The sequence below is a fragment of the Mycobacterium sp. WUMAC-067 genome (assembly GCF_020217485.1).
GTDB lineage: Bacteria > Actinomycetota > Actinomycetes > Mycobacteriales > Mycobacteriaceae > Mycobacterium.
The window spans coordinates 1-105,018 of record NZ_JAEKMI010000019.1 but is presented as its reverse complement, the minus strand read 5'-3'; the positions used below and the strand labels follow the sequence as shown (position 1 = coordinate 105,018).

The following is a 105,018-nucleotide window of genomic DNA, read 5'->3' as shown; positions in this document are numbered from 1 at the left end:
CGGCCGCGCTCAGCCGGACCGCCCCCAGGTGGAGCCGGTCGACCGCCTCGGCGAACTCGTCGCGGGTCGGCATGCGGTGATCGCGGAACTTCAATCCGATCACGCGCTGCGCGCGCGCCACGCCATACGACTCGGCGGCGCGCACCAAGAGATCGGAAACGACGGCCCGGTCGCGGATGAGCTCGCCGCGCATCGCGGTCGTCTCACCGTCGTACACCACGTGGGCGGGGCCGCCGTCGCGGAAGTTCTGCTTCCACGGCGCGCTGGTCAGCGCGTAAAGCTGGCCGTCAATCAGGTGCGCGCTCAACGGAATTGAATACGGACGTCCCGTCTTGCGCCCGGTGAAACTCAGCACCATGAATTGCTTGCGCGCCGCGCCGGCGAAGGGGCTGCGCAGCAAAAACCCCATCACCGGGTTAATCAGACGCAATAGCGCCGACGGTGGATGCCCGGCATCGACCGCATATGACTGCTCTGCCATGCGTTTACCGTAGAGCCCCGCGGGGCCGCCGCCTACTTCTCAGCCGGTGATGGTGGTCTTTTCGTCGATGACCATGGCGGCGTCGATCAACGAGGCTTGATCGCTCTGAAGGCCATCGGCTTTGAGCAGGAGCACATAGACCGCCCCCTGGGCGGGGATCACCACCGTTTTCTGCGCCCTGACGCGGGTGTTGGCGTCCTCTTGGTAGGTACCGCCGAGCTGCCAGGCCTGGAAACCGCCGAGCGTGGACGCGGAACCAGCACCACCCTGGCCTTGGTATCCGGGCAGATTCTGCACCTCGCCCGGGGCGTATTGGAGGACCTTCGCCGGGTCGACGTTGCCGGTGAGCTTGGAGAACAGTGTCGCGATGGTGGGCGGATCGGAGGGATTGGCGGGCTGGCTTTGCACGATGCCGCCATACGAGGTGCCGGAGTCTTGGGTGAGTTGCCAGCCCGGGGGCACCGGCAGGTCGACGTTCGGACCGGGATCGCCGTGGTGGACGGGCGTCTGCGAGATGTTGTTGTCCTTGACGTAGTCGGCGATCGTGTAGTTGGCTTTCGCCGCCGGCGCCGCGCTGGTCTGCGACGGGGTCCCCGAGGAAGTGGATGTCGACGCCGCCGTGGACGTAGTCGTTTTGTCAGCAGATTTGTGGTCGTGGCCGCAACCGACAAGCGCAAAACTCAGCGCCAAGGAGATGGTTGCTAGAAGCAAGTGTTTCATTTATCCAGGCTTTCCCGAGAATTGGGCCGATAGCAGCGCCAGCCACGCTGGATGACAGTAGCCGAAATGTGCCGCAAGTTTGCCGGTATCTTTTAGACATTTTGCTGCCCGTGCCGCGCCGGCCGCTCGTCAGTCAATTCATGGCGGAAACGCCACTGCAATGCACCGCTGAACGGTCGTCATCGGAGTAAGAGACTTCTATGTGGTCACGAAGGGCGCTGATTGCGGTCATCGCGGCGTCGGCCGTCTTCATGACCTTCATCGCGGCGGCCCCGCCGAAGGGGTATGACGGTCCGCCCGTCTTCGTGGCGAATCCGGTCGATCACGTCGCGACGCTCATCGGCACCGGCACGGGCGGCGAGACGGTCGGCGAGATCAACAACTTCCCCGGCGCCACCGTGCCGTTCGGGATGGTGCAGTACTCGCCGGACACCGTCGGCAACTACGCCGGCTACAACTACGACAACCCGCGCTCGACCGGATTCAGCATGACCCACGCGTCGGTGGGATGCGCTGCGTTCGGGGACATCTCGATGCTTCCGGTCACCGGTGGCGTCGGCCCGCAGCCCTGGAACGCCTGGGAGACGATCGCCCACGACGACACCGAGCAGGGCGTGCCCGGCTACTACACGGTGCGGTTCCCCGAGAGCGGGGTGAAAGCCGAGCTGACCGCCACCGCGCACACGGGCGTCGGGCGATTCAGCTACCCGCGCAACGGCCGCCCCGCCCTGCTGCAGGTGCGCTCGGGCTCGTCGCTGGCGGGCAACTCCCGCGCGACCATCCAGATCGGCGAGGACAACACCACCATCACCGGGTGGGCCACCAGCGGTGGGTTCTGCGACAAGCCGAACGCCTACACGGTGTATTTCGCCATGAAGTTCAGCCGGCCCTTCACCGCGTACGGGTCCTGGGACGGCGCCACGGTCTATGCCGGGTCCCGCAGCGCGAACGCGCCCTACAGCGGCGGCTACGTGGAGTTCCCGGCCGGCTCGGTGCTCGAGGTGCGGACCGCGATCTCCTATGTCGGCATCGAGGGGGCGCGGGCGAACCTGGCGGCCGAGGTTGCGGCCGGCTTCGACGAGGTGCGCGCCGCGGCCTCGCGGGAATGGAACGCCGCCCTGTCCCGCATTACGGTGGCTGGCCGCAACGGCGACGATCTGACGACCTTCTACACCGCCCTGTATCGATCCCTGTTGCACCCCAACATGTTCAACGACGCCGACGGGCGCTACGTCGGGTTCGACGGCGCCATCCGCACCGTGGCCGCGGGCCACACGCAGTACGCCAACTTCTCCGACTGGGACACCTACCGGTGCCTGGCGGCGTTGCAGGCGTTGCTGTTTCCGGACCGGGCCAGCGACATGGCGCAATCGCTGGTGAACGACGCACAGCAGAGCGGCTCGCTGCCGCGCTGGGCGTTCGCCAATGCCGCGACCGGCGAGATGACCGGGGACAGCGTGGTGCCGTTCATCGTCAACCTGAACACGTTCGGCGCCAAGGACTTCGACGTGCGCGCGGCCTTGCGCTACATGGTGGACGGGGCGACCAATGGCGGGGTGGGGCTGGCCGGTTACGTGGAGCGGCCCGGCATCGAGACCTACCTGCGGTTCGGTTACGCGCCGTTCACCCTGGAATTCGGCCGCAACGGCTGGATCGCCGACGCCTCGATCACGCTGGAGTGGTCGATCGACGACTTCACCATCTCCCGATTCGCGGACTCACTCGGGGACGCCGCGACCGCCGCCGATTTCCAGAATCGCTCGCAGTATTGGCAGAACCTGTTCAATCCCACCACCCGGTCGATGGTGCCCCGCAGCTGGAGCGGGTTCTTCCGCCCCGGCCCCGCGGTCGTGGTGTCCCCGGACAACTTCGGCCAGGTCGGCTACGACGAGGGCAACGCCGAGCAGTACGTCTGGTCGGTGCCGCACAACGTCGCGGGCCTGGTGACCGCGCTGGGCGGCCGCGCGGCCGTGGCGGACCGGCTCGATCGCTTCACCGAGAAGCTCAACGTCGGCCCCAACCAGCCCTACCTGTGGGCGGGCAACGAGCCGAGTTTCGGTGTGCCATGGCTGTACAACTACATCGGTCAACCGTGGAAGACCCAGCGCACGGTCGATCGGGTGCGTGGGCTCTTCGCGCCGACCGCCGACGGGGAACCCGGCAACGACGACCTGGGCGCGCTGGCCGCCTGGTACGTGTGGGCGGCGCTGGGCCTGTACCCGGCCACCCCGGGCACGCCGATCCTCACCGTGGGCGCACCGCTGTTCGATCGAATCGACATCGCGCTGCCGGCAAACAAATTCCTCCGGATCTCCGCCCCCGGTGCGTCGGGGCCGCACCACCTCACCTACATCAGCGGCCTGAAGATCGACGGACAGCCCACCGAGCACACGTCACTGCCGGAGTCGGCCATCACGACCGGCGCCACGCTGGCGTTCTCACTCGCCGCCTACCCCGACAAGCGTTGGGGCACAGCCGAAGCGGACGCGCCGCCGTCGTTCGGGGCGGGCAGTTCGGCGTTGACCGTCAACGTCGCCCAACCCGTCGTGACGATCGCGCCCGGGCACACCGGCACGGTCACCCTCGACGCGCAACGGATGATCGACGGCCCCGACGTCCCTGACGGCTACACGGTCTCCGGCACGTCGTCCGATGCCGGGATCACCGTGGCGCCCACGCCCGGCCGATTCCGCGACGGGGGATCGGCCGCGGTGTCCGTCCCGATCACGGTGGCGCAGTCGGTGCCCGAGGACTACCACCTGGTGTATCTGACCACCACGGTCGGCCAAAACGCGCGCAGATCAACGGTTTTCGTGGTAACGCAGGCCGGATCCGGCAACTCCTGAAGCGGGATCTCTCAGATCATCTCGTTATTGGTCAACCACCGCATCACCGGCCACCCGACGAACACCGGTAGCCAACAGGTCAGCACGCGATACAGCAGCACCGACGGCACACCGATGGCCGCCGGCACACCGAAGGCGGCCAGGCCACCGATCAGCGCCGCCTCGACGGCGCCGACGCCGCCGGGGGTCGGGGCGGCCGAGGCCAGCGTCCCACCGACCATCGTGACCACGGTGACGGCCACGAATGTCGTGCCCCCGCCGAAAGCTTCGATGCTGGCCCACAGCGCGAGCGCCGCGCCGAGGGTGGTGCCCGCGCACCCCAGCAGGATCAGGGCCAGCCGCCGCGGCTCGCGGGCGAGCTTCACCAGGTCGCCGACCACCTCGTTCAGCTTCGGGCGCACCTCGGTGGACAGCCATTTGCGCAGCGTGGGCACGAACAAGAAGGTGCCGATGATGCCCAGCGCCACACCCGCGATCAGATACAGCAGGGTCGCGCTCGGCACGAAATGCCGCAGATTCATCGAGGCGCCCGCGGCGGCGCTGAACACGACCAGCAGCGCGAGATGCGCGATCACCTGCACCGACTGCTGTAGCGCCACCGCCGCGGTCGCCCGCATCGCCGACAGGCCGCTCTTCTGCAGGAACCGCGTCGACAGCGCCAAGCCGCCGACCCCGGCGGGCGTGGTGGTCGCGGCAAAAGTGTTGGCCACCTGCGCGATTGACAGCGTCCAGAAGTTCACCATGCCGTCCGCGCAGGCCCACAGCGCGGCGGCCGCGCCGACGTAGGTGAGCGCCGACACCAGCAAACCCAGCAGCGCCCACGACCAGTTCGCCGTCTTCAGCTCGGAGAAGAACGTCGGTGCCGTGCTGATGAAGGGATACGCGACATAGACCAGCGCACCGAAGAGCACCAGCTGGATCATCTGGCTGCGGGTGAACCGCGTGATGGTTTGCGGCTTGATCTGATCGGCGCCGGTTTGGCGCTTCACCTCCGCGCGCGCCTCCGAGATGAGGGTGCCGGCGTCCGGCACCGAGCGCCGAATGAACCTCGGCACAGCGACTTTGGTGAGCCGGCGGGACGCCGACAAAATGGTGTCCGCGCCGAACACGTCGATCGCGGCGCGCACCGCGGACTTCGGCTCATACAGCGCCGACGTGGTCACCAGCAGCTGCGCGATATCCGACTGAAGCTGGGCATCGGTCGCGCCGTACTCGGCGCTGCCGAAGCTGCCGAACAACACCGCGCCGTCGTCGACCGTGATGTGCTGGCTGCGCAGGTCGCCGTGGGCGATCTGACGGTCGTTGAGGATCCGCAGCGATTCCCACAGCCGTCGAACGGGCGTCGCCGTCGCGCAGCGGTCGATCGGCGTGCCGCGAGCAGGCTTGTGCGAGTGCAGCATCCATCCCCGGTCCAAGGGGGCGAGGGCGACCGTCGCGGTGTTGGCCACGCCGGCGTCACCGACGGCGATCGCCATCAACGCGCGATGCTCCACCGCGCGGCGCATGGACGTCACCAGCGGTGCGGTCTCGGTGTCGCGCAGCTTCAGCTTTCCCCAGAGCTGGCGCAGCGCGCCGCCGCTGCGTTGGTGCGGGCCGTACAGCTCGATCAGCGCCGTGCGGCCGGAATCGTCGCCGTCGGCCGAAAGGATGAGCGGGCCGCGCCCGGCCGGCCGCACCACGGTGAGCCGCGAGACGACGAAGCCGGCTTTGGCCATCGCGCGCACCGCGGTGTCCAGCGGCACCTCGAGCGCGGGGGTGCCCACGACCAGCACCACCAGCGCGCCGACCACCCACCCGACCGCCAGGCCGACCAGCGACCGCGCCGGAACGACCGCGCTGATCACGAGGTGGATGGGCACGAAGGCCAGCAGCAGGGCCCACCACCAGTGCCGCCAGCGCGCCGGCAGCCAGGGGCCCGACACCGTCAGCACCGCCGCCAGCATCCCGATCCAGCGGGGGTCGTCGAGCAACTGCGCCGGCAGCGTGGTCAGCCGGTCGTGGACGTCGAAATGCCATCGGGGCGCCGCCAGGCCGGTCCCGCTGATCGACAACAGCACGATCGCGCTCAGCCCCGCGGTCGCGTAGGCACCCAGCAGTTTCCACTGCCCGGCGACGATCAGGCCGATGAGGATCATGAACGGCAGCGCCACGATCGCCAGCCCGTACACCAGGTACACCACATCGGATTGGGTGGGCGACAAGACACCGACGATCTGCGAGATGGATTTCTCCAGCGCGATCCACTGCGGGCGGGTGATCACCGAACCCGTGATCACCAGCGCCAGAAAGAGCGCGGCCAGGGCCAGCCGCAGGATGTCGTTGGTCCGCCGGGTCAGTGGCTGCAGCAGGCTGCCGGAAACGGGGATGTCGCGCCCGTCAACTCGCATGTATCAACGATCCTTCGGATTCGCCCTGCCGATGGGCTCGCCGACAAGGTAACCGAATACCGGACTCGGGGACAGCTCCCACTCATCCGCCGCGCGTAGGGTCGGGTAGGTAGCCGTGCTAGCGAAGTGGGAAGGACGTGCGCGTGGCCAGGACCGACAACGACAGCTGGGAGATCACCGAGAGCGTGGGGGCGACCGCGCTCGGTGTGGCCGCGGCCCGCGCCGCCGAGACCCGCGGAGAGAACCCGTTGATCAGCGATCCGTTCGCCCAGGTTTTCCTCGATGCCGCCGGCGACGGCGTGTGGAACTGGCATTCGGCGGGGCAACTACCTGACGCGGTCGTCGAAGCCGAACCGAGTCTGCCGCTGCAGATGCAGGCGATGGTCGGCTACATGGCCTCGCGCACGGCGTTTTTCGACAACTTCTTCCTCGATGCGACTCAAGCGACCGGCGCCGGCATCCGGCAGGCGGTGATCCTGGCCGCCGGCCTGGACGCGCGGTCGTGGCGGTTGGCCTGGCCGGTGGGGACGACGGTCTACGAGCTCGACCAGCCCCGGGTGCTGGACTTCAAGGCGGCGACGCTGGCCGAGCATGGCGCACAGCCCGCCTGCCGGCGCGTCCCCGTCGCGGTGGATCTGCGCCAGGATTGGCCGGAGGCGTTGCGGCAGGCCGGTTTTGACGCCACCGCGCCCAGCGTGTGGTCGGCCGAGGGGCTGATGCCGTATCTGCCGGCGGCCGCGCAGGAGCTGCTGTTCGACCGCGTTCAGGGACTCACCGCCCCCGGCAGCCGGGTCGCCGTGGAGGCGCTCGGTCCCAAGTTCCTCGACCCGCAGCTTCGCGCGCGGCGCCGGGAGCGGATGGACCGGATCCAAGCGCTGATGGCCGAGGTCGATCCGGACCGGCAGGTGCCCAGGACCGACGAGCTGTGGTACTTCGAGGAGCGCGAGGACGTCGGCGAGTGGTTCGCCCGGCACGGCTGGGATGTGACGGTGACGCCGTCCGACGAGTTGATGGCCGGCTATGGGCGCGCGGCGCCCGCCGAAATTCGGGACTACGTGCCGGGCAATCTGTTTGTGGCCGCGCAGCGGACGACGCGTTAGCCGCCCTCGGAAAGATCTGCAAGATTCGCGACACGCCGGTGGTCTGACCACCTGACTGGCTTTCGGCCCGCCACACTGGCCGCATGGCGCTGCAGCCGGTAATTCGCAGATCGGTGCCTGAAGCGGTTTTCGACCAGATCGCAACCGATGTGCTCAGCGGCGAGATGCGGCCGGGCGCTGCGTTGCCCAGCGAGCGCCGGCTGGCGGAGGTTTTCGGCGTGTCCCGGCCCGCCGTCCGCGAGGCGCTCAAGCGGCTCTCGGCGGCCAGCCTGGTCGAGGTGCGCCAGGGCGGCGTCACCACCGTGCGCGATTTCCGGCGGCACGCCGGCCTTGATCTGCTGCCCCAGTTGCTGTTTCGCAACGGCGAACTCGACCCGGTCGTCTTCCGCAGCATTCTCGAGGCCCGGCTGCGTATCGGACCGAAGGTCGCCGAGCTGGCAGCCGAACAACACGGGCCCGAACTGGTCGCGCTGCTCGAGGATTCGCTGGCGGGCCTCGAGGTCCGCGCGGACCTGGTCGAGTGGCAACTCGACACGCTCGCGTTCTGGGATCATCTGGTCGACAGCTCCGGTTCGATCGTATTCCGGTTGATGTACAACGCCTTTCGTGCCGCCTATGAGCGCGCGCTGGCCGCCCTGGCGACCGCGATGACCCCCGAGGTCAACCGTGCGGACGCGTACCGGAAACTGGCCGGCGCCATCTGCGGCGGCGATGCCGCCGCGGCGCGGAAGGCCGCCCACGACGTCCTCGAGCTCGCCAATGCCACGATGACGGCCGCACTCGACCGCCGGGGGGAGCCGCGGTGAGCACCCACACCGTGATCACCACCTATCTGCGCGGTCAGATTCAGCCCGGCGTCGACGCGGTCGGCGGCTTCTTCCGGACCTGCGTGCTGGCCGGCAAGGCGCTGTTTCGTCGGCCCTTCCAGTGGCGGGAGACGATCGAGCAGGGCTGGTTCATCACCAGCGTCTCGTTGCTGCCGACCCTGGCGGTCGCGATCCCGCTGACGGTGCTGATCATCTTCACGCTCAACATCCTGCTGGCGGAGTTCGGTGCCGCCGACATCTCGGGCGCCGGGGCGGCACTGGGCGCGGTCACGCAGCTGGGACCGCTGACCACCGTGCTCGTGATCGCGGGCGCTGGATCCACCGCGATCTGTGCGGACCTGGGCGCGCGCACCATCCGCGAGGAGATCGACGCGATGGAGGTGCTCGGCATCGACCCGATCCACCGGCTGGTGGTGCCCCGCGTTGTCGCCGCGACCATCGTGGCGACGTTGCTCAACGGCGCGGTGATCACCATCGGCCTGGTCGGCGGATTCGTGTTCGGCGTTTTCATCCAGCACATCTCGGCCGGGGCCTACGTCGGCACCCTCACCTTGGTCACCGGCTTGCCCGAGGTGATCATTTCGGTGGTCAAATCGGCCACGTTCGGAACAATCGCCGGCCTGGTCGGCTGTTACCGCGGCCTGACCACGAAGGGCGGCCCCAAAGGTGTCGGCACCGCCGTCAACGAGACGCTGGTGTTGTGCGTGATCGCGTTGTTCGCGGTCAACGTGGTGCTGACCACGATCGGCGTGCGGTTCGGGACCGGGCGCTGATGGCCGCGACGGTCGTGCTGCGCGCCCGCTACCCGCGGACGGCCGCCGGCCTCGACCGCTTTGGCGGCGGCGCGGCCCGAAGGCTTTGGCGGATCGGGGTTTTCGCCAGGTTCGCCCGGATCAGCGTCGGGCAGATCGGCTGGGCGTTGCGCCGGTACCGGCGCGAGACGCTGCGGCTCATCGCCGAGATCGGCATGGGCACCGGTGCGATGGCCGTCGTCGGCGGCACGGTCGCGATCATCGGGTTCGTGACGCTGTCCGGCGGCTCGCTGATCGCCATCCAGGGCTTCGCGTCGCTGGGCAACATCGGGGTCGAGGCGTTCACCGGGTTCTTTGCCGCACTGGCCAATACGCGCGTCGCCGCGCCGATCGTCGCCGGTGTCACGCTGGCCGCGACGGTCGGCGCCGGCGCCACCGCGCAGCTGGGCGCCATGCGGATCAGCGAGGAGATCGACGCGCTGGAAGTCATGGGCATCAAATCGATTTCGTTTCTGGTCTCCACCCGGATCCTGGGCGGGCTGGCGGTCATCACGCCGCTGTACGCTCTTGCCCTCGACATGGCGTTCACCTCGGGCCAGATCGTCACGACGGTGTTCTACGGCCAGTCGAACGGTACCTACGAGCATTACTTCCGCACGTTCCTGCGACCCGAAGACGTGGGCTGGTCGGTTGTCGAGGTCGTCATCATCGCGGTGGTCGTGATGATCACCCACTGCTACTACGGCTATACCGCCAGCGGCGGCCCGGTGGGCGTCGGCCAGGCCGTTGGCCGTTCGATGCGATTCTCACTGGTCTCGGTGGTGGTCGTGGTCCTGCTCGCGCAGTTGGCGCTCTACGGCGTCGACCCGAACTTCAATCTCACGGTGTAGCCGCCATGACGACGCCGATGCCGCGGAATCGCCGACGCGCGTGGGTGTACGTCGAGGGCGTGATCCTGGTCGTGGTCTGCGGGCTGGTCTTGCTACTGGTATATCTGCAGTTTCGGGGGGAGTTCACACCCAAGACCGAGCTCACGATGGTCGCCACGCGGGCGGGCCTGGTGATGGAGCCGGGTTCCAAAGTCACCTACAACGGCGTCGAGATCGGCCGGGTGGCCGCCATCTCCGAGATCGAGCGCGACGGTGCGCCGGCGGCCAAGCTGACATTGGACGTGGATCCACGCTCCGTCGACCTGATTCCGGCGAACGTGGTGGCCAACATCGAGGCGGCCACCCTGTTCGGCAACAAGTACGTGTCACTGACATCGCCGATCGCACCGGAAAAGCCCGCAGGGCGGCGCATCTCACCGCATGACGTGATCGACGCGCGGTCGGTGACCACCGAATTCAACACGTTGTTCGAGACGGTCACCTCGATAGCCGAGAAAGTGAATCCGATCGAGCTGAACGCGACGCTGTCCGCGCTGGCGCAGGCGCTGGACGGGCTGGGAGGCAGGTTCGGTGAATCCATCGTCAACGGGAATGCCATTCTGGCGCAGTTGAATCCACGGATGCCCCAGATCCGCCATGACGTGCGGCGGTTGGCGGACCTGGCCGACGCATACACCAGGGCCTCACCCGACCTGTTCGACTTTCTGCGCAACGCGGTGACCACCGCGCGCACCCTGACCCGACAGCAGGGGGACCTGGACGCCGCGCTGTTGGCGGCGGTGGGCGTCGGGCGCAACGGCGAAGACATCTTCGCCAGGGGCGGGCCGTATCTCGCGCGCGGCGCCGCCGATCTGGTGCCCACCGCCGACCTCCTCGACACCTACAGCCCCGAACTGTTCTGCATGGTCCGCAACTTCCACGACGCCGCCCCGGAAGTCGCGAAAGCGGCGGGCGGCAACGGCTATTCGTTGGCGGCCGCCGGGTCCATCATCGGTGCGCCCAATCCCTACGTGTATCCCGACAACCTGCCGCGGGTGAACGCCCGTGGGGGCCCGGGCGGGCGGCCCGGCTGCTGGCAGAAGATCACCCGAGAACTCTGGCCCGCCCCGTACCTGGTCATGGACACCGGCGCCAGCGTCGCGCCCTACAACCACTTCGAGATCGGTCAGCCGCTGGCCACCGAATACGTCTGGGGACGCCAATACGGGGAGAACACGATCAACCCATGAAGACCACTCATACGGCAGTCAAACTCGGCATCTTCTGGTTGGTGCTGGCGATGTTCACCGTGATGATCATCATCGTGTTCGGCCAGGTGCGATTCGATCGCACCACCGGGTACGTCGCGGCCTTCACCGACGCGAGCGGATTGCGGGAGGGGCAATTCGTGCGCGCGTCGGGGGTCGAGGTCGGCAAGGTCTCCAAGGTGACGCTGACCGACCGGGACACGCGGGTGTTGGTGGAGTTCAACGTGGATCGCACGCTGCCACTGGACCGGGCGACGACCGCTTCGATCCGCTACCTCAACCTGATCGGCGACCGCTACCTGGAGCTCAAACACGGCAACAGCGGCCAACGGCTGCCCCCGGGTGGCATGATCCCGCTCGAGCGCACCCAGCCGGCACTGGATCTCGACGCGCTGATCGGAGGATTCCGCCCGCTTTTCAAGGCTTTGGATCCGAACAAGGTCAACAGCATCGCCCAGTCGATCATCACCGTGTTCGGTGGGCAGGGTGCGACCATCAACGACATCCTCGACCAGACCGCCGCACTGACGGGGGCGCTGGCCGACCGCGACAAGGCGATCGGTGAGGTCATCAACAACCTGAATACCGTGCTGGCCACCACCGTCAAGCACGAGAAGGAATTCGACCGAACGGTCGACAAATTGGAACTGCTCATCACCGGATTGAAGAACAGGGCCGATCCGCTGGCCGCGGCGGTGGCACACATCAGCGACGCGGCGGGAACCGTGGCCGATCTGCTCCGCGACGAACGGCCGGTGCTGCACGACACGCTCGGACACCTCGAGGGCATCGAGCAATCGCTCATCAACGACCTGCCGACGGTCGACGACGTGCTGGCCAAACTGCCGAACGCGTTCCGTGTGATCGGCCGTGCCGGCGGCATTTACGGCGACTTCTACAACTTCTACCTGTGTGACATCTCGGTCAAGGTCAACGGGTTACAGCCCGGCGGTCCGGTACGCACGGTCAAACTCTTCGGGCAGCCGACCGGGAGGTGCACGCCGCAATGAGGACGCTGACGGAGTTCAACCGCACCCGCGTCGGTCTGATGGGCACGCTGGTGACGCTGCTCGTTGTCGGTGTGGGACAGAGTTTCACCAGCGTGCCGATGCTGTTCGCCACGCCGACCTACTACGCCCAATTCGTCGACACCGGTGGCATCAGCCCCGGCGACAAGGTGGAAATCGCCGGGGTGAACGTCGGATTGGTGCGCTCGCTGGAGATCCGCGGCGACCGTGTCCTGGTTGGCTTTTCGATGCCCGGCAAGACGATCGGGGCGCAAAGCCGCGCCGCGATCCGCACCGACACCTTCCTGGGGCGCAAAAACATGGCGATACAGCCCCGCGGCTCGGATCCGCTCCGGCCCAACGGGATCATCCCCTCGGCCCAGACCACGACGCCGTATCAGATCTACGACGCGTTCGTCGATGTCACGAAGGCGGCGACGGACTGGAACATCGACGTCGTCAAGCGGTCGCTGAACGTGTTGTCCGAGACGTTCGATCAGACCGCGCCGCACCTGAAGGCCGCCCTCGACGGCGTGGCCAAGTTCTCGGGCACCATCGGGAATCGGGACGACCAGATCAAGCAGTTACTGGCGAACGCCGACAAGATCACTCGCGTCATCGGCGACCGCAGCCAACAGGTCGACGGGCTGCTGGTCAACGCCAACACGCTGCTTTCCGCGTTCCGCGAGCGCAGCCAGGCGCTGAGCGTTCTGCTGAGCAACGTGTCGGCGGTGTCCACCCAGGTGTCCGGATTCATCAAGGAAAACCCCAACGCGCACCACGTGTTACAGCAGTTGGGCACGGTCAGCGACGAGTTGGTCAAACGCAAAAAGGAGCTGTCCGACGTGCTCGTGCTGGTCAGCAGATACACCGCGTCCCTGACCGAGGCGGTCGCGTCCGGGCCGTTCTTCAAGGCGATCGTGGCGAATCTGCTGCCCTACCAAGTCCTTCAGCCGTGGGTCGACGCGGCGTTCAAGAAGCGGGGCATCGACCCGGAGAACTTCTGGCGCAGCGCCGGATTACCGGAGTTCCGCTGGCCCGACCCCAACGGAACCCGATTTCCCAACGGCGCACCGCCGCCGGCGCCGCCGGTGCTGGAGGGCACCCCGGAGCATCCGGGGCCGGCCGTGCCGCCGGGATCGCCGTGTTCGTACACCCCCGCGGCCGATAACCCGCCACGGCCCGGAAATCCGTTGCCCTGCGCGGCTTCCGAGCACGGCCCGTTCGGCCCGGTCCCCGGCGGCTTTCCGGCGCCACTGGACGTCGGGCCATCGCAGCCAAACCCTTACGGCCCCCCGCCGGGCCCCGGCATCCCGTCCGCGGGCCGCCCGGGTGAGGCGCCGCCGGACGTTCCCGGCACCCCGGTGCCGCTTCCCGCGCACGCCCCGCCGGGATCGCGCACCGAGAATCTGAACCCGGCGCCGTCCGTCGCGCCCGGCGGGACGGGAGGTAGCGACCGGTGAGCACCATCTTCGACATCCGCAGCCTGCGATTGCCCCGACTGTCTGCCCGGGTCGTGATCAGCGCGGCGTTGGCGGCGATCTTCGTCCTCGTCGCCGCCGCCGCCGGGGTGCAGCTCTACCGGAAGCTGACCACCACCACCGTCGTCGCGTACTTTTCCGAGACCCTGGCGCTGTACCCGGGCGACAGGGTTCAGATCATGGGCGTGCGGGTCGGTTCGATCGACAAGATCGAGCCGGCCGGCGACAAGATGCGAGTCACGTTGCACTACAACAACAAGTACAAGGTGCCCGCCAAGGCCACCGCCGTGATTCTCAACCCCAGCCTGGTGGCCTCGCGCACCATCCAGTTGTCACCGCCCTACACCGGCGGCCCAGTGCTGACCGACGGCGAGGTCATCCCGATCGAGCGCACCCAGGTGCCCGTCGAGTGGGATCAGCTGCGGGACTCCATCAACGGCATCCTGCGGCAGCTCGGGCCCACACCCCAGCAGCCGGCGGGGCCGTTCGGCGATGTCATCGAATCGGCCGCGGACAACCTGGCCGGCAAGGGCAGGCAGGTCAACGAAACCCTGAACAGCCTGTCGCAGGCGCTGACCGCCCTCAACGAGGGCCGGGGCGACTTCGTCGCGATCACCAAAAGCCTGGCCCAGTTCGTCACCGCGCTCTACCAGCACAAGCAACAGTTCGTCGCGCTCAACGACAACCTGGCCCAGTTCACCGACTGGTTCACCAAATCCGACCACGACGTCGGCGACACCATCACCCATCTCGACGACGTGCTCGACGCCGCGCGAAAGTTCCTGAGCGACAACGGGGCAACGCTGTCCCATGATGTCGACAACCTCGCCGACGTGACCACCACAATCCTGCAACCCGAGCCGCGGGATGGCCTGGAAACCGCCTTGCACGTGCTGCCCACCTTTGCGGGCAACTTCAACAACCTCTACGAACCCGCACACAGCTCGCTGGTGGGCCTGTTCGTGTTCCCCAACTTCGCCAACCCCGTTCATTTCATCTGCAGCGCCATTCAGGCCGGCAGCCGGCTGGGTTATCAGGACTCGGCCGAGCTGTGCGCGCAGTATCTGGCGCCGGTGCTCGACGCCATCAAATTCAACTACCCGCCGGCCAGCTTGAACTTGTTCAACTCGGCGGCCACCCTGCCCAAGGAGGTGGCGTATTCCGAAGAGCGACTGCGCCCCCCGCCCGGATACAAGGACACCACCGTCCCGGGGATCTTCTCGCGCGACACACCCTTTTCGCACGGCAACCACGAGCCGGGCTGGGTGGTCGCGCCAGGGATGCAGGGCACGCACGTCCAGCCGGCCACCGCCGGCATGCTCACCCCCGAATCGCTGACCGAGCTCATGGGCGGTCAGGACATCGCCGCGCCCCCGCCGGCGGGGGCCACCGCGCCGGGACCGCCGAACGCCTACGACGAGTCGAATCCCGCACCCCCGCCGTGGTTTCCGCGGCCGGCACAGCCGGGGCCCGGCCAGTGAACGCGAACGGCAAGCCGACGAAAACACCACTGCGGCGAGCCATGGTCGGAGCTGGCCGCCGCGGCCTCGTCTGCCTGCTGGCGGCGATGTTGACGTCCTGCAATTGGCGCGGCATCGCCGACGTGCCGCTACCGATCGGCCGCGGCACCGGCGGCGACCATGTGACGATTTACGTACAGATGCCGGACACGCTGGCGCTGAACACCAATAGCCGGGTGCGGGTCGCCGACGTCTGGGTCGGCACGGTGCGTGCGATCACCCTGAAGAACTGGATCGCCACCCTGCGGCTGGACCTCGATCCCGGCGTGAAGCTCCCCGCGAATGCGACCGCCAGGATCGGCCAGACCAGTCTGCTGGGCACCCAGCACGTCGAACTGGCCGCGCCGAAAAACCCGTCCGCTCAGCAATTGAAGAGCGGCGACACCATTCCCCTGAGGAATTCCTCGGCCTACCCGACCGTCGAACGAACGCTGGCGAGCGTCGCGGTGATCCTCAATGGCGGCGGCATCGCGAACCTCGACGCGATCCAAACCGAGATCGTCAAGGTCCTCGATGGGCACGCCGATCAGATCCGCGAATTCCTCGGTCGATTGGACACTTTCATCACCGAACTGAACCGCCAGCGTGACGACCTCACCCGCGCGATCGATTCGACCAACCAACTCCTGACCATCTTCGCGAACCGGAAGGACACGCTGGACCGGGTCCTGACCGACATCCCGCCGCTGATCCAGCATTTCGCCGACACCCGCGAACTGTTCGCCAACGCCACCGAATCCCTGGGGCGGTTCAGCAGCGCCGCCGACCGCGCCTTGACCGACGCCAGGCCCAACCTGCACCGCAGCCTACGGTCGCTGCAGCGGCCGCTCGGCCAACTCGTCCTGGCCTCCCCGTTCCTGGCCGGCGCGCTGAAATTGGGCCTCACCGCGCCGTTCAACATCGACGACGTCGCCCAGGTGATCCGCGGCGACTACGTCAACGTCTCCGCCGCGCTCGACCTGACGCTTTCCACCATCGACAACACGATGCTGACCGGCACCGGACTGTCCGGGGCGCTGCGGGCGCTCGAGCAGTCGTGGGGACGGGACCCGGACACCATGATCCCGGACGTCCGCTATACGCCGAACCCCAACGACGCCCCGGGTGGGCCGCTGGTCGAAAGGGGCGAATGAAAGATGTTGCCCCGCTTGATCAAAACCCAGCTGGCGCTCCTGACGGCGGTGGCGGTGGCCGCGGTGGTAATTCTCGGCTGGTACTACCTGCGGATACCGAGCCTGGCCGGTGTCGGCCGGTACACCCTGTATGCCGAATTGCCGCAGTCGGGGGGCCTGTATCGAACGGCCAACGTCACCTACCGGGGGATCACCATCGGCAAGGTCACCGGCGTCGCACCGACCGAGCGCGGCGCGCGCGCCACGATGAGCATCGAGAACGGCTACCAGATACCGGCCGACGCTTCGGCCAACGTGCATTCGGTCTCGGCGGTGGGGGAGCAATACATCGACCTGGTATCGAGCGCCAACCGGGGCCCGTACCTGGCCAATGGTCAGACGATCAGCAAGAGCACGGTTCCCAGCCAGATCGGTCCCGCGCTCGATGCCGCCAACCGTGGGCTGGCGGTGCTGCCGAAGGACAAGATCGCCTCACTGCTCTACGAGACGTCGCAGGCCCTCGGGGGGCTGGGGCCGTCGCTGCGACGGCTGGTGGACGCCACCCAGGCGATCGCCCACGACTTCCGCGGCAGCGTCGACGATGTCGACGACATCATCGAACGCTCGGCGCCCATCATCGACAGCCAGGCCGATTCGGCTGACACGATCGGCCGTTGGGCTGCCAATCTGAACACGCTGGCCGCGCAGACCGCGCAGCACGATCAGGCGGTGCGAAGCATTCTGGCCAACGCGGCGCCGACGGCCGCGCAGGTGAACACCACCTTCGGTGACGTGCGGGAGTCGTTGCCGCAGACGCTGGCCAATCTCGAGGTCGTGATCGACATGCTCAAGCGCTACCACAACGGTGTTGAGCAGGCGCTGGTGTTCTTGCCGCAGTCGGGCGCGATCGCCCAGTCGGTGACTGCGCAGTCTCCCGGCCAGGCCGCCCTCGGCGTCGGCGCCATCTCACTCAACCAGCCGCCGCCGTGCCTCACCGGCTTCCTGTCGGCATCGGAGTGGCGGTCGCCGGCGGATACCGGCACCGCGCCGCTGCCGGCGGGCACCTACTGCAAGATTCCGATGGACGCGACGAATGTGGTTCGCGGAGCGCGCAATTACCCCTGCGTGGACCGGCCCGGTAAACGGGCGGCGACCCCGCGCGAGTGCCGCAGCCCCGAACCCTATGCGCCGCTCGGCACCAACCCCTGGTACGGCGACCCCGATCAGATCCTCACCTGCCCCGCGCCCAGCGCGCGTTGTGACCAACCGGTGAAACCGGGTCAGGTGATTCCGGCGCCGTCGGTCAACAACGGCCTCAACCCCTTGCCAGCGGATCGGCTGCCGGGCACGCCGCCGCCGATCAGCGATCCGCTGCAGCGGCCGGGATCGGGCACCGTCTGGTGCAACGGGCAGCAGCCGAACCCGTGCACCTACACGCCGAGCGCGCTGCCCACGGCGCTTTACGACGTGCGCAGCGGCAAAGTCGTGGGTCCCGACGGCGTGGTCTATTCCGTTGCGAATTCGGCCAATGTCGGCGACGAGGGGTGGAAGACGATGCTGGGCCCGGCTCGCTGAAAACCGGCGAGCGCGTTCCGGTGTTACGAATCCGGGCGCGAGGCGTGGTCGCGCTCGCGGCCGTGCCCACGCCATTTCCGGTACCCGCGATGCGCGGCGAACGCGCCGACGATGGCGCTCACGCACCACACCGCGATCGCCGCGTACGCCAGCGGCGACGACCGGTTGCCGATCGAGGCGCCCAGCGCGGTATAGACGAATGCCCGCGGAACCGAACCGATGAACGCGCCAACGGCCATCTGCCACAACGGGACTCCGAACGCCCCGAACGCGTACGAGGCCAGCGCATCCGAGATCCCGGGGACGAACCGCTGCCCGACGACCGCCCACAGTCCGCGGCGCCCGATCAGGGCGTCGACGCGGTCGGCCCGCCGCGCGCCCAGCAGCGCGCGGGCGCTGTCGCGGCCCGCCCGGCGGCCGGCGAAACTCGCCACGATCGCCGTGCCCACCGTCGCGCCCAGCGTCACGAACACGCCCAGTAGCGGACCGAACAACAACCCGCTGCCCGCGGCGAGGATCGAGCCCGGCACGAACAGCGCGCCGGCCACGGCCGAGACCACGACGTAGGTCAGCGGGGCGGCCGGCCCGGTGGCCGACACCACCCGCCGGATCTCCTCGATGTCGATGACGTGCGCGACGGCCACCAGATAGAACACCACGGCCAGAAACGCCGCGAACACGGCGAGCCGCACGAGGGGGCCGCGCCGCGACACGGGTTGCGTTGTGGGGGCGGGACCGTCGCCGTCGTCCCCGCCGGCGGTCACGTCGCGGCGGCGTCGGCCCGCAGCCGCTGCCGCAATCCGGTGGCCCGCATCGCCCGGCGCTCGATCGCCGCGCGCACCGAGGCCTCGGGCCCCACCACCCGCACCCTGGTCTGCGCCCGGGTCACGGCCGTGTAGAACAGTTCCCGCGTCAGTAGCCGCGAATCCTCCGGCGGTATCAACACGGTCACCTCATCGGCCTGGCTGCCCTGACTCTTGTGGATGGTCATGGCGTGCATCGTCTCCACCTCGCCGAGGCGGCTGGTCGCGAAGTCTAGCGGCCCGGCCGCGCCGGCGATGACCGCCCGCAGGCCCTCCGCGCCGGCGACCGCCACCCCGGTGTCGCCGTTGTAGAGCCGCAGCCCGTAGTCGTTCGCCGTCACCAGCAGCGGGCGCCCGGCGTACCACTGCGACCACGCCGGCTGTCCGGTCGCCTCGGCAATCCACTTCTGCACCAGCGTGTTCCAGTGCGCCGCCCCGTACGGCCCCTCCCGGTGGGCGCACAGTAGCCGGTGTTCGTCGAGCGTGGCCAACGCCTCGTGGGTCGCGCCCAGCAGCGCGGCCGACCGTAGCCGCAGCGCGTGCGCGACCAGCACCTCGCGCAGCCGGTCGGCCGGGCGCGGTGAATCCACCCACTCGACATGCTCACCGCCGGCCGCGAGCAGCTCCACCACCCGGTCCGCGTCGCCGACCCGGATCGCTTCGGCCAGCGCGCCGATCGACGTGCCGAATCGGTGCGGCGTGCGCAGCGCGGCGACCCGCACGTCGTCGCGGGCGGCCAGCCCGTCCACCAGGTCGGCCAGCACGGCGCCCGCCTCCACCGACGCCAACTGGTCCGGGTCGCCGACCAGAATCAGCCGGGAATCCGGCCGCACCGCCTCGGCCAGCCGGGCCATCATCGTCAACGAGACCATCGACGTCTCGTCGACCACGACGACGTCGTGCGGCAGCCGATTGGCGCGATTGTGCCTGAACCGCACCGACGTATCGGGCCGGGGACCCAGCAGCCGGTGCAGCGTGGTCCCCGGCAGGCCGGCCAGGCGCGCCCGGTCCACCGCGCCGAGCCCTTCGGCTCCCGCGGCCACCGCCTCGGCCAGCCGGGCGGCCGCCTTGCCGGTCGGCGCCGCCAGCGCGATCCGGGGTCGCGACAGGCCGGCCCGCTCGGCGTGCTCGACCAGCAGCGCGAGCAGCCGGGCGATCGTCGTGGTCTTCCCGGTGCCGGGGCCGCCGGTCAGCACGGTCACCGCCTGCGACACCGCGATTTCGGCGGCCGCCCGCTGCTCTTCGAACCCGGGGCCGAAAAGCCGGTCATAGCTTGATGATTCGACGGATACGGGGGCGGCCGAAAGGGCCAGCAGGTCGGTGCACACCTGCTCCTCCTCGAGCCAATACCGGTCGAAGTACAGCAGATCGCCGAAGAACCGCAGCACCGGCGGCGGCCCCAGCAACGCGCTGGCCCGCACCGCCGCCAGCCAGTCGTCGGCGCTGGGCCACGGCAGGTCGGCCTCGCCGACCTGTGCGGGCGCCGCGCGCAGATCCACGCACACCGAACCGCCCCGCAGCGCGCGCACCACCAGCGCGACCGCCAGCGCCACCCGCTCGTCGGATTCACCGGTCAGCGCGGTGAGCCGTTGCGCCACATGGATATCCGCGGCCTCGAACACACCGGCGTCGCTGAACGTGCGCAGCAACCCGGTCGCGTACATCACCTCCACCGTCACGCGGGCACCGCCCGGGCGTCGAGCAGGTCCGACAGGGCCGTGATCAACGACGGCGGCGGGCGCAAACTGAAGACGCCGGCCGGGTGCCCGTCGAGCACCGGGGTGTCCGCGCCGCACATGCCGCGCACGAACAGGTACAGGACACCACCGAGGTGCCGGCCCGGGTCGTAATCGCCTACCCGCCAACGCAAGAACCGGTGCAGCACCGCGCAGTACAGCAGCGCCTGCAGCGGATAGTCCGAATGCAGCATCGCCTCCGCCATCCGTGGCCGGTCATAATCGGCGGCCGTCAGCGGCCGCTCCGGATCCCCGAGCCGGTTGGTCTTGTAGTCCACCACCACGAAGCGGTGCCCCGCGCCGTCGGGAACGCGGAGCACCGCGTCGATCGAGCCGGTGAGGTACCCGCGCAACGCTTGGTCACCGAGCGCGGGGTCCGTCAGCCGATCGGCATAGGAGGCCAGCGGATCGTCGGCCGGCAGGTGCTCGCGCAACAGCGGCGCCAGATCCGCCAGCCGGGCCTGCGGTCCCGCCGACGGCCGGTCGCCGCCGGCCAGGGGTAGCTCGAAGTCCAGTTCCCGCAACCGATCCGACAGCCCGATGTGGCGCAGCGTCAGCCCACCCGCCAGGGGCCCCAGCGGTGTGTCGTGCATCGGCACCATCGCGGACGCCAGCTCCTCGGGCGCCGCGGCGACCGGCCACCACGCCGAATGCTCCCGGATCTGCGCCTCCAGCTCGGCGGCCAGGTCCGCGGCGAAAGGGTCGGCCGTCTCCAGCACGGCGTGCACCAGGGAGCCGAACGTCGCGCCCGCCGGAAGGTCCGCCATCGGCGAGGGCACGTCCGGCCCGGCGACCGGGGAGGTCAACGGGATGTCGCCGACCTCGTCGTCGAGTCCGGCGACGTCGGGTTCGCTGCTGACCCCGCTGGCCTGAGCCAGCCGGATCAGGCCGGAATAGGAGGTGCGCCGCCAGGTGGTGTCGATGGCACGGTGGAAGTGGCGGCTGTCCAGGTGCCTGGGCACCGGCGCCGGCGGCAGCGACGGGGCGGGCGCCACCACCGAGTCCTCGATGACCGGCCCGCCGGCGGTCTCCCACTCGCGCAACCGGGCCAGGGCGTCGTCGTCGGAGACCTTCGCGGGTTCACATCGGTCCGGAACGACCGGATCGCCGGGCCGTCGGCCGCGCAGCAGCCGCGACAGGCCGCCGTTGGGTTCGTTGTACGCCGGTGACCACCACGCCACCACCTGGGTCTGCGCCCGGGTCAACGCGACGTAGGTCAGCCTGCTGTCATCGCTGGCGTCCTCTTTACGGCCCAGCCGCTCAACGGTTTTGAAGTCAGGGCTGTCCTTGCCGCCGACGTGCAGGCAACGCGTGCCGTCCTCGTCGTGGAACAGCACCACATCGCTGTCCTGGGTGTTGCGGTTGAACGCGAACGGCAGGTACACGATCGGGTATTGCAGGCCCTTGCTGACGAAGACGGTCATGATCTGGACGGCGGCGGCGTCGCTGTCGAGCCGGCGGTTGCGTTCGGGGGCGCCGCCGCGCTCGTCGCGTTGCCGGCGCAGCCAGTCGCGCAGCGCCGGCAGGCTGTAATGCTCGCGGTGCGCGACCTCCTGCAGCAGCTGGGTGACGTGCGCCAGGTCGGTCATGTGCCGCTCGCCGCCGCGCCAGCCGAGCACGCGGTCCCGCATCCCGAGCAGCTGGGCGGCTTCGAAGATGGCGGCGACGCCGCGTTCGCGCGCGTGGCCGGCCCACTCCCGCAGCGTTTTTGCGATCCGGTCCGTGAGGGCGTCCCCGCCGGCCGCCAGCGTCTGGGCCGTCTCGCCGAAGAACATCGTCGCCGCGGCGGCGCGCACCATGCCGGGCCGGTGCGGTTGGTCGAAGGCCTCCAGCAGGCACAACCAGTCCTCGGCGGCCTCGGAGGTGAACACGTCGGTGTTGCCGGTGTAGACCGCGGGAACGCCCGCGGCGCACAGGGCCTCGAAGCAGGCGTGCGCGTCCCGGTGCCGTTCCACGATGACGGCGATGTCGCGGGCCTGCAGCGGTTTACCGTCGAACGTGGCGCCGGCGGCGAGCAGGGCGCGGATGTCGGCGGCGAGATCGGCGCCGATGTGTTCCCGCAACTCGTCGATGGGCAGGTTCTGAATGCCGCGGCGGCCCAGGGTCTTTCGCGACACAACCCGTAGCCGAAACGGATCGTTGCGGGGCGCGCCGGCGAGCCGATGGCCCCGGTGCCGCGCGCCGACGTCGTGCACCACGATCGCGGGATCACCGAGCTGGGCGCCGCGCAGCACCACCTGCAGCCGCGCCACCAGCGCGGAATCGCTGCGCCAGTTGGTGTCCAGCGTCATGCGCCGGCCCGCCGTCGCCGCCGCCCGCAGGTAGGTCACGATGTCGCCACCGCGGAACGCATAGATCGCCTGTTTGGGGTCGCCGATCAGGATCACGGTGGAGCGCCCGCTGAACGCGCGGTCGATCACCTGCCATTGCACCGGGTCGGTGTCCTGGAACTCGTCGACCATGACGATCGGCCAACGCTGATGCATGCGCAGCCGGGCGGGGGAGCCGTCGGCGGCCAGCGCCTCGGCCAGCCGGGTCAGCAGGTCGTCGTAGCCGAGGACGCCGAGGCGGCGCTTGCGCGTATCGAGTTCGGCCAGAACGTCATTGGCGAAGCGGAGGCTGACGGCGGCCCGCGAATCGGGGTCCGGGTCGCGCGGCCGCAGCTGGGTCGACGGGTTGTTGACCACCTCGCGGGCCAGCCGCAGCGCCTCGGAGTAATGCAGCGCCGGGTCGTCGCGTTCCTGCCCGAAGTGCGCCAGGTACAAGTCGTCGACGATCTCGGTCACCAGATCGTCGAGGTTGTCGAGCAGGGTCACGCTCGCGGCGGTGTCGCCGGCCACCCCGAGCGAGCGCAGCACCAGCTGGCAGAACTGGTGGGTGGTGGCGATGGTGGCCGCGTCGAAGCCGGCCAGCGCGTCGCGGAGGCGCTGCCGGCGCGCCTCGACCTGATCGGCGGTGCCGTCCAGCAGGTACGCCACCAGCTGGTTGTCGCCGACCGTCGACGGGTCGGCGAAAGCCCTTACCGCGTCGACGATTTGGCAGCGAACACGTTCCCTCAGCTCCTGGCTGGCGGCGCGGCCGAACGTGATGAGCAGCATCTGATCCAGGCTGGCCGCGCCGTCGGCGAGATACCGCGTCACCAGGCCGGCCAACGCGAACGTCTTGCCGGTGCCCGCGCTGGCCTCCAGCACGGTGGTGGAGCGCTCGGCCGGCAGCGGGCCCAACAGGTCGAAGCGTTCCATCAGATGAGCTTCCGTTCCGCGCGCAGCATCGGCAGCCACAGCCGGGCCGCGTAGGCGCCGAGCCGGTTGTCCTCGCCGTCGCACTCCTCGCCCGGCCGCACCGGCTGCATCAGGTCTTCCAGTTGAGCGCCGCGTCCCCACGCCCGCACATGCGCCGGCGCCTGGTCCTCGCCGGGGAAGCGGTCGCCGGACTTCCACCGCCGCCGCGCCTCGGCCGCCGGGTCGTCGCCGCCGTGCCGGGCGGCGGCCCACGCATAGGATGTCTTGATGGGCAACGGAATCGGCTCCCGTCGTCCCGCGTCGTAGATCGCCACCAACTCGCGCAGCACCTCGACGGGATCGGCGCCCGGCGGCCCCAGCCCCTCGACCCGGATGCTGGTGCCGCGGCGCATGCGGCCGATGCACACCGCCGACCAGTCGCGGCCGGGGTCGTGAGCGGTCAACGCCAGCAACGGAATCCACGACTCGAGCAGGTGCTTGCCGTCCAGCCTCGAATAGGTCACCGAGACCAATGCATCGTCATAGACCGGCGACACCGTGCCGGTGAGTCGCCGCCCGGCGCCCAGGTCGATGTCGACGTCGTAGGCGGTGGCCCCGGCCTGGTGGCGGCCTTGCCGATGCCGGATCGCCTCGATCGCCAGCGTCGCGGCCTGGTCGCGGATCTCGGTGACCTTGCGCCATCCCAGCTGGCCCGGCGGCAGTGTGCCGCGGCGCCACTCGGCTTGCCGCGCGTCGTCGGGGCTCATGCCGCGCAGGATGTCGCCCAGCATCCGGTCGCCGACGGTCCATTCTTCGAGGCCGCTGATGTCGACCGGCATGGCGTCCTGGACGCCGTCGACGTCGTAGGGCAGCGTGAATTCCAGGGCGCGGAAGAAGCCCTTGACCGGGTCTTTGAAGAAGCCGACGAGGTCGGCGAGGTTGATGTCGTCCGCCGGCGGGGGCGGCAGCGGCGCCGCGATGAACCTGGGTTGCTCGGTGTGTTCGCCGGCGGCCGCCCGCGCCGCCCGCAGCACCGTGGGGTCGAAACTGAACGGCACCCCCGGCACCAGTTCGCCGGGGATGACGTTGCGAATGTCGAACGGCTGCAAGGGATGCTCGACGACGACGCGGTGGCGCACCGTCTCCGGCGTGGTGATGTCGAGGGTATCCAGCAATTCGGCCAGCGGCACGGCGGGCGGGCGCGGCTGCCCCGAATATTCGTTGGCGCCGGTGTAGGTGATCACCAGTTTCTCGGTGGCGGCGCCGATCGCGTCGAGCAGCAATTGCCGGTCCTCCGAACGGATGTCGCGCTCCCCGGTCATCGGGCACGGGGCCAGCGCGTCGTCCCCGTCGGCGACGCCGAGACGCGGGAACAGCCCGTCGTCCAGGCCGACCAGGCACACCACCCGGTGGGGGACCGAGCGCATCGGCACCATGGTGCACACCGTGAGGGTGCCGGTGCGGAAGTTGGCCCGCGTCGGGCGTCCGGCCAGGTGCCGGGTCAGCAGCGCGCGAATGTCGGGCAGCCGCAGCACCGTGTCGCCCCGTGGCCCGGCCTGCCCCAGGACGGCGGCGAACTCCCGCCGCACCTGACCGGCCTGCCATTCGTCGGACTCGTGCACCCGCGTCAACAGCGTGGTGGCCTCGGCGAGGGTGGCCAGCCACTCGGTTAATGTCCTTGTGCCGGTGAGGGAGTCGACCACGTGCCGCAGCCGGGCGACGAATTCGGCGAACTGGCCGGCCAAGGGCACGCGATTGCTGCTCACGTCGTCGAGCGGCAGGGTGGAGTCGATCCAGGCGTTCGAGTCGTCGGACATCGCGACGCCGGCCAATATCCGGTCGATGCCGAAACGCCATGTGTTGTGCACGAAGTCGACGTGGTAGGGCCGCCGATGCTCCTGGTCCAGTCCCCACCGGATGTTGGCCTGCCGCACCCAGCGGGTGATGGCCTCCAGATCGTCGTCGGTGAAGCCGAACCGGGCGCGCACCGGCGCGGCCTGCGCCAGGTTGAGCACCTCGCTGGCGGTCACCCTGCCACCGGCGAGCCCCAGCAGTTGGGCGGCCACAGCCAGCAGCGGGTTGGTCTGGATCAGTGAGCGATCCGCCAGCCGCACCCGGAGCTGGTGGGCGGGGTGCGCGCCGTGCACCACGTCGCCGAGGCCGAAGTCGGCCACGATCAGCGGCGCGTAGGTTTCGATGTCCGGGCACATCACCAGGATGTCGCGCGGTTCGAGCGTGGGGTCGTCGGCCAACAGGCCGAGCAGCACCTCGCGCAGCACATCGACCTGGCGGGCCGGGCCGTGGCAGTTGTGGATCTGCACCGATCGGTCGTCGACGGCCAGCGAGCGGCCTTGCGGCCGGACGGCGTTGGCGGCGATGTCGGACTGGACCCAGCCGAGCAGCGTGTCCGGGCGCGCTTCCCCGGCCAGGTACTCGTCGGTCTGCGGGTCCGCCGGCAGGCCGCGCTGCAGCTCGCGCAGGTCCCGCCCCAGGGTGGCGAGCAGCGGATGGTTCACGGCGCGGTGGCTGGTGTCCTCGCGGCGGGGGATCGACCCGCGCGTGCGGGCCAGCGCGCGCCAGAGCCGGTCGCTGGGGTGCGGCAGCCACAGGTGCAGCTCGTGGTGGATGGCCAGCGCGGCCAGCAGCTCGGAGTCGGTGCGGGACAGCCGGGTGTGCCCGAACAGCGACAGCCGCGCGGGCAGGTCGCTGGGCGCCGCGGACAGCCGCGCGAGGGTCTTGGCGTGGCGAATGTGCGGTGGATCGGCCGCGACGCGCGACACCAGCGCCCGCCACAGCTCCGGCTGCCAGCGCAGGTCCTCGTCGAGATCGCCCGGGTCGCCGTCGGACCAGTCGATCAGCAGTTGCGGGCGCTGCCGCGCGTAGGAGGCGAACAGCCCCGACAACCGGCGCGCCACCTCGTAGCGCCGCCCCCGGCGCAGCTCGGCCTCCGCGCCGGTGTGGAAGTGACCGAGATGGGTTGCCAGCGTGCGGCACCACGGTTCGTCCAGCGAGTGATCGATCGCCTCCAGCAGGGGCCACACCATGGCCTCCGGCGACCACGGATCGTCGTCGGCGGTGCCGGCGATTTCGGCGATCAGCGAGCCGGGACTGCGGAACGCGACCCCGGCGCACACCCCGCCGGAAACCCCGCCGCCGCGCGCGCGACCGAGCACATGCGACAGCCGCTGGCTGAGCCAGCGTTCCACCCCGCGTGCCGGGACCACCACGAGCTCGGCGGCGAACGGGTCGGCCGGGGGATCGGCCAGCAGAGCGCCGAGGCCGTCGGCCAACAGATCGGTGCGCTCGGCGCGGTGCAGATGAAGCGGCATTGCGCTGTCACGATAAACCCCGGCGCCCGGGGCCGGGCGCCTACTTCGCCAGCGTGAACTGGTTGACGTCGATGTAGCCCGTCCGGAACGCGTCGGCGCACCCGGTCAGGTAGCGCATGTAGCGCTGGTAGACCTCTTCGGACTGGATCGCGACGGCCTCGCTGTGGTGGGCCTGCAGGGCCTCGGCCCAGTGGTCGAGGGTCCGGGCGTAATGCAGCTGCAGCGACTGCCGGCGTTTGAGGTTGAAACCCATCTTCGACGCGTGGAACTCGACGATCTCGATCGCCGGCAACTGGCCGCCGGGGAAGATCTCGGTGGCGATGAACTGGTTGAAGCTGGTCTGCTCCTCGGTCATCGGCAGGCCGCGCTCGACGATCTGCTGCGGGGTCAGCATGGTGATGGTGTGCAGCAGCATCACCCCGTCGTCGGGCAGGACGCGGTGCGCCATCGCGAAGAAGTCGTCATAGCGGTCGTACCCGAAGTGCTCGAAGGCGCCGATGGAGACGATCCGGTCCACCGGCTCGTCGAACTCCTCCCAGCCGTGCAGCAGTACCCGCCTGCTGCGTTCGGTGTCCATCGCGTCGAAAAGCTTCTGCACGTGGGCGGCCTGGTGGGCCGACAGCGTCAACCCGATGACGTCGACGTCGTACTTCTCGATCGCGCGGCGCATGGTGCCGCCCCAGCCGCAGCCCACGTCCAGCAGCGTCATCCCCGGCCGCAGTCCCAGCTTGCCCAGCGAGAGGTCCATCTTGCGCAGCTGCGCCTCTTCCAGCGTGATATCTCGGCCGCGGTCCCAATATGCGCAGCTGTAGGTCATGGTCGGGTCGAGGAACAACCGGAAGAAGTCGTCCGACAGGTCGTAGTGGGCTTGGACCTCTTCGAAGTGCGGCGTCAGGTTGTCTGCCACGGCGGCTACCCGCCTTTCTGACTTGGGGGCATTCGGTTGTTCACGAGCGGCAGGCCCGGGTGGTTCACCAGGATTTTCCCGATTTGGCCGTGCGCAAACTTCGGCGAGCGTCGTCGATACTGGGGAAAACAGCCGACCGGGAGGGGATCAGATGGACGCTTGGGACGCGATCTGTGCGCGGCGCAACGTGCGCGAGTATCAGCCGCGCGCGATCACCGACGAGGACCTCACCCGGATCGCCGAAGCCGGCTGGCGCGCGCCGTCGGCCAAAAACCGTCAGCCCTGGGACTTCGTCATCGTCACCGACCGCGCCCAGCTGCAGGAGCTGTCCACGGTCTGGCGGGGCGCCGGCCACATCGCGGCGGCGCCGGCCGCGATCGCGATCGTGGCGCCGGTGCCGCCCGACGAGCGCCGGGTGGTCACCGACAACTACGACATCGGCCAGGCCACCATGGCGATGATGATCGCGGCCACGGACCTGGGGATCGGGACCGGTCACTCGTCGGTGGGGGATCAGGAGAAAGCACGCGCCATCCTGGGCGTTCCCGACGATCACCTGGTGGCTTTCCTGCTCGGGGTGGGCTATCCCGCCGATCGTCCGCTGCGCCCGATCCGCACCCCGAATCGCCGGCCGTTTTCCGAGGTCGTGCATCGCGGCCGGTGGTGAGAGCGTGAAAAACCCTCGGCGACTTGCTCAGTCGTAAGCTGAGGGGCGTGCATGACCATCAGGGCGATTACGGGGTCGACGGGTCCTTTCACAAAGTCTCGGCACGAACCCAGGCGATAGGCATCGGCGCCCAGGCCGCCGCCCTGGCCGTGTGGGCGGGGATCAGCTGGGCGCGCGGGAAGCGGCTCAGGGCGGCGCTGGCCGCGGCGTCGAGCGCCGGCATCGCGGGGAACGCGCTCCTGTACATGTACGCGACGCGGTCCGGGAAATTCGTTGTGTGGGACCGGGTTCTGCGCGATCTGCGGCTCGCCGGCGACGAGACGGTGCTCGACCTCGGGTGTGGGCGTGGCGCGGTGCTGCTGGCCGCGGCCAAGCGGTTGCCGCGGGGCCGCGCGATCGGTGTCGATCTGTGGCAGGCGGACCAGACGGACAACTCGCGGCAGGCCACGCTGGCCAACGCGGTCGCCGAAGGCGTCGCCGATCGCGTCGAGGTGCACACCGCCGACATGACCGCGCTGCCGCTGGCCGACGAGAGCGTCGATGTGGTCGTGAGCAACCTGGCCATCCACAACATCGACGGCCACGCCGGCCGGCGACAGGCGCTCGACGAAGCCGTGCGCGTGCTGCGGCCGGGCGGCCGGCTCGCGATCGCGGACCTGTGGGAGACGCGTCAGCACGCCGAGCGGCTGCGCGAACTGGGCTGGCGCAATGTGCGGCGGCGCAACCTCGGCTGGCGGATGTGGTACGGCGGCCCGTGGTTCTCCACGCGGCTGGTCACCGCGACCAAACCGGGCTGAGCGCCGGCGTGCATGCTGGGAGCCATGACGAGAAGCGAACTCACCGAACAGATCGTCGTCGCGCGCCTGGCGAAGGGGCTGACGTGGCAACAGCTGGCCGACGCCGTCGACAGGCCGGTGGTGTGGACCACGGCGGCGCTGCTCGGACAGCACCCGATCCCGGTCGAGCAGGCCAACGTCCTGGCCGAGATGCTCGGCCTCGACGAGTCGGCGGTGCCCGTGCTGGCCGCGGCGCCCATGCGGGGTGGCCTGCCCACCTCGGTGCCGACCGACCCGACCGTCTACCGCTTCTACGAGGCGCTGCAGGTGTACGGCGGCGCCCTCAAGGAGCTGATTGCCGAACAGTTCGGCGACGGGATCATGAGCGCGATCAACTTCAGCGTCGACGTGCAGAAGAAGTCGCACCCGTCCGGTGACCGCGTCGTGGTCACGTTCGACGGGAAATTCCTTCCCTACCAATGGGTTTCGTCGGAGCAATAGATGGGACCCGAGGCAGACGACCCGAAGCCCGTTGATCTCGTGCTTTCCGGCGGGGGCGTCAAATTCATCGGTCTGGTGGGCGCGATCGTCGCGCTGATGGATGCCGGGTATTCGATCAAACGGGTGTCCGGCGTCTCGGCCGGTTCGGTGGTCGCGGCGATCCTGACGGCCGGCTCCAACGACGGTCAACTGACCGGCGCGCAGGTCAAGGAGCTCGCCTTCTCGGTGCCCCTGCGTAAGTGGCGCGACGCCGGGCCCGTCCCCTACCTCGGGGCGGCCTGGGGGCTGGTCACCGATTCGAGCATGTACCGCGGCGACGTGGCCCACGACTGGATTCGCAGCGAGTTGAAGAACTTCGGGGTCACCTGCTTCGGCGATCTGCACCTCGACGACGACGGCCTGCTCGACGGGCGGCGCGACAAGCTGGTGGTCACCGTCGCCGACCTGACCGCGGCCCAGCTGGTGCGGTTCCCGTGGGACTATCGACGGCTCTACGGCCTGGACCCCGACGAGCAGCCGGTGGCCGACGCGGTGCGCGCCTCGATGGCGATTCCGTTCTTTTACCGCCCGCTCAAGCTCACCGGCGCCGACGGCACGACGTCCACCCTCGTCGACGGCGGCGTGCTGTCGAATTTCCCCATCGACACCTTCGACCGGCCCGACGGCAGGGCGCCGCGCTGGCCGACGTTCGGGGTCACGGTCCTGCCGAGGCTCACCGAAGGCATCGGCGCCGTGATGCCGGCGCTGAAACCGTTGCGCTTCTTCGAGCAGACGGCGTTGCTGGAAAGCCTGGTCACCACCATGCTGGCCGGCCACGACCAGACCCATCTCAGCCAGCCGTGGGTCGCGGCGCGCGCGATCCCGGTCGAATCGACCGATGTCGGCGTGCTCGACTTCGACATCTCGAGGGGCCGCCTCGAAGAGCTGTACCAGAGCGGCTATGCCGCGGCGCAGGCGTTCCTGTCGACGTGGGACTGGCCGGCATATCTGGACCGGTTCCGGGTAAACCGTCGCCCCGCCGGGTGAAGTGACGGCTCGGCGCGCACGTGCCAGACTGGCGGCGAGGAGGCGAGACGAACGCGGTGGCGGCTGATGGCGGCCACCGCGTTCGCCGTTTCAATTCATCAACACTTGCGGCGAAAGCTCTTTGAGCATCGCGTTGGCCCAGCGCATCTGGCGCAGGGTCTCGGGATGACAGCGCGAGGCCAGGCCCAGCAGTTCGGAATCCTTGGCAGCCTGCGCGCCCTGGGCCAGCAGCTCCCAGTCCAGCGACACCCCCGCCGACAGCCGGTGAATCCGGCGTAGGTCGGCGAGCAGCACCAGGCCCGGCTCCGGCCGGTGCCGCAGCAGGCCGCTGAGCCGCGATTGCCAAAAACCCGTGATCGCGCCGGTGCGGGGATCGGCGGACAGGTGCAGGCCGTAATGGCGGCCGTGCTGCGCCAGCTCGGCGAGGTGATGGCGTGACCACCCGGCCAGGTCCTGCGCCAGGTGGCAGACGTCCTGGTCGCTGTGGTGTCGCGCGGCGACCACGTTGAGTTCGTGGGCCAGTTTGCGTTCGGAGCGGTGCAGTTCGCGGAGCGCCATTTTGAGCTTCACGCCTGACCCCCCATCGGCAGGGCTTCGGCAACCGCCGCGGGCGGCGCGGCAGCGGCGCCGTTCCCACCGACTCGCCGCGCCCGGCTTTTCCGCAGCCGGGCGGCGGCCGTCTTGTAGATCGGCTGCTTGGACACCGGATCCCAATCGGTCATCGTGAGCTCGTTGCCGGCCCGGTGATGACCGCCTGCTCCGGTGTCCCAGTAGCCGTAATGGAAGGGCACGAACAGCACGCCCTCGCGGATGCCGCAGATGCGCGCGGGGGCGATGACGCAGCCGCGCGGCGTGCTCACCTCGACCAGCTCACCCTCCGCGATGCCCAGCCGGCGCGCGTCGCCCGGCGACACCTCGACCCATACCTCGGGTGCTGCCTGCTGAAGTTGCTGTGCCCGTGCGGTTTTCGTGCGGGTGTGGAAGTGGTAGACGGTGCGGCCGGTGATCAACGCGAACGGGAACTCCGGACTGGTCGGCTCATGGGGCGGGACGTATTCGGCCGCCTTGATGATCGCCCTGCCGTAGGGGTTCATCGAGCGGTATTCGTCGGGCTGCAGCGGGGCGCCCGTGATCAGGTCCTTGCCGTACGCCTCGCAATAGTCGGGTTTCGCCCAGAACTTCGCGTCGGCGTAGAGCCGTTCGGTGCCGTCGGGATGTTCGGCGTTGCAGGGCCATTGGATGCCGCTGCCGCCGCGCAGCTTCTCGTAACTCAGGCCGGTGTAGTCGCACGGCCGGCCCGCGCTGCATTTCTTCCACGCCTCGAACGCCGACTCGGCATCGGTCCAGGGCGGGAAGGGTTGACCGTCCTTGTCGCGGAAGTCCATCCGGCGCGCGTAGTCCAGGAAGATGTCGAGGTCCGAGCGCGCGGAACCCGGTGCCTGGACCGCCTTTTCGGACAGGTGCACCGTGCGGTCGGCGTTGGTGAACGTGCCGGTCTTCTCGGCCCACGCCGCGGCGGGCAACACGACGTCGGCCAGCGCGGCGGTTTCGGTCAGGAAGATGTCCTGCACGACGAGGAACAGCCGCTCCTGGGAGAAGATGTCGCGGATGCGGGCCAGCTCCGGCAGCGACACCAGAGGATTGGTGGCGGTGACCCACAACATCCGCAGCGTCCCCTCCTCGGCGAAGCGGAACATCTGCATGGCGTGCGTGGGCGGGGCGTAGTGCGGAATCTGCAGGGGCTCGAGGTTCCACAACTCGGCCAACTCGGCGACGTGAGAGTCGTTGGACCAGTTGCGGAAACCGGCCAGATCCCCGTCGGCGCCGCATTCGCGGGTGTTCTCCGCCGTCGGCTGCCCGTTCATCTGCAGCACGCCGCAGCCGGGCTTGCCGAGCATGCCGCGCACCAGGTGAATGTTGTTGACCTGCACGGCCGCCGCGGTGGCCTGGTGCGACTGGTAGAAGCCCTGCAGCACGGTGGACAGCAGCCGCTGCGCCGTGCCCAGCAGCCGGGCGGCATGCCGGATGTCCTCGGCGGGCACGCCGCAGATCTCGGCGACCCGCTCGGGTCCGAACTCTTCGACCCGGCCGCGCAGCTCGTCGAAACCCACTGTGTGCGAGTCGATGTAGTCCTGGTCGATCCAGCCGTTGCCGATGATCTCGTGCAGCAGCCCGTTCATCAACGCGACGTTGGTGCCCGGCAACGGCGCCAGGTGGACGGTGGCGCGCCGGGCGACCGGCGTCAGCCGCGGGTCGACGCAGACGATCGCCGGCGGCGCGCCGCCGTCCAGCCGGTCCAGCATCCGCGCCCACAGCACGGTCTGCGTCTCGGCGACGTTGTGCCCGAACAACGCGATGACGTCGGCATGGTCGACATCGGTGTAGGACCCCGGCTGGCCGTCGCAGCCGAACGATTCCTTCAGCGCCTCGGCCGCCGTCGCGGTGCACAGCCGGGTGTTGCCGTCGACATGGTTGGTGCCGATCGCCCCGTGCGCGATGGCGCCCTGCGTGTAGTAGGCCTCGAGGAACAACTGCCCGGAGGTGTAGAAGCCGATCGAGCTGGGGCCGTAGCCGTCGAGCAGCCGCTTGCTGCGGTCGACGATCCGCTGCATCGCGGTGTCCCAGTCGCACGGCTTGAGCTCGCCGTGCTCCCTGATCATCGGGGTGGTGAGCCGGTCGGCGGAGGCGTTGGCCTGCCAGCCGAACAAATCCTTGGGGTCGAGCCGGCCATGGTTGACCCGGTCGACGGCGCGCCCGCGCACGCCCACGATCCGGCCGTCCTTGACGGCGATGTCCAGACCGTCGCCGTTGGAGTGCAGCACCGCCGCCGATTGCACCCAGCGATCCACCGACTCGGCGGTGATCCCGTCGGCCAGGTAGGTGTCGACTCGGTCCGGCCATCGGGTGCCCGGCTCGTATGGGGTGCGCGTGCCCCAGGGGTCCGCGATGCGATCAATGGCCACAGGCCAGGACTTCCCCGGCAGCGGGCCGCGAAACCATCTGGGCCCGGTGCGCTCAGCGGCTTAGAGCCCGAATTCGGCTTCGATCCCGTCGATGCCGGCGCGGATGGCGGCCAGGGCGTCGGCGCGAGTGCGCAACTTGGTGGCGGCATGCGCGCGCTGATTGAGGCCGGCGAATTCGGTGGCGGCTTCCTCGGCGCGGTCCAGCACCATCTCGGGCAGCACGATCTCATCGATAAAGCCTGCGGCAAGGGCGGTTTCACCGAAAAACGTCTTGGCCAACCCTGCGGCCTGCTGATACCCCGACGGCGTCAGCCGCAGCTTCATGATCTCCAGCGCGGCGTAGGGGATGACCATGCCGATCGCGACCTCATTGGCCTGGATGTTGTAGGCGTGGGCGGCTACCCGGTGATCGCCCGCCGACAACAGGAACGCCCCCATCGCGATCGCGTGGCCGGTGCACGCCATCACCACCGGCTTCGGAAACGACAGGAGCCGGTAGGCGAGCTCGAACCCGCCCCGCAGCATGTCGATCGCGGGCTGCACCTCGCCGGAGGTGAGGATCTTCAGGTCGAAGCCGCCGCTGAACACCCGCTCATTGCCGGTGATCACCAGCGCCCCGGCGTTGTCCCGCTCCGCCTGGTCGATGGCGTCGCCCAGGGCCTGCTGCATGGTCGGGCCCAGCGCGTTGACCTTGCCGTCGTCCATCCTGATGACGGCGACGGAGTCCTTGGTGCTGTAGTGGACCGGGGCGGTCATGGGTGCTCCTGCTCCTCGCCGTCAGGCGGACTGGTTGTGGTGTCTGCCCAGATCGTCTTCGGCGTTACTCCAGCGCAGGCTCACGTCGGTGGGTTCGTCGAGTTGGCGGGTGAGCCATCGGTCTTGGGTTTCCCGAACCGCGGCGTTGATCCGTTCGATCTCGCTGCGGAAGACCTCGGGCCGGGTCTCCTTGCTGGCGTAGTGGAAGTAGGTCAGCAGGCCGCGCAGCAGCTCCAGCTTTTCCTTCTCCCGCTTCGCGAGGTCATGGGTGGTCATCAACTCGATGCGCTGCACGGGTGGCAGGGCGTCCCAGTCCAGCACCACCTCGGTGTGCAGCGGCGAACGCTCGCGCTGCCAGAATCGCCGCCGCGGCTGGGCGGGGCGGTCGTAGTAGCTGACGGTCCCGGTGAAACGCGATTCGATGCCGCTGCCGATCTCGGCGCGGTCGAGCGCGGAGTCCCACACCAGGCGCCATTCCTGGCCGGGCGCCAGCACCGGCAGCTCACGGGGCAGCCGCAGTTCGACGACGTCGGCGTAGCCGTCGGTGGCGCTTTCGTATTCGGCCACCGTCGGGGGATTGACGAACGAGAACTCGATGTCATAGGCGGCGGTCTGGCCGAAATTGCGGACCACGAGCTCGATCACGTGCCAGTCGGCGGGATGCGGTTCCATGAACACCCCGACGTGCGGGCGGGTTTGCTCCGCCGCCGCGCGGCGATTGCGGGTGATCTGGCGGTTGGTGAAGACCAGGGTGACGACGGCGAGGGCGATCGCCGCCCACGCTGCCCACGCTATCCAGGTGCTGGACCCGACGTGCGTGACCCCATGCCAGCTGTCCTGGATCCAACCCATGGAATCCACCCTCCGCTTATATCACAGGGCAGGACGCCGAATGGTCACCATCGAGCGATCAGCCACCCATCAGCATTCGCCATTGGTCAAGGTCTGCCGCCCGGTACACATAGTTGGACCGCTTGACATCCGACAGCGCGGCACTGGGCTCAGCCGAATACCAATGCCCCGGAAACACCGTCGGGTCACCGGGAAGGGTCGCGAGCCGCTGCAGGCTGCGGTACATCTCGTCGGAGTCGCCGCCGGGGAAGTCGGTGCGCCCGCAGCCCTCCAAGAACAACGTGTCACCGGCGACCAGGCGGCCGTCGAGCAGAAAACACTGGCTGCCCGGGGTGTGGCCGGGGGTGTGCAGCAACTCGATCTCGATGTCGCCGATGCTGACCTTGTCGTGGTTCTCGTGCGCGGTCAGGTCGCCCAGACCGATCCCGGTGACGCGCGAAACCCACAGCGCCTCATGGGTATTGACGTGCACCGGCACGGGGGCCCGTTCCAGCAGTTCGGCCAGGCCCTGCAGCGAGAAGCCCATCATCGATCCGCCCACGTGGTCGGGGTGGTGGTGGGTCACCAGCACCCCGGACAGGCGCATGCCGTCGGCCTCGATCGTGTCGAGCAGGTCACCGGCGGCGTAGGCCGGGTCGACGACCACGCAATCCCCGGTTTGCCGGTCGCCGATCAGGTACGCGAAGTTGCGCATCTGCGTCGCGAACATGTCGCCGGCGGCGAAGTCGCGGCCGGAGAGCAGTTGACGGAAGTACAGCCGGTCATCTGACACGTGACCAGACTAGGACGCGGATCGCGGCGGGCCGCGGGTAGTCCGCCGCCGCTTCGTTCGCGCCGCCCGGGTTCGGCGCGACACCGCTTCTGAGCACCGGGTTGGGCTCGTTTCCAGTGGGTATGGTTGGCGCATGAAGAAGAAGGTCGAGATCGAGGTCGACCTCGATCTGGTCGATGAGGCGATCCAACGCTTCCGTGTCGCCGACGCGCGCGAGGCAGTCAATCTCGCGTTGCGCACCCTGCTTCGTGAGGGCGCTGCCGCCGAAGAGGACGCCGAGTACGACGAGTTCAGCGACCTCAACGCGTGGCAGCCCCGCCGCTCCGGCGAGAGCGGGTGAGCTGCGGTACTCGTGGTTTGGTGCCGCTGCGAGCCAGGTTGTACCCTCTTTTAGGCCCGCGCGACTGATCGCTTCGGGTGAACGGCCCCCTTAGCTCAGTCGGTAGAGCGTTTCCATGGTAAGGAAAAGGTCAACGGTTCGATTCCGTTAGGGGGCTCGGCGGACGCCGAGCAGGCGTGGCGGCCCCGACCCCAAAACGGGGTGGCCAGAGGCGATGTAGCTCAGTCGGTTAGAGCGAACGACTCATAATCGTTAGGTCGCCGGTTCGAGTCCGGCCATCGCTACAACAGAACAGCACCAGATCTTTTCAAGAATCGAGAGAGAACCGTCATGGCGTCCAGTACCGACGTACGGCCGAAGATCACCTTGGCATGCGAGGTGTGCAAGCACCGCAACTACATCACCAAGAAAAACCGCCGGAACGACCCGGACCGACTGGAGCTGAAGAAGTTCTGCCCCAACTGCGGTAAGCACCAGGCGCATCGGGAGACACGCTAGCGGCGCCCCGCCAGCGTTTATTCCGACTGACTAGGTAGTTTAAGAATCGTGGCGTTAACCGAAAGCATCGTCGGGATGCACTACCGCTACCCCGATCATTACGAGGTGGAGCGGGAGAAGGTCCGCGAGTACGCGGTCGCCGTGAAACACGACGACCCGGCGTTTTTCGAGGAGAAGGCGGCGGCCGAACTCGGCTACAAGGGGCTGCCGGCCCCCCTGACCTTCGTCTGCGTGTTCGGCTACATGGCGCAGACGGCGTTCTTCAAGCACGCCAACGTCGCCGTCCAGGACGCCCAGATCGTTCAGGTCGACCAGGTCCTGAAATTCTTCGCGCCACTCGTCGCCGGGGACAAGCTCTACTGCGACGTCTACGTGGACTCGGTGCGCGTGTCGCACGGCACCCAGATCATCGTCACCAAGAATGTCATCACCAACGCTGCCGGTGACGTCGTGCAAGAGACCTACACGACCCTGGCGGGCCGTGCCGGCGAAGATGGAGAAGAGGGATTTACTGATGCCACTGCGTGAGTTCAGCTCCGTGAAGGTGGGTGACCAGCTTCCGGAGAAGACCTACCCGCTGACCCGGCAGGATCTGGTCAATTACGCGGGCGTATCTGGCGACTTGAACCCCATCCACTGGGACGACGAAATGGCCAAGGTCGTCGGCCTGGACACCGCGATCGCGCACGGCATGCTGACCATGGGCATCGGCGGCGGCTACGTCACCGCCTGGATCGGTGACCCCGGCGCGGTGACCGAGTACAACGTGCGGTTCACCGCCGTGGTGCCGGTGCCCAACGACGGCAAGGGCGCCGAGCTGGTCTTCAGCGGCCGGGTGAAGTCGGCGGACCCGGAGACCAAGTCAGTGACCATCGCGCTCACGGCCACCACCGGCGGCAAGAAGATCTTCGGCAGGGCGATCGCGTCCGCGACACTCGCGTAGGCCCATGGCGCTCAAGACAGACATCAGGGGGATGATCTGGCGCTACCCTGACTACTTCGTCGTGGGGCGGGAACAACTCCGTCAGTTCGCGCTGGCCATCAAAAACCGTCACCCGGCCCACTACGACGAAGACGCCGCCGCCGATCTCGGCCACGACGCGATCATCGCGCCGCTGACCTTCGGGACCATCTTCGCCAAGCTGGTTCAGCTGGATTTCTTCCGGCACGTCGACATCGGCATGGAGACGCTGGTGATCGTCCAGGTCGATCAGCGGTTCGTGTTCACCAAGCCGATCAAGGCCGGCGACAAGCTGTGGGCCCGCATGGACATCGTTTCGGTGGACGAGCGGTTCGGCGCCGACATCGTCGTCACCAAGAACATCTGCACCAACGAGCACGACGAGGTGGTCCTGGAGGCATACACCACGCTGATGGGTCAGTACGCCGACAACTCCGCGAACCTGCGCTGGGATCCGGACTCCGGCCAGGTCGTCAGAACGGCGTAATTAGTATCTGACTCCTCGTCCGATGTACACTCGGACCTCGGGGTTTTCCCAGCACCAGCGCGCTTTCCGTGAGTCGAGCAATCGGAAGGCGCGCGTGTCATGTAAGCCCCGGTAGGTAAGCGCAGGTTGGCCTGCCAACCGCGAAGGGGCGTAGCTCAACTGGCAGAGCAGCGGTCTCCAAAACCGCAGGTTGCAGGTTCAAGTCCTGTCGCCCCTGCTGAAGACGGACGGGACACCGGATTCGAGCGTCTGGTGACGACGCAGGCCCGCGGCCTGAGGAGGAACCGGACACCAGGACTGTGCCATGGTGGACACTGGAAGACGTGCCGCCACCGATGGGACGGCTCTCGGGGTACTAGCAAACAAAGGAGCGTGCGGTGAGCGACGAAGGCGACGTTGCCAACGACGCCGCAAGCGACGGCACTGACACCACGGACGGCCGCGCGAGCGGCGTCCGGACGGCGGTGGTGGCGCGGCCACAGCGCCCAACCGGTAAGCGGTCCCGCCAGAAGGCGGCCGACGCCGGCGAGGACGCCGACGCCGGGTCGCCGGACGAACTCGAGGTCTCCGGCAAGGAAAAGGCCAAGAAGGGCGCCTCCAAGTCCGGCGGGGCCAAGAAAGCGGCCAAGCTGAAGAAGTCCGCGGACAGTCGGGCCAACCCGTTCGTGTTCGTCTACAACTACCTCAAGCAGGTCGTTGCGGAGATGCGGAAGGTCATCTGGCCCAACCGCAAGCAGATGCTCACGTACACCTCCGTCGTGCTGGCCTTCCTGGCCTTCATGGTGGCGCTGGTCGGCCTGGCGGATTTCGGCCTGACCAAGCTGGTGCTGTTGGTGTTCGGCTGAGCGAGCGACGCCGCTTTCAAAAGTGACGCCGCCTTCAAAGTGACAGAGAGGACTCACACCGTGACTACCTTCGACGGTGACCCGTCCGCGGGTGACGCGGTCGACCTGAAAGAGACCACCGAAGCCTCCGAAGCCGCCGAGGCTTCCGCGGCTGCTGAGGTTTCGGGCGACGCGGCCACCTCGGCGGATTCCGGGGCCACCGACGCGACCACGGACGAGACCACCGACACCGCCGGGGCGCCCGACGAGCCGGCCGAAGAGGCCGACCCGGCCGTCGCGCTCAAGGCGGAACTGCGCAGCAAGCCCGGCGACTGGTATGTCATCCACTCCTACGCGGGATACGAGAACAAGGTCAAAGCCAACCTCGAAACGCGTGTGCAGAACCTCGACGTTGGGGACTACATCTTCCAGGTGGAGGTGCCCACCGAAGAGGTCACCGAGATCAAGAACGGCCAGCGCAAACAGGTCAATCGCAAGGTGCTGCCCGGCTACATCCTGGTGCGCATGGACTTGACCGACGACTCCTGGGCCGCGGTGCGCAACACCCCCGGGGTCACCGGGTTCGTCGGGGCGACCTCGCGACCGTCGGCCCTGACGCTCGACGACGTCGTCAAGTTCCTGCTGCCGCGCGGCGCGACGAAGAAGGCCGCCAAGGGCGCGGCGGCCACCGCCACCGCCGCCGAGGCCGGCGGGCTGGAACGTCCGACCATCGAGGTCGACTACGAGGTCGGCGAATCGGTGACGGTCATGGACGGGCCGTTCGCGACGCTGCCCGCCACGATCAGCGAGGTCAACGGCGAGCAGCAGAAGCTCAAGGTGCTGGTGTCGATCTTCGGCCGCGAAACTCCGGTCGAACTGACCTTCAGCCAAGTCTCCAAGCTCTAAACCGGCGCATCCGCCGGGCACAAACCAGGAAGGAACGAACAACATCTCATGGCCCCGAAGAAGAAAGTCGTCGGGCTGATCAAGCTTCAGATCCAGGCGGGGCAGGCCAACCCGGCGCCGCCGGTCGGGCCCGCGCTCGGTCAGCACGGCGTCAACATCATGGAGTTCTGCAAGGCGTACAACGCCGCCACGGAGAACCAGCGCGGTCAGGTCATCCCGGTCGAGATCACGGTCTACGAGGACCGCAGCTTCACCTTCGCGCTCAAGACCCCGCCCGCCGCCAAGCTGTTGCTCAAGGCCGCCGGCGTCGGCAAGGGCTCGGCCGAGCCGCACAAGACCAAGGTCGCCAAGGTCAGCTGGGATCAGGTCAAGGAGATCGCCGAGACCAAGAAGGCCGACCTGAACGCCAACGACATCGACGCGGCCGCCAAGATCATCGCCGGCACCGCCCGGTCGATGGGCATCACCGTCGAGTAATACCCCGCATCACCCCGTGGGAGGGCTGGCTTCGGCCCGGTAACCACGACCCAACACCAGATTGGATGAATCAATGAGCAAGAACAGCAAGGCATACCGCGCCGCCGCCGAGAAGGTGGACCGCAACAGCCTGTACTCCCCGCTGGAGGCGGCCAAGCTCGCCAAGGAAACGTCGTCGAGCAGGCAGGACGCCACCGTCGAGGTGGCGATCCGGCTGGGCGTCGACCCGCGCAAGGCGGACCAGATGGTCCGCGGCACGGTGAACCTGCCGCACGGCACCGGCAAGACCGCCCGGGTCGCGGTGTTCGCGGTCGGCGACAAGGCCGAGCAGGCGCAGGCCGCCGGCGCCGATATCGTCGGCAGCGACGACCTGATCGAGAAGATCCAGGGCGGCTGGCTGGAATTCGACGCCGCGATCGCGACCCCGGACCAGATGGCCAAGGTCGGTCGCATCGCGCGGGTGCTCGGCCCGCGCGGCCTGATGCCGAACCCCAAGACTGGCACCGTCACCCCCGACGTCGCCAAGGCCGTGGCCGACATCAAGGGCGGCAAGATCAACTTCCGCATCGACAAGCAGGCCAACCTGCACTTCGTCATCGGCAAGGCCTCCTTCGACGAGAAGTCCCTGGCCGAGAACTACGGCGCCGCGCTCGACGAGGTGCTGCGGCTCAAGCCGTCCGCGTCGAAGGGCCGCTACCTGAAGAAGATCACGGTGTCGACGACGACGGGCCCGGGCATTCCGGTGGACCCGGCGGTCACCCGCAACTTCTCCGAGGCCTGAGTTCTGCTCGCGGGTGAGCGTCAGCCCCCGCACTCAGCGATGCGGCGACGCAGGAACGCCCGGCCCGGCTCAGACCCGTTGGACTCCAACGCCGTTCGGTACCAGGTGAGCGCATCGGCCGGTCGGCCGGCGCGGCGCAACAGGTCGGCGCGCACGGTCGCGACGAGGTTCGAGCGGGCGAGCCGCGGATCGCCCGCCACGGCGTCCAGGGCCGCCAACCCGGCGTCGGGACCGTCGCGAAATCCGATCGCCAGCGCGCGATTGGCGGCCACCACCGGCGAACCGGTGATCTGCCACAGCCGGTCATAGGCCGAGCAGATGGCGGTCCAGTCCGTGTGCTCCCAGGACGGGGCCGTGGCATGCAGGGCGGCGATCACCGCCTGGGGCAGATAGGCGCCCGTCGAACCCTGGGCCCGCCGCAACCGCTCGAGCCCGCGGGCGATGCGGGCGCGGTCCCACCGGCGGCGGTCCTGATCCTCGAGCGGCACCAGCATCCCGGACCCGTCCACCCGGGTCGCGCGTCGCGAATCGTGCAGCAGCATCAGGGCGGACAGCGCGTGCGCCTCCGGCTCGGAGGGCAGCAGCGCGCACAGCTCGCCGCCCAGCCGGATCCCTTCGTCGCACAGGTCGTCACGGATGGCCGACGGGCCCGCGGTCGACCAGTAGCCCTCGGTGAACACCGAATACACGCAACCCAGCACGTGCGGGGTGCGCTCGGGCAGCAGCTCGGCGGGCGGGACCCGCAACGGGATGTTGGCGTGCCGAACCTTGTTCTTGGCGCGCGTGATTCGCTGGCCGATCGCCGTTTCGGTCTGAAGCAGAGCGCGGGCGATTTCGGCGACGGTCAGGCCGGACACCAGCCGCAGCGTCAGCGCCAGTTGCGATTGCCGGTCCAGCGCCGGGTGCGCGCAGGTGAACATCATCCGCAACTCGTCATCGCGAACCGGATGCGGGTCGGTGTGCTCGGTGCGTGCCCTGATGTCGTCCAGCACGGCGGCCAATTCCTTTCCGGGGCGCACGGATTCGCGGCGCAGGCGATCGCGGGCGCGGTTACGGCCGACGGTCACCAGCCACCCGCCCGGGTTGACGGGTACCCCGTCGCGCGGCCAGGTGCGCAGCGCTTCGGCGCAGGCCTCCTGGACGGCGTCCTCGGCGACGGTGAGGTCACCCGACCACCGCGCGAGCGCGGCCACGGCCGGGCCCCACTCCCGGCGGAAGACGCCGTCCAGGTCGGCCATCTGCCTACAGGCCGGAGACCCCCGCCAGCTGGCGCAGGTGCACTGCCGAGGCGGGGATCATCGAGCCGATCTTGACGGCCTCGTCACGGTCGGCGGCGCTCAACAGGTAGATCCCGGTGGCGATTTCGGCGCCCTCCGCGTACGGCCCGTCGGTGATGAGGACCTCGCCGTCGCGCACCCGCACGGTCGTCGCCGTGGTCCGGTCGTGCAGCGCGGCGCCGCCGATCACGTGATCGCCGGCGGCGGCGTGCAGATCGACGTGCTTGGCCGCCACCGCCTCCCACTCCGGGGTGCCCGGTGTGTGCGCGGATTCGGGGGGCTCCAGCAGCAGTGCGAGCCAGTCGTTGCCGGTGAGCGCGCGGGACGGCTCGACGGCGTGGACCACCGGCCACAGCTCCACCGCCCCGAACGCGGCGACCGGGACGTCGCGCGCCAGCGCAAGCGCCTCGTCGAGGTTTTCGGCTTCGAAGATGTAATAGCCGCATGCCACCTCGGCGGCCTCGGCGAAGGGGCCGTCGGTGACCGTCGGCGCGTCGGGACCGCCGGTGATGGCCACTGCGGCCGCGGCGGGCGCCAGCGCGTCACCGGCCTTGATCGCCGGCCCGGCCTTGGCGTGAAAGGTCTCGAATGCCGCCATCGCGGCGGCGGCATCGTCGGGCGTACGGTCCTGCTCCTTGCTGATCAACAAGGCGAAGTACTGCATGGTCGTCACCTCCGGTAAGTGAGCGAAGCCGTCTGCTCCACTCTCTACCTACTCGACGAACCGCGCAGCGCCGATCCGACAGGCGCCGCGGAATTCAGGCGGCCGCGCCGGGCTTGAGGTAGGTCACCAGGCTGACGTCGAGCATCTCCTCGGTGAAGTAGTGCTCGCAGCCGCGCAGGTATTTGATGTAGCGGTTGTAGACCTCTTCGGAAGTGACCTCGATGGCCTTGTCCCGGTTCGACTCGAGCGTGTCACCCCAGATGTGCAGGGTCTTGATGTAGTGCGGCCGCAACGAAAGAGGTTCGGGCACAACGAAACCGGCCTTCTCGCCGTGATCGACCATCATCTGGGTGGAGGGCAGCCGGCCGCCGGGGAAGATCTCGGTGACGATGAACTTGATGAACCGCGCCGTCTCGAAGCTCAGCTTCTTGCCCCGCGCGGCCAGGTCGTACGGGTGGTAGCTGACGCTGCTCTGGACGGTCATGCGGCCGTCGGCGGGCATGATCTCGTAGGTCCGCTTGAAGAAGTCGTCGTAGTTCTCGTGGCCGAAGTGCTCGAAGGCCTCGATCGACACGATGCGGTCGACCGGCTCGGAGAAGTCCTCCCAGTTCTGCAGCCGCACCTCCCGCGAGCGACCGGTGTCGATGGACCCGAGCAACGCCTCGGCGCGGGCGTGCTGGTTCTTGGACAGCGTCAGGCCGATGACGTTGACGTCGAACCGCTCGACGGCGCGCTTCATGGTGCTGCCCCACCCGCAGCCGATGTCGAGCAGGGTCATGCCGGGCTTGAGGTCAAGCTTGTCGAGGTTGAGGTCGATCTTCGCGTACTGGGCCTCTTCCAGGGTCATGTCGTCGCGCTCGAAGTAGGCGCAACTGTAGATCCGCGACGGATCCTGGAACAGGCCGAAGAACTCGTCGGAGACGTCGTAATGCGCCTGAATGTCTTCCGAGCGCGTCCGCGTCTTCGTCGGGCCAGTCGGTTGCTCAGCCATTTTCGTCCTGTTCTCCTGGATGACGTTCGCTGCCCCTGGTTGCGCGCGCATCGAGGCGTCCGGTTGAGCAGCAACGATACCCAACGGCGAGGCATCGTCTCCTAAGGGTGCGAGCGCGCGTCGCGGGCCCGACCGCGCAGCCAAACTCTACTTTCCGCCGACGCTACTTGGTGAGCGTGTACTGGGCCACGTTGGAGATCCCTTTGCGGAAGAGGTTCGCGCAGCCCGTCAGGTAGCGCATGAACCGGTCGTAGACCTCTTGGGACTGCAGGGCGATCGCGCGCTCGCGATTGGCCTCGAGGTTGGCCGCCCACGTGTCCAGCGTCCGGGCGTAGTGCGGCTGCAGGTATTGCGCCTGCTCGAGGGTGAACCCGCTGGCTCGCGAAAGGTCGACGATGTCGGCTTCGCCGCACATCTGCCCGCCGGGAAAGATTTCCTTGCCGAGGAAGTGCAGGAAACGCAGGTCCGACATCGTGATTTTGATGCCGACTTCTTTCCAGTGCGATTGCGGGTAGGTGAAGATGCTGTGCATCAGCATCCGGCTGTCGTTGGGGAGGGTTTCGTAGGCCCAGTCCCAGAACGCGGGCCAGCGTTCCTTTTTGAACGCGTCGAAGGCCTCGAAGCTGATGATCCGGTCGACGTGCTCGTCGAACTCTTCCCACCCCTGCAGCCGGGCCTCGGCCCGCCGCGTCGTCGGGATCTCGGCCAGCCTGGCCTTGGTGCGCGCGTAGTGGTTGCGGCTGAGCGTGATGCCGATGACATTCACGTCGTATTTCTCCAGCGCCCGGACCACGGCCCCACCCCAGCCGCACCCGACGTCGAGCACCGTCATGCCCGGCTCCAGGTTCAGCTTGTCCAGCCCCAGGTCCAGCTTGGCGAGCTGCGCCTCGGCCAGCGTCATGTCATCGTCTTTGAAATAGGCGCAGGTGTACACCATGTTGGGGTCGAGGAACAACGCGAAGAAGTCGTCCGAAATGTCGTAGGTCGCCTGCGACTCTTCGTAATACGGCTCCAGCTTGACCATCGCTACACCCATCCTCCTTCGACAACCGTACAACCCGCCGCCTTGGACTGAAAATGCGGGGAAACGTTTCGGCAGAATGCTTTTTGGCTCAGCACGCCCTAGCGAAATTGTTTGTCAGCACGCCGACCACCTGGTCCCACAACTGCTGTGGCAGATCATGACCCATCCCGTCGAATAACACCAATCGGGCGCCGTCGATGGCGCGGGCCACCGCGCGGCCCCCGAAGGGCCGCATCAACTTGTCCGCCCGGCCGTGGATCACCACGGTGGGAGCGACGGTGCCCCGGTTGTAGCGCCGCAGGCTCCCGCTGCCCAGCACGGCGGCGAAGTGCCGCGCCACGCCCTGCGGGTAGTAGTTGCGGTCGTACCCCTCGGCGGCCTCGGCGCGGGCCTGTTCGTCGGGCACCCGGTAGCGCGGGCTTCCGATGATCTTGCCGACGCGCACCGCGTTGTCGATGATCACCTCCCGCGGCGAGTCCGGCGGCGGCCCTTTCAGCAGCGCCAGCAACGCGCGCGGCGCCGGCGGCGGCAGCAGGGCCGCGTTGTTGCTGGAGAAGATGATCGCCAGGGTTCGGGTCCGCTCGCGGAAGCGCGCGGCGAAGATCTGGGCGATCATGCCGCCCATCGACGCGCCGACGACGTGGGCGCGCTCGATGCCCAGGTGATCGAGCACGGCCGCGGCGTCGTCGGCCATGTCCTCGAGCTTGTAGACCGCGTTGCTGGGCAGGCCCAGCCAGGACCGGGCCAACCGCGTGGCCAGCGGCTGCCCCGAGCTGCCGTACCGGGTCTTGCTGGACAGGCCGACGTCGCGGTTGTCGTACCGGATGACGCGCAGACCCCGGTCGACCAGCTTTTCGCAGAACGCGGTGCGCCACAACACCAGCTGGGCTCCCAGTCCCATGATCAGCAGGACGGGCGGGTCGTCGACGTCGCCCATGTCCTCGTAGTACAGCTTCAGGTCGCCTGATAGGGCGTATCCCGTGCGGACCTGCACCGCGGCGCTCCTAAACCTCGACGTCGGAGGAGTGTTCGCGGCTGACTTCGACCATGAAGTTCGCGAAATACCCGGTCAATTGCGGATCCGACATCATTTGCCATTTCGGCGCCAGCAGCTTCATGTAGCGCTCGACGTAGAGGAACTGTTTGCCGATCAGCACCAGCTCGCGGGGCAGCTTGACGTCGTAGGCGTCGGCCAGGGCGGACAGCTGCCGGCCGATGTCGGCATACGACATGTCGCCCAGCGTCTGCATGGTCAGCGGGGTGGCGAACTTTTCCAGGTCCTTGGCGGCCTCGGCTTCGGGCTTCATGGTGCCGACCGCGCCCATCAGCACCACGATCTTGCCCGCCGCGGCGTGGTCCTTCTTGACCAGCAGCGCGTACACCAATTCGCGCAGCAGCCAGCGGGTCCGGGGATCGATGCGGCCCATGATGCCGAAGTCGAAGAACACGATGCGGCCCTGGTCGTCCACATAGAGGTTGCCCGCGTGCAGGTCGCCGTGGAACAGCCCGTGCCGCAGCCCGCCCTCGAATAGCGAGAACAGCAGCGCCTTCACCAGCTCGACGCCGTCGAAACCGGCCTTGCGGATGGCGGCGACGTCGTCGATGCGGATGCCCGACACCCGCTCCATCGTCAGCACCCGGTCGCTGGTGAAGTCCCAATACACCTGCGGCACCCGGATGTTGCGGCCCAGCGGGGAGGTGTGCAGGTGCGACACCCACGCCTCCATCGACTGCGCCTCCAGCCGGAAATTGAGCTCCTCGGCCAGGTTGTCCGAGAAGTCGGCGACGACGTCCTGCGCGGACAGCCGCCGGCCCAGCTTGGCCACCTCGACGGCCTGGGCGAAGCGTTTGAGGATCTGCAGGTCGGCGGCGACCCGGCGGCGGATGCCCGGCCGCTGGATCTTGACGACGACCTCCTCGCCGCTGTGCAGGGTCGCGTAGTGCACCTGGGCGATGGAGGCCGACGCGAACGGCTCCTCGTCCCAGCTGGCGAACAGTTCGGACGGGTCGGCGCCGAGCTCCTCGATGAACAGCTTGTGTACCTCGCCGGCGTCGGCGGGGGGCACCCGGTCCAGCAGGCCGCGGAACTCCCGGGACAGCGACTCGCCGAACGCGCCCGGGCTCGACGCGATGATCTGCCCGAACTTGACGTACGTCGGTCCCAGGTCGGCGAAGGTCTGGGGGAGTTGCTTGATCACCTTCTGCTGCCACGGGCCCCTGCCCGGCAGCTTGGTGACGATGCGAGCGGCGGAGCGGGTGACCTGCCAACCGGTCACCGCTACCCGGGCCGCTTCGACCGGCAACGGCACCCGGTCGAGCTTGGCCACCTCTCGATGTTTGGTAGAGCTCATTCCAGCAGTCTGCCAAACCGGTGCTGGCAAGTCCCAATCTCTACCGGGGGCGATCCCCACCCCGCCACGGCTGCACCCACCCCTGGATCGCCCAGCCTTCGAGCCCGGCGATCAGCTCGTACATGGTGGCGCCGTCGATCGCCTCCCGGATGATGTCGGCATGCCCGGCGTGCCGGGCCAGCTCGTTGATCACGTGCAGGATCACCCAGCGCACCGACCAGGCCCGCTGGTCCTTGGGGAACCACGGGATGTCCCGCGGGACGGGCACCGCGGCATCGAGGTCCGCGGTCTCGACCAGCCGAAGCGATTCCGCGTTCTGGGCCTCGAAGGCGCGCAGCAGCCCGTCCAGCGTCTCGTCGGCCCGCATCACGTGCTGGTCGGCGAACTCCTTGCTGATCTGCTCGAACGGGCGGGTGTCTTTCGGCGGCGCGTCCGGCGCGGCGGCGACGCGCGCCATCCAGCTGCGCTGCATCCCGGTGGCGTGCTTGACCAGCCCGCCGATCGACAGCGCGCTGACCGAGGGCGTCGAGCGGGCCTGTTCGTCGGTGAGGCCGTACGACACGGCGAAATACGCGCTCTGGTGGAACGCGAGGAATTCGCGCAGGGCGCTGCGTTCGTCGGCCACCGGCGGGGCGAGGGCGGGCATTGTCAATCCATCCTGTTGTGAACGTAAAGGTCGCGCAGACAAGCGATTTCGGCGCCATGGTGGATCGCTTCCCGATTGATGTGCAAGTCCAGCTCGCTCAGCGGGTAGTCGGCGTACGGCCCTTCGGCCGCGCCGCAGCGGCGGGTCAGGTCGGCGGCGGACAGCGACCGTACACCGTTGATCCACACCGCGTACGTCTCGTCCAGTTGCCGCAGGGCGGTGGCGGCGGTGGTGGCGTAGTTCCAACTCTGGTAATCGGCGGACGGTCCACCGAAATGATGATGGGCACGCATCGCGAACACACCGACAATGACGTGCGCCATGCGCCACGCGATCGTGGTGAACGGCGCCGGGCTGGGCGCCGGGAACGCGAAGTCGATCGACCCGTCCGGGTGCACGGTCCAGCAGTGGGGCACCGGCTGCCAGAAGTACTCGTCGTCGGTCATGCCGCCCAGGCGAGGGCGCAACTGGTTGCGCCAGTGCCAGTCGAGCTGGTCGGCCAGTTGGGTGGTCAGATCCGCCATGGCACCGAGCTTTCCACCAATGGGACAGGTTCGTGGTCAGGCGACGGGTTTCTCGGTTCGCCGCGCCGCCGTAAAGTGCGGGGATGCAGCTGGTTTCGGCGGAGTCCACGGAGCTTTTCGTCGGGCCGCCGGAAGACCCGCTGCAGCTGGCGCGCGTCACCGTCGCCGGGGTGCGCGAGCCGACGCGGGTCCGCATCGACGGGGACGGCCTGAGCGGGGAGGCGGTCGCCGATATCGGCGACGGGCTCGTCGAGGTCCCGGTCACCGTGGACCGCCCGGTCGTCGGCGAACGCCGGTCGGCGCGGGTGCACGCCGGCCGCGCGCACCTGCCGTTCGACTTCACGGTCGCCGAGCCCGGCTGGACCATGTTCATGGTCAGTCATTTCCACTACGACCCGGTGTGGTGGAACACCCAGGGCGCCTACACCAGCGAATGGACCGAGGACCCGCCAGGGCGTGCCCGGCAGACCAACGGCTTCGGACTCGTGCACGCCCATCTGGAGATGGCGCGCCGGGAGCCCGAGTACAAGTTCGTGCTCGCCGAGGTGGATTACCTCAAGCCGTATTGGGACACCCGGCCCGAGGACCGCGCCGACCTGCGCCGGTTCATCGCGCAGGGCCGCGTCGAGGTGATGGGCGGCACCTACAACGAACCCAACACCAACCTCACCAGCCCGGAAACAACCATCCGAAACCTGGTGCACGGCATGGGTTTTCAGCGCCACGTCCTGGGTGCTGACCCGGCGACCGCGTGGCAGCTGGACGTGTTCGGCCACGACCCGCAGTTCCCGGGGCTGGCCGCCGACGCCGGGCTGACGTCGAGTTCGTGGGCCCGGGGACCGCATCACCAGTGGGGTCCGGCGCACAGCGACGGCGGTCTGGGCGGCATGCAGTTCTGCAGCGAGTTCGAGTGGATCTCCCCGTCGGGCCGCGGCCTGCTCACCCACTACATGCCCGCGCATTATTCGGCCGGCTGGTGGATGGACTCCGCCGCGTCGCTCAGTGAGGCCTCCGACGCCACCTACGAGTTGTTCGATCAGCTCAAAACGGTGGCGCTGACCCGCAACGTGCTGCTGCCCGTCGGCACCGACTACACGCCGCCCAACACGTGGGTCACCGCGATCCATCGCGACTGGGCGGCCCGCTACACCTGGCCGCGATTCGTGTGCGCGCTGCCGCGCGAGTTCTTCGCGGCGGTGCGCGCCGAGCTGGCGCACGGGCGCGGCGCGCCTCGAGAACCGTCGCCGCAGACCCGGGACATGAACCCGATCTACACGGGCAAGGACGTGTCCTACATCGACACCAAACAAGCCAACCGGGCCGCCGAGCACGCCGTGGTGGCGGCCGAGCGGTTCGCGGTCTTCGCGGCGCTGATGACCGGCGCCGACTACCCGCATGCGGCCTTGGCCAAGGCGTGGGTGCAGCTGGCCTACGGCGCGCACCACGACGCGATTACCGGCTCGGAATCCGACCAGGTCTACCTCGACCTGTTGACCGGCTGGCGCGACGCGTGGGAGCTGGGCCGCGCGGCCCGGGACACGTCGCTGGCGCTTTTGTCCGGGGCGATCGACGGCGACGTCGTCGTGTGGAACCCGCTGGCCCACCGGCGCACCGACGTCGTCACCGCCCGGGTCGATCCGCCGCTGCGCGCGGGCGTGCGGGTGCTGGACGCCGACGGCGCCGAGGTGCCCGCCCTGGTCGAGCACGACGGGAGCTCGGTCAGCTGGCTGGCCCGCGACGTCGGGTCGCTGGGCTGGCGGGCCTACCGGCTGGTTCCCACCGACAACCGGGCGCCCGGCTGGGAGCCGGTGCCGGGAGCGGTGATCGCCAACGAGCACTACCGGGTCGAGGTCGACGCGGCCCGCGGCGGGGCGGTCGCGTCGCTGATCGGCTTGTCCGGCCAGGGGGACCGCGAGCTGATCGCCGACGGGCGGGTCGGCAACGAGCTCGCCGTCTACGAGGAATACCCGTCGCACCCGACGCAGGGCGAGGGCCCGTGGCATCTGCTGCCCAAGGGCCCGGTGGTGTGCTCGTCGGAAGCGCCGGCGCGGGTGCAGGCCTTTCACGGGCCCCTCGGTCAGCGGGTGGTGGTGCGCGGCCGGATCGGCACGCTGCTGCGTTACACCCAGACCCTGACGCTGTGGCGCGGCGTCGCGCGGGTCGACTGCCGCACCACGATCGACGACTTCACCGGCGCCGATCAGCTGGTGCGGCTGCGCTGGCCGTGCCCGGTGCCGGGCGCCATGCCGGTCAGCGACGTGGGCGACGCCGTCGTCGGCCGGGGTTTCGCCCTGCTGCACGACGGGTCGCGCGCCGTGGACGCCGCCCGGCACCTCTGGACGTTGGACAACCCGGCGTACGGCTGGTTCGGCCTGTCCTCGGCGGCCCGGGTCCGGGTGTCGGGGGCCGGCGCGCGGGCGATCTCGGTCGCCGAGGTGGTGTCGCCGGCGGAGACGGTGTCCGGGCCGCTGGCGCGCGAGTTGATGGTGGCGCTGGTCCGCGCCGGAGTCACGGCCACCTGCAGCGCCGCGGATAAGCCGCGCTACGGCCACCTCGCGGTGGATTCCAACCTGCCCGACGTGCGGATCGCGCTGGGCGGCCCGGTCCGCAACGCCTTCGCCGCCGCGGTGCTGGACCACGCCGATCCGGTGTACGCCAAAGAGCTGGACCGCCAGCTGGCGGCGACCGGCCGGGCGCGGGTGTGGGTGCCGGCCGAGGCGCCGCTGGCCGCGGTGTGGGTGCCGGGCGCCGACCTCCGTCCGCTGGGGGCGCTGCCGGTGCTGGTGATCGACGGCCGCGACGAGGAGGACCTGCGGGCCGAGATCGCCGCGCTGGCCGAGGACCTCGGCGATGCCGAGATCGTCGTCGCGCAGCAGCCCGCGTCGGGAACCGACGCGTTCGACGACCGCACCGTCGCCCTGCTCAACCGGGGGGTGCCCAGCTTCGCCGTCGACACCGAGGGCACCCTGCACACCGCTCTGATGCGCTCGTGCACCGGCTGGCCGTCGGGCATCTGGATCGACGACCCGCGCCGCACCGCGCCGGACGGCTCCAACTTCCAGCTGCAGCACTGGACCCACGACTTCGACTACGCGCTGGTCAGCGGCGACGGCGACTGGCGGCGCGCGGACATCCCCACCCGCAGCGCGCAGTTCTCGCAGCCGCTGCTCGCCGTCGCCGGGGGCCGGCGGCCCGGTGCGCTGCCGCCCGCGGGTGCACTGCTGCGCGTCGAGCCCGCCGACTCGGTCCACCTGGCTGCCCTCAAGGCGGCCGGCAACCCGTTGACCGCGGGCAGCGCCGCGCCGCTCGACCCGAACGCGGTCGCCCTGCGGTTGGTGGAAACGACCGGGGCGGGCGCGCGCGTGGTCCTCGGCTCGGACGTCGCGGCGTTCGGCGACCTGCGGCGCGCCGATCTTCTCGAGACTCCCGCCGAGCGGCTGGATTCGGTCGACCTGCATGGCTACCAGGTGGCGACCGTGCTGGCCCGGATCGAGCTGCCCGCGACGCCGTCGGGCCCCGCCGCGCTGGCGCCGTACGCCGAGGCCGCCCAGCCGCTCTACGCCCGTTATTGGCTGCACAACCGGGGCCCCGCACCGCTCGGCGGCCTGCCGGCGGTCGCCCACCTGCACCCGCCGCTGGTCAACGCGCAGCCCGGCGGCGAGGTGGCGCTGCGCGTCACCGCGGTCAGCGACTGCAGCGACGCCACGCTGCGCGGCGGGGTTGTGCTCGCGTGCCCCGACGGCTGGTCGGCCGCGCCCGCCGAGCTGCCCTTCACCCTGGGCAGCGGCGGCCACCTGGAGGCCGACGTGGTGGTGTCGATCCCGCCGGGGGCGGAACCGGGCCTCTACCCGGTCCGGGCCGAGTTGCGCCTCACCGGGGAGGAGATCCCCGCCGCCTGGCGGCAGGGGGTCGAGGACGTGTGCGTGGTCGCGGTGGGCGGCGCACCGGTGGACCCCGGCGAGCTGGTCTACCTTGCCGACGGGCCCACCGAGGTCACGCTGCGGCCGGGCGAAGCGGGCGACCTGACCGTCACCGTCGGCACCCACGCCCGGGCCGACCTGGCGCTCGAGGCGCACCTGATCAGCCCCTGGGGCACGTGGGAATGGATGGGCCCCGCCGCGATCGGCGCGGTCCTGCCCGCCCGCGGCACCGTCGACCTCGGCTTCCGAGTGGCCCCGCCGGCCTGGCTGGAACCCGGCGAGTGGTGGGCGCTGGTGCGCATCGGCTGCGCCGGGCGGCTGGTCTACTCGCCCGCGGCGCGGGTGACGGTGACATGAGCGGGCACCCGATCGCGACCGTCGCCGGCATCCCCGTGTCGTCCGGCGAGATCGACGCGGCCGAAACGCGGCTGCGGGCCGCGCGGGGGGCGGGCGCGCTGCCGACCGCCGGCACCAGCGAGGGCCGCCAACTGCGGCGCTGGCTGACCCAGCTCATCGTGACCGAACGGGTGGTCGCCGCCGAGGCGGCCGCGCGCGGGCTGAGCTCGCGCGCAGCGCCCCCCGAGGCGGAGCTGCTGCCCGACGTGACCGCGCGGCTGGAGATCGGCAGCGTCGCCGCGGCCGTGCTGGCCGATCCGCTCGCCCGGGCTCTGTTCGCCGACGTCACCGCCGCGGTGACCGTCACCGACGACGAGGTGGCCGCCTATCACGCCCGCAACCCGCTGCGGTTCGCCGCGGCCGCGCAGGGTGAAAACGGCTGGCGCACAACGGTGTCGGTCGCTCCACCGCTGGACGAGGTGCGGCCGGTGATCGCCGAGCATCTGCGCGGCGCCGCGCGGCGGCGCGCCTTCCGGCTGTGGCTGCACGCGCGCCGCGCCGAGCTGGTGCGGCTCGCGCCGGGCTACGAGCATCCCGGCGACCCGCGCCAACCCGACAACACCCACCGGCACTGAGCGCCATGGCCACCCTCTGTCTGGACATCGGCGGCACCAAAATCGCGGCCGCACTGGCCGATTCGGGCGGCGCGCTGATGTACACCGCGATCCGCCCCACCCCGGCCGCGGCCGCCGCCGGCGACGTGTGGGCCGTCGTCGAGGCGATGATCGCCGACGCGGTGCGGGCCGCCGAGGGCCCGATCACCGCCGTCGGCATCGGCTCGGCCGGGCCGATCGACCTGCACACCGGGTCGGTCAGCCCGATCAACATCGCGGGCTGGGACCGTTTCCCGCTGCGCGACAGGGTCGCCGCCGCGGTGCCCGGGGTGCCGGTGGTGCTGGGCGGCGACGGCCTGTGCATGGCGTTGGGGGAGCACTGGATCGGCGCGGGCCGCAGCGCGGGTCCCGACGCCCGATTCCTGCTGGGCATGGTGGTCTCCACCGGGGTGGGCGGCGGCCTGGTGCTCGACGGCGTCCCCTACGCCGGGCGCACCGGCAACGCCGGTCACGTCGGGCACATCGTGGTCGAACTGGACGGGCCGCCGTGCGCCTGCGGCGGCCGCGGCTGCGTGGAGACGGTGGCGTCCGGGCCGTGGATGGTGCGCTGGGCGCGGGATAACGGGTGGGCGGCGCCGCCCGGCGCGGGCGCCAGGGACCTGGCCGCCGCGGCGGCGGCCGGAGACCCGTTGGCCCAGCGGGCCTTTCGCCGATCGGCGAACGCGCTCGCCGCGATGATCGCCTCGGTCGGCGCGGTCTGCGATCTGGACCTCGTCGTGATCGGGGGAGGGGTGTCCAAATCCGGGTCGCTGCTCTTCGACCCGCTGCGGGCGAAGCTGGCCGACTACGCCGGGCTGGGCTTCCTGTCCGGGCTGCGTGTGGTGCCCGGCGAGCTGGGCGGTGCGGCCGGTCTGATCGGCGCGGCCCGGCTCGCGGCCCTCGGCTGACGCAGGCCGCCGGAGGCGGCTCCTTACGCTGACTGGCATGAACCACAGCATCGACGCGCTCGCGGTCGTGATCACCGGCCTGTTGGTGGGCGTGGAGCTGGCGGTCGCGGTGTTCTTCAACCCGCTCATCGCGCGGCTGCCCGACGACGCCTTCCGGGCGGCCCGCGGCGGCGCCGCCCGGGCGCTGGGCACGACGATGCCGTTCTGGTATGCGCTGAGCCTGTTGCTGTTGGCGGCGCTCGCCATCAAGGAGCGGGGCGCGTCGCGCGACTGGCTGTACGGCGTCGCCGGCGGCCTGATGGCGTTGGTCGTCCTGCTGACGGTCATCCTGCTGCTGCCGATCAACAACCGCATCGCCAAATGGCCGGCCACCGGTGAGCTCTCGCGCGACCTCGCGGCCCGGTGGGATCGGCTGCACCGGCTGCGGGTGGCCCTGCTGGTGGCGGTGTTCGTCCTGCTGGCCCTCGGCGTCACCCGAGCCGGCGGCTGAGTCGCCGTTTTGGCTGACCGCGCAGGCCACGCTATTGTGTTAGCCGTTCCACCGAAGACCGTCGGTCACCGAGCAATCGGTTGAAGGTCCGGGAGTATCCCGGCGGCCCACGCAGGAGGACGAGGCATCAGCGCCGGCTCGCGCCGGCGTGTTTGTACGCCCCGGCCGCTTCCTGCGCCGGGGCGTTCGTCGTTTTTCGGGGAATCGAGACGACACGTCGCATGACTTCACTTCAGGAGGTAGGCATGGCCAGGGCTGACAAGGCCACCGCCGTCGCGGACATCGCCGAGCAGTTCAAGGAATCGACCGCGGCCCTGGTCACCGAGTACCGCGGTCTGACGGTCGCCAATCTGGCCGAGCTGCGGCGCTCGCTGGGCGCGTCGGCCACCTACTCGGTGGCCAAGAACACGCTGGTCAAGCGGGCTGCTTCGGAAGCCGGGGTCGACGGCCTCGACGAACTCTTCGCCGGCCCGACGGCCATCGCGTTCATCACCGGCGAGCCGGTCGACGCCGCCAAGGCCATCAAGACCTTCGCCAAGGAGCACAAGGCGCTGGTCATCAAGGGCGGCTACATGGACGGCCGCGCGCTGACGGTCGCCGAAGTCGAGCGCATCGCCGACCTCGAGTCGCGCGAGGTGCTGCTGGCCAAGCTGGCCGGCGCGATGAAGGGCAACCTCGCCAAGGCGGCCGGGCTGTTCAACGCCCCGGCGTCGCAGGTCGCCCGGCTCGCGGCCGCGTTGCAAGAGAAGAAGGCCGCAGAGGGACCAGCAGCTTCCGCCGAGCCCGCCGCCGCGGAGCCCGCCCCGGAAGCAGCTTCGGAAGCACCCGCAGAGGCTGCGGAAACCCCGGCCGAAGCCGAATAACAACCCAACCCGGAACCTGGAAAAACAAGGAAGGACCCACACCCATGGCAAAGATGTCTACTGACGACCTGCTCGACGCGTTCAAGGAAATGACGCTGCTGGAGCTCTCGGACTTCGTCAAGAAGTTCGAGGAGACCTTCGAGGTCACCGCGGCCGCCCCGGTCGCCGTCGCCGCGGCCGGCCCGGCCGCCGGTGGTGCGCCCGCCGAGGCCGCCGAGGAGCAGTCGGAATTCGACGTGATCCTCGAGTCCGCCGGCGACAAGAAGATCGGCGTCATCAAGGTGGTCCGCGAGATCGTCTCCGGCTTGGGCCTCAAGGAGGCCAAGGACCTGGTCGACGGCGCGCCCAAGCCGCTGCTGGAGAAGGTCGCCAAGGAGGCCGCCGACGAGGCCAAGACCAAGCTTGAGGCCGCCGGCGCCACCGTCACCGTCAAGTAAGTCACTGCGCGTAAACCCCCGGGATGCAGATCCCGGGGGTTTCGTGTACTCAGTGGGCGTCCCTCGCCGTCTGCAGCGACCGCGCCACCCGCTCCGGTGCATCCCCAAGGGCCACAAGCAGGTTCGACGTCATCGAACCCAGTACCGGGACGACGGCCGAGCTGTCATCGCCGTAATAGCCGGCCAGCTCCAGCATGACGAAGCCGTGGATCGACGCCCAGAACTGGGCGGCTATCGCCACCACCGCCGCGTCGTCATCCGCCGTGCCGGCGCCGATCCGCCCGGCCAGTACGCATCGGTGCACCGCGCGCACGACGTGCGCGAAACTGGGGTAGCCGCGCTCGATCTCGCCGATCGTCAGCGTCAGGACGTTGTGGGCGGGCGCGTTGATGCCGTGCGCGCTGGTGCTGCCGAACATCAGCCGGTACATGTGCGGGCGCTTGATCGCGTAGCGCCGGTAGGCGGCGCCGATGACGAACAGGTCGGCGACCGGGTCGCCGGTCTCGGCCGCTCCCAGCGCGGCGTCGAACTGCCGCAGGCCCTCCTCGGCCACCTCCGCGATCAGCCCGCCCATCCCGCCGAAATGGGTGTACAGCGCCATCGTCGAGGTGCCCGCGGCGCCGGCGACCTTGCGGGTCTGCAGCGCGTCGGGGCCGTGTTCGTGCAGCAAGTCGACCGCCGCCGACAGCATGTCCTGGCGAACGCTGCGCTGAACGTCTGAAGTCATCGTTGCCATCTTCTCATCGGGGGCGTACGGTGCCAATAACGCTGAAATAACAATGTTATAGGAGTTCAGCCATGGCGACCACGACAACCGCCAAGCCCGGCAATCCCTACCTTGAGGACTTGCTGGCGCCGGTGAGCGCGGAGGTCACCGCCACCGACCTCACGGTCACCGGGCGCATCCCCGACCACCTCGACGGGCGCTACCTGCGCAACGGGCCAAACCCCGTCGCCGAGGTGGACCCGGCGGTCTACCACTGGTTCAGCGGCGACGGCATGGTGCACGGGGTGGCGCTGCGCGACGGGCAGGCCCGCTGGTATCGCAACCGCTGGGTGCGCACCGCCCACGTCTGCGCCGCTCTCGGCGAGCCCGCGCCCAGCGGGCTGAACCCGCGGGCGGGCATGCTCTCCGTCGGCCCCAACACCAATGTGCTCAGCCATGCCGGACACACGCTCGCGCTCGTCGAGGGCGGCGGGGCGAATTACCGCCTGACCGACGAGCTGGACACCGAGGGGCCCTGCGACTTCGACGGAACCCTATTCGGCGGATACACCGCCCACCCGCACGCCGACCCGCGGACCGGCGAATTGCACGCCGTGTCCTACTCGTTCACCCGCGGGCGCACGGTGCAGTACTCGGTCATCGATACCCGGGGCCGGGCCCGGCGCACCGTCGACATCGAGGTGGGCGGGTCGCCGATGATGCACGACTTCTCGCTGACCGACAAGTACGTGGTGATCTACGACCTGCCGGTCACGTTCGACGCCGTCCAGGTGATGCCGGCGAACGTGCCCCGCTGGCTGAGTTTGCCGGCCCGGCTGGTGATGCAGTCGCTCATCGGGCGCGTGCGGCTGCCCAGCCCGATGACGATGGCGATCAATCGGAATCGGCAGCCGATCAATCGGATGCCCTACCGGTGGGATGACAACTACCCGGCGCGCATCGGGGTGATGCCGCGAGAGGGCGGTAACCGCGACGTGCGCTGGTTCGACGTCGAGCCCTGCTACGTCTACCACCCGCTCAACGCCTACTCCGAGATGCGTGGCGGGGCAGAGGTTTTGGTGCTCGACGTGGTCCGCTACTCGCGGATGTTCGACCGTGACCTGCGCGGTCCCGGCGACAGCCGGCCGACGCTGGACCGCTGGACCGTCAACCTGGCCACCGGGGCGGTGACCAGCGAACGCCGCGACGACCGCCCACAGGAGTTCCCGCGGATCAACGAGAGCTTGCTGGGCGGGCGGCACCGGTTCGGCTACACCATCGGGACCGACGGCGGGTACCTGTCGGGCGGGGAATCCGAGATGTCCACCACCGTGTACAAGCACGACTACGCGAGCGGCTCCAGCGCCACGGCCCCCCTCGATGCCGGACTTTTGTTGGGCGAGATGTGTTTTGTGCCCGACCCCGCGGCGCGCGCCGAGGACGACGGCGTCCTGATGGGCTTCGGGTATCACCGCGACCGCGCCGAAGGGCAGCTGGTGTTACTGGACGCGCAGACGCTCGAGCACGTCGCCACCGTGCACCTGCCGCAGCGGGTGCCGATGGGATTCCACGGCAATTGGGCGCCCGCTGGCTAACACGTGCGTCAAATAAGTTGCGCCATGGGGGCTTCCGCCTGATCTCGGGAAGGCCAATTTTTCCCCGCTGTGTTCCGCAACCCTGATGCCGTGTGGCAGCAGTGCGCTACAGTGACTCATGCCACACAAAAGGGCAGGTGGCAGGCACGAGTGTCGACGGAAGGATTTCCCATGGGCGTCGCAATCGAGGTGAATGGACTTACCAAGTCCTTCGGTTCCTCGAGAATCTGGGAAGACGTGACGTTGGAAATCCCCGCCGGGGAGGTCAGCGTCCTGCTGGGACCGTCGGGTACCGGCAAATCGGTTTTCCTGAAGTCATTGATCGGGCTGTTGCGCCCGGAGCGCGGCTCGGTCGTCATCGACGGCACGGACATCCTGCAGTGTTCGGCCAAGGAGCTCTACGAGATCCGCACGCTGTTCGGCGTGATGTTCCAGGACGGCGCGCTGTTCGGTTCGATGAACCTCTTCGACAACGCGGCCTTCCCGCTGCGCGAGCACACCAAGAAGAAGGAAGGCGAGATCCGTGACATCGTCATGGAGAAGCTGACCCTGGTCGGGCTCGGCGGCGACGAGAAGAAGTTCCCCGGTGAGATCTCCGGCGGTATGCGCAAGCGCGCCAGCCTGGCCCGCGCGCTGGTGATGGACCCGCAGATCATCCTGTGCGACGAGCCCGACTCCGGTCTGGACCCGGTTCGCACCGCCTACCTGAGCCAGCTGATCCTCGACATCAACGCCCAGATCGACGCCACGGTGTTGATCGTGACGCACAACATCAACATCGCCCGCACCGTGCCGGACAACATGGGCATGCTGTTCCGCCGCAAGCTGGTCATGTTCGGCCCGCGCGAGGTGCTGCTGACCAGCGACGAGCCGGTCGTGCGGCAGTTCCTCAACGGGCGCCGCATCGGGCCGATCGGCATGTCCGAGGAAAAGGACGAGGCGACCATGGCCGAAGAGCAGGCCATGATCGACGCCGGTCACCACGCCGGCGGTGTCGAGGAGATCGAGGGTGTGCCGCCGCAGATCGTCGCGACACCGGGGATGCCCGAGCGCAAGGCCGTCGCGCGGCGCCAGGCCCGGGTGCGCGAGATCCTGCACACGCTGCCCAAGAACGCTCAGGCCGCCATCCTCGACGACCTCGAGGGCACTCACAGGTTCCGCGCGAACGAGTTCGGCGGCTAGGGCGCCCGCGCCGGCGGGTTCCGCGCTAACTCCGCGTAACACTCCCGGCCCGCCCTCTTGACGACGGGCTCCAAACGAGCCAGTCTGTTGGGCAGCATGTACCTGAACTGTCCGAGGGAAGTCGAGATCGCCAGCCAGCGCCGATGTCCTTGGACCCCCAGGGCTGGGAAGTTGAGGAATGCGCAGTCCTGCGCTATTGTTGGACGTTGCGCTGGCTACCTCCTGCCCACCTCACCCGCCACCTGACACCGTGGTCTAAGCCTGAGCCCCCTTTCGTGGCTTAGTTCTTTAGTTGCGCGTGAGACCCGGACAGATCGTTCGCCGGCCGAACCGACACAATTTCGCGGCGAGCTGGCCGGTGGTCCCGGCCTTCGTGAGTCGCACGAGGTGCTGGAAGGATGCATCTTGGCTGATTTCCGCCAGAGCAAGACGGATCGCCCACAAAATTCCTCTAACGGAAGTTCGTCGAACGGCTCCGTGCCCGGAGCGCCTAACCGAGTTTCCTTCGCCAAGCTCCGCGAGCCCCTCGAGGTTCCGGGCCTGCTTGACGTGCAGATCGACTCCTTCGAGTGGTTGATCGGCGCGCCGCGCTGGCGTGAGGCCGCCGCCGCCCGTGACGGGGGCAAGCCGGGGGTCACCCCGGTGGGCGGCCTGGAAGAGGTGCTCTTGGAGCTCTCGCCCATCGAGGACTTCTCCGGCTCGATGTCGCTGTCGTTCTCCGACCCGCGCTTCGACGAGGTCAAGGCCCCGGTCGACGAGTGCAAAGACAAGGACATGACGTACGCGGCCCCGCTGTTCGTCACGGCCGAGTTCATCAACAACAACACCGGCGAGATCAAGAGCCAGACGGTGTTCATGGGTGACTTCCCGATGATGACCGAGAAGGGCACCTTCATCATCAACGGCACCGAGCGCGTCGTGGTCAGCCAGCTGGTCCGCTCGCCCGGTGTGTACTTCGACGAGACCATCGACAAGTCGACCGAGAAGCTGCTGCACAGCGTCAAGGTGATCCCTAGCCGCGGCGCGTGGCTCGAGTTCGACGTCGACAAGCGCGACACCGTCGGCGTGCGCATCGACCGCAAGCGCCGCCAGCCGGTCACCGTGCTGCTCAAGGCGCTGGGCTGGAGCAACGAGCAGATCACCGAGCGCTTCGGCTTCTCCGAGATCATGATGTCGACGCTGGAGAAGGACAACACCGCCGGCACCGACGAGGCGCTGCTGGACATCTACCGCAAGCTGCGTCCGGGCGAGCCGCCGACCAAGGAGTCCGCGCAGACCCTGCTGGAGAACCTGTTCTTCAAGGAGAAGCGCTACGACCTGGCCCGTGTCGGCCGCTACAAGGTCAACAAGAAGCTCGGCCTGCACGCCGGCGAGCCGATCACCAGCTCGACGCTGACCGAGGAAGACGTCGTCGCGACCATCGAATACCTGGTGCGCCTGCACGAGGGTCAGCCGACGATGACCGTCCCCGGCGGCATCGAGGTGCCGGTGGAGACCGACGACATCGACCACTTCGGTAACCGCCGCCTGCGCACCGTCGGTGAGCTGATCCAGAACCAGATCCGGGTCGGCATGTCGCGGATGGAGCGCGTCGTCCGCGAGCGGATGACCACGCAGGACGTCGAGGCCATCACGCCGCAGACGCTGATCAACATCCGGCCGGTCGTCGCCGCGATCAAGGAGTTCTTCGGCACCAGCCAGCTGAGCCAGTTCATGGACCAGAACAACCCGCTGTCCGGGCTGACCCACAAGCGCCGCCTCTCGGCGCTGGGCCCCGGCGGTCTGTCCCGTGAGCGCGCCGGCCTGGAGGTCCGTGACGTCCACCCGTCGCACTACGGCCGCATGTGCCCGATCGAGACCCCGGAGGGTCCCAACATCGGTCTGATCGGCTCGCTGTCGGTGTACGCGCGGGTGAACCCGTTCGGCTTCATCGAGACCCCGTACCGCAAGGTGGTCGACGGTGTGGTCACCAACGAGATCCACTACCTGACCGCCGACGAGGAGGACCGCCACGTCGTGGCGCAGGCCAACTCGCCGATCGACGGCAAGGGCCGGTTCGAGGAGTCCCGCGTCCTGGTCCGCCGGAAGGCGGGCGAAGTCGAGTACGTGCCGTCGTCCGAGGTGGACTACATGGACGTGTCGCCGCGCCAGATGGTGTCGGTGGCCACCGCGATGATCCCGTTCCTCGAGCACGACGACGCCAACCGTGCCCTGATGGGCGCCAACATGCAGCGCCAGGCGGTTCCGCTGGTGCGCAGCGAGGCGCCGCTGGTGGGCACCGGCATGGAGCTGCGCGCCGCGATCGACGCCGGCGACGTCGTCGTCGCGGACAAGGCCGGGGTGATCGAGGAGGTCTCCGCCGACTACATCACCGTGATGGCCGACGACGGCACCCGCCACACCTACCGGATGCGCAAGTTCGAGCGGTCCAACCACGGCACCTGCGCCAACCAGTCGCCGATCGTCGACGCGGGTGACCGCGTCGAGGCCGGCCAGGTGATCGCCGACGGTCCCTGCACCGAGAACGGCGAGATGGCGCTGGGCAAGAACCTGCTCGTGGCGATCATGCCGTGGGAGGGCCACAACTACGAGGACGCGATCATCCTCTCCAACCGGCTGGTCGAGGAGGACGTGCTCACCTCGATCCACATCGAGGAACACGAGATCGACGCCCGCGACACCAAGCTGGGCGCCGAGGAGATCACCCGGGACATCCCGAACGTCTCCGACGAGGTGCTGGCCGACCTCGACGAGCGCGGCATCGTGCGCATCGGTGCCGAGGTTCGCGACGGCGACATCCTGGTCGGCAAGGTGACCCCGAAGGGTGAAACCGAGCTGACGCCGGAGGAGCGGCTGCTGCGGGCGATCTTCGGTGAGAAGGCCCGCGAGGTCCGCGACACCTCGCTCAAGGTGCCGCACGGCGAGTCCGGGAAGGTCATCGGCATCCGGGTGTTCTCCCGCGAGGACGACGACGAGCTGCCGGCCGGTGTCAACGAGCTGGTGCGCGTCTACGTGGCCCAGAAGCGGAAGATCTCCGACGGCGACAAGCTGGCCGGACGGCACGGCAACAAGGGCGTGATCGGCAAGATCCTGCCGCAGGAGGACATGCCGTTCCTGCCGGACGGCACGCCGGTGGACATCATCCTGAACACCCACGGGGTGCCGCGACGGATGAACATCGGCCAGATCCTGGAGACCCACCTCGGTTGGGTCGCCAAGTCCGGCTGGAACATCGACGGTTCACCCGACTGGGCGGTGAACCTGCCCGAGGAGCTGCGGCACGCGCAGCCGGATCAGATCGTGTCGACGCCGGTGTTCGACGGCGCCAAGGAGGAGGAGCTGCAGGGCATGCTGTCCTGCACGCTGCCCAACCGCGACGGCGAGGTCATGGTGGACGGCGACGGCAAGTCGGTGCTGTTCGACGGCCGCAGCGGCGAGCCGTTCCCGTACCCGGTGACCGTCGGCTACATGTACATCATGAAGCTGCACCACCTGGTGGACGACAAGATCCACGCCCGCTCCACCGGCCCGTACTCGATGATCACCCAGCAGCCGCTGGGCGGTAAGGCGCAGTTCGGTGGCCAGCGCTTCGGTGAGATGGAGTGCTGGGCCATGCAGGCCTACGGGGCGGCGTACACGCTGCAGGAGCTGTTGACCATCAAGTCCGACGACACCGTCGGCCGGGTCAAGGTGTACGAGGCGATCGTCAAGGGCGAGAACATCCCGGAGCCGGGCATCCCCGAATCCTTCAAGGTGTTGCTCAAGGAACTGCAGTCGCTGTGCCTCAACGTGGAGGTGCTCTCCTCGGACGGCGCGGCGATCGAGTTGCGCGAAGGCGAGGACGAGGACCTCGAACGGGCCGCGGCGAACCTGGGAATCAACTTGTCCCGCAACGAATCTGCGTCCGTTGAGGACCTCGCCTAACAAACGTTTTCAGTTACTAAACCCGCAAGGGGAAAGGGAGTTACGTGCTCGACGTCAACTTCTTCGATGAACTCCGGATCGGTCTGGCCACCGCGGAGGACATCAGGCAATGGTCTTACGGCGAGGTCAAGAAGCCGGAGACGATCAACTACCGCACGCTGAAGCCCGAGAAGGACGGCCTGTTCTGCGAGAAGATCTTCGGACCGACTCGCGACTGGGAGTGCTACTGCGGCAAGTACAAGCGGGTCCGGTTCAAGGGCATCATCTGTGAGCGCTGCGGCGTCGAGGTGACCCGCGCCAAGGTGCGTCGCGAGCGGATGGGCCACATCGAGCTGGCCGCGCCCGTCACGCACATCTGGTACTTCAAGGGTGTGCCGTCGCGGCTGGGGTACCTGCTCGACCTGGCGCCGAAGGATCTCGAGAAGATCATCTACTTCGCCGCCTACGTCATCACCTCGGTCGACGAGGAGATGCGCCACAACGAGCTCTCGACGCTCGAGGCCGAAATGATGGTGGAGCGCAAGGCCATTGAGGACCAGCGCGACGCCGACCTGGAGGCCCGCGCCCAGAAGCTCGAGGCCGACCTGGCCGAGCTGGAGGCCGAGGGCGCGAAAGCGGACGCAAGGCGGAAGGTTCGGGACGGTGGCGAGCGCGAGATGCGTCAGCTGCGCGACCGGGCCCAGCGTGAGCTGGACCGGCTCGAGGAGATCTGGACGACCTTCACCAAGCTGGCCCCCAAGCAGCTGATCGTCGACGAGAACCTCTACCGCGAGCTGATCGACCGCTTCGGCGAGTACTTCACCGGCGCCATGGGTGCGGAGTCGATCCAGAAGCTGATCGAGAACTTCGACATCGACGCCGAGGCCGAGATCCTGCGTGACGTCATCCGGAACGGCAAGGGGCAGAAGAAACTTCGCGCCCTCAAGCGGCTCAAGGTGGTCGCCGCCTTCCAGCAGTCGGGCAACTCCCCGATGGGCATGGTGCTCGACGCGGTCCCGGTGATCCCGCCGGAACTGCGCCCGATGGTTCAGCTCGACGGTGGCCGGTTCGCCACCAGCGACCTCAACGACCTGTACCGCCGCGTGATCAACCGGAACAACCGCCTCAAGAGGCTGATCGACCTCGGCGCGCCCGAGATCATCGTCAACAACGAGAAGCGGATGTTGCAGGAGTCCGTGGACGCGTTGTTCGACAACGGCCGTCGCGGCCGCCCGGTCACCGGGCCGGGTAACCGCCCGCTGAAGTCGCTGTCAGATCTGCTCAAGGGTAAGCAGGGCCGGTTCCGGCAGAACCTGCTCGGTAAGCGCGTCGACTACTCGGGCCGTTCGGTCATCGTGGTCGGTCCGCAGCTCAAGCTGCACCAGTGCGGTCTGCCCAAGCTGATGGCGCTGGAGCTGTTCAAGCCGTTCGTGATGAAGCGGCTGGTTGACCTCAACCACGCGCAGAACATCAAGAGCGCCAAGCGCATGGTGGAGCGTCAGCGTCCCCAGGTGTGGGATGTCCTCGAAGAGGTCATCGCCGAGCACCCGGTGCTGCTGAACCGCGCCCCCACCCTGCACCGGCTGGGCATCCAGGCCTTCGAGCCAATGCTGGTGGAAGGCAAGGCAATTCAGCTTCACCCGCTGGTGTGTGAGGCGTTCAACGCCGACTTCGACGGTGACCAGATGGCGGTGCACCTGCCGCTGTCCGCCGAGGCGCAGGCCGAGGCCCGCATCCTGATGCTGTCGAGTAACAACATCCTGTCGCCCGCGTCGGGCCGTCCGCTGGCCATGCCGCGTCTGGACATGGTGACCGGTCTGTACTACCTGACCACCGAGGTCGACGCTGCCTTGGGCGAATACAAGGCGGCCGCCAAGGATGAGCCCGAGGTCGGGGTGTACTCCTCGCCGGCCGAGGCGATCATGGCGTCCGACCGCGGCGTGCTGTCGGTGCGGGCCAAGATCAAGGTGCGGCTGACCCAGCTGCGCCCGCCCGCCGAGATCGAGGCCGAGCTGTTCGGCGCCAACGGCTGGCAGCCGGGGGACGCCTGGATGGCCGAGACCACATTGGGCCGGGTGCTGTTCAACGAGCTGCTGCCGGTGGGCTATCCGTTCGTGAACAAGCAGATGCACAAGAAGGTGCAGGCCGCGATCATCAACGACCTGGCCGAGCGCTACCCGATGATCGTGGTCGCGCAGACCGTGGACAAGCTCAAGGACGCCGGCTTCTACTGGGCGACCCGCAGCGGCGTCACCGTGTCGATGGCCGACGTGCTCGTGCCGCCGCGCAAGAAGGAGATCCTCGACCAGTACGAGGAGCGGGCCGAAAAGGTCGAAAAGCAGTTCCAGCGTGGTGCTTTGAACCACGACGAGCGCAACGAGGCGCTGGTGGAGATCTGGAAGGAAGCCACCGACGAGGTCGGTCAGGCGCTGCGTGAGCACTACCCGGCCGACAACCCGATCATCACGATCGTCGACTCGGGCGCCACGGGTAACTTCACCCAGACCCGAACGCTGGCCGGCATGAAGGGTCTGGTGACCAACCCGAAGGGTGAGTTCATCCCGCGTCCGGTCAAGTCGTCGTTCCGCGAGGGCCTGACCGTGCTGGAGTACTTCATCAACACCCACGGCGCCCGAAAGGGCTTGGCGGACACCGCGTTGCGTACCGCCGACTCCGGGTACCTGACCCGTCGTCTGGTGGACGTGAGCCAGGACGTCATCGTCCGCGAGCACGACTGCGAGACCGAGCGCGGCATCATCGTCGAGCTGGCCGAGCGCCAGCCCGACGGCACCCTGATCCGCGACCCGTACATCGAAACCTCGGCGTACGCACGGACTTTGGGCGCCGACGCGGTCGACGAGGCGGGCAACGTGGTCGTGGCGCGCGGTGAGGACCTGGGTGACCCGTCGATCGAGGCCCTGCTGGCCGCGGGTATCACGCAGATCAAGGTGCGCTCGGTGCTGACGTGCACCACCGGCACCGGGGTGTGCGCGACCTGTTACGGGCGATCCATGGCCACCGGAAAGCTGGTCGACATCGGCGAGGCCGTCGGTATCGTCGCGGCCCAGTCCATCGGTGAGCCCGGCACCCAGCTGACCATGCGGACGTTCCACCAGGGTGGTGTCGGTGAGGACATCACCGGCGGTCTGCCCCGGGTGCAGGAGCTGTTCGAGGCCCGCATCCCGCGCGGTAAGGCGCCGATCGCCGACGTCACCGGGCGGGTCCGCCTCGAGGAAGGTGAGCGCTTCTACAAGATCACCATCGTTCCCGACGACGGGAGCGAGGAGGTCGTGTACGACAAGCTCTCCAAGCGGCAGCGGCTGCGGGTGTTCAAGCACGAAGACGGTTCCGAGCGGGTGCTCTCCGACAACGACCACGTCGAGGTGGGCCAGCAGCTGATGGAAGGCTCGGCCGACCCGCACGAGGTGCTGCGCGTGCAGGGCCCCCGCGAGGTGCAGATCCACCTGGTCCGCGAGGTCCAGGAGGTCTACCGCGCGCAGGGTGTGTCGATCCACGACAAGCACATCGAGGTGATCGTCCGCCAGATGCTGCGCCGCGTCACCATCATCGATTCGGGCTCGACGGAGTTCCTGCCCGGCTCGCTGATCGACCGTGCGGAGTTCGAGGCGGAGAACCGCCGGGTGGTGGCCGAGGGCGGCGAACCCGCCGCCGGCCGTCCGGTGCTGATGGGCATCACGAAGGCGTCGCTGGCCACCGACTCGTGGCTGTCGGCGGCGTCGTTCCAGGAGACCACGCGAGTGCTGACCGATGCGGCGATCAACTGCCGCAGCGACAAGCTCAACGGTCTGAAGGAGAACGTGATCATCGGAAAGCTGATCCCGGCCGGTACCGGCATCAACCGCTACCGCAACATCCAGGTGCAGCCGACCGAGGAGGCCCGGGCCGCCGCGTACACGATCCCGTCCTACGAGGATCAGTACTACAGCCCGGACTTCGGCCAGGCCACCGGCGCCGCGGTGCCGCTGGACGACTACGGCTACAGCGACTACCGCTAGTCCGACGACGAAAAAGCCCCGGGTTTCGCCCGGGGCTTTTTCGTTGCGACGAGTGTGCGGCTAGCTTCACCTTCGGACTCGAGTGTGCGGCCAGCCGTACTCTCGCCGGCGTCAGCACCCCTCACTACACTGGCCACCGTGCTCATCGGTTCGCATGTCCACCAAGACGACCCGCTGGCCGCCGCGCAGGCTGACGGCGCCGACGTGGTGCAGTTCTTCCTCGGCAACCCGCAAAGCTGGAAGAAGCCCAAGCCGCGTGACGACGCCGAGGCGCTGAAGGCGTCGACTATTCCGCTCTATGTCCACGCGCCGTACCTGATCAACGTGGCGTCGGCCAACAACCGCATCCGCATCCCGTCGCGCAAGATTCTGCAGGACACCTGCGACGCGGCCGCGGCCATCAACGCGACGGCGGTGATCGTGCACGGCGGCCACGCCGACGACAACGACATGGACGCCGGCTTCGAGCGGTGGGTCAAGGCCCTGGACTACCTGGAAACCGACGTGCAGGTCTACCTGGAGAACACCGCCGGCGGCGACCACGCGATGGCCCGCCACTTCGACACCATCGGCCGGCTGTGGGATCACATCGGCGACAAGGGAATTGGGTTCTGCCTGGACACCTGTCACGCCTGGGCCGCGGGCGAGCAGCTGATCGACGCGGTCGACCGGATCAAGGCGCTGACCGGCCGCATCGACCTGGTGCACTGCAACGACTCCAGGGACGCGGCGGGCTCGGGCGCCGACCGGCACGCCAACTTCGGCACCGGGCAGATCGATCCCGAACTGCTCGCCGCGGTGGTCAAGGCCGCCGACGCGCCGGTCATCTGCGAAACCGCCGACGAGGGCCGCAAGGACGACATCGCGTTCCTGCGCGAGAAAACAAGCGGCTGAGGGCGGGCCGGCGTTTACCTTTGATCCATGCTGCGCCGCCTGCCCGCGATCTTGGGTGTTGTCCTGGTGGTCGCGGGCTGCTTCCCGGGATTCGCCCACCTGCCGTCGGGCTTCGTCACCGGCACCAGCGTCCACCACCTCAAGGTCGGCGATCTCGATCGCAGCTATCGGCTGTACAAGCCCGCGGGAGTGCCGGACGCGGCCCCGCTGGTGGTCATGATGCATGGCGTGTCGGGCAGCGCCAGGGAAGCCGAAAGAGACTACCGATGGGACGGATTGGCCGATGCGGGCAAGTTCGTCGTCGCCTACCCGGATGGCCTCGACCACGCCTGGAACGTCGACGGGCAGACCTGCTGCGGCCGGTCTGGACGCGAGGGCGTCGACGACGTCGGTTTCATCAGGGCGGCCGTCGCTGACATCGCCAAGAACGTCGGCATCGACACCGCCAAGGTCTACGCCACCGGCATGAGCAACGGCGGCATCATGTCCTACACGCTGGCGTGCACCACCGAGATCTTCGCGGCGATCGGCCCGGTCGCGGGCACGCAGCTGAACGCGTGCCGGACGCCGCGTCCGATGTCGGTCATGCACATTCACGGCACGGCCGATCAGCTGGTGCCCTACGGCGGCGGGCCGGGGTACAGCGTGATCAACGGACCGCCGGTGCCGAACGTGAATGCGTTCTGGCGCAACGTCGATCAGTGCGGCGCCCCATCCACCGCCACCGACGGCCCGATTACCACGTCGACCGCGGGCTGCGCCGAGGGGCGCGGAGTCGTGCTCGTCACGGTGGACCGGGGCGACCACGAGTGGCCGGACTTCGCGACGCGAGAGCTGTGGGACTTCTTCGCCGCCCACCCCCGCTGATCATTACACCTCTTGTGCGACTGTCGGAAAAATGTAACATTGGTGGCATGTCGGATACCCACGTCGTCACCAACCAGGTCCCGCCCCTGGAGGACCACAACCCCGCCACTTCGGCGGTGCTCACCGAGGCCCTGATCCGCGAGGGCGGCGAGTGGGGCCTGGACGAGGTGAACGAGGTCGGCGCGCTGTCGGCCAGCCGCGAAGCGCAGCGATGGGGCGAGCTCGCCGACCGCAACCGGCCCATCCTGCACACCCACGACCGCAACGGCCACCGCGTCGACGAGGTCGAATACGACCCGGCGTACCACGAACTGATGCGCGCGGCGATCTCCCACGGTATGCACGCCGCGCCCTGGGCCGACGATCGGCCCGGCGCGCACGTCGTCCGGGCCGCCAAGACCTCGGTGTGGACGGTCGAGCCGGGGCACATCTGTCCGATCTCGATGACGTATGCCGTGGTGCCCGCGTTGCGCTACAACCCCGAGCTGGCCAGTACCTACGAGCCGCTGCTGACGACCCGCGAATACGACCCGGACCTCAAGCCGGCCACCAGCAAACCGGGCATCACCGCGGGCATGTCGATGACCGAGAAGCAGGGCGGCTCCGACGTGCGCGCCGGCACCACCCAGGCCACCCCGAACGCCGACGGGACCTACAGCCTGACCGGCCACAAGTGGTTCACCTCGGCGCCGATGTGCGACATCTTCCTGGTGCTCGCGCAGGCGCCACAAGGGCTTTCGTGCTTCATGCTGCCGCGCGTGCTGCCCGACGGCACCCGCAACCGGATGTTCCTGCAGCGGCTCAAGGACAAGCTCGGCAACCACGCCAACGCTTCCAGCGAGGTCGAATACGACGGCGCGATCGCCTGGCTGGTGGGGGAGGAGGGCCGCGGTGTGCCGACCATCATCGAGATGGTCAACCTCACCCGGCTGGACTGCACCCTGGGCAGCGCCACCAGCATGCGCACCGGTCTGACCCGCGCCATCTACCATGCCCAGCACCGAAAGGCCTTCGGCGCCTACCTCATTGACCAGCCGCTGATGCGCAACGTGCTGGCCGACCTGGCCGTCGAGGCCGAGGCGGCCACCATGGTCGCGATGCGAATGGCCGGCGCCACCGACAGGGCCGTGCGCGGCGACGAGACCGAGGCGCTGCTGCGCCGAATCGGCCTGGCCGCCAGCAAGTACTGGGTGTGCAAGCGCTCCACCCCGCACGCCGCCGAGGCGCTGGAATGCCTGGGCGGCAACGGCTATGTCGAGGACTCCGGCATGCCGCGGCTGTACCGGGAGGCGCCGCTGATGGGCATCTGGGAGGGCTCGGGCAACGTCAGCGCGCTGGATACGTTGCGCGCCATGGCGACTCGCCCCGAATGCGTCGACGTGCTGTTCGACGAGATCGCGGAGAGCGCGGGTCAGGACCCGCGCCTGGGCAACCATGTCGGGCGGCTGCGCGCCGAGCTGACCAACCTGGAGACCATCGCCTACCGCGGCCGCAAGGTCGCCGAGGACATCTGCCTGGCGCTGCAGGGCTCGCTGCTGGTGCGCCACGGGCACCCGGCCGTCGCCGAGGCATTCCTGACGACCCGGCTCGACCGCCGGTGGGGCGGCGCGTTCGGCACCATGCCGGACGGGCTCGACCTCGCGCCGATCCTCGAGCGTGCTCTAGTAAAGGGATGACGCACGCGATCAGGCCGGTCGACTTCGACAACCTCAAGACGATGACCTATGAGGTCACGGATCGGGTTGCGCGCATCACGTTCAACCGGCCCGACAAGGGCAACGCGATCGTCGCGGACACGCCGCTGGAACTCTCGGCGCTGGTCGAGCGGGCCGATCTCGACCCCCACGTCCATGTCATCCTGGTGTCCGGTCGCGGCGAGGGGTTCTGCGCCGGATTCGACCTGAGCGCCTACGCCGACCGCACCGGATCGGCCGGCGGCACCGGCGCGTACGCGGGCACCGTGCTGGACGGAAAGACCCAGGCGGTCAACCATCTGGCGGATCAGCCGTGGGACCCGATGGTCGACTACCAAATGATGAGCCGCTTCGTGCGCGGCTTTTCCAGCCTCATGCACGCCGACAAGCCCACGGTGGTCAAGATCCACGGCTACTGCGTGGCCGGGGGCACCGACATCGCGCTGCACGCCGACCAGGTGGTCGCCGCCGCCGACGCCAAGATCGGATACCCGCCGACCCGGGTGTGGGGCGTGCCGGCCGCGGGACTGTGGGCGCACCGACTCGGCGATCAGCGGGCCAAACGGCTGCTGTTCACCGGCGATTGCATCACCGGCGCCCAGGCCGCGGAGTGGGGATGGGCGGTCGAGGCGCCGGATCCCGCGGACCTCGACGAGCGCACCGAGCGGCTGGTCGAGCGGATCGCCGCGGTGCCGGTCAACCAGCTGATCATGATCAAGCTCGCGCTGAATACCGCTCTGCTGCAACAGGGTGTGGCCACCAGCAGGATGGTCAGCACGGTGTTCGACGGCGTCGCCCGGCACACGCCCGAGGGCCACGCGTTCGTCGCCGACGCGGTCGAGCACGGATTCCGCGAGGCGGTGCGGCATCGTGACGAACCGTTCGGCGACCACGGCCGCCGGGCGTCCGGAGTGTAGCCATGCCGGACATGACGGCCCGGTCGGTGGTGCTCAGCGTGCTGCTCGGCGCCCACCCGGCGCACGCCCGTGCCAGCGAATTGGTCAGGCTCACTTCCGATTTCGGCATCAAGGAGTCGACGCTGCGAGTGGCGCTGACCCGGATGGTCGGTGCGGGCGACCTGGTCCGCAACGCCGACGGCTACCGGCTCTCGGATCGCCTGCTCGCCCGCCAGCGGCGCCAGGACGATGCCATCGACCCGCGCGTGCGCCCCTGGCGCGGGGAGTGGATCACGCTCATCGTGACCAGCGTGGGAGACGATGCCCGCACCCGCGCCGCGCTGCGAACGGCCATGCACGACAAGCGCTTCGGAGAGTTGCGCGAGGGGGTGTGGATGCGTCCGGACAACATCGACGCGGAGCTCGGCCCCGACGTCACGGCCAGGCTCCGGGTGCTGCGGGCGCGCGACGGTGACCCCGCCGAGCTGGCCGCGCGGCTGTGGGACCTGCCCGCCTGGGCGCAGTTCGGGCACCGGTTGCTCGACGAAATGGCCGCCGCGCCGGACATTCCCGGCCGATTCGTGGTGGCCGCGGCGACGGTCCGGCACCTGCTCACCGACCCGGTCCTGCCCGACGAACTGCTGCCGGCCGACTGGCCCGGGGCCCGGCTGCGGGCGGCCTACCACGACTTCGCCGCTGAGCTGCTGCAGCGGCGCGAACCACTAGGTGCGGAGGCGAGATGAGCGATCCGGTGCGCGTCGAGCGCAACGGCCAGGTGACCACGGTGATCATGGACCGGCCGGGGGCGCGTAACGCGGTCAACGGCCCGACGGCGGCCGCACTGTACGCGGCCTTCGAGGAGTTCGACCGCGATGACACGGCGTCGGTGGCGGTACTGTGGGGTGACGGCGGAACCTTTTGCGCCGGAGCCGATTTGAAGGCGTTCGGCACACCCGAGGCCAACGCCGTGCACCGGACGGGCCCGGGCCCGATGGGGCCGACGCGGATGGTGTTGTCCAAGCCCGTCATCGCCGCGGTCAGCGGCTACGCCGTCGCCGGCGGTCTCGAGCTGGCCATCTGGTGTGACCTGCGGGTGGTCGAGGAGGACGCCGTGTTCGGGGTGTTCTGCCGGCGCTGGGGCGTCCCCTTGATCGACGGGGGAACCGTGCGGTTGCCGAGGCTGATCGGCCACAGCCGCGCGATGGACATGATCCTCACCGGTCGCGCCGTGTCCGCCGACGAAGCCTTGGCCATCGGCCTGGCGAATCGGGTGGTCCCCAAGGGCCAATCACGCCAGGCCGCAGAGGAATTGGCGGCGCGACTGGCGGCGTTGCCGCAGCAGTGCCTGCGCTCGGATCGGCTCTCGGCGCTACACCAATGGGGGGCAACGGAATCCGAGGCGCTCGATTTCGAGTTCGCCAGCATCTCCCGGGTGGCCGCGGAGGCGAACGAGGGGGCCGGGCGGTTCGCCGCGGGCGCGGGACGGCACGGCGCGTCCGCCGACTGAGGGCAACTCGGCCGGTCAGCTACCCTTGTTGATCGTGTTGCTCGAGCCGAGGTTGTCGACCTTGGGATCACCGTCTTTGTAGGTGATGGTGTTGTTCATCCCGAGCACGGTGATGCGCGTCTCGACCTTGTCGAAGGTGATCTTGTTGTTGGTGCCGCCGATGTTCGCCGTCGTGCAGGTGCCCGTGACGGTCAGTGTGTTGTCCGAACCGGCCACGTTCAGCGACTTCCCGCTGGCGCAGTCGAGGTTGGTGGTGGTGCCCATCGATCCGTAGTTCACCGTGTTCCCGATCTCGATGGACGCGGTGGTGCTCGCCCCGCTCGATCCCGTCGTCGGCGCGGCACCGGCACTCGTCGTCGGGCTGCTCTTCGTGGTGGTGGAGGAGGAGGAGCCGGCCGGCGGGTTGGCGGTCGAACTGCAGCCGGCCAGCATCAGGGCCGCGGCGGCCGGCGCCAAGGCGAATGCGGCCAGTCTGCGGCGGTGCTCGAAGGTATGGACACGCATCGCTTTTCGTTTCCCTCTCGTTGTTTGATCCCGGTCGGTGTGGTGCCTCAGCCCGGCACCTGCTGGAGCCGGTTGGTCATGCCCAATTCGCGGCCGCGGTCCCACAGGGCCGGCTGACCGCCCTTGTAGAGCACGGTCTGGTCGTGGCCGTACACCGTGATGTCATGCGAAACCGAGTCGGCGATAACCACATTCGACGAACCCATCACCGTCACGGCGTAGCAGTTGCCCAGCGCGGTCACGGTGAGGAACGTGCCGTTGACCAACAGCGTGGCGTCGTTGCAGTCGACCGTCTGCTCCATGTCCTCCCCGATGACATGGGTGTCGCCGTTCTTGGCCTGCGCAAGCCCCGGCGTGGCAACGAAGCCGGCGAGGACGGCGATGGCGCAGGTGGCCAGCGACCCGGCGACAGTTGTCCACTTCACTGCGGGCCCCCCTTTTGGACGGGACGTCGGCTCGAATGAGCCAAGCATGACATTACGTGCATTTGCCTGCCCGATGGCAGGTTTTATCTTCCTTTGCCGGACGCTCATGCCCCTCCGGGAGATTAATGTCTGAACGGGCGTCAACTAGAGTCATTAGTTAACCGCAACCCGTTCCCGCGATCGAAGGGCGACCGCCATGGCAGCTCAACCGGAATCGCCGTCGGCGGCCGGGCGCCAACGCGCGGGACGGCCCGGTTCGCGCCCGACCAAGCTCAGCCGGGAAGGGATCATCGACGGCGCGCTGACGTTCCTGGATCGCGAGGGCTGGGACGCCCTGACCATCAACGCGCTCGCTACGCAGCTGGGCACCAAGGGGCCGTCGCTGTACAACCACGTGGACAGCCTGGAGGACTTGCGCCGCTCGGTGCGGATTCGGGTGATCGACGACATCATCACGATGCTCAACCGGGTGGGCGAGGGCCGCGCCCGCGACGACGCGGTGCTCGTCATGGCGGGCGCGTACCGCAGCTATGCCCACCATCACCCGGGTCGCTACTCGGCCTTCACCCGCATGCCGCTGGGTGGAGAAGACGCCGAGTACGCGGCGGCGACCCGCGGCGCGGCCGCACCGGTAATCGCCGTGCTGTCCTCCTACGGTCTCGACGGCGCCGAAGCCTTCCATGCGGCGCTGGAGTTCTGGTCCGCGATGCACGGATTCGTGTTGCTGGAGATGACCGGTGTCATGGACGACATCGATACCGACGCGTTGTTCTCCGACATGGTGCTGCGCCTGGCGGCGGGCCTGGAACGGCGCACCGCCCCCGACGGCGCCAGGGGCTAGCCCCACCGCGGTGCGAGCAGGTCCGCCGCTTTGACCTGCAAGACGGGCGGCGGGTATTGTGGTTCCTCGTGCCTGGCGGCTTACGGCGCCTAACCGTAAGGAAGTGAATGCCGGGCGAATTCGCGTGTCCACGATGCATCGGACTCAAGTCCGGTGCGCAGCGCATGCGACACACCCGGCCGCGGGGTGACGCGGACGGACATAACTGCAGTACACAGACTTGAAGACGCCAGAAGTATGCCGAACACGAACAGAGAAAGCCGGTAGATGCCAACCATTCAGCAGCTGGTCCGCAAGGGTCGCCGGGACAAGGTCGCCAAGGTCAAGACCGCGGCCCTCAAGGGCAGCCCGCAGCGCCGTGGCGTGTGCACCCGCGTGTACACCACCACTCCGAAGAAGCCGAACTCCGCGCTTCGGAAGGTCGCCCGCGTGAAGCTGACGAGCCAGGTTGAGGTGACGGCCTACATCCCCGGCGAAGGGCACAACCTGCAGGAGCACTCGATGGTGCTGGTGCGTGGCGGCCGGGTGAAGGACCTGCCCGGTGTCCGGTACAAGATCATCCGCGGTTCGCTCGACACCCAGGGCGTCAAGAACCGCAAGCAGGCTCGCAGCCGTTACGGCGCCAAAAAGGAGAAGAGCTGATGCCGCGCAAGGGGCCCGCGCCGAAGCGCCCGTTGGTCAATGACCCGGTCTACGGGTCGCAGCTGGTCACCCAGCTGGTGAACAAAGTCCTGCTGCAGGGGAAGAAATCGCTCGCCGAGCGCATTGTTTATGGTGCGCTCGAACAAGCTCGGGACAAGACGGGCACCGATCCCGTGATCACGCTCAAGCGTGCTCTCGACAACGTCAAGCCCGCCCTGGAGGTGCGTAGCCGCCGCGTCGGTGGTGCCACCTATCAGGTGCCGGTCGAGGTGCGTCCGGATCGGTCCACCACGCTGGCGCTGCGCTGGCTCGTCAGCTTCTCGCGGCAACGCCGGGAGAAGACCATGGTCGAGCGCCTGGCAAACGAGATCCTGGATGCCAGCAACGGTCTGGGGGCCGCCGTCAAGCGACGCGAGGACACCCACAAGATGGCCGAGGCCAACCGCGCCTTCGCGCACTACCGCTGGTAGGTCTCTGCGGCCCGCGCGCCGGGGCGCTGGCCTGACCGCGAACGACAGCAACTAAGCAATCGAAAGAGTGGGAAGACTTCTGTGGCACAGAAGGACGTGCTGACCGACCTCACCAAGGTCCGCAACATCGGCATCATGGCGCACATCGACGCCGGCAAGACGACGACGACCGAGCGCATCCTCTACTACACCGGTATCAGCTACAAGATCGGTGAGGTGCACGACGGCGCCGCCACCATGGACTGGATGGAGCAGGAGCAGGAGCGGGGGATCACCATCACCTCCGCGGCCACCACCTGTTTCTGGAAAGACAACCAGATCAACATCATCGACACCCCCGGGCACGTCGACTTCACCGTGGAAGTCGAGCGTTCGCTCCGTGTTCTCGATGGCGCCGTAGCCGTGTTCGACGGCAAGGAGGGCGTCGAGCCGCAGTCCGAACAGGTCTGGCGGCAGGCCGACAAGTACGACGTCCCGCGCATCTGCTTCGTCAACAAGATGGACAAGATCGGGGCCGACTTCTACTTCTCCGTCCGCACCATGGAGGAGCGCCTCGGCGCCAACGTCATCCCGATTCAGCTGCCCGTCGGCTCCGAGGGCGACTTCGAGGGCATCGTCGACCTGGTCGAGATGAACGCCAAGGTGTGGCGCGGCGAGACGAAGCTGGGCGAAACCTACGACACCATCGACATCCCGGCCGAATTGGCCGAGAAGGTCGAGGAGTACCGCACCAAGCTGCTCGAGGCGGTCGCCGAGACCGACGAGGCGCTGCTGGAGAAGTACCTCGGCGGCGAGGAACTCACGGTCGAGGAGATCAAGGGCGCCATCCGCAAGCTGACCATCAGCTCGGAGGCCTACCCGGTGTTGTGCGGCAGCGCGTTCAAGAACAAGGGCGTGCAGCCCATGCTGGACGCCGTCATCGACTACCTGCCCTCGCCGTTGGACGTGCCGCCGGCCGTCGGCCACGCGCCGGGCAAGGAGGACGAAGAGGTCACCCGCAAGCCCTCGACCGACGAGCCGTTCTCCGCGCTGGCGTTCAAGGTCGCCACGCACCCGTTCTTCGGCAAGCTGACCTACGTCCGGGTGTACTCCGGCAAGGTCGACTCCGGCAGCCAGGTCATCAACGCCACCAAGGGCAAGAAGGAGCGGCTGGGCAAGCTGTTCCAGATGCACTCCAACAAGGAGAACCCGGTGGAGACGGCCTCGGCGGGCCACATCTACGCGGTGATCGGGCTCAAGGACACCACCACCGGTGACACCCTGAGCGACCCGAACCAGCAGGTCGTGCTGGAATCGATGACCTTCCCCGACCCGGTGATCGAAGTGGCCATCGAGCCCAAGACCAAGAGCGACCAGGAGAAGCTGAGCCTGTCGATCCAGAAGCTCGCCGAGGAGGACCCGACCTTCAAGGTCCACCAGGACGCGGAGACCGGCCAGACCGTGATCGGTGGGATGGGCGAGTTGCACCTGGACATCCTGGTGGACCGGATGCGCCGCGAGTTCAAGGTCGAGGCCAACGTCGGCAAGCCGCAGGTCGCCTACAAGGAGACCATCAAGCGGACGGTGGAAAAGGTCGAGTTCACCCACAAGAAGCAGACCGGTGGTTCCGGCCAGTTCGCCAAGGTGCTGATCAGCCTCGAGCCGTTCCACGGCGAGGACGGCGCGACCTACGAGTTCGAGAACAAGGTCACCGGTGGGCGCATCCCGCGCGAGTACATCCCGTCGGTGGACGCCGGTGCGCAGGACGCCATGCAGTACGGCGTGCTGGCCGGCTACCCGCTGGTCAACTTGAAGGTCACCCTGCTCGACGGGGCCTTCCACGAGGTCGACTCGTCGGAGATGGCCTTCAAGATCGCCGGTTCGCAGGTGCTGAAAAAGGCTGCGGCGCAAGCCCAGCCAGTCATCCTGGAACCGATCATGGCCGTCGAGGTCACCACGCCCGAAGACTACATGGGCGACGTGATCGGCGACCTGAACTCCCGCCGTGGCCAGATCCAGGCCATGGAGGAGCGGAGCGGTGCGCGCGTCGTCAAAGCGCACGTGCCGCTGTCGGAGATGTTCGGCTACGTCGGCGACCTGCGGTCCAAGACCCAAGGCCGGGCGAACTACTCCATGGTCTTCGACTCGTACGCCGAAGTGCCGGCGAACGTGTCAAAGGAGATCATCGCGAAGGCGACGGGCCAGTAAACATCGGCGACGGAGTAATCTTGCCGGGTCATTGGAATGCCTTGGGCGCGGCACAACTGAAAACACCAACACTGCTTTAACAAGCACCAACTAGTCCAGGAGGACACAGAAGTGGCGAAGGCGAAGTTCGAGCGGACGAAGCCGCACGTCAACATCGGGACCATCGGTCACGTTGACCACGGCAAGACCACGCTGACCGCGGCTATCACCAAGGTTCTGCACGACAAGTTCCCGGACCTGAACGAGTCCCGCGCGTTCGACCAGATCGACAACGCGCCCGAGGAGCGTCAGCGCGGTATCACCATCAACATCTCCCACGTGGAGTACCAGACCGACAAGCGTCACTACGCGCACGTCGACGCCCCGGGTCACGCCGACTACATCAAGAACATGATCACCGGTGCGGCCCAGATGGACGGCGCGATCCTGGTGGTCGCCGCCACCGACGGGCCGATGCCGCAGACGCGTGAGCACGTGCTGCTCGCCCGCCAGGTCGGCGTGCCCTACATCCTGGTCGCCCTGAACAAGGCCGACATGGTCGACGACGAGGAGCTGCTCGAGCTCGTCGAGATGGAGGTCCGCGAGCTGCTGGCCGCCCAGGAGTTCGACGAGGACGCCCCGGTGGTGCGGGTGTCCGCGCTCAAGGCGCTCGAGGGCGACGCCAAGTGGGTGGAGTCCGTCGAGCAGCTGATGGAGGCCGTCGACGAGTCGATCCCGGACCCGGTCCGCGAGACCGAGAAGCCGTTCCTGATGCCGGTGGAGGACGTCTTCACCATCACCGGGCGTGGCACCGTGGTCACCGGTCGTGTCGAGCGCGGTGTGATCAACGTGAACGAGGAAGTCGAGATCGTCGGCATCCGCCCGACCAGCACCAAGACCACGGTCACCGGTGTGGAGATGTTCCGCAAGCTGCTCGACCAGGGTCAGGCCGGTGACAACGTCGGTCTGCTGCTGCGTGGTATCAAGCGTGAGGACGTCGAGCGCGGCCAGGTCGTGACCAAGCCCGGCACCACCACGCCGCACACCGAGTTCGAGGGCCAGGTCTACATCCTGTCCAAGGACGAGGGCGGCCGGCACACGCCGTTCTTCAACAACTACCGTCCGCAGTTCTACTTCCGCACCACCGACGTGACCGGTGTGGTGACGCTGCCGGAGGGCACCGAGATGGTGATGCCCGGTGACAACACCAACATCTCGGTGAAGCTGATCCAGCCCGTCGCCATGGACGACGGTCTGCGGTTCGCGATCCGCGAGGGTGGCCGCACCGTCGGCGCCGGCCGGGTCGTCAAGATCATCAAGTAGTTCGCTACTGAGTCAGTACTGAGTCAGTTCAAAGCCCGGATTGCCAACTCGGCAATCCGGGCTTTGTCCGCTGTGCGCATCGTCGGGCCGGACCGGCGCGGAAATGGTGCGCACGCTGCGCGCCCTGCACTAGGATTTCGGCAGAGTTCTCGGTGACCGTGAGGCGTGGCGGGGAGGTGCCGATGTCGTTCGTTCAAGCGACTCCCGAATTCGTCGCGGCTGCCGCGACGGACCTGGCCAGGATCGGGACGACGATCACCTCCGCCAACACGGCGGCGATGGGGCCGACGTCGGCGGTGCTCGCCCCGGGCGCCGACGAGGTGTCGGCGAGTATCGCCGCCCTGTTCGACGCCCACTCCCAGGTCTATCAGGCGCTCAGCGCCCAGGCGGCCGCGTTCCACAGCCAGTTCGTGCAGCTGATGAACGGCGGCGCGATGCAGTATGCCGCCGCCGAGGCGGCGAACGCGACGCCGCTGCAGACCGCGGCGGGGCCCGCGTCGATGGCCGCGCAGGTGCCGACGATGACGGCCGGCGCCATGGGTGCCTCCGCTCCGACCGCGCCCGCGGGGCCCCTGGCGGCGGCGGTGGCCCCCGCGGCCGCCGCACCGGTACCGGCCGGCACACCGGTCGCCGCGGCGCCGGTGGGTTCGGCGACGTTGGCCTCGGCCACCGCACCGGCCGGGCCGGCGCGCGTGGCGACGCCGGCCTACGCACCGGCCGGTTCTGCGAGCACCGTCCCGCCCGCGGCGTCGGCACCGGCCGGCACGGCCGCCGCGCCGATGCAACCCGAGGTGGCGCCGCAGGCCTCCCCGGCCACGACGTTGCCGGTGTCGCCGCGCACGGCGCCGCATTCCCCCGCGCCGCACTCCACCGCGGCGTCACAGTCAGCGGCGCCGCCGGTGCGCCGGGTGCCGATCGTCCCGCCCGAGCAGCTCACGTGATGGCGGCGGCCCGCCGGTAGACGACCGAAACCGGTTTGCGCGTATCGCGTTCGCGGTGAGACCCCGGGCGCTAATCTGACACAAATCCCCAGCAAGCCGAGGAGGGGCAAGTGTTAGCGCGCTACCTGAAGGCACAGTTGGTCGTTTTGCTGTGCGGAGGACTCGTCGGGCCGATTTTCTTGGTCGTGTACTTCGTCATGGGGCTCGACAGCCTGCTGCAGTGGATGTTCTACGTCGGCCTGCTCATCACCGTGGCCGACGTGTTGGTCGCGCTCGCGCTGGCGAACTACGGCGCCAAGTCGTCGGCGAAGGCGGCCGCGCTCGAGCAGAGCGGCGTGCTGGCGCTCGCCCAGATCACCGGCATCACCGAAACGGGCACGTGGGTCAACAACCAGCAGGTCGTCAAGGTACACCTGCACATCGCCGGCCCCGGCCTGCTGCCGTTCGACAGCGAAGACCGCGTGATCGCCAGCGTCACCCGGCTGGGCAACCTCAACGCCCGCAAGGTGGTGGTGCTGGTCCACCCGACCACCAACGAATACCGGATCGACTGGGAGCGAAGCGCATTGGTCAACGGGCTGATGCCCGCGCAGTTCACGGTGGCCGAGGACAACCGGACCTACGACCTGAGCGGCCAGGCGGGCCCGCTGATGGAGATCCTGCAGATCCTCAAGGCCAACAACATTCCGCTGAACCGGATGGTCGACATCCGGTCGAACCCGGCGCTGCGCGGGCAGATCCAGGCGGTGGTGCGCCGGGCCGCCGAGCAGCAGGCGCCGGCCGCCCAACCGGCGGCGGCGGGTGCGCCGGCGGCGGTCGTCACGCCGCCCGAACCCTCGATCGCCGCGCGGCTGCAGGAGCTGAACGATCTGCGCGCCAGCGGCGCGCTCACCGACGAGGAATACAACAGCCGGCGCGCGCAGATCATCTCCGAAATCTGAGGCTCGTCCGCCGGGCCGGCGGGTGAACTAGAACACGTTTCAATTGCGCTGCTAGCCTGGCTTGGTCTATCGGCGGTCGAAAGGGTTACACGTGGCTGGACAGGCCGGATCACTGCACGGGCGGGTGGCATTCATCACCGGGGCCGCCCGCGGCCAGGGACGGTCGCACGCGGTGCGGCTGGCCGCCGAGGGCGCCGACATCATCGCGCTCGACATCTGCGCGCCGGCGTCGGCCAGCGTGACCTACCCGCCCGCCACCCGCGAGGACCTCGACGAGACGGCGCGCCTGGTGGAGGGGCAGGGACGCAAGATCCTGACCCGCGTCCTCGACGTCCGCGACGACGCCGCGCTGCGGCAGTTGGTGGCCGACGGGACGGAACAGTTCGGCCGGCTCGACATCGTGGTCGCCAACGCCGGAGTGCTGAGCTGGGGCCGCATTTGGGAGCTCACCGACGAGCAGTGGGACGCGGTGATCGGCGTCAACCTGACCGGCACCTGGCGCACGCTGCGCGCCACCGTGCCCGCGATGATCGAGGCGGGCAACGGCGGGTCCATCGTGGTGGTCAGCTCGTCGGCGGGACTCAAGGCCACACCGGGCAACGGCCACTACTCGGCCAGCAAACACGGGCTCACCGCGCTCACCAACACCCTCGCGATCGAGCTCGGCGAATACGGCATCCGGGTCAACTCGATCCATCCGTACTCGGTCGAAACCCCGATGATCGAGCCCGAAGCGATGATGGAGATCTTCGCCGCCCATCCCAGCTTCGTGCACAGCTTCCCCCCAATGCCGGTGCAGCCCAACGGCTTCATGACCGCCGACGAAGTCGCCGACGTCGTGGCGTGGCTCGCCGGCGACGGGTCGGGCACACTCACCGGCACGCAGATCCCCGTGGATAAGGGTGCCCTAAAGTACTGACCGGCCATCGTGCTAAGAACTCCACGTGAGTAGTGACGAAAGCGCCACCAACGGAATCGTGATCGTCGGCGGCGGATTGGCCGCCGCGCGCACCGCCGAGCAGCTGCGCAAATCGGAGTATTCCGGGCCCATCACACTCGTCAGCGACGAGGTGCACCTGCCGTATGACCGCCCGCCGCTGTCCAAAGAGGTGCTGCGCAAAGAGGTCGACGACACCGCGCTCAAACCGCGCGAGTGGTACGACGAGAACGACATCACCCTGCGCCTGGGGTCGGCCGCGAAAAGCCTGGACACCGCGGCGCAGACGGTGACGCTCGCCGACGGAACGACGCTGCGCTACGACGAACTCGTCATCGCCACCGGGCTGGTCCCGCGACGCATCCCGGCGATCCCCGACCTCGAGGGCATTCGGGTGCTGCGGTCGTTCGACGAGAGCCTGGCGCTGCGCGAGCACGCGTCCTCGGCGCAGCGCGCCGTCGTGATCGGGGCCGGTTTCATCGGCTGCGAGGTGGCGGCCAGCCTGCGCAGCCTGGGGGTGGACGTGGTGCTGGTGGAGCCGCAGCCGACACCGCTGGCCGCGGTGCTCGGCGAGCAGATCGGCGAGCTGGTGGCCCGGCTGCACCGCGCCGAGGGCGTCGACGTCCGGCTCGGCGTCGGCGTGGCGGAGGTGCGCGGTGACACGCATGTCGAGGCGGTCGTGTTGAGCGACGGCACCGAGCTGGCGGCCGACCTGGTGGTGATCGGCATCGGGTCGCGGCCGGCGACCGAATGGCTCGAGGGCAGCGGCGTCACCGTCGACAACGGCGTCATCTGCGACGAGGCCGGACGCACCAGCGCGCCGAACGTGTGGGCGCTCGGCGATGTCGCGTCGTGGCGTGACGCGACGGGACACCAAGGGCGCGTGGAACATTGGAGCAATGTCGCCGATCAGGCCCGCGCCGTGGTGCCCGCGATGCTGGGACAGGATGTGCCCCCGGTGGTGGTCGTCCCCTACTTCTGGAGCGACCAATACGACGTCAAGATCCAGTGCCTCGGCGAGCCGGAGGCCGACGACGTCGTCCACGTCGTCGAGGACGACGGCCGCAAGTTCCTGGCCTACTACGAACGCGACGGGGCCCTGGTCGGCGTGGTCGGCGGCGGGATGCCCGGCAAGGTCATGAAGGTCCGCGCCAAAATCGCTGCGGCCGTGCCCATTTCGGAAATACTGGGCTGAGCCGCGCCTTTTGACTAGCCGACGGCGGCCGCGTAACGGTCGCCGGTGTTCTCGGTGTTCCGGATGACCGTCGCGAGTTGCTCGGCGATGCCCGGCGCGCTGATGACGGTCGACGCGGACTTGTGGGTGTGGGGATTGCCCTGCGCGTCGGTGAGCCGCGCGCCCGCTTCGCGGGCGATCAGCGTCCCCGCGGCGGTGTCCCAGGGCTTGTTGGACATCATCACGCAGGCGTCCAGGGCGCCCTCGGCGACGAACGCGAGGTCCAGGGTCGCCGCCCCGATCATGCGGATGCGCTCGACGCGCGGCACCAGCTCGGCGGTGAGCGCCAGCCGGTGCTCGTTCAGCCTGCCGGCGTCGTGGCCGACGGCGTAGTCGCCGAGGGACACGATGGCCCCGCTGAGGCTGTCGGCGGCGCTGGCGTTGATCCGCTGCCCGTTGAGGAACGCGCCCTTGCCCTCGATGGCGTGGTAGGTCTTGCCGAGCAGGGGAGCGTGGGTGACCGCGGCCACGGTGCGCCCGCCCCGCAGCAGGGCCAGCGACACCGCGCACAACGGCAGCCCGTGCACGAAGTTCGAGGTCCCGTCGATGGGGTCGAGCACCCAGAGCCACTCGGAAGTCTCGATGTCCGGCTGTTGCTCGGACTCTTCGGCCAGTAACGCGATGTCAGGTGTGGTCTGGGCCAGGTAGTCGGCGATGTCGCGCTGGATCGCGAGGTCGATGTCGGTGACCAGGTCACGGTCGCCTTTGTGCTGCACCGAACTCGGCTGTGATTTCTTCAGCGTGGCGGCACCGATTTGTGTTGCTTGCCAGGCAATTTCGAAAAGCTCTTGCATTGTCTTCATGGGGAAGGATTTGCCTCGCTTCCGGTGTTGGCGTGCGTTCGGCGCTTTTCGATCATAAGGGGTAAGCGATTTCGCGTCACACGCACCCGCCGACGACAAATGTCGATCGAAAACACCGAGACCACCGATGTTTTCGCCGGCGCACCCCGTCCTCCTGGGACTTTGGCGCGAATTGGGCATGGGGCACAGCCGAATTCGATGGTGATGCACATCACTCGGTGGAAAGGTTTTGAGATGCTCGGGCGTGGGAACCGGGACGGGGCTGTAGCAGGTGTCACAAAATTGCCAGCGCGCCGCTGCGAAACCTATTGCGCTGGAAAAACGAAACTCGGATGCCGCAGATTTTTTGCTGAGACGCCCAGGATCGCCGCCTTTGGTGCATCGCTGGCCGTGCTCCGTTACTGTCTCCAAGCGAACGATGTTGGGAACCTTTGCACTGCAATGGGTTGGCGTTAAACCGCTCGGCTTAACCGCTGCCACTGAATCGTTCTAATCCAGATAACCCAGCACCCAAACTTGGCAGGCAGGTGATTGACAAGTGACAGTGATTGATGAGATATACAGCGCTTCCAGCGCGATTCCGACCGTCGCTCTCAACGACGAGGCGAAGATGCCCGTACTTGGCTTGGGAGTAGCCAAGTTGTCCGATGTGGAGACGGAAAGCTCGGTACTCGCGGCCCTGGAGGCTGGCTGCCGCCTCATCGACACCGCTGCCTCCTACGGAAACGAAGAAGCCGTCGGGCGTGCGATAGCCGCGTCGGGCATCCCGCGTGAGGAGTTGTTCGTCGCCACCAAGCTGGGCACGTCGAGGCAGGGCTTCCAGAGTGCCCAGGAGTCGTGCAAGGAGAGCTTGGACCGTCTTGGGCTGGATTACCTCGACCTGTACCTGATCCACTGGCCGGCGCCGAAGCTGGGCAAGTATGTGGAGAGCTTCGAGGGGATGAAGGTCGCCCGCGACGAGGGGCACGTCCGCTCGATCGGCGTCTGCAACTTCACCGAGGAACTGCTGACGAACGTCATCGAGGAGACGGCCGAGGTGCCCGCCGTGAACCAGGTCGAGCTGCACCCGCGCCTCAACCAGGCCGATCTGCGCCAGGCGCACGCCCAGCACGACGTCACGACGCAGTCCTACAGCCCGCTGGGCGTCGGCAAAATGCTCGAGGATCCGACCGTGACGGCCATCGCCGCCGAGTACGGCCGCACGCCGGCGCAGGTGCTGGTTCGCTGGAACCTGCAATTGGACAACGTGGTCGTCTCGCGGTCGTCCAAGCCCGAGCGCGTCGCCCAGAACCTGGACGTGTTCGACTTCACCCTGGAGCCCGAGCACATGGAGGCCATCGACGGATTGCATGACGGCACCCGGGTGCTGCACGATCCGATGACCTTCATGGGGACCTAGGACCGCCAGTGCACCGGCGGGCCGTGCGGGTGGCATTCGCCCAGAACGCGCGGCTCGCCGCCCGGCCAGCTGCGGGCCCGCACCTCGAATCGGATCGGGGTGCCGGGGCCGGAGCGTGCGGGCTCCATCGCGAGGTGGGCGAACGGTGAACGCGTATCCGCCTGCGCGGCCAGCGAGTTCACGTGAGCACGCACCGCGTCGCGTTCGTCGGCCGACAGGTATTGCCAGGTGATGGAATGCCACAGGACGGTCAGCGCGCCGTCGGCCAGCCGAAGGCCGGCGGCCGCGCCGGCCGCCGTCTGGCGCTCGAGCGGGGCCGGGACCCGGCGGGCAACCTCGATGGCCCCGCGCAGCCGGGCAAGCCGGACGCGCTGGTCGGGCCAGACGTAGCTCAGCACGGTCATCTCCCCGTCGGTGTCGCCGACATCGACGGGCGCGATGTCGTACCCGTGCCGCTCGACGATGCGCACGTCGCGCCCGGGCGGCAGCGCGCCGCGCCACGCGTCATCGATCCCCACCGGCGAGTCGGGCGGGCCCCACTGGCCCCCGGCGAACCGGTAGCGGTAATGGTCCGCTCGCAGGTTCAGCCCCGCACTGGATCCGATCTCGAAAAGCCGGATGGGCAAACCGAATTGATTGATGTGCAGCAATCCGCCGATCAGTGCGGCCGACCGGCCCACCTCGTTGGTCTGCGGTGGTTGATCCAACGCCGCGCGCAGCGCGTCGGTGTGACCGGTCGCGGTGTCGCGGATTTCGGGCCAGGCCGATCCGGCGTTCCAGGTCCCGCCGGTGCTGGGATACCAGCGCCGCAGGTGCGCCGCCCGTCCGTAGAGCACCAGCCGGTGCAGCCCGCCGAGCAGCCGAAGGGGCACCGCCTCGCGCGCGGGGGCGTCGCGGTGCCCGGACAAGATGGTCGCGAACACGCCGCCGGCTTCGACGTCGGCGGCCACCAGCTCGAACAGGTCGCCGTACATCGCGGAGCCCGACGAGGCGCAGAACCTGCCCTGGGCTCGCAGCGTGTGCGCCACGTGCTCGACGCTCAACTGTCCAGCTCGTTCAACCCGGCGCCGACCACGTCGAAGGCATTGCCCAGGGCCACCGGCAACGGGACGGATTCATCGCTCAGCCAGTGCTCGTAGGCCGACAGCGCCACGCCCAGCATCGTCCAGGCGGCGGTCTGCGGAAGCAGATCGGTTGTCTTGCAATCACAACGGCGGGCCACGAACCCGGCGATCACCTCGCGCCAGCCGGCGTACATCGTCATCGAATAGGCCTGCAGCTCAGCGGTTTGCAGGATCACCCGCATGCGCTGGCGGTGGCGGGCGGTCTCGGATTCGTCAAAGGTGTTGAACGCCAACAACGCAGCGCGCAGCGCATCGCCCAGGCCCACCCGGGAATCCACGTTGTCGAGCAAGTCCCGGAGGTGGGCGAGGTGAGTGTCGAAATCGCCCCACGGGATGGCGTTCTTGGACGCGTAATAGCGAAAGAGGGTGCGGCGGGAGATGCCGGCGGCGTGGGCGACGTCGTCGACGCTCACGTCGGCGAAACCGCGGGCGGTGAACAGGTCGATGGCCACATCGGTGATGTGGGCGGGCGTGGTCGAGCGGCGCCTGCCCACCCGCGGCTGCGGCATCTTCAGACCCCGCCCTTCCATTTCGGCACTCGATGCCATATTCTGGCGGCGAGTGTGACTCAGACCCCATCGTTGTCAAGACCCGACGAAAGGCAAGGCCCCGTGGACCACGAGACCGAAACCGACACCCAACTCGTCACCGAGACCCTGGTCGAAGAGGTATCCATCGACGGCATGTGCGGGGTCTACTGACCGTGCCTGCGCCCGCGCAGGCTCACAGGGCTCGCCCCGCCGGCGACACCGTGTTCGATCCTGATCGCGGCTGGCGACTGCACCCGCAGGTGGCGGTGCGGCCCGAACCGTTCGGCGCGCTGCTCTATCACTTCGGCACCCGCAAGCTGTCATTCCTGAAGAACCGCACCATCCTCACGGTGGTGCAGTCGCTGGCCGACCACCCCGACGTCCGCTCCGCCTGTCGCGCGGCGGGCGTCGACGACGCCGCGCAGGGTCCCTACCTGCACGCGTTGGGTGTGCTCGTCGACTCCAAGATGCTGGTGCCCCGGGAGGACCATCAATGACCGCACCGCCCCAAGCGGCCGTACCGCGGCTGATCGAGCAGTTCGAGCACGGGCTCGACGCGCCCATCTGCCTCACCTGGGAGCTCACCTACGCCTGCAACCTGGCCTGCGTGCACTGCCTCTCGTCGTCGGGCAAGCGGGATCCGCGCGAGCTGTCCACCCGTCAGTGCATGGACATCATCGACGAGCTGGAACGCATGCAGGTGTTCTACGTCAACATCGGTGGTGGGGAACCCACTGTGCGCCCGGACTTTTGGGAACTCGTCGACTACGCGACCGCCCACCACGTCGGCGTCAAGTTCTCCACCAACGGCGTGCGGATCACGCCCGAGGTCGCCGCGCGGTTGGCGGCCAGCGACTACGTCGACGTGCAGATCTCGCTGGACGGCGCCACCGCCGAGGTCAACGACGCCGTGCGCGGGCCCGGGTCGTTCGACATGGCGGTGCGGGCGCTGGAGAATCTTTCCAACGCCGGCTTCAAAGACGCCAAGATCTCCGTGGTCGTCACCCGGCACAACGTCGACCAGCTCGACGAGTTCGCCGCGCTGGCAAGCCGTTACGGTGCCACGCTGCGGATCACCCGGCTGCGCCCGTCCGGGCGCGGCGCCGACGTCTGGGAGGAGCTGCACCCCACCGCCGACCAGCAGGTCCAGCTGTATGACTGGCTGGTCGCCAAGGGGGAGCGGGTGCTCACCGGTGACTCCTTCTTTCACCTGGCCCCGCTCGGCCAGTCCGGCGCGCTGGCCGGCCTGAACATGTGCGGCGCGGGCCGCGTCGTGTGCCTGATCGACCCCGTCGGCGACGTGTACGCCTGCCCGTTCGCTATCCATGACCGCTTCCTGGCCGGAAACGTGTTGTCGGACGGTGGTTTTGACAACGTGTGGAAGAACGCCCCGCTGTTCCGCGAGCTGCGCGAGCCGCAGTCGGCGGGCGCGTGCGGCAGCTGCGGGCACTACGACAGCTGCCGGGGCGGCTGCATGGCCGCCAAGTTCTTCACCGGCCTGCCGCTGGACGGGCCGGACCCCGAATGCGTCCAGGGACACAGCGCGTCGGCGCTGGCGCACGACCGCGAGACCCCGCGCCCCCGCGCCGACCACTCCCGCGGCAAGCGCATCCGCCAGCCGGTGCCGCTCACGCTGTCGCTGCGGCCACCGACGATCACGCCGGCGGCGCCACCGGCACGCCTGTGTAATGAAAGCCCGGTGTGACAATGGCCGAGAAATGGTTTGAAACGGTCGCCATCGCGCAGCAGCGGGCCAAGCGCCGGTTGCCGAAATCGGCCTATTCGTCGTTGATTTCGGCCAGCGAAAAGGGAATCACCGTCTCAGACAACGTCGAAGCCTTCGGTGAACTCGGTTTCGCCCCCCACGTGGTCGGCGCGCCCGCAAAGCGCGACATGTCGACCAGCGTTATGGGACAGGACATTTCGATGCCGGTCCTGATCTCCCCGACCGGCGTGCAGGCCGTGCACCCCGACGGCGAGGTGGCCGTCGCGCGGGCCGCCGCCGCCCGCGGCACCGCCATGGGGCTGTCCTCGTTCGCCGGCAAGCCGATCGAAGAGGTCATCGCGGCCAACCCCAAGTTGTTCTTCCAGGTGTACTGGCTGGGCGACCGAGACGCGATCGCCGCGCGGGTCGAGCGTGCCCGGGCGGCCGGCGCGGCGGGGCTGATCGTCACCACCGACTGGAGCTTCTCGCACGGCCGGGATTGGGGCAGCCCCTCGATCCCGGAGAAGATGGACCTCAAGACCATCCTCAAGATGAGCCCGGAGGTCATCACCAAACCGCGGTGGTTCTTGCAGTGGGCGAAGACCATGCGGCCGCCGGAGCTGCGGGTGCCCAACCAGGGCCGCCGCGGCGAGCCCGGGCCCCCGTTCTTCGCGGCCTACGGCGAGTGGATGGGCACGCCACCGCCGACCTGGGAAGACATCGCCTGGCTTCGCGAACTGTGGGGCGGCCCGTTCATGCTCAAGGGCGTGATCCGTATCGATGACGCCAAAAGGGCTGTGGATGCGGGGGTTTCGGCGATCTCGGTGTCCAATCACGGAGGCAACAACCTGGACGGCACCCCGGCCTCGATTCGCGCCCTGCCCGCGATCGCCGCGGCCGTGGGCGATCAGGTCGAGGTGCTGCTCGACGGCGGCGTACGGCGCGGCAGCGATGTCGTGAAGGCCGTGGCGCTGGGGGCGCGCGCCGTGATGATCGGCCGGGCGTACCTGTGGGGCCTGGCCGCGGCCGGCCAACCGGGGGTGGAGAACGTCCTCGACATCTTGCGCGGCGGCATCGACTCGGCCCTGATGGGTCTGGGACATTCCTCGATTCACGACCTCGGGCCCGGCGACATCCTGGTGCCGCCCGGTTTCACCCGGGCGCTGGGCGTGCCGTCGGCCGGCGAATAACGTAAGTCGGGCTATCCCGGGCGGTTTTGTCGGAATATTTGACGGCCACGGAAATCGTGGTACTGGCGGGGTAACCGTGACGAACGAGCCGACAATTCGAATGACCGATGAACGGTGCGGAAAAAAACTTATTTTCAAGCTTCAACAATTGGTGCACGCCAGGTGAATTCGTCCTACCATCACCGAGTGCCCGTACTCGGCGAACTAGGAACTGCGACGTCGAGCCAGCTGTCCGGCATCGCGCCGTCGGTCATGGTTCCGCTGGGGTCGACCGAGCAGCACGGTCCACACCTGCCGCTGGACACCGATACCCGGATCGCGACGGCGGTCGCCCGCGGCGCCCGAGCCCGCCTCGGCGACGAGTGGCTGGTGGCGCCGGCCATCGCCTACGGCGCGAGCGGCGAGCACCAGAGCTTCGCCGGGACGATCTCGCTGGGCACCGAGGCGTTGACGCTGCTGCTGGTCGAGTACGGCAGGTCGGCGGCCACGTGGGCGCGGCGCCTGGTCTTCGTCAACGGCCACGGCGGCAACGTCGCCGCGCTGAAGGCCGCGGTGGCCAGGCTGCGCGCCGAGGGCCGCGACGCGGGATGGTGCCCCTGTGTGGCCCCCGGCGCCGACGCCCACGCCGGGCATACCGAAACATCGGTGTTGCTGCACATCTCGCCGGCCGACGTCCGGACCGACCGGTGGCTCGCCGGAAACACCGCACCCTTGCCCGAGTTGCTCGGTTCGATGCGCCGCGGGGGAGTCGCGGCGGTCAGCCCGGTCGGCGTGCTGGGCGACCCGACCACCGCCACCGCCGCCGAGGGTGAGCGCATCGTCGCCGGGATGGTCGACGAGTGTGTTCGCCGCGTCGCCCGGTGGGGGCCGGGGCCGGACGGGATGCTGGCATGACCGCGCCGGCGACGCGGCTGCCCGACGGCTTCGCCGTCCAGGTCGATCGCCGCGTGCGGGTGCTCGGCGACGGCTCGGCCCTGCTCGGCGGTTCGCCGACCCGGCTGCTGAAGCTGGCGCCGGCCGCCCAGGACTTGCTCTGCGACGGCCGGCTGAAGGTGCGCGACGACGTCAGCGCCCAGCTCGCCCGCACCCTGCTGGACGCCACGGTGGCGCACCCGCGGCCCGCGGGCGGTCCGTCGCACCACGACGTCACGGTGGTAATCCCGGTGCGCAACAACCTTTCTGGCGTGCGGCGCCTGGTGAGCGCGCTGCGCGGACTGCGTGTCGTCGTGGTGGACGACGGCTCGTCGCGCCCCGTCGTTCCCGAAGACTTCGTCGGCGCGCACTGCGACATCGAGGTGTTGCGCCACCACCGCAGCAAGGGCCCGGCGGCGGCACGCAACAGCGGGCTGGCGGCCTGCCGGACGGACTTCGTGGCGTTCCTGGACTCCGACGTGGCGCCGCGCCGGGGCTGGCTGGAAGCCCTGCTCGGTCACTTCTGCGACCCGACCGTCGGCCTGGTGGCCCCGCGCATCGTCGGCCTGTCGCACAGCGAGAACGTGGTGGCCCGCTACGAGGCGGTGCACTCCTCGCTCGACCTCGGTGAGCGCGAAGCCCCGGTGCTGCCCCACAGCACGGTGTCCTACGTCCCGAGCGCGGCGATCATCTGCCGGTGCTCGGCCATCCGGGAGGTCGGCGGGTTCGACGAGACCTTGCAGTCCGGCGAGGACGTCGACCTGTGCTGGCGGCTGATCGAGTCGGGTGCCCGGCTGCGTTACGAGCCGATCGCGCTGGTCGCCCACGACCACCGCACCGAACTACGGGATTGGCTTGCGCGCAAAGCGTTTTACGGCGGCTCGGCGGCCCCGTTGTCGGTGCGCCACCCGGACAAGACGGCGCCGGTGGTGATCTCCGGCTGGGCGCTGACCACGTGGATCCTGATGGCATTCGGGTCCACGCTGTCGCGGCTGGCGTCCATCCTGCTGGCCGTCCTGACGGGTCGGCGGATCGCGCGGGCGATGCGCAGCGCGGAGACGTCGATGACCGATGTGGTGACGATCGCGGGCCGTGGCCTGTGGTCGGCGGCGCTGCAGCTGGCGTCGGCGCTGTGCCGGCACTACTGGCCGCTGGCATTAGTGGCCGCGACCATGTCGCGGCATTTCCGGCGGGTGGTGGTGGTCGCGGCCGTCATGGACGGGGTCGTCGACTGGCTCCGCCGCCGGGACGCCATCGGCGATGACATCGAACCGATCGGGCTGCCGACCTACCTGGTGCTCAAGCGCGTCGACGACCTGGCGTACGGGCTCGGGTTGTGGTGGGGTGTGCTGCGGGAGCGCAACGTGCGCGCCCTGAAGCCCCAGATCCGGAGTTAGCCAGCGCCTTGACCGCAGCCGCCTCGCACAGCGATGTGCTGATCGTCGGCGCCGGCAGTGCTGGATCGGTTGTCGCGGAACGCCTTTCCGCCGATCCTGGCCGCACGGTGACCGTCCTCGAGGCGGGCCCCGCCCTCGACGATCCGGGCCTGCTCGCGCGGACCGCCAACGGTCTGCAGTTGCCGATCGGCGTCGGCAGCCCGCTGGTCCGGCGCTATCAGACCCGTCTGACCGAGGAACCCGCCCGCCAGCACCCCATCGTGCGCGGGGCCACGGTGGGCGGATCGGGAGCGATCAACGGCGGCTACTTCTGCCGCGGGTTGCCCCGCGACTTCGACCGCCTCGGCCTGCCGGGCTGGGGATGGTCCGACGTGCTGGACAGCTTCCGCGCCATCGAGACCGACCTGGACTTCGACGGTCCCGCCCACGGCGACAGCGGCCCCATTCTCGTGCGTCGCACCCACGAAATGACCGGCACCACACAGCGTTTCATCACCGCTGCGGAGAGCGCGGGATTCGGCTGGATCGCCGACCTCAATGACGTTGCGGCGGAGCCGGTTTCCGGGATAGGCGCCGTCCCGCTCAATATCGTCGATGGCGTGCGCCGGGGTTCCGGCGCGGCGTACCTGATCCCGGCGCTGAGCCGGCCGAACCTGCGCCTGCACGCGCGGACCCGGGTGGCGCGGTTGCGTTTCGACGGGACCGTCGCGGTGGGGGTGGACGCGATCGGGGCGCACGGCCACGCCACGTTCACGGCCGACCGGATCGTCTTGTGCGGCGGCGCCATCGAAACCGCGCATCTCCTCATGCTCTCGGGCATCGGCGAAGCCGGCATGCTGGCCGCCGCCGGGGTGCCGGTGGTCGCGGCGCTGCCGGTCGGGGCTTCGTTCAGCGATCACGCCGAGTGGGTCCTGCCCACCGACTGGACGGTGGCCCCCGGGCGGCCGGTGCTCGAGGTGGTGCTCAGCACGGCCGACGGCCTCGAGATCAGGCCGTACACCGGTGGATTCGTGGCGATGACCGGCGACGGCACCGCCGGGCACGCCGACTGGCCGCACATCGGGGTGGCGCTCATGCAACCACGCGCGCGGGGCCGCATCACGCTGGTCTCGGCCGATCCCGACGCGGAGCCGCGCATCGAGCACCGCTACGACAGCGAGCCCGGCGACGTCGCCGCCCTGCGCCGGGGCAGCGAATTGGCCCGCGAATTGGCGGGCAGTGCAATCGGTTCCGCGTCAGCCGTCTGGTCTACGTCGCAACACCTGTGCGGCACCGCGCCGATGGGCGTCGACGGGGACCCGCGGGCCGTCGTCGACCCCCGGTGCCGGGTCCACGGCATCGACAACCTGTGGGTGATCGACGGCTCGATCCTGCCCGCGATCACCAGCCGCGGTCCGCACGCCACGATCGTGATGATCGGGCACCGGGCCGCGGAATTCGTTCGGTGACGCCCGGCGGCGATCGCTCCGGCGGCGGCAGACACCGGGGGTTTCGACCCGATAGTCTCGCTCTCAGACAGGAGGTGGTCGCCATTACCGCGGGGACGACCGATCCGCGCCCAGCGAGGTCGCGGGCTAGGCTGCTGGACGCCGCCGTCACGCTGCTGCGCGCCGGGGGCCCCAGCGCGGTGACGGTCGACGCGGTCACCCGCACCGCCAACGTGGCACGGGCGACGCTGTACCGCCACTTCCCGAGCGGAAACGACTTGCTGGCAGCGGCTTTCAACAGCCTGATACCGGCGTCCCCGACCCCGCCGGCCGAGGGGTCGTTGCGTGACCGCCTGGTCGCGGTGGTGCTGGCCCAGGCCGAATCCGTGGCACACGCGCCCACCGTCATGACGGCCATGTCCTGGCTGGCGCTGGGGCGTGACCTGGAGGGGCTGCCCGAACCCCGGCGCAGCGGCAACGCCGACAGCGCGGCGATCACCACCCTGCGCGAGCGGATCGCGCAGCAGTACGCGGAGCCGTTCGACGCGATCTTCGACAGCCCGGAGGCCGCCGAGTTGGGCGAGGTGGACCGATCCCGGGCGATCGCCCTGCTCATCGGCCCGCTGGTGCTCGGCCGCCTGTCCACCCTGCCCGATTTCGACTACCGCGAATGCGCGCTGGCGGCGGTCGACGGCTTCCTGCATGTCCAGGCCAATCGGGCTGACGTGGCGAACACAGAACAGGCGGGTGCTTGAGACCACCCACGAACGTGGTCCGGTGTGCTCATGGGCACTGGTCTCGGCCTTGGCATCGGCCACCTGTGGGCCTCTGACCTGCGCGTTAGCGCCGCGTCGTGACCCCGGCCGGGGCGGGTGCGGGGGATTCGGCCCGAGATCCTGCCCGAATTTTGCTCGGGCCCCGATCTAGGGCATACTGTTCAGGTTGCCTTGAGCCGGGTTTGCGCCTGGTCGGGCATACGACCAGCGTCCAAACGGGCGCGTCCGGTCCCATCCTTTGAGAGCGACGAATTTCGATCGTGAAATCGGCGCGCCGAGGCTGTGGGAGGGTGACACACCCGACCGCGGGGGCCGGTGGACCACGACAGGTAAACAGCGGCGCACTATCCGGCGCAACGCTCGATCGGCCAACAACGGCCGGCCCGATCGGCGCGCCGGTGGCACTGAGGACATGGATTATTTGAGCCCGGGTAACGGGGCTCAACGGGAGCGAGGGTAGGAGAAGCGTGGCGGGACAGAAGATCCGCATCAGGCTTAAGGCCTACGACCACGAGGCTATCGACGCGTCGGCGCGCAAGATCGTCGAGACCGTCGTCCGCACGGGTGCCAGCGTCGTAGGGCCGGTGCCCCTGCCGACCGAGAAGAATGTGTATTGCGTCATCCGCTCACCGCACAAGTACAAGGACTCGCGGGAGCACTTCGAGATGCGCACGCACAAGCGGCTGATCGACATCCTCGACCCGACGCCGAAGACGGTTGACGCGCTGATGCGCATCGACCTTCCGGCCAGTGTCGACGTCAATATCCAGTAGGGAGTTACAGAGCAATGGCGCGTAAGGGCATTCTCGGTACCAAGCTGGGCATGACGCAGGTATTCGACGAGAACAACAGGATTGTGCCGGTGACGGTCGTCAAGGCCGGGCCGAACGTGGTGACCCGCATCCGCACGCCGGAGCAGGACGGCTACAGCGCCGTGCAGCTGGCGTACGGCGAGATCAGTCCGCGCAAGGTCAACAAGCCGGTGACCGGTCAGTACGCGGCCGCGGGCGTCAACCCGCGCCGGTTTCTGGCCGAGCTGCGGCTGGACAACCCGGACGCGGCCGCCGAATACCAGGTCGGCCAGGAGCTGACGGCCGAGATCTTCAGCGACGGCAGTTACGTCGACGTGACCGGCACCTCCAAGGGAAAGGGCTTCGCCGGCACCATGAAGCGCCACGGCTTCCGTGGTCAGGGCGCCAGTCACGGCGCCCAGGCGGTGCACCGTCGCCCGGGTTCCATCGGTGGTTGCGCCACCCCCGCCCGCGTGTTCAAGGGCACCCGGATGGCGGGCCGGATGGGTAACGACCGGGTGACCGTCCAAAACCTGTTGGTGCACAAGGTCGATACCGAGAACGGCGTGCTGCTGATCAAGGGTGCGGTCCCCGGCCGCACCGGTGGACTCGTGGTGGTCCGCAGCGCGGTCAAACGAGGTGAGAAGTGATGGCAGCACAAGGTTCCAAGACGCTCAAGATCGACGTCAAGACACCGGCCGGCAAGGTCGACGGCTCGATCGAGTTGCCGGCCGAATTGTTCGACGCCCCGGCCAATATCGCGCTGATGCACCAGGTCGTCACCGCGCAGCGCGCGGCGGCGCGCCAGGGCACGCACTCGACCAAGACGCGTGGCGACGTCAGTGGCGGTGGCCGCAAGCCGTACCGGCAGAAGGGAACCGGCCGCGCCCGGCAGGGTTCCACGCGGGCCCCGCAGTTCACCGGTGGTGGCGTCGTGCACGGCCCCAAGCCGCGTGACTACAGCCAGCGCACGCCCAAGAAGATGATCGCCGCGGCATTGCGCGGTGCGCTGTCCGACCGGGCGCGCAACGGGCGCATCCACGCGATCACCGAAATTGTCGCGGGCCAAACCCCGTCGACAAAGGACGCCAAGGCGTTCTTGAGCACGCTGACCGACCGCAAGCAGGTGCTGGTCGTGATCGGACGCAGCGACGAAGCCGGCGCCAAGAGCGTGCGCAACCTGCCCGGTGTGCACATTCTGACGCCCGGCCAGCTCAACACCTATGACGTGCTTCGCTCCGACGACGTGGTGTTCAGCGTGGAGGCCCTCAACGCCTACATCAGCGCCAACACCGGTACCCCCGAGGAGGTTTCGGCCTGATGGCGACCGTCACTGACCCCCGCGACATCATTCTGGCCCCGGTCATCTCGGAGAAGTCCTATTCGCTCCTCGATGACAACGTGTACACGTTCGTGGTGCACCCCGATTCGAACAAGACGCAGATCAAGATCGCCATCGAGAAGATCTTCTCCGTCAAGGTCGCATCGGTGAACACCGCGAACAGGCAGGGTAAGCGGAAGCGCACCAGGACCGGATTCGGCAAGCGCAAGAGCACCAAGCGGGCCATCGTCACGCTGGCGCCGGGTAGCAAGCCGATCGATCTGTTCGGGGCACCGGCCTAGCCGCCGCGAGAGGAAGACCTGATTAGACATGGCAATTCGTAAGTACAAGCCGACGAGCCCAGGCCGTCGCGGCGCAAGCGTGTCCGACTTCTCCGAGGTCACTCGTTCCACCCCGGAGAAGTCGTTGGTACGGCCGCTGCACGGTCACGGCGGGCGTAACGCGCACGGCCGCATCACCACCCGCCACAAGGGTGGCGGACACAAGCGCGCCTACCGGGTGATCGACTTCCGTCGCAACGACAAGGACGGCGTCAACGCCAAGGTCGCCCACATCGAATACGACCCCAACCGCACCGCCAACATCGCGTTGCTGCACTTCCTGGACGGGGAGAAGCGCTACATCATTGCGCCGCAGGGACTTTCGCAGGGCGACGTGGTGGAGACGGGTCCGAACGCGGACATCAAGCCGGGCAACAACTTGCCGTTGCGCAATATCCCGGCCGGTACCGTGATCCACGCCGTGGAACTGCGGCCGGGCGGTGGCGCCAAGCTGGCGCGGTCGGCCGGCGCGAGCATTCAGTTGCTCGGTAAGGAGGGCACCTACGCGTCGCTGCGTATGCCCAGCGGTGAGATCCGCCGCGTCGACGTGCGCTGCCGCGCCACCGTCGGCGAGGTGGGCAACGCCGAGCAGGCGAACATCAACTGGGGCAAGGCCGGCCGCATGCGGTGGAAGGGCAAGCGCCCTTCGGTCCGTGGTGTGGTCATGAACCCGGTGGATCACCCGCACGGTGGTGGTGAGGGCAAGACCTCCGGTGGTCGCCACCCGGTGAGCCCGTGGGGCAAGCCCGAGGGCCGCACCCGCCATCCCAATAAGGCCAGCAACAAGCTCATCGTGCGACGCCGGCGTACCGGCAAGAAGCACGGTCGCTGAGGAAGCCCAGGACCAGGAGTAGTCAGCACATGCCACGCAGCCTGAAGAAGGGCCCGTTCGTCGACGGCCACCTGCTCAAAAAGGTGGACGCGCAGAACGAGAAGAACACCAAACAGGTGATCAAGACATGGTCGCGCCGTTCGACGATCATTCCTGACTTCATCGGCCACACCTTCGCGGTCCACGACGGACGCAAGCACGTCCCGGTGTTCGTCACCGAGTCGATGGTCGGTCACAAGCTTGGTGAATTCGCGCCCACCCGCACCTTCAAGGGACACATCAAGGACGACCGGAAGGCCAAACGGCGATGACCACAACTGAATTTCCGTCGGCGGTGGCCAAAGCACGCTTCGTGCGGGTGTCGCCGAGGAAGGCGCGTCGGGTGATCGACCTGGTGCGCGGCCGCTCGGTGACCGACGCGCTGGACATCTTGCGCTGGGCGCCGCAGGCCGCCAGTGAGCCGGTGGCCAAGGTGATCGCCAGCGCCGCCGCCAACGCGCAGAACAACAACGGGCTGGACCCGTCGACCCTGGTGGTCGCCACCGTCTACGCCGACGAGGGCCCGACAGCCAAGCGCATCCGCCCGCGCGCCCAGGGCCGCGCGTTCCGGATTCGCAAGCGCACCAGCCACATCACGGTCGTGGTGGAGAGCCGCCCGGCGAAGGACCAGCGGTCGGCGAAGTCGACCCGGGCCCGTCGCGCCGAGGCCAGCAAGGCCGCCGCCAAGAAGGCGCCGGCCACCAAGGCGCCCGCCAAGAAGACCGCGGCAAAGGCGCCCGCGAAGAAGGCCGCACCGAAAGCCGAAGCCAAGACGTCTGAGACCTCTGACGCGAAGGGAGGCTCAGACTAGTGGGCCAGAAGATCAATCCGCACGGCTTCCGGCTGGGCATCACGACCGACTGGAAGTCACGCTGGTACGCCGACAAGCAGTACTCGGACTACGTCAAGGAAGACGTCGCGATCCGCCGGCTGCTGTCGACGGGCCTGGAGCGGGCCGGGATCGCCGACGTGGAGATCGAGCGCACCCGCGACCGCGTCCGGGTGGACATCCACACCGCGCGTCCGGGCATCGTCATCGGCCGTCGCGGCACCGAAGCCGACCGGATCCGTGCCGACCTGGAGAAGCTGACCGGCAAGCAGGTGCAGCTCAACATCCTCGAAGTCAGAAACCCTGAGTCGCAAGCACAATTGGTGGCGCAGGGCGTCGCCGAGCAGCTGAGCAACCGGGTCGCGTTCCGTCGGGCGATGCGCAAGGCCATCCAGTCGGCGATGCGCCAGCCCAACGTCAAGGGCATCCGGGTGCAGTGCTCCGGCCGTCTCGGCGGCGCCGAGATGAGCCGCTCGGAGTTCTACCGCGAGGGCCGGGTGCCGCTGCACACGCTGCGCGCCGACATCGACTACGGCTTGTACGAGGCCAAGACCACCTTCGGCCGGATCGGTGTGAAGGTGTGGATTTACAAGGGCGACATCGTCGGTGGCAAGCGCGAATTGGCCGCCGCCGCTCCCGCGGGCGCCGAGCGTTCCCGCCGCGAACGTCCGTCGGGCACCCGCCCGCGCCGCAGTGGCGCGTCGGGCACCACGGCCACCAGCACGGAGGCCGGCCGGGCAGCCAGTGCCGAAGAGGGCGCTGCAAGCGCCGCGGCCGCCGCACCCGCTGCAGAACCGCAAAGCACGGAGAGCTGAATCATGTTGATTCCACGCAGAGTTAAACACCGCAAGCAGCACCACCCCCGCCAGCGCGGCATCGCCAGCGGCGGCACGGCGGTGAACTTCGGTGACTACGGCATCCAGGCTCTGGAGCACGCCTACGTCACCAACCGGCAGATCGAGTCCGCTCGTATCGCCATCAACCGGCACATCAAGCGTGGCGGCAAGGTGTGGATCAACGTGTTCCCCGACCGCCCGCTGACCAAGAAGCCCGCGGAAACCCGGATGGGTTCGGGTAAGGGTTCGCCGGAGTGGTGGGTGGTCAACGTCAAGCCGGGCCGGGTGCTGTTCGAGCTGAGCTACCCCAACGAGCAGATCGCCCGCGCCGCGCTCACCCGCGCGATCCACAAGTTGCCGATCAAGGCTCGCATCGTGACTCGAGAGGAACAGTTCTGATGGCAGTGGGAATTTCGCCGGGCGAACTGCGCGAGCTCACCGACGAGGAGCTGACCGAGCGGTTGCGCGAGTCCAAGGAAGAGCTGTTCAACCTGCGCTTCCAAATGGCGACCGGCCAGCTCACCAACAACCGCCGGCTCCGCACCGTGCGTCAGGAGATCGCGCGCGTCTACACCGTGCTGCGCGAACGAGAACTGGGCCTGGCTTCCGGGCCCGATGGTAAGGAATCGTGATGGCAGAAGCCAAGAAGGCCGCCCCCAAGAAGGCCGCCGCAGCCCAAGCCGCGTCGAAGGATAAGGGCCCCAAGAACACTCCGGCCAACCCGAAGGTGCGCGGCCGGCGCAAGGTGCGCATCGGTTACGTGGTCAGCGACAAGATGCAGAAGACCATCGTGGTCGAACTGGAAGACCGCGTGCGTCACCCGCTGTACGGCAAGATCATCCGGACCACCAAGAAGGTCAAGGCGCACGACGAGAACAGCGCCGCCGGAATCGGCGACCGCGTCTCGCTGATGGAAACGCGCCCGACGTCGGCGACCAAGCGCTGGCGGCTCGTCGAAATTCTGGAAAAGGCGAAGTAAGGCCTCGAGCGACATCGAAACGCCCGGGACGTGATCGTCTCGGGCGTTTTGCTTGCCGAATGTAACGCCACTGCGAAAAAACGCGGAAAGTTCGCGGCCACGTTACGCTCGGCGCATGTCCACTGACTCGCGAGGCTTCCAAGGCAAGATCGAGCTCGATATCCGGGATTCCGAACCGGATTGGGGCCCGTATGCCGCGCCGACCGCGCCGCAGAACGCACCGAACGTCCTTTATCTGGTCTGGGATGACACGGGCATTGCGACCTGGGACTGCTTCGGCGGCTTGGTCGAGATGCCCGCCATGTCGCGTATCGCCGAGCGTGGCATCCGGCTTTCGCAGTTTCACACCACCGCGCTGTGTTCGCCGACCCGGGCGTCGCTGCTGACCGGGCGCAACGCCACGACCGTGGGCATGGCCACCATCGAAGAGTTCACCGAGGGCTTCCCCAACGCCAACGGCCGCATCCCGTTCGACACGGCCCTGCTGTCCGAGGCTCTCGCCGAACAGGGATACAACACCTACTGCGTGGGCAAGTGGCACCTGACGCCGCTGGAAGAATCGAACCTGGCGTCGACGAAGCGGCACTGGCCGATCGCGCGGGGCTTCGAGCGGTTCTACGGGTTTCTGGGCGGCGAGACCGACCAGTGGTATCCCGACCTGGTGTACGACAACCACCCGGTGAGCCCGCCGGCAGCCCCGGAGGACGGCTACCACCTTTCGAAGGACCTCGCCGACAAGACGATCGAATTCATCCGCGACGCCAAAGTGATTGCGCCCGAGAAGCCTTGGTTCTCCTACGTGTGCCCCGGCGCCGGGCACGCGCCGCATCACGTCTTCAAAGAATGGGCCGACCGCTACGCCGGCCGCTTCGACATGGGCTACGAGCGCTACCGCGAGATCGTGCTGGAGCGGCAGAAGTCGATGGGAATCGTGCCGCCGGACACCGAATTGTCGCCGGTCAACCCGTATCTCGACGTGAAGGGGCCCGGCGGCGAGCCGTGGCCCCTGCAGGACACGGTGCGGCCCTGGGACTCGCTGGCCGACGACGAGAAGAAGCTGTTTTCCCGGATGGCCGAGGTGTTCGCCGGGTTCCTGAGCTACACCGACGCCCAGATCGGCCGGATCCTGGACTATCTCGAGGATTCCGGTCAGCTCGATAACACCATCATCGTGGTGATTTCCGACAACGGCGCCAGCGGCGAGGGCGGCCCGAACGGTTCGGTCAACGAGGGCAAGTTCTTCAACGGCTACATCGACACGGTCGAAGAAAGCATGAAGCTGTTCGAGCATCTCGGCGGCCCGCAGACCTACAACCACTACCCGATCGGGTGGGCGATGGCGTTCAACACGCCCTACAAGCTCTACAAGCGGTACGCCTCCCACGAGGGCGGTATCGCCGACAGCGCAATCATCTCCTGGCCCAACGGGATTGCCGCGCACGGCGAGGTCCGCGACAACTACGTCAACGTCTGCGATATCACGCCGACGGTCTACGACCTGCTCGGTCTGGCGCCGCCGCAAACCGTCAAGGGCATACCCCAGAAACCCCTGGACGGCGTGAGTTTCAAAGCGGCCCTTGCCGATCCGAAAGCCACCACCGGCAAGAGCACCCAGTTCTACACCATGCTGGGTACCCGCGGGATCTGGCACGAGGGGTGGTTCGCCAACACCGTGCATGCGGCAACACCGGCCGGCTGGTCGCATTTCGACGCCGACCGCTGGGAGCTGTTCCACATCGAGGCCGACCGCAGCCAATGCCACGACCTCGCGAACGAAAAGCCGGAAAAACTCGAAGAACTCAAGGCGTTGTGGTTCTCGGAAGCCGCCAAGTACAACGGGCTGCCGCTGTCGGATTTCAACATTCTGGAGACCCTGGGGCGGTCGCGACCGTACCTGGTCGGCGACCGGTCCAGCTACATCTACTATCCCGATTGTGCGGATGTGAGCATCGGCGCCGCCGCCGAAATCCGCGGCCGGTCGTTCTCGGTGCTGGCCGAGGTGACCATCGATACCAGCGGCGCCGAGGGTGTGCTGTTCAAGCAGGGCGGCGCGCACGGCGGGCATGTGTTGTTCATCCAGGACGGGCGGCTGCATTACGTGTACAACTTCCTGGGCGAGCGCCAGCAGGAGGTCTCCTCGGCGCGGGCCGTGCCGTTGGGCAGGCATCTGTTCGGCGCCAGCTATTCGCGCACCGGCACGGTCGAAAACAGTCATACGCCGCTCGGTGACCTGACGCTGTTCATCGACGACGAGGTCGTCGGCACGCTCGCCGGGGTGACCACCCATCCCGGCACCTTCGGGCTGGCCGGTGCCGGCATCACGGTCGGTCGTAACGGCGGATCTGGTGTCTCCAGTCGCTTCAAGGTGCCGTTCGCGTTCACCGGCGGGACCATCGCCCAGGTCACCGTCGACCTGTCCGGCCGCCCCTATCGGGACATGGAAACCGAGATCGCGCTTGCCTTTTCGCGCGACTGACGGCGGCCGCGCGAGGCGCGCGCCGGCGATGCCCGGATCAGTCGAACAGAGTTCGTCCTACCCTGGACTGGTGCTGAGCGAACTGGTCGACCTCCCCGGCGGGTCATTCCGCATGGGCTCGACTAGCTTTTACCCCGAAGAGGCGCCGATCCATAGCGTCACGGTGGGTGCCCTCGCGGTGGAACGGCACCCGGTGACCAATGCGCAGTTCGCCGAATTCGTCGACGCCACCGGGTATGTGACGGTGGCCGAGCAACCGATCGACCCGGCGCTGTACCCCGGGGCGGATCCCGACGATCTGTGCCCGGGCGCAATGGTTTTCCGACCGACGCCGGGGCCGGTGGACCTGCGTGACTGGCGACAGTGGTGGCAGTGGGTGCCGGGCGCGAGCTGGCGTCATCCGTTCGGCCCCGACAGCGACGTGGCGGACCGCGGCGATCATCCGGTGGTGCAGGTCGCCTATCCCGACGCGGCCGCCTACGCGCGCTGGGCGGGGCGGCGGCTGCCGACCGAGGCCGAGTGGGAGTACGCGGCCCGCGCTGGGACGACGACGACGTACTCGTGGGGTGAGGAGCCCACCCGCGATGGCCGGCTGATGGCCAACACCTGGCAGGGCAGCTTCCCCTACCGCAATGACGGGGCGCTCGGCTGGGTGGGGACCTCGCCGGTCGGCACGTTTGCGCCCAATGCGTTCGGCCTCGTCGACATGATCGGCAACGTCTGGGAATGGACCGCCACCGAGTTCTCCCCGCATCACCGGCTCGATTCGCCGCCGAAGGCCTGCTGTACCCCGGCGGGCCGCGCCGATCCGTCCGTCAGCCAGGCGTTGAAGGGCGGCAGCCACCTGTGCGCGCCGGAGTACTGCCACCGATATCGGCCGGCGGCCCGGTCGCCGCAATCGCAGGACTCCGCGACCACCCACATCGGGTTTCGCTGCGTGGCGGATTCGCCGTCAGCCTAGGTCGGGTGGGTTGTCGGACCCTCGTGGCATACTCGAACACATGTTCGATGAGGC

Annotated in this window: 97 protein-coding genes, 3 tRNA genes and 1 pseudogene; 74 read left to right on the top strand and 27 right to left on the bottom strand. The window is 68.5% G+C overall.

Features of this window, described 5'->3' with window-relative positions; genetic code table 11:
- Both JF781_RS15585 and JF781_RS15580 read right to left on the bottom strand, forming a co-directional pair.
- Positions 1-481: hypothetical protein (locus JF781_RS15585; protein WP_225328358.1), on the bottom strand; the 481-nt coding region annotated here is incomplete at its 3' end.
- Between the two features lie 39 nt (positions 482-520).
- Complete coding sequence (locus JF781_RS15580) at positions 521-1,201, bottom strand: LpqN/LpqT family lipoprotein (protein WP_225328357.1); 681 nt, start codon at positions 1,199-1,201, stop codon at positions 521-523.
- Between the two features lie 200 nt (positions 1,202-1,401).
- Between JF781_RS15580 and JF781_RS15575 the strand changes: the two genes are divergently transcribed.
- Complete coding sequence (locus tag JF781_RS15575; protein ID WP_225328356.1) at positions 1,402-4,047, top strand: GH92 family glycosyl hydrolase; 2,646 nt, start codon at positions 1,402-1,404, stop codon at positions 4,045-4,047.
- 11 nt (positions 4,048-4,058) lie between these two features.
- On the opposite strand, the gene JF781_RS15570 is transcribed toward JF781_RS15575, so the two are convergent.
- On the bottom strand, positions 4,059-6,434 hold the full coding sequence (locus JF781_RS15570) for a lysylphosphatidylglycerol synthase transmembrane domain-containing protein (protein ID WP_225328355.1): 2,376 nt from the start codon (positions 6,432-6,434) through the stop codon (positions 4,059-4,061).
- Positions 6,435-6,577: 143 nt separating this feature from the next.
- On the opposite strand from JF781_RS15570, the gene JF781_RS15565 reads away from it, so the two are divergent.
- The 10 genes from JF781_RS15565 (at position 6,578) to JF781_RS15520 (ending at position 17,945) form a co-directional block, all read left to right on the top strand.
- Entirely contained in the window at positions 6,578-7,534 is a 957-nt protein-coding gene (locus tag JF781_RS15565) for a class I SAM-dependent methyltransferase (RefSeq protein ID WP_225328354.1), read from the top strand.
- An 83-nt stretch (positions 7,535-7,617) separates the two neighbouring features.
- Complete coding sequence (locus JF781_RS15560; RefSeq protein WP_225328353.1) at positions 7,618-8,340, top strand: FadR/GntR family transcriptional regulator; 723 nt, start codon at positions 7,618-7,620, stop codon at positions 8,338-8,340.
- The gene (locus JF781_RS15555; RefSeq protein ID WP_225328352.1) at positions 8,337-9,134 is read left to right on the top strand and encodes an ABC transporter permease; all 798 of its coding nucleotides are present in this window, start codon (positions 8,337-8,339) and stop codon (positions 9,132-9,134) included. Before JF781_RS15560 ends, JF781_RS15555 begins: the two co-directional genes overlap by 4 nt.
- Positions 9,134-10,003 (top strand): ABC transporter permease, encoded by an 870-nt coding sequence (locus JF781_RS15550; RefSeq protein ID WP_225328351.1) that lies wholly within the window; start codon positions 9,134-9,136, stop codon positions 10,001-10,003. The genes JF781_RS15555 and JF781_RS15550 overlap by 1 nt, the downstream gene beginning before the upstream one ends.
- 5 nt (positions 10,004-10,008) lie before the next feature.
- Positions 10,009-11,232 carry an MCE family protein gene (locus tag JF781_RS15545; protein WP_225328350.1) on the top strand — a complete coding sequence of 408 codons (1,224 nt, stop codon included), beginning with the start codon at positions 10,009-10,011 and terminating at the stop codon, positions 11,230-11,232.
- Positions 11,229-12,260 (top strand): virulence factor Mce family protein, encoded by a 1,032-nt coding sequence (locus JF781_RS15540; RefSeq protein ID WP_225328349.1) that lies wholly within the window; start codon positions 11,229-11,231, stop codon positions 12,258-12,260. Before JF781_RS15545 ends, JF781_RS15540 begins: the two co-directional genes overlap by 4 nt.
- The gene (locus JF781_RS15535) at positions 12,257-13,720 is read left to right on the top strand and encodes a virulence factor Mce family protein (RefSeq protein ID WP_225328348.1); all 1,464 of its coding nucleotides are present in this window, start codon (positions 12,257-12,259) and stop codon (positions 13,718-13,720) included. The genes JF781_RS15540 and JF781_RS15535 overlap by 4 nt, the downstream gene beginning before the upstream one ends.
- Positions 13,717-15,219 (top strand): virulence factor Mce family protein, encoded by a 1,503-nt coding sequence (locus JF781_RS15530; RefSeq protein ID WP_225328347.1) that lies wholly within the window; start codon positions 13,717-13,719, stop codon positions 15,217-15,219. The genes JF781_RS15535 and JF781_RS15530 overlap by 4 nt, the downstream gene beginning before the upstream one ends.
- 41 nt (positions 15,220-15,260) lie before the next feature.
- A complete protein-coding gene (locus JF781_RS15525) occupies positions 15,261-16,391 on the top strand; it encodes a virulence factor Mce family protein (RefSeq protein WP_225328346.1) in 1,131 nt (376 codons plus the stop codon).
- 3 nt (positions 16,392-16,394) lie between these two features.
- Entirely contained in the window at positions 16,395-17,945 is a 1,551-nt protein-coding gene (locus tag JF781_RS15520; protein WP_225328345.1) for an MCE family protein, read from the top strand.
- Positions 17,946-17,968: 23 nt separating this feature from the next.
- On the opposite strand, the gene JF781_RS15515 is transcribed toward JF781_RS15520, so the two are convergent.
- Genes JF781_RS15515 through JF781_RS15495 form a run of 5 tightly spaced genes read right to left on the bottom strand, consistent with a single transcriptional unit; the run spans position 17,969 to position 27,941 of the window.
- Positions 17,969-18,709 (bottom strand): TVP38/TMEM64 family protein, encoded by a 741-nt coding sequence (locus JF781_RS15515; protein ID WP_225328344.1) that lies wholly within the window; start codon positions 18,707-18,709, stop codon positions 17,969-17,971.
- Positions 18,706-20,427 (bottom strand): exodeoxyribonuclease V subunit alpha, encoded by a 1,722-nt coding sequence (recD, locus tag JF781_RS15510; protein WP_374109709.1) that lies wholly within the window; start codon positions 20,425-20,427, stop codon positions 18,706-18,708. The genes JF781_RS15515 and recD overlap by 4 nt, the downstream gene beginning before the upstream one ends.
- A complete protein-coding gene (gene recB, locus JF781_RS15505) occupies positions 20,424-23,726 on the bottom strand; it encodes an exodeoxyribonuclease V subunit beta (protein ID WP_225328343.1) in 3,303 nt (1,100 codons plus the stop codon). Before recB ends, recD begins: the two co-directional genes overlap by 4 nt.
- Positions 23,726-27,034, bottom strand: coding sequence for an exodeoxyribonuclease V subunit gamma (recC, locus tag JF781_RS15500; protein WP_225328342.1), 3,309 nt, complete (start codon positions 27,032-27,034; stop codon positions 23,726-23,728). The genes recB and recC overlap by 1 nt, the downstream gene beginning before the upstream one ends.
- A 40-nt stretch (positions 27,035-27,074) precedes the next feature.
- The gene (locus JF781_RS15495; protein ID WP_225328341.1) at positions 27,075-27,941 is read right to left on the bottom strand and encodes a cyclopropane mycolic acid synthase family methyltransferase; all 867 of its coding nucleotides are present in this window, start codon (positions 27,939-27,941) and stop codon (positions 27,075-27,077) included.
- A 151-nt stretch (positions 27,942-28,092) separates the two neighbouring features.
- On the opposite strand from JF781_RS15495, the gene JF781_RS15490 reads away from it, so the two are divergent.
- From JF781_RS15490 to JF781_RS15475, 4 genes are read left to right on the top strand one after another with little or no spacing between them, the layout of a single operon-like run.
- Entirely contained in the window at positions 28,093-28,608 is a 516-nt protein-coding gene (locus tag JF781_RS15490) for a nitroreductase family protein (RefSeq protein ID WP_225328340.1), read from the top strand.
- A gap of 47 nt (positions 28,609-28,655) precedes the next feature.
- On the top strand, positions 28,656-29,405 hold the full coding sequence (locus JF781_RS15485) for a class I SAM-dependent methyltransferase (protein WP_225328339.1): 750 nt from the start codon (positions 28,656-28,658) through the stop codon (positions 29,403-29,405).
- Between the two features lie 12 nt (positions 29,406-29,417).
- Complete coding sequence (gene cynS, locus JF781_RS15480) at positions 29,418-29,885, top strand: cyanase (protein ID WP_225328338.1); 468 nt, start codon at positions 29,418-29,420, stop codon at positions 29,883-29,885.
- Positions 29,886-30,911: a patatin-like phospholipase family protein gene (locus JF781_RS15475; RefSeq protein ID WP_225328337.1), complete on the top strand. Its 1,026-nt coding sequence runs from the start codon at positions 29,886-29,888 to the stop codon at positions 30,909-30,911.
- 90 nt (positions 30,912-31,001) lie between these two features.
- Here JF781_RS15475 and JF781_RS15470 read toward each other — a convergent pair whose 3' ends face one another.
- The 5 genes and pseudogenes from JF781_RS15470 to JF781_RS15450 form a co-directional block, all read right to left on the bottom strand.
- Positions 31,002-31,481, bottom strand: a complete 480-nt coding sequence (locus JF781_RS15470; RefSeq protein WP_225328336.1) for a hypothetical protein — start codon at positions 31,479-31,481, stop codon at positions 31,002-31,004.
- On the bottom strand, positions 31,478-33,874 hold the full coding sequence (locus tag JF781_RS15465) for a molybdopterin oxidoreductase family protein (RefSeq protein WP_225328335.1): 2,397 nt from the start codon (positions 33,872-33,874) through the stop codon (positions 31,478-31,480). Before JF781_RS15465 ends, JF781_RS15470 begins: the two co-directional genes overlap by 4 nt.
- Positions 33,875-33,934: 60 nt before the next feature.
- Positions 33,935-34,630 (bottom strand): crotonase/enoyl-CoA hydratase family protein, encoded by a 696-nt coding sequence (locus tag JF781_RS15460; RefSeq protein WP_225328334.1) that lies wholly within the window; start codon positions 34,628-34,630, stop codon positions 33,935-33,937.
- A 13-nt stretch (positions 34,631-34,643) separates the two neighbouring features.
- Positions 34,644-35,482, bottom strand: a pseudogene (locus JF781_RS15455) (hypothetical protein); the annotation flags it as partial.
- Between the two features lie 58 nt (positions 35,483-35,540).
- Positions 35,541-36,254 (bottom strand): MBL fold metallo-hydrolase, encoded by a 714-nt coding sequence (locus JF781_RS15450; RefSeq protein WP_225328333.1) that lies wholly within the window; start codon positions 36,252-36,254, stop codon positions 35,541-35,543.
- Between the two features lie 133 nt (positions 36,255-36,387).
- Between JF781_RS15450 and JF781_RS15445 the strand changes: the two genes are divergently transcribed.
- The 12 genes from JF781_RS15445 (at position 36,388) to rplA (ending at position 41,528) form a co-directional block, all read left to right on the top strand.
- Positions 36,388-36,594 (top strand): type II toxin-antitoxin system VapB family antitoxin, encoded by a 207-nt coding sequence (locus JF781_RS15445; RefSeq protein WP_225328332.1) that lies wholly within the window; start codon positions 36,388-36,390, stop codon positions 36,592-36,594.
- An 84-nt stretch (positions 36,595-36,678) separates the two neighbouring features.
- Positions 36,679-36,751, top strand: a tRNA-Thr gene (locus JF781_RS15440).
- A 53-nt stretch (positions 36,752-36,804) separates the two neighbouring features.
- Positions 36,805-36,878 (top strand) — tRNA-Met (locus tag JF781_RS15435).
- A 46-nt stretch (positions 36,879-36,924) separates the two neighbouring features.
- Positions 36,925-37,092: a 50S ribosomal protein L33 gene (rpmG, locus tag JF781_RS15430; RefSeq protein WP_003898538.1), complete on the top strand. Its 168-nt coding sequence runs from the start codon at positions 36,925-36,927 to the stop codon at positions 37,090-37,092.
- Positions 37,093-37,140: 48 nt separating this feature from the next.
- On the top strand, positions 37,141-37,620 hold the full coding sequence (gene hadA, locus JF781_RS15425; protein WP_225328331.1) for a (3R)-hydroxyacyl-ACP dehydratase subunit HadA: 480 nt from the start codon (positions 37,141-37,143) through the stop codon (positions 37,618-37,620).
- The gene (gene hadB, locus JF781_RS15420; RefSeq protein WP_067170032.1) at positions 37,607-38,035 is read left to right on the top strand and encodes a (3R)-hydroxyacyl-ACP dehydratase subunit HadB; all 429 of its coding nucleotides are present in this window, start codon (positions 37,607-37,609) and stop codon (positions 38,033-38,035) included. The genes hadA and hadB overlap by 14 nt, the downstream gene beginning before the upstream one ends.
- A 4-nt stretch (positions 38,036-38,039) precedes the next feature.
- A complete protein-coding gene (hadC, locus tag JF781_RS15415; protein ID WP_225328330.1) occupies positions 38,040-38,540 on the top strand; it encodes a (3R)-hydroxyacyl-ACP dehydratase subunit HadC in 501 nt (166 codons plus the stop codon).
- 144 nt (positions 38,541-38,684) lie between these two features.
- A tRNA-Trp gene (locus JF781_RS15410) sits at positions 38,685-38,757 on the top strand.
- A 160-nt stretch (positions 38,758-38,917) separates the two neighbouring features.
- Positions 38,918-39,385 carry a preprotein translocase subunit SecE gene (gene secE / locus JF781_RS15405; RefSeq protein ID WP_225328329.1) on the top strand — a complete coding sequence of 156 codons (468 nt, stop codon included), beginning with the start codon at positions 38,918-38,920 and terminating at the stop codon, positions 39,383-39,385.
- A gap of 60 nt (positions 39,386-39,445) precedes the next feature.
- Positions 39,446-40,270 carry a transcription termination/antitermination protein NusG gene (nusG, locus tag JF781_RS15400; protein WP_225328328.1) on the top strand — a complete coding sequence of 275 codons (825 nt, stop codon included), beginning with the start codon at positions 39,446-39,448 and terminating at the stop codon, positions 40,268-40,270.
- 48 nt (positions 40,271-40,318) lie between these two features.
- Positions 40,319-40,747: a 50S ribosomal protein L11 gene (gene rplK / locus JF781_RS15395; protein ID WP_007767860.1), complete on the top strand. Its 429-nt coding sequence runs from the start codon at positions 40,319-40,321 to the stop codon at positions 40,745-40,747.
- Positions 40,748-40,820: 73 nt separating this feature from the next.
- Positions 40,821-41,528: a 50S ribosomal protein L1 gene (gene rplA, locus JF781_RS15390; protein ID WP_225328327.1), complete on the top strand. Its 708-nt coding sequence runs from the start codon at positions 40,821-40,823 to the stop codon at positions 41,526-41,528.
- 20 nt (positions 41,529-41,548) lie between these two features.
- Here rplA and JF781_RS15385 read toward each other — a convergent pair whose 3' ends face one another.
- The 8 genes from JF781_RS15385 to JF781_RS15350 all read right to left on the bottom strand — a co-directional run bounded on the left by JF781_RS15385 (position 41,549) and on the right by JF781_RS15350 (position 49,005).
- Positions 41,549-42,766, bottom strand: coding sequence for an RNA polymerase sigma factor (locus JF781_RS15385; RefSeq protein ID WP_225328326.1), 1,218 nt, complete (start codon positions 42,764-42,766; stop codon positions 41,549-41,551).
- 4 nt (positions 42,767-42,770) lie between these two features.
- Positions 42,771-43,469 carry a YciI family protein gene (locus tag JF781_RS15380; RefSeq protein ID WP_225328325.1) on the bottom strand — a complete coding sequence of 233 codons (699 nt, stop codon included), beginning with the start codon at positions 43,467-43,469 and terminating at the stop codon, positions 42,771-42,773.
- Positions 43,470-43,563: 94 nt separating this feature from the next.
- Positions 43,564-44,460 carry a hydroxymycolate synthase MmaA4 gene (gene mmaA4, locus JF781_RS15375; RefSeq protein WP_225328324.1) on the bottom strand — a complete coding sequence of 299 codons (897 nt, stop codon included), beginning with the start codon at positions 44,458-44,460 and terminating at the stop codon, positions 43,564-43,566.
- Between the two features lie 163 nt (positions 44,461-44,623).
- Positions 44,624-45,484, bottom strand: a complete 861-nt coding sequence (locus JF781_RS15370) for a cyclopropane mycolic acid synthase family methyltransferase (protein WP_225328323.1) — start codon at positions 45,482-45,484, stop codon at positions 44,624-44,626.
- Between the two features lie 88 nt (positions 45,485-45,572).
- Positions 45,573-46,421 (bottom strand): alpha/beta fold hydrolase, encoded by an 849-nt coding sequence (locus JF781_RS15365; protein ID WP_255641914.1) that lies wholly within the window; start codon positions 46,419-46,421, stop codon positions 45,573-45,575.
- Between the two features lie 67 nt (positions 46,422-46,488).
- Entirely contained in the window at positions 46,489-47,835 is a 1,347-nt protein-coding gene (locus tag JF781_RS15360; protein WP_225328321.1) for an AarF/ABC1/UbiB kinase family protein, read from the bottom strand.
- A gap of 40 nt (positions 47,836-47,875) precedes the next feature.
- Positions 47,876-48,460, bottom strand: coding sequence for a DinB family protein (locus JF781_RS15355; protein WP_225328359.1), 585 nt, complete (start codon positions 48,458-48,460; stop codon positions 47,876-47,878).
- A gap of 23 nt (positions 48,461-48,483) precedes the next feature.
- Positions 48,484-49,005 (bottom strand): DinB family protein, encoded by a 522-nt coding sequence (locus tag JF781_RS15350; RefSeq protein WP_225328320.1) that lies wholly within the window; start codon positions 49,003-49,005, stop codon positions 48,484-48,486.
- Positions 49,006-49,088: 83 nt separating this feature from the next.
- On the opposite strand from JF781_RS15350, the gene JF781_RS15345 reads away from it, so the two are divergent.
- The 6 genes from JF781_RS15345 to rplL all read left to right on the top strand — a co-directional run bounded on the left by JF781_RS15345 (position 49,089) and on the right by rplL (position 56,612).
- The gene (locus JF781_RS15345) at positions 49,089-53,282 is read left to right on the top strand and encodes an NEW3 domain-containing protein (RefSeq protein WP_225328319.1); all 4,194 of its coding nucleotides are present in this window, start codon (positions 49,089-49,091) and stop codon (positions 53,280-53,282) included.
- On the top strand, positions 53,279-53,896 hold the full coding sequence (locus JF781_RS15340) for a malonyl CoA-ACP transacylase (protein WP_225328318.1): 618 nt from the start codon (positions 53,279-53,281) through the stop codon (positions 53,894-53,896). The genes JF781_RS15345 and JF781_RS15340 overlap by 4 nt, the downstream gene beginning before the upstream one ends.
- A 5-nt stretch (positions 53,897-53,901) precedes the next feature.
- On the top strand, positions 53,902-54,822 hold the full coding sequence (locus tag JF781_RS15335; RefSeq protein ID WP_225328317.1) for an ROK family protein: 921 nt from the start codon (positions 53,902-53,904) through the stop codon (positions 54,820-54,822).
- Positions 54,823-54,859: 37 nt separating this feature from the next.
- Entirely contained in the window at positions 54,860-55,312 is a 453-nt protein-coding gene (locus JF781_RS15330; protein ID WP_225328316.1) for an anthrone oxygenase family protein, read from the top strand.
- Positions 55,313-55,557: 245 nt separating this feature from the next.
- Positions 55,558-56,175: a 50S ribosomal protein L10 gene (gene rplJ / locus JF781_RS15325; RefSeq protein ID WP_225328315.1), complete on the top strand. Its 618-nt coding sequence runs from the start codon at positions 55,558-55,560 to the stop codon at positions 56,173-56,175.
- Between the two features lie 44 nt (positions 56,176-56,219).
- Complete coding sequence (rplL, locus tag JF781_RS15320) at positions 56,220-56,612, top strand: 50S ribosomal protein L7/L12 (protein ID WP_008260886.1); 393 nt, start codon at positions 56,220-56,222, stop codon at positions 56,610-56,612.
- Between the two features lie 49 nt (positions 56,613-56,661).
- On the opposite strand, the gene JF781_RS15315 is transcribed toward rplL, so the two are convergent.
- Positions 56,662-57,348 carry a TetR/AcrR family transcriptional regulator gene (locus JF781_RS15315; RefSeq protein WP_225328314.1) on the bottom strand — a complete coding sequence of 229 codons (687 nt, stop codon included), beginning with the start codon at positions 57,346-57,348 and terminating at the stop codon, positions 56,662-56,664.
- 62 nt (positions 57,349-57,410) lie between these two features.
- Here JF781_RS15315 and JF781_RS15310 point away from each other — a divergent pair, with 62 nt between their 5' ends.
- The 10 genes from JF781_RS15310 (at position 57,411) to JF781_RS15265 (ending at position 73,872) form a co-directional block, all read left to right on the top strand.
- Complete coding sequence (locus JF781_RS15310; protein WP_225328313.1) at positions 57,411-58,913, top strand: carotenoid oxygenase family protein; 1,503 nt, start codon at positions 57,411-57,413, stop codon at positions 58,911-58,913.
- Positions 58,914-59,084: 171 nt separating this feature from the next.
- On the top strand, positions 59,085-60,095 hold the full coding sequence (locus JF781_RS15305) for an ABC transporter ATP-binding protein (protein ID WP_225328312.1): 1,011 nt from the start codon (positions 59,085-59,087) through the stop codon (positions 60,093-60,095).
- A gap of 405 nt (positions 60,096-60,500) precedes the next feature.
- Entirely contained in the window at positions 60,501-64,019 is a 3,519-nt protein-coding gene (locus JF781_RS15300) for a DNA-directed RNA polymerase subunit beta (protein ID WP_225328311.1), read from the top strand.
- Between the two features lie 44 nt (positions 64,020-64,063).
- Positions 64,064-68,014, top strand: a complete 3,951-nt coding sequence (locus JF781_RS15295; protein ID WP_225328310.1) for a DNA-directed RNA polymerase subunit beta' — start codon at positions 64,064-64,066, stop codon at positions 68,012-68,014.
- 138 nt (positions 68,015-68,152) lie between these two features.
- A complete protein-coding gene (locus JF781_RS15290; protein WP_225328309.1) occupies positions 68,153-68,908 on the top strand; it encodes a deoxyribonuclease IV in 756 nt (251 codons plus the stop codon).
- 27 nt (positions 68,909-68,935) lie between these two features.
- A complete protein-coding gene (locus tag JF781_RS15285) occupies positions 68,936-69,775 on the top strand; it encodes a PHB depolymerase family esterase (RefSeq protein ID WP_225328308.1) in 840 nt (279 codons plus the stop codon).
- Positions 69,776-69,822: 47 nt separating this feature from the next.
- Complete coding sequence (locus JF781_RS15280) at positions 69,823-71,451, top strand: acyl-CoA dehydrogenase family protein (RefSeq protein ID WP_225328307.1); 1,629 nt, start codon at positions 69,823-69,825, stop codon at positions 71,449-71,451.
- Positions 71,448-72,386: a crotonase/enoyl-CoA hydratase family protein gene (locus tag JF781_RS15275; RefSeq protein WP_225328306.1), complete on the top strand. Its 939-nt coding sequence runs from the start codon at positions 71,448-71,450 to the stop codon at positions 72,384-72,386. The genes JF781_RS15280 and JF781_RS15275 overlap by 4 nt, the downstream gene beginning before the upstream one ends.
- A gap of 2 nt (positions 72,387-72,388) precedes the next feature.
- A complete protein-coding gene (locus JF781_RS15270) occupies positions 72,389-73,108 on the top strand; it encodes a PaaX family transcriptional regulator C-terminal domain-containing protein (RefSeq protein ID WP_225328305.1) in 720 nt (239 codons plus the stop codon).
- Positions 73,105-73,872, top strand: a complete 768-nt coding sequence (locus JF781_RS15265) for a crotonase/enoyl-CoA hydratase family protein (protein ID WP_225328304.1) — start codon at positions 73,105-73,107, stop codon at positions 73,870-73,872. Before JF781_RS15270 ends, JF781_RS15265 begins: the two co-directional genes overlap by 4 nt.
- A gap of 15 nt (positions 73,873-73,887) precedes the next feature.
- Here the strand turns inward: JF781_RS15265 and JF781_RS15260 are convergent, their stop codons facing one another.
- Positions 73,888-74,376, bottom strand: coding sequence for a DUF3060 domain-containing protein (locus JF781_RS15260; protein WP_225328303.1), 489 nt, complete (start codon positions 74,374-74,376; stop codon positions 73,888-73,890).
- A gap of 47 nt (positions 74,377-74,423) precedes the next feature.
- Positions 74,424-74,801 (bottom strand): DUF3060 domain-containing protein, encoded by a 378-nt coding sequence (locus JF781_RS15255; protein WP_225328302.1) that lies wholly within the window; start codon positions 74,799-74,801, stop codon positions 74,424-74,426.
- Positions 74,802-74,997: 196 nt separating this feature from the next.
- On the opposite strand from JF781_RS15255, the gene JF781_RS15250 reads away from it, so the two are divergent.
- From JF781_RS15250 to JF781_RS15210, 9 genes are all read left to right on the top strand, one after another.
- Positions 74,998-75,642 (top strand): TetR/AcrR family transcriptional regulator, encoded by a 645-nt coding sequence (locus tag JF781_RS15250; RefSeq protein WP_225328301.1) that lies wholly within the window; start codon positions 74,998-75,000, stop codon positions 75,640-75,642.
- A 267-nt stretch (positions 75,643-75,909) separates the two neighbouring features.
- Positions 75,910-76,284, top strand: coding sequence for a 30S ribosomal protein S12 (gene rpsL, locus JF781_RS15245; protein WP_007767794.1), 375 nt, complete (start codon positions 75,910-75,912; stop codon positions 76,282-76,284).
- A complete protein-coding gene (gene rpsG / locus JF781_RS15240; RefSeq protein WP_008260850.1) occupies positions 76,284-76,754 on the top strand; it encodes a 30S ribosomal protein S7 in 471 nt (156 codons plus the stop codon). Before rpsL ends, rpsG begins: the two co-directional genes overlap by 1 nt.
- Before the next feature lie 81 nt (positions 76,755-76,835).
- Positions 76,836-78,941, top strand: a complete 2,106-nt coding sequence (fusA, locus tag JF781_RS15235) for an elongation factor G (protein ID WP_225328300.1) — start codon at positions 76,836-76,838, stop codon at positions 78,939-78,941.
- A gap of 111 nt (positions 78,942-79,052) precedes the next feature.
- Positions 79,053-80,243 (top strand): elongation factor Tu, encoded by a 1,191-nt coding sequence (gene tuf, locus JF781_RS15230; RefSeq protein WP_083065829.1) that lies wholly within the window; start codon positions 79,053-79,055, stop codon positions 80,241-80,243.
- A gap of 182 nt (positions 80,244-80,425) precedes the next feature.
- Entirely contained in the window at positions 80,426-81,184 is a 759-nt protein-coding gene (locus tag JF781_RS28545; protein WP_304621384.1) for a PE family protein, read from the top strand.
- Positions 81,185-81,294: 110 nt separating this feature from the next.
- Positions 81,295-82,125, top strand: a complete 831-nt coding sequence (locus JF781_RS15220) for an SHOCT domain-containing protein (RefSeq protein ID WP_225330066.1) — start codon at positions 81,295-81,297, stop codon at positions 82,123-82,125.
- A gap of 91 nt (positions 82,126-82,216) precedes the next feature.
- Positions 82,217-83,044, top strand: a complete 828-nt coding sequence (locus JF781_RS15215; RefSeq protein WP_225330067.1) for a mycofactocin-coupled SDR family oxidoreductase — start codon at positions 82,217-82,219, stop codon at positions 83,042-83,044.
- Positions 83,045-83,069: 25 nt separating this feature from the next.
- Positions 83,070-84,257, top strand: a complete 1,188-nt coding sequence (locus tag JF781_RS15210; RefSeq protein ID WP_225330068.1) for an FAD-dependent oxidoreductase — start codon at positions 83,070-83,072, stop codon at positions 84,255-84,257.
- Positions 84,258-84,271: 14 nt separating this feature from the next.
- Here JF781_RS15210 and JF781_RS15205 read toward each other — a convergent pair whose 3' ends face one another.
- Positions 84,272-85,099: an inositol monophosphatase family protein gene (locus tag JF781_RS15205; protein WP_225330069.1), complete on the bottom strand. Its 828-nt coding sequence runs from the start codon at positions 85,097-85,099 to the stop codon at positions 84,272-84,274.
- A gap of 538 nt (positions 85,100-85,637) precedes the next feature.
- Here JF781_RS15205 and JF781_RS15200 point away from each other — a divergent pair.
- On the top strand, positions 85,638-86,498 hold the full coding sequence (locus JF781_RS15200) for an aldo/keto reductase (RefSeq protein WP_225330070.1): 861 nt from the start codon (positions 85,638-85,640) through the stop codon (positions 86,496-86,498).
- Here the strand turns inward: JF781_RS15200 and JF781_RS15195 are convergent.
- Both JF781_RS15195 and mftR read right to left on the bottom strand, forming a co-directional pair.
- Entirely contained in the window at positions 86,495-87,541 is a 1,047-nt protein-coding gene (locus JF781_RS15195; RefSeq protein ID WP_225330071.1) for a DUF2332 domain-containing protein, read from the bottom strand. The genes JF781_RS15200 and JF781_RS15195 overlap by 4 nt on opposite strands.
- Positions 87,538-88,131 (bottom strand): mycofactocin system transcriptional regulator, encoded by a 594-nt coding sequence (mftR, locus tag JF781_RS15190; RefSeq protein ID WP_225330085.1) that lies wholly within the window; start codon positions 88,129-88,131, stop codon positions 87,538-87,540. Before mftR ends, JF781_RS15195 begins: the two co-directional genes overlap by 4 nt.
- A gap of 102 nt (positions 88,132-88,233) precedes the next feature.
- Between mftR and mftA the strand changes: the two genes are divergently transcribed.
- The 21 genes from mftA to JF781_RS15085 all read left to right on the top strand — a co-directional run bounded on the left by mftA (position 88,234) and on the right by JF781_RS15085 (position 104,964).
- Complete coding sequence (gene mftA / locus JF781_RS15185) at positions 88,234-88,323, top strand: mycofactocin precursor MftA (protein ID WP_007773607.1); 90 nt, start codon at positions 88,234-88,236, stop codon at positions 88,321-88,323.
- Positions 88,308-88,649 (top strand): mycofactocin biosynthesis chaperone MftB, encoded by a 342-nt coding sequence (gene mftB / locus JF781_RS15180; protein ID WP_225330072.1) that lies wholly within the window; start codon positions 88,308-88,310, stop codon positions 88,647-88,649. Before mftA ends, mftB begins: the two co-directional genes overlap by 16 nt.
- Complete coding sequence (gene mftC / locus JF781_RS15175) at positions 88,646-89,857, top strand: mycofactocin radical SAM maturase (protein WP_225330073.1); 1,212 nt, start codon at positions 88,646-88,648, stop codon at positions 89,855-89,857. The genes mftB and mftC overlap by 4 nt, the downstream gene beginning before the upstream one ends.
- Before the next feature lie 2 nt (positions 89,858-89,859).
- On the top strand, positions 89,860-91,047 hold the full coding sequence (gene mftD / locus JF781_RS15170) for a pre-mycofactocin synthase MftD (RefSeq protein ID WP_225330074.1): 1,188 nt from the start codon (positions 89,860-89,862) through the stop codon (positions 91,045-91,047).
- Between the two features lie 162 nt (positions 91,048-91,209).
- The gene (gene mftE / locus JF781_RS15165; protein WP_225330075.1) at positions 91,210-91,941 is read left to right on the top strand and encodes a mycofactocin biosynthesis peptidyl-dipeptidase MftE; all 732 of its coding nucleotides are present in this window, start codon (positions 91,210-91,212) and stop codon (positions 91,939-91,941) included.
- Positions 91,938-93,356: a mycofactocin biosynthesis glycosyltransferase MftF gene (gene mftF / locus JF781_RS15160; RefSeq protein WP_225330076.1), complete on the top strand. Its 1,419-nt coding sequence runs from the start codon at positions 91,938-91,940 to the stop codon at positions 93,354-93,356. The genes mftE and mftF overlap by 4 nt, the downstream gene beginning before the upstream one ends.
- An 8-nt stretch (positions 93,357-93,364) precedes the next feature.
- A complete protein-coding gene (gene mftG, locus JF781_RS15155) occupies positions 93,365-94,804 on the top strand; it encodes a mycofactocin system GMC family oxidoreductase MftG (RefSeq protein ID WP_225330077.1) in 1,440 nt (479 codons plus the stop codon).
- 134 nt (positions 94,805-94,938) lie between these two features.
- Complete coding sequence (locus JF781_RS15150) at positions 94,939-95,538, top strand: TetR/AcrR family transcriptional regulator (protein ID WP_225330086.1); 600 nt, start codon at positions 94,939-94,941, stop codon at positions 95,536-95,538.
- Between the two features lie 488 nt (positions 95,539-96,026).
- Positions 96,027-96,332: a 30S ribosomal protein S10 gene (gene rpsJ, locus JF781_RS15145; protein WP_003873519.1), complete on the top strand. Its 306-nt coding sequence runs from the start codon at positions 96,027-96,029 to the stop codon at positions 96,330-96,332.
- A 14-nt stretch (positions 96,333-96,346) separates the two neighbouring features.
- Positions 96,347-97,000 carry a 50S ribosomal protein L3 gene (gene rplC / locus JF781_RS15140; protein WP_225330078.1) on the top strand — a complete coding sequence of 218 codons (654 nt, stop codon included), beginning with the start codon at positions 96,347-96,349 and terminating at the stop codon, positions 96,998-97,000.
- Positions 97,000-97,671 (top strand): 50S ribosomal protein L4, encoded by a 672-nt coding sequence (rplD, locus tag JF781_RS15135; protein WP_225330079.1) that lies wholly within the window; start codon positions 97,000-97,002, stop codon positions 97,669-97,671. Before rplC ends, rplD begins: the two co-directional genes overlap by 1 nt.
- Positions 97,671-97,973, top strand: coding sequence for a 50S ribosomal protein L23 (gene rplW / locus JF781_RS15130; protein WP_003873516.1), 303 nt, complete (start codon positions 97,671-97,673; stop codon positions 97,971-97,973). The genes rplD and rplW overlap by 1 nt, the downstream gene beginning before the upstream one ends.
- A gap of 28 nt (positions 97,974-98,001) precedes the next feature.
- The gene (gene rplB / locus JF781_RS15125) at positions 98,002-98,844 is read left to right on the top strand and encodes a 50S ribosomal protein L2 (RefSeq protein WP_008260807.1); all 843 of its coding nucleotides are present in this window, start codon (positions 98,002-98,004) and stop codon (positions 98,842-98,844) included.
- A gap of 29 nt (positions 98,845-98,873) precedes the next feature.
- Entirely contained in the window at positions 98,874-99,155 is a 282-nt protein-coding gene (gene rpsS, locus JF781_RS15120; RefSeq protein ID WP_009957090.1) for a 30S ribosomal protein S19, read from the top strand.
- A complete protein-coding gene (rplV, locus tag JF781_RS15115; protein ID WP_225330080.1) occupies positions 99,152-99,694 on the top strand; it encodes a 50S ribosomal protein L22 in 543 nt (180 codons plus the stop codon). The genes rpsS and rplV overlap by 4 nt, the downstream gene beginning before the upstream one ends.
- Positions 99,694-100,527 carry a 30S ribosomal protein S3 gene (gene rpsC / locus JF781_RS15110; protein ID WP_225330081.1) on the top strand — a complete coding sequence of 278 codons (834 nt, stop codon included), beginning with the start codon at positions 99,694-99,696 and terminating at the stop codon, positions 100,525-100,527. Before rplV ends, rpsC begins: the two co-directional genes overlap by 1 nt.
- A 3-nt stretch (positions 100,528-100,530) precedes the next feature.
- A complete protein-coding gene (gene rplP, locus JF781_RS15105) occupies positions 100,531-100,947 on the top strand; it encodes a 50S ribosomal protein L16 (protein ID WP_068073415.1) in 417 nt (138 codons plus the stop codon).
- Entirely contained in the window at positions 100,947-101,180 is a 234-nt protein-coding gene (gene rpmC / locus JF781_RS15100; protein ID WP_008260802.1) for a 50S ribosomal protein L29, read from the top strand. The genes rplP and rpmC overlap by 1 nt, the downstream gene beginning before the upstream one ends.
- Entirely contained in the window at positions 101,180-101,527 is a 348-nt protein-coding gene (rpsQ, locus tag JF781_RS15095) for a 30S ribosomal protein S17 (RefSeq protein WP_225330082.1), read from the top strand. Before rpmC ends, rpsQ begins: the two co-directional genes overlap by 1 nt.
- A 115-nt stretch (positions 101,528-101,642) precedes the next feature.
- Complete coding sequence (locus JF781_RS15090) at positions 101,643-104,003, top strand: arylsulfatase (protein WP_225330083.1); 2,361 nt, start codon at positions 101,643-101,645, stop codon at positions 104,001-104,003.
- 70 nt (positions 104,004-104,073) lie between these two features.
- Complete coding sequence (locus tag JF781_RS15085) at positions 104,074-104,964, top strand: formylglycine-generating enzyme family protein (RefSeq protein WP_225330084.1); 891 nt, start codon at positions 104,074-104,076, stop codon at positions 104,962-104,964.
- The last annotated feature ends 54 nt before the right edge of the window (positions 104,965-105,018 follow it).

Bases quoted from the DNA above. Each gene is read 5' to 3' on its own strand.
- JF781_RS15580 (WP_225328357.1), bottom strand. From the start codon at position 1,201: ATGAAACACTTGCTTCTAGCAACCATCTCCTTGGCGCTGAGTTTTGCG.
- JF781_RS15575 (WP_225328356.1), top strand. From the start codon at position 1,402: ATGTGGTCACGAAGGGCGCTGATTGCGGTCATCGCGGCGTCGGCCGTC.
- JF781_RS15570 (WP_225328355.1), bottom strand. From the start codon at position 6,434: ATGCGAGTTGACGGGCGCGACATCCCCGTTTCCGGCAGCCTGCTGCAG.
- JF781_RS15560 (WP_225328353.1), top strand. From the start codon at position 7,618: ATGGCGCTGCAGCCGGTAATTCGCAGATCGGTGCCTGAAGCGGTTTTC.
- JF781_RS15550 (WP_225328351.1), top strand. From the start codon at position 9,134: ATGGCCGCGACGGTCGTGCTGCGCGCCCGCTACCCGCGGACGGCCGCC.
- JF781_RS15545 (WP_225328350.1), top strand. From the start codon at position 10,009: ATGACGACGCCGATGCCGCGGAATCGCCGACGCGCGTGGGTGTACGTC.
- JF781_RS15540 (WP_225328349.1), top strand. From the start codon at position 11,229: ATGAAGACCACTCATACGGCAGTCAAACTCGGCATCTTCTGGTTGGTG.
- JF781_RS15535 (WP_225328348.1), top strand. From the start codon at position 12,257: ATGAGGACGCTGACGGAGTTCAACCGCACCCGCGTCGGTCTGATGGGC.
- JF781_RS15525 (WP_225328346.1), top strand. From the start codon at position 15,261: ATGGTCGGAGCTGGCCGCCGCGGCCTCGTCTGCCTGCTGGCGGCGATG.
- JF781_RS15520 (WP_225328345.1), top strand. From the start codon at position 16,395: ATGTTGCCCCGCTTGATCAAAACCCAGCTGGCGCTCCTGACGGCGGTG.
- recB (WP_225328343.1), bottom strand. From the start codon at position 23,726: ATGGAACGCTTCGACCTGTTGGGCCCGCTGCCGGCCGAGCGCTCCACC.
- recC (WP_225328342.1), bottom strand. From the start codon at position 27,034: ATGCCGCTTCATCTGCACCGCGCCGAGCGCACCGATCTGTTGGCCGAC.
- JF781_RS15490 (WP_225328340.1), top strand. From the start codon at position 28,093: ATGGACGCTTGGGACGCGATCTGTGCGCGGCGCAACGTGCGCGAGTAT.
- cynS (WP_225328338.1), top strand. From the start codon at position 29,418: ATGCTGGGAGCCATGACGAGAAGCGAACTCACCGAACAGATCGTCGTC.
- JF781_RS15475 (WP_225328337.1), top strand. From the start codon at position 29,886: ATGGGACCCGAGGCAGACGACCCGAAGCCCGTTGATCTCGTGCTTTCC.
- JF781_RS15460 (WP_225328334.1), bottom strand. From the start codon at position 34,630: ATGACCGCCCCGGTCCACTACAGCACCAAGGACTCCGTCGCCGTCATC.
- JF781_RS15445 (WP_225328332.1), top strand. From the start codon at position 36,388: ATGAAGAAGAAGGTCGAGATCGAGGTCGACCTCGATCTGGTCGATGAG.
- rpmG (WP_003898538.1), top strand. From the start codon at position 36,925: ATGGCGTCCAGTACCGACGTACGGCCGAAGATCACCTTGGCATGCGAG.
- hadB (WP_067170032.1), top strand. From the start codon at position 37,607: ATGCCACTGCGTGAGTTCAGCTCCGTGAAGGTGGGTGACCAGCTTCCG.
- hadC (WP_225328330.1), top strand. From the start codon at position 38,040: ATGGCGCTCAAGACAGACATCAGGGGGATGATCTGGCGCTACCCTGAC.
- rplK (WP_007767860.1), top strand. From the start codon at position 40,319: ATGGCCCCGAAGAAGAAAGTCGTCGGGCTGATCAAGCTTCAGATCCAG.
- rplA (WP_225328327.1), top strand. From the start codon at position 40,821: ATGAGCAAGAACAGCAAGGCATACCGCGCCGCCGCCGAGAAGGTGGAC.
- JF781_RS15385 (WP_225328326.1), bottom strand. From the start codon at position 42,766: ATGGCCGACCTGGACGGCGTCTTCCGCCGGGAGTGGGGCCCGGCCGTG.
- JF781_RS15380 (WP_225328325.1), bottom strand. From the start codon at position 43,469: ATGCAGTACTTCGCCTTGTTGATCAGCAAGGAGCAGGACCGTACGCCC.
- mmaA4 (WP_225328324.1), bottom strand. From the start codon at position 44,460: ATGGCTGAGCAACCGACTGGCCCGACGAAGACGCGGACGCGCTCGGAA.
- JF781_RS15370 (WP_225328323.1), bottom strand. From the start codon at position 45,484: ATGGTCAAGCTGGAGCCGTATTACGAAGAGTCGCAGGCGACCTACGAC.
- JF781_RS15365 (WP_255641914.1), bottom strand. From the start codon at position 46,421: ATGGGCGACGTCGACGACCCGCCCGTCCTGCTGATCATGGGACTGGGA.
- JF781_RS15360 (WP_225328321.1), bottom strand. From the start codon at position 47,835: ATGAGCTCTACCAAACATCGAGAGGTGGCCAAGCTCGACCGGGTGCCG.
- JF781_RS15350 (WP_225328320.1), bottom strand. From the start codon at position 49,005: ATGGCGGATCTGACCACCCAACTGGCCGACCAGCTCGACTGGCACTGG.
- JF781_RS15345 (WP_225328319.1), top strand. From the start codon at position 49,089: ATGCAGCTGGTTTCGGCGGAGTCCACGGAGCTTTTCGTCGGGCCGCCG.
- JF781_RS15340 (WP_225328318.1), top strand. From the start codon at position 53,279: ATGAGCGGGCACCCGATCGCGACCGTCGCCGGCATCCCCGTGTCGTCC.
- JF781_RS15335 (WP_225328317.1), top strand. From the start codon at position 53,902: ATGGCCACCCTCTGTCTGGACATCGGCGGCACCAAAATCGCGGCCGCA.
- JF781_RS15330 (WP_225328316.1), top strand. From the start codon at position 54,860: ATGAACCACAGCATCGACGCGCTCGCGGTCGTGATCACCGGCCTGTTG.
- rplJ (WP_225328315.1), top strand. From the start codon at position 55,558: ATGGCCAGGGCTGACAAGGCCACCGCCGTCGCGGACATCGCCGAGCAG.
- rplL (WP_008260886.1), top strand. From the start codon at position 56,220: ATGGCAAAGATGTCTACTGACGACCTGCTCGACGCGTTCAAGGAAATG.
- JF781_RS15315 (WP_225328314.1), bottom strand. From the start codon at position 57,348: ATGGCAACGATGACTTCAGACGTTCAGCGCAGCGTTCGCCAGGACATG.
- JF781_RS15310 (WP_225328313.1), top strand. From the start codon at position 57,411: ATGGCGACCACGACAACCGCCAAGCCCGGCAATCCCTACCTTGAGGAC.
- JF781_RS15305 (WP_225328312.1), top strand. From the start codon at position 59,085: ATGGGCGTCGCAATCGAGGTGAATGGACTTACCAAGTCCTTCGGTTCC.
- JF781_RS15285 (WP_225328308.1), top strand. From the start codon at position 68,936: ATGCTGCGCCGCCTGCCCGCGATCTTGGGTGTTGTCCTGGTGGTCGCG.
- JF781_RS15280 (WP_225328307.1), top strand. From the start codon at position 69,823: ATGTCGGATACCCACGTCGTCACCAACCAGGTCCCGCCCCTGGAGGAC.
- JF781_RS15275 (WP_225328306.1), top strand. From the start codon at position 71,448: ATGACGCACGCGATCAGGCCGGTCGACTTCGACAACCTCAAGACGATG.
- JF781_RS15270 (WP_225328305.1), top strand. From the start codon at position 72,389: ATGCCGGACATGACGGCCCGGTCGGTGGTGCTCAGCGTGCTGCTCGGC.
- JF781_RS15265 (WP_225328304.1), top strand. From the start codon at position 73,105: ATGAGCGATCCGGTGCGCGTCGAGCGCAACGGCCAGGTGACCACGGTG.
- JF781_RS15260 (WP_225328303.1), bottom strand. From the start codon at position 74,376: ATGCGTGTCCATACCTTCGAGCACCGCCGCAGACTGGCCGCATTCGCC.
- JF781_RS15250 (WP_225328301.1), top strand. From the start codon at position 74,998: ATGGCAGCTCAACCGGAATCGCCGTCGGCGGCCGGGCGCCAACGCGCG.
- rpsL (WP_007767794.1), top strand. From the start codon at position 75,910: ATGCCAACCATTCAGCAGCTGGTCCGCAAGGGTCGCCGGGACAAGGTC.
- rpsG (WP_008260850.1), top strand. From the start codon at position 76,284: ATGCCGCGCAAGGGGCCCGCGCCGAAGCGCCCGTTGGTCAATGACCCG.
- JF781_RS28545 (WP_304621384.1), top strand. From the start codon at position 80,426: ATGTCGTTCGTTCAAGCGACTCCCGAATTCGTCGCGGCTGCCGCGACG.
- JF781_RS15205 (WP_225330069.1), bottom strand. From the start codon at position 85,099: ATGAAGACAATGCAAGAGCTTTTCGAAATTGCCTGGCAAGCAACACAA.
- mftR (WP_225330085.1), bottom strand. From the start codon at position 88,131: ATGCCGCAGCCGCGGGTGGGCAGGCGCCGCTCGACCACGCCCGCCCAC.
- mftC (WP_225330073.1), top strand. From the start codon at position 88,646: ATGACCGCACCGCCCCAAGCGGCCGTACCGCGGCTGATCGAGCAGTTC.
- mftD (WP_225330074.1), top strand. From the start codon at position 89,860: ATGGCCGAGAAATGGTTTGAAACGGTCGCCATCGCGCAGCAGCGGGCC.
- mftF (WP_225330076.1), top strand. From the start codon at position 91,938: ATGACCGCGCCGGCGACGCGGCTGCCCGACGGCTTCGCCGTCCAGGTC.
- rplC (WP_225330078.1), top strand. From the start codon at position 96,347: ATGGCGCGTAAGGGCATTCTCGGTACCAAGCTGGGCATGACGCAGGTA.
- rplD (WP_225330079.1), top strand. From the start codon at position 97,000: ATGGCAGCACAAGGTTCCAAGACGCTCAAGATCGACGTCAAGACACCG.
- rplW (WP_003873516.1), top strand. From the start codon at position 97,671: ATGGCGACCGTCACTGACCCCCGCGACATCATTCTGGCCCCGGTCATC.
- rplB (WP_008260807.1), top strand. From the start codon at position 98,002: ATGGCAATTCGTAAGTACAAGCCGACGAGCCCAGGCCGTCGCGGCGCA.
- rpsS (WP_009957090.1), top strand. From the start codon at position 98,874: ATGCCACGCAGCCTGAAGAAGGGCCCGTTCGTCGACGGCCACCTGCTC.
- rplV (WP_225330080.1), top strand. From the start codon at position 99,152: ATGACCACAACTGAATTTCCGTCGGCGGTGGCCAAAGCACGCTTCGTG.
- rplP (WP_068073415.1), top strand. From the start codon at position 100,531: ATGTTGATTCCACGCAGAGTTAAACACCGCAAGCAGCACCACCCCCGC.
- rpmC (WP_008260802.1), top strand. From the start codon at position 100,947: ATGGCAGTGGGAATTTCGCCGGGCGAACTGCGCGAGCTCACCGACGAG.
- rpsQ (WP_225330082.1), top strand. From the start codon at position 101,180: ATGGCAGAAGCCAAGAAGGCCGCCCCCAAGAAGGCCGCCGCAGCCCAA.
- JF781_RS15090 (WP_225330083.1), top strand. From the start codon at position 101,643: ATGTCCACTGACTCGCGAGGCTTCCAAGGCAAGATCGAGCTCGATATC.